The sequence below is a fragment of the Ochrobactrum sp. XJ1 genome (genome assembly GCF_024701725.1).
Classification (GTDB): Bacteria; Pseudomonadota; Alphaproteobacteria; order Rhizobiales; family Rhizobiaceae; genus Brucella; species Brucella anthropi.
Map to the genome: position 1 here is coordinate 1 of NZ_VDGD01000002.1, position 114,766 is coordinate 114,766.

Consider the following 114,766-nt stretch of genomic DNA (forward strand, 5'->3'; position numbering starts at 1 on the left):
ATTAACAGAATTCTCATCCCGCTAACATCGCCGATCTACTCACACCCAACGTCGCCGTCAAACACTTTCAACCAACCCAAGGGACGAACCAACCTGCCGCTAGCAGCGTCGCCGCCCTCGTTGTGGAGGCGTATATAGGGGTGACACCTCATATCTGTCAACAGCGACAATGAAGTTTTTTGATGTTTTTTTGACAACTTTCCACAAGCCGTCGGATTTCCACGTATTTGCCTTATATTATAGTGCACTCATTGCACCAACCGCACTTGGGAGGGCCTTAAACCGGCCTTATTGCCCAAATAATTTCCGCGAAACTTTAGAAACCGACAATGACCCATACTTTGCAAGCGATTGTGGAAATCGTTGTCTGGCAGGCTTGTCGTTGACTTACGTTTCTTCGGCAGGCAAAACTCACATGCCCGTTTGGGAGCCTTCCGACAGAATGGAAGACACCTTAATACCGGATTGGCGGTTTGTCCGCTTTTCCGACAAACGATTTCAAGCACGTTTTGTGCGGTCAGTTATAAAGAAGGACCGGCTACAGCAGTATGAAAGAGATGGGGCCGAACAATCTCGATCCGGGTGACGAGCCCCCGCTCAGTGTAGGCGGACGGCGGCGGCCACCAGATCGTCGTGAAGTTTCTGCCCGCTGGCTCGCTGGAACCTTCCTGACCGGCGTTACGTCCTGCATGCTGATCGGCGTTGCATTGTTTGCCGCTCTGGACGGGCGCGAACAGCTGGCGACCCCGCCTGAAATCCTTGCCCGTAACGACATGCCCGGTGCGACCGACGAAGCCGCTGTTACCAAGGGCGGACGTCTTGTCAGCACCGTCTCTCAGCAAAAGGCGCGCGACCGGCGCCGTTTCGATCTTTCGACGATGCAGAAAGTGGGTGAACGCGAAGTTATTCGCACGCGACCATTCGAATTTGTCCGCATGGCTCTCGCCGTCGATCACCCGACCAGCCGCAAATATCCTGCTTTCAACGCCCTGACCGTGTTTTCGGAAGGACCTGCGGCACCGCAGCCTGCCGATGCCGGTCAGATTTACGGCGCCAAGGTCGAAAGCGAAGTCAGTCTGCGTGTTGTCGATTTTCCGATGAACAGTACGACATTCGATGCATCCAGCGACCTGACAGTGGATGAGGTCGAGAAGGTTGTGCGGGATACCGGTGGTCTTCTGACCGACGGCGACGTGCAGGTTGCATCGCTCCACTATGTCGATCCCGCTCGTTTCGGCGGCACGGACTCGCCTTTCGCGCTTGGTCCCGCGCTTGGCGTGAAGATTACACAGGAGAATGTCAGTGTCGCACAGCGCGGCGATGACGAGACGGTTGGCGAAGGCTTTTCGGAAGAACTGATTCCTTTCCGCCAGACAGCCGATATCAAGCAGGCGCTTGAGGACGCCGGTTATACCGGCGACGATGCCGAGAACATGGCCCACTCGCTTGCCAAGCTGATGAACTCGCCGCGCCTCAAGGAAGGCAGCGTTTTGCGTGTCGGCACCGAGACACAGGATGGCACGGACCGCATCGTGCGCGCCAGCATCTATAATCGCACCACGCATCTGGTGACGGTCGCCCTCAACGACAGGGGACAATATATTCCGTCCGACGAACCGGAACAGACCCCGCTTCTGCAGACGGCTTTCGATGGCAATGCCCTGCCTACGGCCATTCGGGGTAATCTACCCAGTGTCTATGACGGGATCAGCCGGGCCGCGCTCGCCTATGGCATGTCGGAGACGATGCGCGAACAGCTCGTCAAGATGCTCGCAAGCGATGTTGACCTGCAGTCACGGCTTGCACCGAGTGACCAGATCGACGCATTCTTCTCGCTGCCGGACGATCCCGACAAACCGGAAGCCGATTCGCAGCTTCTTTATGTTTCGGCCAATTTCGGCGGCACGACCCGCAAATTCTATCGCTATCAGGCTCCGGACGGTAGCGTCGACTACTTCAACGGCGACGGCAAGAGCGCGAAACAGTTCCTGCTCCGCAATCCGGTTCCCAATGGTGTCTTCCGCTCACCGTTCGGCATGCGCCGCCACCCGATCCTTGGCTATAGCCGCATGCATACCGGCGTGGACTGGGCCGCACCGCGCGGCACGCCGATCATCGCCTCCGGTAATGGCGTGGTGGAAAAGGCAGGCTGGACCAATGGCTATGGCAACCAGACCCTGATTCGTCATGCCAATGGTTATGTGAGCAGTTATAGCCACCAGAACGCCATCGCCCGCGGCGTTACCGCCGGTGCGCGTGTGCGGCAGGGACAAGTGATCGGCTATGTGGGGTCGACGGGTCTTTCGACCGGTCCTCACCTTCACTACGAAATGATCGTGAACGGCACCAAGGTCGATCCGCTGCGCATTCGTCTACCGGATAACAAGGCGCTTTCGGGCAAGGAGCTCGAAGCCTTCAAGCAGGAACGGGATCGCATCGACACTCTGTTGAACAGTGATGACAACGGCACCAAGCTTGCCTCGAACGGATCGACGAAGAGCTGATAAAGAGAAAGGCCGGAGATACGCCCCGGCCTTTCTCTTTGAATTCACTGGAATGCTTACTCGGTAAACTCGACCGTTACGCCAGCTTTCACCAGCTTTGCCAGCTCTTCCGCATCCCAATTGGTCAATCGCACACAGCCATGGCTTGACGTCTTGCCGATTCTCGATGGCTCGGGCGTACCGTGAATGCCGTAGGTCGGCTTGGAAAGCGCGATCCAGACTGTTCCCACCGGCCCGTTTGGCCCAGGCGGAATGGTCAGCACCTTATCATTATTGCCCTGCTTGAAGTTGATCTTCGGATTGTAGGTGTAGTTCGGGTTGATCGCGATACGCTCGACCTGAACAACGCCGGAAGGTGACGGATTGTCCGACGAGCCAATGGTCGAGGGATAGGCAACGACCAGCTTGCCCGATTCATCGTAACCGCGAACCTGCTTGCGTCCTTTGTCGGCGATGATGCGGGCAACCTTGGTCCTGACAGGTTTGCCGAGGTTCGGAATCTTTACGATCGAGCCCGGCTGGTTGAAGTTCACCCCAGGATTGATCTCTTTCAGATAGGCTTCGTCTATATGAAACTTTTCACCGAGCATTTCGGTGACCGAGGTATACGCCATCGCCGGAAGCTGCGCCTTGTGGGCATAATCTTCCGGGATAGAAGCAACGTATTGCCGTCCCACGTCTTCGTTGGTGATGGTGTATTCGGTGAAGGCTGGGCCACCTGTGGCTTCAAGTTCCGCATTGACCGCCGCTTCGTCTGTCGGATTGATCGACTTTCCGGTCAGCTCGCCATAGGCGGCAGCCGCCTTGTCGACATTGCTGCCCGAACGACCGTCGATGACGCCGGGCGATGCACCGGCGCGGTCGAGCAGAATCTGATAGGCTGCGATCTTTTCCTTTGCACCCTGCCCTTTCGGCATTTCGATTGCCGGAGCCATGTCACTCGGATTGGGAACACCCCTTGGTTGTTCATAACCCGGCTGGCCATAATCCTGCTGGCCATCATAACCGGGATTGGCACTGGCTGAATTGGTGTTTGTATTATCAGGATATTGATCGCCTGCCGGAGGCAGTTCCGACCGTTGCACCTGTCCATCACGGTTGCCGCCATATTGCGGTGCCGCCGGAGCGTCCGGGTAATAGTTCGGATCTTCGGGCACGTTGCCGAAACCGTCATAGGGAGCGCCACCGTCGACTGGACCATCGAGTGTCCAGTTGTCGTCTGGCTGCGGTGCGCGGCGAACCCGACGGTCATAAGCGTTCGGGTCATAATTATTGGCGTCCTCGACACTGAGAATACGCCCGCGACGATCCATGGTAACGCGGCGGCCATACTGGTCGATAAAGACCCGTACCCGGCGATCATGATAGATTTCTTCACCCGGATCATAAAGCTGTGCAAGCTGTACCGGGCGTTCGGTAGCCACTGCAGAACTGCCCTCCTCCGCGCGCGCAGTACCGTTGACGGCAGTTACCGCGACGGAAGCAAACAAAGCGAAACGAAGCATGCGTGTGTAATGCGCCATGAAGAATGCCCTGGGTGATCGAGAGACCATGGATGCCGCGAATATGGTTAACAACCGATTAGCTGATAAAGCAGATGCCAGATGAACTGGACATGAAAATGGCCAACATCGAAGGAAAGCTGGAAAACTTGTCAGGCCAAATATGAAAATGGCGCCGCAACCTATCCGGTTGCGGCGCCCAATGATCTCAACTCTTGAACGTTCAGGCGCTCTCGTCGATCTTCTGGCCTTCATCCTCAAGCGCACCGCGAATCGGATGGAAATTGAGCCTGTCCGAACCGGCGGTAATCTTGACGATGGAACCATCCAGAATGTCGCCCAGTAGGATGCGCTCGGCGAGCGGATCCTGAACTTCTTTCTGAATGACGCGCTTCAATGGACGCGCGCCATAAGCCGGGTCATAGCCCTTGTTGGCCAGCCATTCGCGTGCATCGTCTTCCAGCTGCAGCACGATCTTGCGATCGGTCAGAAGCATCTGGAGACGCTGCATCTGAATATCGACAATCGCACCCATGTCTTCACGGCGCAGCCGGTGGAACAGGATGATTTCATCGACACGGTTCAGAAATTCCGGACGGAAGGCAGCCCGCACCACGCCCATTACTTCCTCACGAACCGACTCGACATCGTCCTTCTCGCCAAGATTGACGAGATATTCGGCACCGAGGTTCGAGGTCATGATGATGACCGTATTGCGGAAATCGACCGTGCGACCCTGTCCGTCGGTCAGGCGTCCGTCGTCCAGCACCTGCAACAGCACGTTGAACACATCCGGATGTGCCTTTTCGATCTCGTCGAACAGGATCACCTGATAGGGTCTGCGCCGAACGGCTTCCGTCAGAACGCCGCCTTCTTCATAGCCGACATAGCCGGGAGGCGCGCCGATCAACCGGCTCACGGAATGCTTTTCCATGAATTCCGACATGTCGATACGAACCATGGCCGTGTCGTCCTGGAAGAGGAACGCGGCGAGCGCCTTGGTCAGCTCCGTCTTGCCGACACCAGTTGGGCCGAGGAAGATGAACGAGCCGATAGGCCGGTTAGGGTCCTGAAGCCCGGCGCGCGCACGGCGAACCGCCTTCGAGATGGCCTGGACAGCTTCGCCCTGCCCGATGACCCGCTTCGCAAGTTCGTCTTCCATGCGCAACAGCTTCTCACGCTCGCCTTCCAGCATCCGGTCAACCGGAATACCGGTCCAGCGTGAGATGATCTGTGCCACGTGGTCGGGCGTAACCGTCTCTTCAAGCAGAGAGCCCTTGTTTTCATGGCTTTCGGCTTCGACAAGTTGCTTCTCCAGCTGCGGAATCTTGCCATAGGCCAGTTCGCCCGCTTTCTGGAATTCACCGCTTCGCTGTGCAATGGCGAGAGCATTACGTGCCTCTTCAAGCTGGCGCTTGAGATCAGCAGCAAGTCCGAGCTTCTGCTTTTCAGACTGCCATTTCGACGTCAGTTCCGCCGATTCTTCTTCCAGATCAGTCAGCTCCTTTTCGAGGCGCTGGAAACGATCCTTGGAAGCAGCATCGGTTTCAACCTTCAGCGCTTCGCGCTCGATCTTCAGCTGCATGATGCGACGGTCGATTTCATCCAGCTCTTCTGGCTTGGAATCAACCTGCATGCGCAGGCGCGATGCCGCCTCATCGACGAGATCAATGGCCTTATCGGGCAGGAAACGGTCGGTGATATAACGGTTCGACAAGGTTGCCGCAGCAACCAGAGCCGAATCCGAAACACGCACCTTGTGATGCTGCTCGTATTTTTCCTTCAGGCCACGCAGGATCGAAATCGTGTCCTCGACGGTCGGTTCATCAACGAATACCGGCTGAAAACGACGGGCAAGCGCTGCGTCCTTCTCGACATATTTGCGGTATTCTTCCAGCGTCGTCGCGCCAACGCAGTGCAATTCACCGCGTGCAAGAGCAGGCTTCAAAAGGTTCGATGCATCCATCGCGCCATCAGACTTGCCTGCACCGACAAGCGTGTGCATTTCATCGATGAAGAGAATGATCTGGCCGGCAGCCGTCTGCACTTCCGAAAGTACTGCTTTCAGACGCTCTTCGAACTCACCGCGATATTTGGCACCGGCAATCAGCGCGCCCATATCGAGCGCCATCAACCGCTTGTCCTTCAAGGATTCGGGCACATCGCCATTCACGATGCGAAGCGCCAGACCTTCCGCGATTGCGGTCTTGCCGACGCCCGGCTCGCCGATCAGAACCGGATTGTTCTTGGTGCGGCGCGACAGAACCTGAATCGTGCGGCGGATTTCCTCGTCGCGACCGATCACCGGATCAAGCTTGCCTGCGCGCGCATCCTCGGTCAGATCGCGGGCATATTTCTTCAACGCATCATAATTGCTTTCAGCGGACGCCGAATCGGCGGTGCGGCCTTTGCGCATATCGTTTATGACCTTGTTGAGCGCCGTCGGGGTCACACCGGCAGCGGAAAGAATTTCAGACGTCTTTGCGGATTTTTCCATCGCCAGCGCCATCAGAAGGCGCTCGACGGTGACGAAGCTGTCACCGGCCTTGCTGGCAAGCTCCTCGGCAAGCGAGAAGACCTTGGCAAGCGGCTGCGATAAATAAAGCTGATCGTTGCCACCCGACACTTTGGGCAGCTTTTCGAGCGCATTCTGCAAGCCGATACGCACATCGGCAATGCGCCCGCCCGCGCGTTCGATCAGGGACGAGGCAAGTCCTTCGTCATCATCGACGAGAACCTTCAACACATGTTCGGGTGTGAATTGCTGGTTGCCGGACGACAGCGCGAAAGTCTGTGCAGACTGGATAAAGCCCCGGACGCGTTCCGTATATTTTTCGATATTCATGATGTCTCCTTTGCCTTCCGGCCCATCAAGCGGCACCAGAAGATGTATGGTGACGAAGCCCCCACACTGGGCGGACTTCTTTCCAAGACAGCATATGGGACGATGGCCGGGTTTCGGCAAGGGTTACAGACACTTGAAGAACCAAATAAAAATGGCGCGGAAACCGCGCCATTTTTAACTTGATACACAGGGACGATCAGGCGTCGGAATCCGCAGATTCCGTTACCGGCGTCTCATCACCGCTATCCTTGGCGGCGCGGCGCGGACGACCAGGACGGCGCGTGGCGCGACGCGGCGCGGCCTCATCCGCAGAAGATGCATCGGCAACAGGAGCGGCCTCGGCGGCCACTGGTGCTGCCTGCTCGACCACGGCTGCAGCCGGAGCCTCTTCAGCCACCGGCTGAGCCTGTTTTTCCTGCGGCTGTTCGTCAGAACGCTCGTCAGCGTTGAAGCGCTCACGCTGCGGACGGCGACCACGACCCAGACGACGATCGCGGTTGTCGCGCTCGCGCGGCTGCTGGCGACCTTCACCGGACTTTACCGGCTCGCCACCATCTTCGCCATAAACGACCTCGGCAGGCGTGCCCTCGATAACCGGCTGCGGGCCGGAACCGTTGACGGGCTGTGGCTGTGCTGCGACAGGCGTGAAACCTGCTTCCTCATCATCCGCACCGTCATCGTCGAAAGTTTCCTCGCGCTGGAACGGCACCGGATTCTGCGCCATGGCCGCCATGATGATGCGGTTGTAATGTTCAGCGTGCTGAAGATAATTTTCTGCCATCACGCGATCGCCAGATGCCTGTGCGTCCCGCGCAAGTGCCGAGTATTTTTCTGCAATATGTTGCGCATTGCCGCGGATCTTCACATCCGGGCCATTGCTTTCGTAATTGCGCGACAGAGGATTGGGGCCCTTGCGGTTGTTGTTGTTATTATTGTTATTCCCCCGTCCGCGCATGCGCCTGTTCTGCTGTGCTGGCCTCATATTCATCTCTTTTCAGATTAAAGGGCGTAGAAACTCCACAGCCAAAAGGCTGCCGGTTTCACGCTATCGAGCCATGGAGGAAGTACGCCCTAAAAACTTCCCACAAATCGACTGCTCCTGAGTTAGGTACCTCTATGGGTCACCGAAACTCCGCGGTTGCATTAATGCATAACCATTCCGAAAAGCTCCGCTCTTCGAGATTATGCTTGAAAGTCGTGTACTTCCGCACAAGCCATCCCCAAAGAACCTTCGGGGAGCATGACCAAAAATCGTCATGGAGCATTTCCGCCACCGCCCATCAGCGGGCAAAACCATTCTGGCTGTATACGGTGGCCGGAAACTAAACGGCTTCGCCGCAAATTCCAAGTGTTTTTTAGCGGTTCGCCGCATCAAAATTACGTATTTGATTTGTACGCGAAAAGCATGGCCCTTCTGTGGCCGCCAAGGTCACTCGCATGTCCTGCGAGGGAAAAACCTGCGCTTTCGAACAGCGCTTCAACATCCTGGAATTGTCCGGCGCCGATCTCTACGGCAACCATTCCTTGTTTATATAGGTGATCTGCTGCCTTCTGTGCAAGGGCTCTGTAGAAATTCAGTCCATCAGACCCGCCATCGAGCGCAGCCAAAGGGTCATGTTCGCGCACTTCGCGCGACAGTCCCGCAATGTCTTCATGCGGAATATAGGGCGGGTTTGAGACGATAAGATGAAATCGCCCGCTCACATTTTCAAACCAGTCGCTTTTGAGCGCTGCGAACCGGTCACCCACACCATTGGCGACAGCATTGATTCGCGCCATTGCAAGTGCGCCTTCAGCCATGTCGAGACCAATGCCGTGTGCGCGCTCGAAGCGATGCAGAAGCGAGATGATGATCGCGCCCGTTCCCGTTCCCATATCGAGGAGTTCAAGCGTGTTTTTCTGCACCGCAAGCGCTTCCAGCGCCGGAATGACCAGCTCCACCAGCACTTCCGTATCGGGACGCGGTTCAAGCGTAGCAGCGGAGAGCCGGAAAGGCAGACCGAAGAACTCGCGAACACCCATGATCCGGTGAACCGGCTCGCCCTTTTCACGGCGGTCCAGCGCATCGGAAAGCGTCTCGATTACCGCAGAATCAACCAATTGCTCAGGTGCGGATATCAGATCGAGCCGCGTCTTGCCGGTTGCCCATTCGACCAGAAGCCGTGCATCGAGGTCTGGCGTATCCAGTTCTGCCGCACGAAGCCTCGTCCGTGCATCAGCCATCAGGCGGTCGAGACGCATTTCGCTCACCCTTAGAGCGCATCCCGAAAAGTGTGAAACGGTTTTCGGAGAAGATGCGCGGTTCAAAACAAATAACTAGAGCGCCGATCTGGCCAATCTGCTTGAATCAGATCGAAACGCGCTCTAATGCCCCAGTTCCGTCAGAAGTGCGGTCTGGTGATCGGAAATCAGCGCATCGACCAGTTCGTCCAGATCACCTTCCATAACCCGGTCGAGCTTGTAGAGCGTCAGATTGATGCGATGATCGGTGACGCGTCCCTGCGGGAAATTATAGGTGCGGATACGCTCGGAGCGATCGCCCGAACCGACCTGGCTGCGACGTGATTCAGAACGTTCAGTTTCTGCCTTCTGGCGCTCCATATCGTAAAGGCGTGCACGGAGAATCTGCATCGCGCGTGCGCGGTTCTGGTGCTGGGATTTTTCAGCCTGAACGACCATGATACCGGTCGGGATGTGCGTAATGCGAACCGCGGAGTCGGTCGTGTTCACGTGCTGGCCACCTGCACCGGACGCCCGCATCGTATCGATGCGAATATCTTCGTTGCGGATTTCGATATCGATATCCTCGGCTTCAGGCAAAACCGCAACGGTTGCAGCCGAGGTATGAATACGCCCGCCAGCTTCCGTTTCAGGCACACGCTGCACACGGTGCACGCCCGATTCGAACTTGAGCTTGGAGAACACACCCTTGCCGGAAACGGTGGCGATGATTTCCTTGTAACCACCGGCATCGCCCTCGCTGGCCGAAACCAGCTCGACCCGCCAGCCTTTTTCGGCAGCATAGCGCTCATACATGCGGAACAGGTCACCGGCGAACAGTGCTGCCTCCAGACCGCCCGTACCGGCACGAATTTCGAGAATGGCGTTCTTCTCGTCGGCAGCGTCCTTCGGCAGTAACAGAATCTGGACTTCCTGCTCCAGTCCTTCAATCCGCTTTTCCACGCCCGGCAGCTCTTCCAGCGCCAGTGCACGCATCTCTGCATCCGTGGAGGCATCGTCACGCATGGCCGCCAGATCGACAGCTTCCTTGCGGGCGTCGGTCAGTTCGCGAATCTTGCCAACCACCTCCTGCAGCTCGGAATATTCCGATGCGAGCTTCACATAGGTTTCCGAATCCGGATTGTTGGCCATCTGGCTTTCGATCATTGAGAACCGCTTCAAAAGCTGGTCCATCCGGTCCTGCGGCAATGCGATCATGTCATGTCCTAAAAATTATCAGCGGCGTGCAAGAATGCAAAACGGGACGCCGCGCAATCCTGCACCGCGACCGTTCAGTCAGTTAGAGCATTTCCTATTTTTTTTGAACCGTTGGAAATGCTCCAACTATTTGTTTTGTCGCATTATCCGACGCAAAACCGCTTCGCACCTTTGCTGGAAATGCTCTAGATCTGCTTCGCTATAACGGAATATCGTTGTCTTCCGCAAATCTCATCAGCATTTCGCGCAGCGAATGCGCGCTGTTCGGCTTATCCAGCTCTTCCGCCAGCAAGGCTGTAAGCTTGCTTGCGTCCAGCGCATCAAGCATGGCCTTGACCGGGCCGATTGCCGCCGCCGACATGGAGATCGACCTAAAACCGATGCCGACCAGCGCCATGGCTGGAAGCGGCCTGCTGGCCATTTCACCGCACAGGGTAACCGATTTACCGTGGCGATTGCCGGTTTCCACGATGAAGCGCAACGCCCGCAGAAATGCAGGCGAAAGCTGATCGAAGCGACCCGACATCAGCGAGTTGCCGCGATCCGTCGCCATCAGGAACTGGAACAGATCGTTTGAACCGACGGAGATGAAATCGACAAGCGACATCAGCTCCTCAAGCTGCCACAGCAGCGACGGTACCTCGATCATCGCTCCCAGTTTCAGCCCCATGGGCAACTGATGAGCGAACCGCGACAGATGACGGACTTCACGATCGATGATCTCGCGTGCGGCCTTCACTTCGCTGACTTCCGTGATCATCGGCAGCAGGACTTTCAACTCGCGTCCGCCCGCCGCCTTCAAAAGTGCTCGCAACTGCGTGCGCAACAATCCCGGACGGTCGAGCGTCAGGCGGATCGCGCGCCAGCCGAGCGCCGGATTTTCTTCCTGCACGGTCGAACTGAAGTAAGGGAGAACCTTGTCTCCACCGATATCAAGCGTCCGGAAAGTCACCGGCTTGTCGCCTGCCGCCTCGATGACCGAGCGATAAAGACGTTCCTGCTGTTCGGCACGCGGGAATGTCGAGGCCACCATAAACTGAAGTTCGGTGCGAAACAGACCGATCCCCGCCGCACCCGAAGCCGACAATTGCGGCAGATCGACGAGAAGCCCGGCATTCATCAGAAGCGAGATATCGACGCCGTCCTTCGTGACGGATGGCTTGTCCCGCAATTCCCGATAATGGGCCTGACGCCGCGCCCGGAACCGAACCTTTTCGGCATAAGCCGTTTCCAGATCGGACTGCGGGCGCAGATGCATGATGCCTTCATCGCCGTCGACGATTGCCGCATCGTTGTTTTCGGCCATGGATACAATGCCCTTGGCCTGGCCGACCACCGGGATACCCATTGCACGGGCGACAATCACGACGTGGCTCGTGGCGGCGCCGTCTTCCAGAACAACACCGCGCAAGCGCTCGCGAGGATAATCCAGAAGTTCGGCAGCCCCCATGGAACGCGCGACAATGATGGCATCCTTGACCAGCGATTCGGCGATGGTCTTAATGTCGCGTCCCATGAGCTGGCGCAGCAAACGGTTCGCGAGATCGTCAAAATCCGACAGGCGCTCGCGCATATAGGGGTCGGTCAGATGCACCATGCGCGCACGCGTGTCGCTCTGCACCTTTTCGACTGCCGCCTCGGCAGTCAGACCGTTGTGAATGGCTTCTTCCAGACGCCGCACCCAGCCGCGATCATGCGCAAACATGCGATAGGCTTCGAGCACTTCGCGATGCTCGCCCTCCACCGCCACATCGCGGCGCGAAAGCATGTCGTCGATGGATATGCGCAGGCTGCCAAGCGCTTCATCCAGCCGGTTCAGCTCGGCTTGGCTATCCTCGTTGAAAAGATTGGTGACGACGATGCGCGGCTCATGCAGCACCACATGGCCAAGGCCGATACCGTCGTTGAAAGCCTGTCCTGTCACACTCATCGGGCGACCGAGATCAAGCTCTATGCCCGGACGGGCCAGACGCAGACCGTCGCCGGTCGCGATGATTTCGGCAAGGACCATAGCGGTGGTTTCAAGTGCTTCGACCTCGTCTTCCCGATATGCCCGCTTGGTCTTGTTCTGGACGACAAGAACGCCCAAAGTGCGGCCAGCGCGTAGAACGGGAACGCCGAGGAAGGAATTATAGGCTTCTTCGCCCGTTTCCGGCAGATAGGCGAAAGCCGGATGGCTTTGCGCATCGGTCAGATTGAGGGGACGGGCGCTTGCGGCAATCGTGCCGACCAGACCCTGACCGAGGCGAAGCTGGGCAAGGTGGACTGCCTGCGGATTGAGACCTTCGGTAGCGTAAAGCTCAAGGACGCCGTCAGCGCGCAATATATAGAAGGAGCAGACTTCCGCGACCATATTCTGGGCGATTTCACGAACGATCCGGTCGAGGCGCGCCTGCGGTTCCAGCGGCTCTGCCATCAATTCGCGCAACCGCTTTAGCAGTACGCGGGGACCGGTTGTCAGCTCACGCATGATCGTCGGGGGCTCCTTCAAAATTGCTGACGTGCGTTCCGCCAGCCGATTCCCAATACCCGCCCGCGAAGCGTTACGCCAATCCCTTTGTGAGCATTTTTGACACCCGCGTCCAGAACAAATAGTCGCTGCTCGCAAAATGTTGCAGGGCCGCGCACCCTTTCGGCTGCGCGGCCCTGCATACAATTATGTTTCAAAATGGAATCTGAGCTGGCTGCTTACTTGTCGAGGCCATAGACCGCGTGCAGCGTACGCACGGCCAGTTCCGCATAAGGGCCGTCAATCAGGATCGAAATCTTGATTTCAGACGTTGTGATGGCGCGGATATTGATGCCCTTTTCGGCCAGTGCCTTGAAGGCTGTGGCGGCAACGCCTGCATGGCTGCGCATACCGATGCCGATCACCGAAATCTTGGCAAGGCCGGTTTCAGACTGGATATTGTCGAAGCCGATCTCGCCCTTGACCTTGTCCAGCACCTTCAGCGCCTTATCGACATCACCCGTCGGAATGGTGAAGGTCATGTCGGTCTTGGAGCCGTCTTCCGACACGTTCTGCACGATCATGTCGACATTGATGTGCTCTTCGGCGAGCGGCCCGAAAATGGCTGCCGAAACGCCCGGCCGGTCGGCCACGCGCCGCAGCGAAATCTGAGCTTCATCCTTCGCAAAGGCGATACCTGTGACGACCTGCTGTTCCACGATTTCATCCTCGTCGCAAATAAGGGTTCCGGGCGGGTTGATCGGATCACCCATGCCCGGCGCATCTGGGTCCGTAAAGCTCGAGCGCACGAAAGTGCGCACCTTGTGCACCATGGCAAGTTCGACCGAGCGCACCTGCAGAACCTTGGCACCAAGCGATGCCATTTCCAGCATTTCCTCGAAGGAAATCTTCGAAAGACGCTTCGCCTTCGGCTCTACGCGGGGGTCGGTGGTGTAGACGCCATCGACATCTGTATAAATATCGCAGCGATCGGCCTTCACACCGGCAGCGATGGCGACAGCAGAGGTGTCTGAACCGCCACGCCCAAGCGTTGCCACACGGTTGTCAGGGCCGATGCCCTGGAACCCGGCAACGACGGCAACCTGACCCATTTCCATACGGCGGATGATTTCCGAACCGTCGATGTCCTGAATACGGGCCGCGCCATGGGCGTTGTCGGTCTTGATCGGAATCTGCCAGCCCTGCCACGAACGCGCATCAACGCCTATGGATTGAAGCGCAATCGCCAGAAGGCCGCTCGTCACCTGCTCGCCGGAAGCGACGATGGTGTCATACTCGCGGGCATCATAGAAAGGCGAGCTTGCGCCGCATACTTTCGGCATGTTCTGCACCCAGCCGACCAGCTCGTTGGTCTTGCCGGACATGGCCGAAACGACAACAGCAACCTGATTGCCTGCCTCGACCTCGCGTTTGACGTGGCGCGCCACATTATAGATGCGTTCCAGATCAGCTACCGAAGTGCCGCCGAATTTCATCACGATGCGCGCCATTTAAGGTTACGTCCCGCTGTTTAGAAAAATTACACTCTCACCCGCCCAAACCTTATATTGTTGCGACAGGCAAACCCGGGGTCACATAGCTAAAATGCCGCGCTTCCGCAAGGCCGCGATTCGTATCGGGCCGCTTGAGAGCGAAATTGATTTGTTCCTTGACTTTGGAGTACTACCTTGAGAGCAGAACTGTACGCTTCCGCCGCTGGAGAATGAAATGACCGAGACCGCCCGCACCACTATCGACGCTTCGGAAATCGAGCATTTTTCGCGCATCGCCGCGGAATGGTGGAATCCTCAGGGCAAGTTCCGTCCCTTGCACAAGTTCAATCCGACGCGGCTTGCCTATATCAAGGAAAAGATCTGCGCCAAATTCAACCGTGATCCCAATGCGCCACGCCCCTTCGAGGGCCTGCGCCTGCTCGATATCGGCTGCGGCGGCGGGCTTCTCTGCGAGCCGATGGCGCGCCTCGGCGCGACCGTCATCGGGGCGGATGCTTCCACCACAAATATCGAAGTAGCGAAAATCCATGCTGCGCAAAGCGGCGTCGAGGTCGACTACCGCGCCACGACCGCAGAAGCGCTGGCTGAAGCTGGCGAGAAATTCGACGTGGTTTTGAATATGGAAGTGGTCGAGCATGTTTCAGACGTCGACCTGTTCATGTCCGCCACCAGCGAAATGGTAAAGCCCGACGGGCTGATGTTCGTCGCCACGATCAATCGCACGCTGAAAGCCTATGGTCTGGCGATCATCGGCGCGGAATATGTCCTGCGCTGGCTGCCGCGCGGCACGCATCAGTATGAAAAACTGGTTCGCCCGGAAGAACTGGAAGCTGCACTTGCGAAAGGCGGCCTGCGCCTCATCGACAAGCTTGGTGTGACCTATAATCCGCTGGCCGACAGCTGGAGCCGCTCCCGCGACACCGATGTGAACTATATGGTGCTTGCCGAACGGCCTGCCTGATCAAAGCACATCCTGAAAAGTGTGAAACGGTTTTCGGGATGTGCGTAAAATAGACAGTTAGAACGCCGATCTGATTCAATCCGATCGAAACGGTCAACCTCTTTGCGCGCGTGTTGTCATGACAACGCCTGCGCAGATGACCAGCGCGCCGATCCAGGTCAGCGGTGGATAATGTTCGCCGAGAAATAACGTCCCAGAAATAAGCCCCAGCGCCGCTGCGACATAACCGATCTGGCTGAGATAGACCGGCCCGCCAACCGCCTGTAGCCGGAAGAACAGGGCAAACATGCCCGCCGATGCAATCGACTGGGCCAATGCAGCCCATGGGGCGAATGCAAGTGTCTCGATCGGAAACTGACCGGTGAATATGAGTATCCCCGCAGAAAGCATCAGCGCCGATGCGAGGTGGCTTCCGGCAGCAAGTTCGGTCGGATCGGAGTTCTTCGGCCAGTCGAGCGTGCGATAGACATTGCCGATGGCGAGAAACACCGGAATGAGCAATGCCGCGGCGATCCACAATGGATCAGCAGGTTTTCCCACTTCGCCGCGCGTCATTGCCACCATCACTGCACCGATAAACCCGGCAGCGATACCGCCGATCCCCAGCGCATTGGGACGCCGCAACCCGAACCCCATAGACAGAACGAGCGTGATGACCGGCGACAGCGTGTACATGATGCCGGTAAACCCCGCGCCGAGGCGCGGAATGGCGGAAAGAATGAGGAGATTGGGCACGGCATAGGAGATAAGCGCGGTACAGATATAGTAACGCAGTCTTCCGCCTGAAAAGCCGATCTTCTTTCCCTGCAGAAGAAGAACGGCGAACAGAATGATTCCGGCACTCGCCGAGAACAAAAAGGTCCAGATGGCAGGCGGAATACCAGCCTGCGCAGCGATCTTGCCGAGTGGCAGGATGAGGCCCAGCAAGGTGCCGGTTGCGATCAGCAAAAAAGGCGCAGAATCCGTCAGTTTCATGCGCCTTGTCTCCTGTACGGCAATCAGTTCTTGTCTTCTGGAAATACCGGCAACGGCAGAACGTCGACACCGTCTTCGAGCAGCGAATGCACATCCTCGCGCGACGCTTCGCCGTAGATACCACGTGTTTCGGTCTCGCCGAAATGGATCTTCCGGGCTTCCTCGGCAAATTTGTCGCCGACATAATCCGCATTCTCGCGAACCTTGCGGCTCAATTCCCGCATTTCGTCCAATATCTGCTTTTGCGTATCGCCCAGCGCCATGGCAATCTTTTCCTTGCCACGGCTTGTCGAGACCGCCGGCGCCATCAGCGACTTCTGAACGACTTGCGAATTGCACACGGGGCAAGCGACAAGCTGCATTTCCGACTGACGGTCGAAATCAGCATTGTCGCGAAACCAGCCCTCGAATTCATGGCCCTGATCGCAATGAAGCGAAAAGCGGATCATGGAATTTACGCGTCCTCTTTCTGCTTCGCGGAAAAAGTCCGGACATCGAACTCCCGCGCATTCTTCAGGTTCGGTATCTTGCCGCGTGCAGCAGCACTTTCCGCCACGTCGATATCAGCCAGGATGATGCCCGGCTCGTCGTGATCGGCTTCGGCGAGAATCTTGCCCCATGGTGAGACGATGATCGAATGACCGTAGGTTTCGCGCCCGTCCTCATGCAGACCGCCCTGTGCGGCAGAGATCAGGAATGCACCATTTTCGATAGCACGCGCACGCTGCAAGATGTGCCAGTGGGCCTCTCCGGTCTGTTTCGTGAAGGCGGCCGGACCGGTAATCACATTGGCACCGGCGAGAGCCTGAGCGCGGAACAATTGCGGAAAGCGGATGTCGTAACAGACAGCCATGCCGAACTTTGCGAAAGGCAGGTCGACAACGACAGTTTCCTTGCCCGGAATACAGGCATCCGATTCGCGCCAGCTCTCACCATTGTCGAGATCGACATCGAACATATGGATTTTATCGTAGGTCGAGACCTTCTCGCCCGACGGTGCAAAGATCGCGCCGCGATTATAGGATCTTCCGTCATCGCCCTTGATCAGGGTCGAACCTATATGAAGGAATATACCGTGTTTCGAGGCGAGCTTCGCCGCAGCAGCCATGACAGGATCGTTGGCCTCATCGCGCAATGACTGTGCGAGCAATGGCCGGTCACGCTGCATGATCCCGGTCACTTCCGGCGTCTGCACATATTTCGCACCTTTGACCGCCGCTTCCGCGACCAGTTTTTCCATGGCTTCAATATTGCGGGCCACGTCTGTGCCAGACCGCATCTGGACGGCTGCTGCGCGGAACATGCTCATCGACCTCTCCCTGTCCGATCGAATTCTAAACCAGTGCGCCAGTCTTGAGCAGGCCATCCAGCTTGCCCTGATCTTCCAGCTCGAAAAGATCATCACATCCACCGACATGAACGGAGCCGACGAATATCTGCGGGAAGGTGTTACGGCCCGAACGCTGCTGCATTTCGGCGCGCAGTTCCGGCGATGCGCCTGCATCGATTTCATTATACGCAACGCCCTTGCGGGTCAGAAGATCCTTGGCCCGGGTGCAATAAGGGCAACCGACACGCGTGTAGATCGTTACATCAACCATCATAAACTCCAATCGTTTTGGCCACTATATAAGCGGCAAAGACGTTATCTGGAAGCCCCGACGCTTTTCACGAGCCTGTGTAGCCGGTTATCCGGCTCAATCCGGTAGAACGCGGCTGAACGTCAGTACATCCACGCTTTTCGCGCCACCACGCAGCAATGCCCGCGTTACCGCCTTGACCGTAGCGCCGGTCGTATAGACGTCATCGATGAGCAGAACCCGTCGCCCGCGCACATGAATCTCGTGTTCCTGCGGCACGCGGAACGCACCGTCCACATTGCGCTTTCGCTCCTTGATACCAAGGCCGATCTGCTGTTCGGTCCGACGCACACGCTTCACGCCTTGCGGCGCAAAGGGTTTCGATTCCAGTTTCGCCAGGGCACGGGCAAGTTCCGCCGACTGGTTGAAACGCCGCTGCCAGAACCGCCAGCGATGCAGAGGCACCGGAAGAATGACCTCGCATTCATCCAGTAATTCGCGACCCGCGCGTTGCATCCAGCGCGCCATCCACGGGGCCAGATCGGTCCGGTCGTGAAACTTGAGCGAAACCGCCATGCGCTGCGCTGCGCCCCGATGCAGGACGGCGGACCGGAGACGCCGGAAAGGTGGCGGATCGGCAATCGCCTCAGCACTCGTGAAGTTGTCGCCGAAATCATGGCTGAAAGGAATGCCCAGCACGGGGCAATAAGGCTTTTCTATAAAGCGTAGCTCCGGCCAGCATTTCGGACACAGCGTCCCCGGTTCGGATACATGCGCCCGGCAGCCGATACATGTCGGCGGAAACAACATGTCCGCAGAGGAGCGAAAAGCCCTGCCGGCAAACCGCCGAAGCCCTTCGCCCGCGCTGCGCAAAAAGGTTTGATGCGTTCTATCGTCATCCGCCATTGCATTCGCCCCCATTCGAATGCATCTATCCCCGCAACGATTGTACTGAACCTTGCTCGAAAGAGAAGACGGATTCCATGCCTGCGCCGACCGATGATAGCGCGATTTTCGATCGCGATCTCCTGCTCTCGTTTCGCCGTCGCGCCTTTGCGCGCGCCGAACCCGGCGCAGATTTCCTGTTGCAGCGCATTGCCGACGATCTCGCCGACCGCCTTGACGCTGTGGAGCGGCGTTTTCCCGTCGCCGTCGATCTCGCTGGCCATACCGGCGTAGCTGCAGCAGCCATCGCGCAGTCTGGCAAAGCCGACCTGATTGTCCGCATCGAACGCGACAGTGATTTCCTGCGAGGTCCTTTCCCGGCTATTGCCGGTGACGAGGAAATGCTGCCGCTGAAAGCTGGCAGCACCGATCTGATCGTGTCGCTAATGGCTCTTCACGCGACCAATGATACACCGGGTACGATGGTGCAGATCGCTCGCGCCCTAAAGCCGGACGGACTTTTTCTGGCGGCCCTTAGCGGCAGTGGAACACTCGGTGAATTGCGCGAAAGTCTTCTTCAGGCGGAAATCGAACTGACAGGCGGCGCCTCGCCGCGCATTTTCCCGTTCCCGGACGTGCGCGATGTGGGCGGCCTTCTGCAACGTGCAGGTTTCGCCCTGCCCGTAACCGACGTCGACAACATCACGGTGCGCTACGATTCGCTGTTCAATCTGATGGCCGATCTGCGCGCCATGGGCATGCAGAACATCCTGCGTGACCGTTCCCGCAAGCCGGTTTCGAAACGCCTTTTCCTGCGGGCCGCTGAAATCTATGCCGAGCGGTTCTCCGATCCGGATGGACGCATCCGCGCCACTTTCTCGGTCATCTGGCTATCAGGCTGGGCGCCGCATGAATCGCAGCAAAAACCATTGAAACCGGGCTCTGCAAAAGCATCGCTGGCAGAAGCGCTAAAAAAGGCTGCGAAAGACAGCTAACAGTCGCCGTGGTGGCTGCCGTTTGTCTCGATGATGCAGACGGAATTGGGGCTCGGCTGAAGCACGCTCTTGCGCACTGTATACGTCTGGCCTGTTGCATGCGGCTGGGCGCTGGCATCGCGCTTGATCGAGCCGGTCATGGTGCGGTCTATCCCGACCGGGAGCACTGACTGGGCTGCAACCTTGTTTGCCTGATCGTTGAGAACCGGCACAATGATGAGAGCCAGAGCGACAACGGCAGAGCCGAACAACAGCACAACGCGCAGGATTCCGCGACCAGCCTTCGTTAGCGGCTTGGCCGTATATTCGTTGTGATCAGCGCTAAAATAATTGTTGTCGAAACTCATGCTTCAAGACTCCGGGGCAGCTCCCAAACGAGAATGCCTCAACGGAGTGAATCATAGATTAACCAGCCAGTGGAATCGTAAGAAATTGCCAACCTTTTTCCACGGTTGTGGACAGGGGGCCGGTCTACAGCAGATCAAGCAGAAACGGGATCAGCGGTTCGTCGGCTGGCGGCATCGGATAGTCGCGCATATCCTTCGGACGAACCCATTTCAGCGCCTGCCCTTCGAGCCCCCGCGCGATACCTTCATAACGGCGGCAGACATAGAGCGGCATCAGCAGGTGGAAGTCATCATAGGTATGGCTCGCAAAAGTCAGCGGTGCAAGGCAGGCCGCTTTCGTCGTGATGCCGACTTCTTCCTGCAATTCGCGGATCAGCGTTTCTTCCGGCGTTTCGCCCGGTTCCACTTTGCCACCGGGAAACTCCCACAGCCCGGCCAGCTGCTTGCCTTCCGGGCGCTGCGTCAGCAGAACCCGGCCATCCGAATCCACCAGTGCGCAAGCAGCTACCAGAAGAATGCGGCGTCCCTTTACCTCGGTCATTTCTCGTTGCTCTCCCGATAGGCATAGCGATAGGCTTCCCGAAAGCCGAAGCTCTCGTAAAGAGCAAGTCCAGCAACGTTGTCCGCCTCGATCTGCAGCCATGCCGTCTTTGCACCGAGCTTTACGGCCCATTTGAGTGCAGAACCGACAATCGCATGTCCATGCCCCTTGCGCCTTGCGTCACGCAGGGTTCCGACATCGAATAGACCCGCCATCACGCCATCCTGTACGCAAAGCAGGTTGGATACGGCGCGTCCGCCCTCCTCCAGCACGAACATGCCCTTGTTCGGGCGAACGCTATTAAGAAGTTCGGAAAATCCGGGCCGCATATCTTCCGGTCTTTCATGGATGGAAAGCGAAGCATCCACGAAGCGCCCAATATCCTTCAGGGGTATCTGGTCGATGGCGTCCGACAAATCGAGTTCCTCGAGATTCGCCGTCATCACGATGGTTTCGTCCCGGCGCTTCCAGCCAAGCCCTTCGAGATAATCCTCAAGCTCGCGCGGTGCGAGCGGCGAAAGCCTGAAACAGGGAACACGGCCATAGGCACGAAAACGCTGCGCCGCCAGTTCCACACGTGTTGGAATATCGCGCGTGTCGCCGGGATCGAGCGGATTGATCGAGTTGAGACGCCGGGATGGATGCGCTGCAGTCATGCGTATCGCCCATGTGCCGTCATAGTGAACCGACGTGGCAGGCCAGGCACGGAAGCCGACGGCTTCAAGCTGGCGAACGATGGCAAGACTTGGGGTGCTGGGCTTTTCCATTACTTCGATCAACTTCTGTAATCGCCATTGATGGCGACATATTCCTTTGTGAGGTCGCAGGTCCAGACAGTTGCCTTGCCCTTGCCTAACCCCAGATCGACGCGAATGCGAATATCCTCGCCCTGCATATAGGTGGACGTCGCTGCTTCCGAATAGGCCGGATCGCGCTCGCCTTGATGCGCAACACGAATATCGCCGAACCAGATCGCGAGCAGGTCACGATCGGCAGGTTCACCAGCCTTGCCGACGGCCATGACCACGCGGCCCCAATTGGCATCTTCACCGGCAACAGCCGTCTTGACCAGCGGCGAATTGGCGATGGAAAGCGCGATCTTCTTGGCAGAAGCTGCAGATTTTGCACCCGTCACTTCCACTTCCACCATCTTGCGTGCGCCCTCACCGTCGCGCACGACCTGCAGCGCCAGCGATTTCAGGAGGCGGCCGAGCGCCTTCTTGAATTCGCCAAGGCGCTTGTCGGCAGGATCAGTGATTTCAGGTGCACCGCGCTCTGCCGCCGCACCAGTGGCGAACAGCATTAGCGTGTCCGATGTAGAAGTGTCGCTGTCTACCGTCACAGCATTGAAGGTCGAGCCAACGCCCTTGGAGAGCAGGCTCTGCAACACGTCAGCCTTGATCGGTGCATCAGTGACGACGAAGGAAAGCATTGTCGCCATATCCGGCGCGATCATGCCAGCACCCTTGGCGATACCGTTGATCGTGACCGGTACCTGACCGAGCAGCACCGTTTCGGTCGCAACCTTCGGATAGGTATCCGTGGTCATGATCGCCTTGGCGGCTTCGGTCCAGAAATCCTCGACCGCATCCTTGTTCATGTCGCCAAGCAGATGCGCGAACTTGCTTGCATCGAGCGGTTCGCCGATCACGCCCGTTGACGCCAGAAAGACATCCGTTGTGGCGCACCCGACCGCCTTGGCGGCAGCTTCAGCCGTTGCTTCCGTCGCTTCACGCCCCTTGACGCCGGTAAAGGCATTGGCGTTGCCGGAATTGACGACGACCGCGCGGGCCTTTCCGTACACGAGATTGCGGCGGCAAAAATCGACTGGCGCCGATGGACAGAGCGAACGTGTAAAGACACCTGCGGCTTCAGCCGGTCGGTCGAACACCATCAACATCACATCCGTTCGCCCCTTATACTTGATCCCGGCAGCAGCGGTGGCGATGCGCACGCCATGGACGACCGGCATTGTGGGGTAGTGTTTGGGAGCGAGCGGAGAAACAGACGCGGACATATGTGCCTCGATGGATGCGGTTTCGTAGAAACCCGAAAATCGTGATGCCCAGCAAACGGCGTTACGCGAATTTCGGATTCAAAATATGACGCGCGCATTGGAAAGGTTTGCGGTTTAAAATCAAGCGGGAAACGCAAGATCGGAATAAAAAACGCCCCGGCAAGCCGGGGCGTTGATATTTGAAACCAGTTTTTACTGCTGTGGAGCAGCTTCTTCCGGCGCGTCATCCTTGTCCGCACCTTCCTGCGCTGCGGCTGCATCCTTCATGGCTTTCTCGACAGCCGGATCCTTGTAGTCAATCTTCATGCCGTCACGCAGCTTCTTGACGGTTTCGACATAACGCTCGCGCATGATGATCGAACGGATCTGGTCCTTGACCTGATCGAATGCCGGTGGCTGCTTGGTGCGACGATCTTCGAGCTGGATCACATGGAAGCCAAACTGGGTCTGGACCGGCTCCTTGGTGTATTCACCCGGCTTGAGCGCAAAGGCGGCTTTTTCGAACTCCGGCACCATCTGGCCTTCGGCGAAGTAGCCGAGATCGCCACCATTGGCTGCAGTGCCGTCAGTTGAGCTCTCCTTGGCGAGGTCCTCGAACTTGGCGCCGCCTTCAAGCTTTTTGATGATGGCTTCGGCTTCTTCCTTGGTCTTCACGAGGATGTGACGAGCGCGCACTTCCACCTGCGGCGGCATGGCTGCGATTTCCTTGTCGTAGCGCGCACGTACATCATCATCGCTGATCTTATCGACAACGGCGTCCTTGAAATATTCGTTATGGAGCGCGCGTTCACGCAGGAATTCCATGCGATCCTTGAATTCCTGGGACTGATCGAGCTTTTCCTTTTCCGCTTCACCAGCCATTGCCTTGATGTCGATCAGGGCGGCAAGCGCAGCCAGACGGCGCTGCTCTGCAGGAAGGCGCGAGAACTGCGGATCGAGATCGCCTGCAGCCTGATCGACTTCACCGACTGTGATGTCGTTGCCGTTGACGGTCGCCAGAACCTTGGACGGATCTTCCTTTTCTGCAGGGGCTGCAGCCGGTGCGGCAGCAGGCTTTCCAGCATCCTGTGCGAATGCGGCGCCTGAGTAGCTTGCCAGCGCCACCGAGGCCGCCAGAGACATGCCGACGACAGCGAGAGCCTTGCGATAAGGGGCTTTCAGAATGGCTTTCATATGGAATTCTCTCCTTCGTGGCCGCTTACCGGCCCGATGAATGCGGCGGAATTTGGCCCGGATCTCCCCAATATTGCAACAAAGGAAAGGTTTTCCAGCCCACGATGTGGCGAATCCGAAATTCGCATCACTTTGGAACAGTGTTGCTAACGAATTTCGGATTCAAAGCCACACCAGCAATATATAGAATCGAGTGCGGTTTACAGATTTGAAGTTCATGAACGCAGATGCCATGCAAATGACAGGAACTTCAAATCCACCACACTGGAGCAACGTTGACATCGCCCGAAGCCCCTCTTATCTGTCCTTCGGCTTTACGTCCAGTAAGGGGCGGGGGAATTGCGCCGGAAATGCGCCGTAACGGGCAGCTTTCGCAGCGCAGTTTTCTTGCAATTGTTTCAATACGCGTGAATAAAGCATTCGACATTGCCGGAAGCGCTTCCGGCTGAACGGACAGGAAAGGACCAGTGATGGTCAGCTTTGGCGGTTTCGCCCGCAAGATATTCGGTTCATCCAATGACCGCCGCGTTAAAACCCTGCGCCAGCGGGCAAATCAAATTACTGCTATCGAGAAGAATTACGAAAATCTTACCGATGAGCAATTGCAGGCCAAGACCGCCGAATTTCGTGCGGCGCTGGCTGAAGGCAAGACGCTCGACTCTCTTCTGCCCGACGCTTTCGCTACGGCACGTGAAGCTGCGAAGCGCGTACTCGGTATGCGCCCGTTCGACGTGCAGCTGATCGGCGGCATGGTTCTGCACGAACGCGGCATCGCGGAAATGCGCACCGGTGAAGGCAAGACGCTGATGGCGACCCTACCGGTCTACCTCAATGCGCTTGAGGGCAAGGGCGTACACGTGGTGACGGTCAACGACTACCTCGCCACCCGCGACGCCGAAACCATGGGCAAGCTCTATAACTTCCTCGGCCTGACCGTCGGTGTCATCAAGCACGGTCTCGACGACGATGAGCGCCGTGCGGCCTATGCCTGCGACATCACCTACGGCACCAACAACGAGCTGGGCTTCGACTATCTGCGCGACAACATGAAATATGAGCGCGCCCAGATGGTGCAGCGCCCGCACAATTACGCCATCGTCGATGAAGTGGACTCGATCCTCATCGACGAAGCGCGCACGCCGCTCATCATTTCCGGCCCGCTGGAAGACCGTTCGGACTTCTACAATCTCATCGACACCTTCATTCCAGCCCTTGAGCCGGAAGATTTTGAAATCGACGAGAAACAGAAGACGGCAATCTTCACCGAAGTCGGCACAGAGAAGGTTGAGCAGCTTCTGGAAGCCGCAGGCCATCTCAAGGGTGAAAGCCTCTACGACATCGAGAATGTTGCGGTCGTGCACCACCTGAACAATGCGCTTCGCGCGCACAAGCTCTTTCAGCGCGACAAGGATTATATCGTCCGCAATGACGAAATCGTCATCATCGACGAATTCACCGGCCGCATGATGCCAGGCCGCCGTTATTCGGAAGGCCTGCACCAGGCGCTGGAAGCCAAGGAACATGTGACCATCCAGCCGGAAAATCAGACGCTGGCTTCGATCACCTTCCAGAACTACTTCCGCATGTACAACAAGCTGTCGGGCATGACCGGTACGGCTGCGACGGAAGCGGAAGAATTCGGCAATATTTATGGCCTCGAAGTGCTCGAGATTCCGACCAATCTGCCGGTCCAGCGCATCGACGAAGACGACGAAGTCTATCGTTCCGTCGAGGAAAAATACCGCGCCATCGTGCGCGATATCCGCGCCTCGCACGAGAAGGGCCAGCCGATCCTCGTCGGCACGACCTCGATCGAAAAATCAGAACAGCTGGCCGAACGCCTTCGCAAGGAAGGTATCAAGGAATTCCAGGTTCTGAACGCTCGCTACCACGAGCAGGAAGCCTATATCATCGCACAGGCCGGTGTGCCCGGAACCGTCACCATCGCCACCAACATGGCTGGTCGTGGTACCGACATTCAGCTTGGCGGCAACCTGGAAATGCGCGTTCGTCAGGAACTTTCCGATATACCGGAAGGTCCCGAGCGCGATGCCAAGATCGCGGAAATCAAGGCTGACATTGCACAGCTGAAGGAAAAGGCTCTGGCCGCAGGCGGACTTTACGTTCTCGCCACCGAGCGCCACGAAAGCCGTCGCATCGACAACCAGCTGCGCGGTCGTTCGGGCCGTCAGGGCGATCCGGGCCGTTCGAAGTTCTTCCTGTCGTTGCAGGACGATCTGATGCGCATTTTCGGTTCCGACCGCATGGACAGCATGCTGCAGAAGCTCGGCCTCAAGGAAGACGAAGCCATCGTCCATCCGTGGATCAACAAGGCGCTTGAAAAGGCGCAGAAGAAGGTCGAAGCCCGCAACTTCGAAATCCGCAAGAACCTTCTGAAATACGACGATGTCATGAACGATCAACGCAAGGTGATCTTCGAACAGCGTCTGGAAATGATGGACGAAGAGGACCTGACCGAGACCGTTGGCGAAATGCGCCATGAGGTCATCGAGGACATGGTCGCACTGCGCATCCCCAAGGACGCCTATGCGGAAAAGTGGGATATTGCCGGCCTCAAGGAAGACATCATCTCCAAGCTCAATCTCGACCTGCCGGTCGAGGATTGGGCCAAGGAAGAAGGCATCGCGGAAGAAGAGTTCGAGAACCGCATCAAGGAAGCCGCGGACAAGGCTGCTGCCGAGAAGGCCGAACGCTTCGGCCCGCAGATCATGACTTACGTTGAAAAGTCCGTGATCATGCAGTCGCTGGACAATCTCTGGCGTGAGCATCTGGTCAATCTCGACCATCTGCGTTCGGTCGTCGGTTTCCGCGGTTACGCTCAGCGCGATCCGCTGAACGAATACAAGACCGAAGCGTTCGAACTGTTCCAGTCGATGCTTGCCAACCTGCGCGAAGTCGTTATCTCGCAGCTGATGCGCGTCGAGATCGTTCGCGAAGCACCGCCGGAACCGGAACTGCCGCCGATGACCGGCCGTCATATCGACAGCACCACCGGCGAAAACGATTTCGACGAAGCGAGCTGGTCCGACCATCAGCATGACGAACGCAATGTGCCTGCTGCCGAACGCGATCCGGCCGACCCGCGCACATGGGGTAAGGTCAGCCGCAACGAGGCTTGCCCATGCGGCTCCGGCAAGAAGTACAAGCACTGCCACGGCGCTTTCGAGTGATGTGAGCCGAGCTCATCATCGCATCTATCGAACAAACCCCGGCAAGCCATTTGCCGGGGTTTGTGTTTTCTAGCACACGATGGACGTCGATATGCACCGCGAGCAGTTGTATGACTTGCTTTATTTTAGATACTTCAAATATAGATGCCGTTTAGAAAATACTCACCATTCCTTGAAGTCTTGCGACCTTCGGCAGATTAGACTTTTTCTTTTTCTCTTTATAAAGAACTCCTGTCTAAGGTTTTCATGCGCCTCATGACCAACAAAGCATAGGCGTGAAAGCCGGGTTATCCGGTGCTAAACAAGCAGGTCCCAAGAGGCGTGCAAAGACAGGGTTGGCAAACAGTGCGGTTTTCGGCAGCTGAAACGGCGAGCCGGTTTCTACCCGGCAGGATCGCAGCCACGCTTCGTCCCGTGACGGAGCGGCTGGATGCCGTGCTTACGGATAGCGGACCGCAGGCAAGCGCACAGCGCTCTTCCCTCGTCGCCTTTTCCGTGCGCGTTGCGAGCGCTGCTATTGCTCTCCTGTCTCAGGTTATTCTCGCCCGTTGGATGGGGGAATTCGAGTACGGCATCTTCGTCCTCGTCTGGCTGACCATGATAATTATCGGCGATCTGGCCTGTTTCGGACTGCACACCACGATTATCCGCTTCGTACCGGAATATATGCAGCGTCAGATGTTCGGCCTCGTGCGCGGGATCATCCGGACCGGACGCGTCTTCGCTTTTGCAGCCGCTACATTCATCGCGCTTCTGGGTGCGGGCCTGCTGCTCCTGCTCAAAGACCATGTCACAAGCTATTATCTCGTGCCGTTCATCCTCGGCTTCATCTGCCTGCCAATGATTACGCTCGGCAATATGCTGGATGGCATTGCGCGCTCGCGCACCTGGGTGATGATGGCACTGACGCCAAGCTATATCGTCCGCCCACTTCTGGTTCTCCTGTTCATGATCATCGCACATGAAGCGGGACTACCTTCCAGTGCAACTATCGCGCTGGCAGTATCGATTGCCGCAACGTGGCTGACCACCGTCGGACAATTTCTGACCGTCGACCGCTCACTGGAAAAAGATATTCCCGCCGCAACGCGTGACCAGCGTCTTGGCGAATGGATGAAAGTTGCCCTGCCGATTTTCCTCGTGGAAGGCTTTTTCTTCCTACTCATCAATGTCGATGTTCTGATGGTTGGCCACGCGCTCGACCCCGAGCATGTCGCGATCTATTTTGCGGCAACGAAGATCATGGCGCTCGCGCATTTCGTCTATTTCGCCGTGAAAGCCAGTGTCGCGCAGCGCTACTCGGACCTGCTGCACAGCGGTGATCGCGCCGAATTTGCAAGCTTCGCCGAAGCGTCCGTCCGCTGGACATTCTGGCCGACGCTGTTCCTCGGCGCAGTCATTCTGCTCACCGGCTATCCGCTCCTGCGGCTTTTCGGTCCGGCCTTCACAGCGGGCTATCCGCTTCTGTTCATCCTGATCATCGGGGTGATCGCACGTGCAAGCGTCGGCCCGGCGGAAAGCCTTCTCAACATGTCGGGAAAGCAGAATATCTGCGCGCTCCTTTATGCCGTGACACTTGCTGTCAACGTTATTCTCAATCTGGTCCTGATACCACGCTTCGGCCTGACAGGCGCCGCCATTTCGACAGCTATTGCCATGCTGATGGAAGCGGCACTTCTTTCGGCAGCCGTATCACGCACCTTGCACATAACCATGTTCATTCTCATTCCACGAGACCGTACCAAGACCTCGGAGGGGACTTTGTAATGGCCGCGAAACCTTTGCTTGAAGAATCGGCGGGCGGAAATGCAGCTCACATCGTTTCGGAACTCTCCGAGAGCGGTATGGCGCACGAAGCTGTCAAAAAGCTGGAGGAAAGCCTTCACAGCCGCGATATACCGCGCAAGCTGGCCATCTATGGCGCTGCCGCAGGCTTCGAACTGCGCGACGAACTCGATCACTTGAGCAACCGGACCGTCGAACCGAATGTGTTCTTCAATGCACGGTTTCTGGCGCCAGCCATGCCGCGCCTTGAGGATCGCGAAGTTCGCTTCATGGTCATGCGCGACGAAAACGAAATCCGTAGCCGCCTGCGCTTTGTCATGCCCTATACGATCGAACGTCCCGGCTTGCCGCTATCGACGCCTGTGATCCGTGCATGGTCGACACCATTCGGACCGCAGGGCACGCCACTGATCGATCACGATGACCCTGTCGGCGTGCTGGAAGACCTGTTCGACATTCTGGCGCGCAGGCATCTCAAATTGCCTGATGTGCTTGTGCTGCCGGAAATGCGGGCTAACGGCCCGGCGGCAAAACTGATCCGTTCTGTGGCGGTGGGCCGTCAATTGCCTTTGGTCGCCATAGAGCAGAAGGAGCGCCCCTTTCTCGAGAGCGATCTGGACGGCGACGCCTATATCAAGCAAGCAATCGGTGCACACCATCGCCGGGATTACAATCGCCTGTGGCGCAGGCTGGCCGAAAAGGGCGAGCTTGCCTATCGCGTCGCCCGCACGCCCGACGATGTGCGTCACGCGTTCGAACATTTCCTGACGCTGGAAGCGAGTGGCTGGAAAGGCAAACGCGGCACCGCCATGGCCGTCGACCGGTTTCGCGCGGCTTTCGCCCGCGAGGCAGTCAACAATCTTGCTGAACGCGACTGCGTGCGCGTGCACACGCTTGAGCTCGACGGACGGGTTATCGCCATTTTGATCGTATTTACGGTTTCAGGAGAAGCCTGGACCTGGAAAACAGCTTATGACGAAAGCCTGAACGCCTGGTCGCCCGGCGTACTTCTCATGATCGAAGTCGTGAAGAACCATCTGAACGATCCGAACATCAACCGCACAGATTCCTGCGCCGTCCCCGATCATCCGGTCATGATGCGGCTGTTCGACAAGCGCGAGACAATCGAAACGCTGGTGATTGGCCTCAACCCGTCCACGGATAAGCTCGTCCGTCAGGCTGCCTCGCAGATTCATCTTTATCAGCGAACCCGCAATCTGGCCCGCATTGTGCGCAATCGCATCCGCAGCTTCACTGAGAGGAAATAGGGGCGAGTTTAAGCGACCTTAAAAAAGCCCAGAAATCGCTGTCCTGAATCTCCGATGCTGGATTATCCGGCAAGAATGTTGCGATTGCAGTTTTGCGGAAGCCCTGCGAAGCTCCATCCTCAACAGCCACTTCGGAATTTTGAAGGTTCAGGAATGCGGTTTCCACGCCCGACTATCGCCAGCGGCACGCTTTGCGTCCTGACCGCATTTTATCTCCTCGCTTTCACCAATAGCTCCTTCTGGCAGCGGCTGATCGCCTACTTTTCCGACCATCCGCAAAAGCTGGTTGTTGGGGCAGCGGCCATCCTTCTCATCCATATCGCCGTGCTGATGGCCTTCTCGGCAAAATATGTCATCAAGCCTGTTCTCATTTTCGCAATATGGGTCGCCGCAGGTGGGTCCTATTTTACGGATACTTTCGGCACGATCATCGATCGCAATGTGGTCGAGGCGACGCTCACAACGACAAAGGCAGAGTCGGGTCATCTGATAACGACGGGCTTTCTGCTGCATATCCTGCTTTATGCCGTCGTTCCCACGCTTTTCATCCTCTGGGTCCGTGTGAAACACCGGCCTTTGCTGCAAAAGCTTCTGGTCAATACTGTCTCGATCATCGTCTGCCTGGCTGTCGCAATCGCACTTATCGGCTCCGATTACGGCAGCTTCTCCTCGATGTACCGCGAACACCGCTCCGACATCATGGAACGGCTGATGCCCGGCACACCACTCAAGAGCACCGTGCAATATATCGTGCGTGACCTGAATGACAGGCAGATCGTCATGCAGCCGCTCGGCCTCGATGCAAAACAAGTGCTGCCGCCGATTGCGTCGGGCAAGAAGCTCCTGACCGTCATCGTGGTGGGCGAAACGGCACGCGCCCAGAATTTCAGCCTTTACGGCTACCCGCGTGAGACCAATCCCGAACTGAAGCAGCAGGATATCGTTACCTTTCCAAACACAACAAGCTGCGGCACGGACACCTCCGTTTCCGTGCCATGTATGTTCTCGCCCTTTCCGCGCGAGGAATATTCGAGCTCCAAGTTCCATAGCTCGGAAAATCTGATGGACCTCCTTAATCATGCCGGCGTGCAGGTTGCGTGGTACGAGAATAATACCGGCAGCAAGAGCGTTTCGGACCGCATACCGACGGTCGACCTGCAGAATTCAAACGATGCGCAATATTGCGAAGGCGGCGAATGTCTCGACCAGATTCTGGTCGACCAGCTCCGTGACCACCTGAAGAACGTAAACGGCAACGCCACCATTGTCCTGCATATGACCGGCAGTCACGGACCGTCCTATTATCGGCGTTATCCGCCAGAATTCGCCAAGTTCAAGCCTGAGTGCCGCACGAGCGAATTTTCCGATTGCACGACGGACCAGATCGTCAATGCATACGACAATTCGATCCTCTATACCGATCACATATTGTCGGAGATCATCAACGTCCTGAAGGCAAGCGAAGACCGTTTTGCCCCCGCCATGATCTATATGTCCGACCATGGCGAATCGCTGGGCGAAGATGGTCTTTATCTGCATGCAGCACCCTATTTCATCGCGCCTGACGTCCAGACACACATCCCATTCGTCGCGTGGTTCTCGCCGGACTATGCGAACGCCACCAGGCTCGACACGGCTTGCGTCAAACAGGATGCTGCCGCCCCTTCTTCGCACGACAATCTGTTCCACACGGTCATCGGCATGATGGGCGTGAAAACGTCAGCCTATGATCAGGCGCTCGACCGCTTTGCCAACTGCCGGAAAGCCAATGTCGCAACGTCGAACTAGGACATTTGGCATCGCGCGCAGATAGCTGATTATATTAGCCAAACCAATAATTTGAGCCATCCGACAAAGCGTGGTACACTTTGCCTTGGGAGAGCGCATGGACAGGCGGAAGAGGAGGTCCGCACCGGTGCAATCCGGCACTTTGAACAAGTGTCCGAAGCCCGGATAATTATAAAAGCTTCCGTCTGGCTCAAACGCTATCGCGCCCTCCCGGGGAAGGAGATGCGCTATGGAATATTTTCACTATGTCAGCACGCTGGATTACGTCCTGCTGGGCTTCATCGCCTTGCTGGTTTTCTGGAATCTGGTTGAAGCGAACTTGCGCAGATAGATGACGGCGGCTTATCTCAAAGCCGCGCAACCACATAAAGCCTGCTGCGCCTGACACGATCAGGAACGGGCTTGTTGACTGGAACGCTGCCGTGACGATGAGCGGTTGATTGAATCACACGCCATTACTTCTTACCCTTTCAGCCGTCTGTCTGAAGAGGAGTGAAAGCTGCACTTTTGAGCAATTGACCTCGTTTCGTTTAGCCGGTATATCCCAACCCGCTGTCCCTTTGAACCATATCGAACTGCTTCGGCAGAAATGTGCGGGTGTGGTGGAACTGGTAGACGCGCCGGACTCAAAATCCGGTTCCGAAAGGAGTGTCGGTTCGATTCCGACCACCCGCACCATTTTATTTAAAAAAACGTATATTTTCCAACTATTTAATGAAGTTTTAGATTTCTGAGCCCCTATCATAGCCCCTACTTTTTGGCTCGATTGATCTGTTAGAGATAGCTTGCTTTTAAGCAGCCTCGCAGGCACTGGTCAGAGAAGTCTTGTTTTATGGATACCTGAAAATTCTGGGTACAAGTGCCAACGCTACATTAACGGGGAATCTCATTCTCCGGCGGCGCATTGGCTGGTGTCAGGCAACAATTGTTGACATTTGCGTACATTTACGGCGTTCAATGTAGACCGTAATTTGAATAAGCAGGTCCATTTTCCAGGGAGCCGACATGTTCGATCTTAAAAACATTTCAGCGGGCTTCATTGAAATCGTAGTTCGCGGCCAAGATGAAGTCTTCGAAACCGTTATTGACGATTTCAACGATGATCTGCGTAAAATTCTTGAATTCATTACCTCCCTGATAGCGGGCGATTGCCCGTTCGATTTTCTATCGGACTACGCAAATTGTCTTTGGTCCTATAGCGAAGACGCTAATTCCCGGACGGGTATTTTCAGATTGCATCGCCAGTTTGATCCACTTGCGCGAAATATCCTGCCTGAGATTACGATAGAAATGAGCCGGTCAGATTTAATCGGCGCGTTGAACGGTCTCGCGAAAGACATAGCTTTTCACGATAATTTTGCACGGGGCTATTTGTTCTTCGCCTGTCCCGGAGACACGCGCCAAGATGATTTTTTCGACGTCGTTGATCGCGAGTGGGAAGAAGGGGTAAAAGCTGGCCTCTTTCCCGATGATATTGACCTAAAAGATGCCTATGAGGATCGACGATTTATCGAGGAGTTTCCACTGACGGAACCTGAAGCGGCTATTCTCAAGGAAAATCAGGAAATGCTATTAAGCACAGTTCCCGAAAAGCCCGATATTATTCCGGCATGACCAGCATTACAGCCCTTTGAACCAGTCAGCCGAAACTGTAACTTTTTCGACCGTCTCCGTTTTCACGCCCAACTCATATTGCTTGAGTAAATCGCATAGACGTTCACCATCGATCAAATCTATGGCGATTGCACCGTCACGCGTTGCTTCTTCGGAGGCTTGCGAAGTGAAATTACCCGTGGTGATGAACAGGCCTTTGTCTGCCCGGCCCTGCAATGCGCCGCGAAAATCGCGGATGTCTTTTGCACCGACGCTGCCCTTCCAGCGTTTACACTGGAAATAAACCTGAAAAGACACGAGGTTCACCCGCAACACCCCAACCCCGTCAATGCCGCCATCACCCGTCTTTCCACGCACCTCTACTTTTACAAAGCCAGCCTCGCGGAGCAGCCGCTGAGCCAGCCTTTCAAATGCATCTGGAGCGATGTCCAGTAATGCGATCTGCAATTCTGACCGCCAATCGTCGCCGACTGTCGCACCAATATCCGGCTGCAACTCCATTGCAAGGGGCGCAGCCTGTGGGGTGGCATTTTTGCCCCTTACTGCCAGCCGTTTCAGCCGCGCCCGTTCCCGCTCTTCTGCATTGACTTGCTTCTGAATTTCACGTGTTTGTGCAACCGTGGTGATTTTTTCCCCTTCATCAGTCAACGTCCACACACCGCGCAATGAATTTTCCAGAGCGTTGCCGCGCTTGAGATAAGTCCGCGCCCACGAAAGATAGTAGTTCAGCCGCCTATATTGGCCATTGGGCATCATCAGGGACTGTTCTTCCTCGGAAATTCCTTCCAGCTCAACGACCCGCTCATCGAGCTCCTGAATTGAAGCTGACCCGCCGAGCCCTTTCAATGCCTCGACGACAACCAACATCATGCCTGGCAAATCCGGTAACCCGTCTGCTTCAATGATAAATTTACGCAATTTCTCTTCCCCGCCAATTCAGTATTGCCATCCTTATAAGCCCAGACTCGCGACAAACAATAGCTTGCCTAGTGGTTGATTGCGGAAAGCAGTTCAGCCATAGATTGGGGAACCAGCGGGGCTTATGAATACAATGATGAATCCAACCGAAATTGCTGATGCGCTTGATGAAATTGGTCGCGCGCCATTTGATGCGGCAGAGTTTGGCTTTGCTTTCGCCGAAGCGACAGACAATGCGCGCGCTACAATTTCCAAACTGCGCACCAGCACCAATAAATCAGATTTACCGGGTGGTGTGCTTCTTAATCGCAAGTTCCATTATGTTCCAGCTACACCCGGTAGGGTCAACGAGGCACTGGACGCCTTGCGCGTCAGCAAAAAGACGGCATCCGCAAGACCCGCTATTTTAATCACCACGGATGGGGAAACCATTGCCGCTGAGCATCCCAAAAGCGGCGAAACGCGCCATTTTCTATTTACGGAATTGGGTCTGAATTTCGGATTTCTTCTGCCAGCTGCGGGTAAGGATCGTTACAAACCCGCCGAAGAAAATCCGGTTGATGTCAAAGCCGCCGGAAAACTTGCCAAGCTATACGATACGCTGATGCGGGTTAACCCGGAATGGGCAACCGACGAGCGCCGCCATGACATGAATCTGTTCATGACACGGCTCATTTTCTGCCTGTTTTCGGAAGATGTCGGCGTTTTTAAAGAGAACCAGTTTTCCCACGCCGTATTTACCTATGGTGGCAACAGGGGCGAACACGCGCAATCGACAATCATCAGCGCCTTTACCGCGATGAACCTGCCCTCAGACCAGCGCACAGAATTGCCCAGTTGGGTAACCGATTTTGAATATGTCAACGGCGGTCTATTTGCAGGCAGCATTGATGTCCCACAGTTCGATCAGCTTGCATTTCGGTATTTGCGCGAAGCGAGTGACCTAAAATGGAATTTAATCAATCCGGATATTTTCGGATCAATGATCCAGTCAATTTCTGATCCAACCTCACGATCAGAACTGGGCATGCACTATACGTCTGTTCCTAATATTATGAAGGTATTGGGACCACTCTTTCTTGATGAGCTGGATGAGGCGATTGAAAAGGCATGGAATCGACCTGCCGCCCTGCGCGCGCAACTGTCTCGTCTCAGCAGAATGCGCATTTTCGATCCAGCATGCGGCTCAGGAAATTTTCTTGTAGTCGCCTATCGTGAACTGCGTGACCGTGAAATCCGCCTCTTACAACGAGTGGGTGAATTGGTTGAAGAGCCAAGCATCCAAATGTTTTCAGTAGTCAATCTCAATCAGTTCTACGGCATTGAAATCACGGATTTTGCTGCTGAAACAGCAAAACTGGCGTTATTTATCGCGGAATACCAGGCGAATGCACGGTTTGCAGATGTATTTGGTCGTATGCCGGCCCTATTGCCGTTGCGCGATGGCGGTAATATTGTGCATGGCAATGCATTGCAACTGAATTGGGAAAAAGTCTGCCCTCCACCAAGAGATGGAGAGGAAGTGTTCATTGCAGGTAATCCACCTTTTCTGGGAACCACATATAGAAAGCCAGAACAAAGAGCCGACTTTGCAAATGTTTTCGAGAACAAAATTGAGAGCTATGGAAGACTTGACTTCAGCGCAGCTTGGATGTTTTTGGCTTCAAAGTACATTTCGAATATAGGTGCTCGTTCAGCACTAATCACGACTAGCTCTACGGTTCAGGGTTCGGCAGTAGAGCCACTATGGTCGCCGATCTTCAAGAATGGCGCCAGAATATTCTTCGCTTACAGGCCTTTCAAATGGGCGAATAATGCAGCAAAAAATGCCGCCGTTGAATGCGTAATCGTTGGATTGACGAGTGAAAAATCCAATGTAGCACGCCTATTTGATGACAAGCACATCGTTCACACGTCCTACATAAATGCATACTTAATCGATAGCCCAGCAATATTTATAAGCTCATGCAGAGATGCGATATTTAGTTTACCTCAAATGGGGCCCGGCAATTTTCCATATGATTTCGGCCACCTCATACTTTCAGCTTCGGAAAAAGATGAAATCATAACGTCATACCCAAATGCCAAAAGATTCGTACGCAAGTTCGCAGGATCGAAGGAAGTTATACATTCGATACCTCGTTATTGCTTATGGATTTCCGACGATGATCTGAATGAGGCGTTGGAAATAATACCAATCGCTGATCGTATCGCATCAGTAGCGCAAGATCGCTCAAAAAGCAGTGACGCTGGAACTCGCCGCTTAGCGGCTCGCCCCCACCAATTTCGTGAACACAAAGCCTCAGAACACCATTCTATTCTAGTGCCCCGCACTAGTTCAGAACATCGTGATTATCTGCCAGTAGAGTATGCCGACGCAAAGATTATCTCATCGGATAATAATCATGTCATTTTTGACGGGCCAGACTGGTGCATTGCGTTGATTGCCTCACGACTGCATCTGGTGTGGATCGCCACCGTCTGCGGAAGGCTAGAATCGCGTTTCCGCTATTCCAACACACTGGGCTGGAACACATTTCCAGTGCCTAAATTTTCTGCGGAACAGCTTGAACAACTGACTGCCTCGGCGCGACAGATATTGAGAACCCGCTATCAACACCATCCCAAAACCATTGCCGATCTTTATGATCCAGACAAAATGCCGAACGATCTGCGCGCCGCTCATAAGGCTAACGATGATCTTTTGGAGACAATGTATATCGGGCGACCATTCCGTAATGATACCGAGCGGCTGGAAAAGTTGTTCAAGCTTTATGCGGCTCGGGTAGAGAAAAAGACTAAGGGGGCGTAAATTATGGTTGAAGTCGTTAGCATGGCCTATGGCCGCACGGGGGCATCGAAAACCACCAATGCACTGGGTCAACGCCCGATGCAGGCGCGCGCCTACGCGGCGCGTGGGAGCCAGTTTCTGCTTCTCAAAGCCCCACCCGCTGCTGGCAAAAGCCGTGCCTTGATGTTCATCGCGCTTGACAAGATGAACCACCAGGGGCTCGCTAAAACCATCGTTTGCGTGCCGGAAACCTCTATCGGCAGCTCGTTTCGCTCAACCGACCTTACCTCTTATGGTTTTGATTCCGATTGGGCTGTCGAACCCAGCTGGAACCTTTGCTTAAGCGGAGCAGAAGACGGCACCACCAATCAAAAGGTGAAAGCTTTCCAGGAATTTCTGGCCTCTGATGCAAAAGTGCTTGTCTGCACCCATGCAACATTCCGCTTTGGCTTTGATGCCATAGAAAAAGAACAGGGCATTGAGGCCTTCGACAATGTTTTCATCGCTATCGATGAGTTTCATCATGTTTCTGCCGCTGACAATAATCGCCTTGGCGAGATTCTGCGCCGTTTGATCACGCGTGAGCAGGCACACGTCATGGCCATGACTGGCTCTTACTTTCGCGGTGATGCCATACCGGTTTTACGTCCCGAGGATGAAGATAAATTCACCGCTGTCACTTATTCCTATTATGAACAGCTTGACGGGTATGAGTTCTTGAAATCCCTTGGGATCAATTACAGCTTCTACAAGGGCAATTATGTCAACGGTCTGCCCGAGGTACTCGATACAAACCTCAAAACCATTATCTACATTCCCCATCGTGGCTCTGCTGAGGCCTTTGACGATAAATATGGCGAAGTGGGGCGCATTCTCGATCTGATTGGTACGCATATTGGCCGTGATGAGGAGACAGGTTTTGATCTGGTCGAAACACCCGATAGCCGCATTCTGAAAATCGCCGATCTGGTCGATGACGGGCCAGAGCGCGATAACGTCAAAGCCGCCCTGTCCCGGGAAATCAAAGGGACAGACGGCAAGCGTGACGACACGGCAGACGGCGCAAAGGTTGACATCATCATTGCGCTTGGCATGGCCAAGGAAGGCTTTGATTGGGTGTGGTGCGAACATGCTTTGACCATCGGCTATCGTGCATCGCTGACCGAAATCATCCAGATTATCGGCCGCGCTACCCGCGATGCACCCGGCAAACTGGCAGCGCGCTTTACCAATCTTGTTGCAGAGCCCGGCGTTGAAACCGGTCTTGTGGTTGATGCCGTCAACGACATGCTCAAGGCTATTTCCGGCGCGTTATTGATGGAACAAGTGCTAGCGCCCAACTTCAAGTTTTACCGCCGAGAGGACGGGGATATTCGTGAACCTATCAGCGTTGACGGGCAAGGCACCGTCACCATCGGCATCAAAGGCTTAATGGAACCGCCCACGGATCGCGCACGCGAAATCTGCGAAAAAGATATGCACGAACTGGTTGCCAAAGCTTGCCAGGCAATGGATCGGCATACTGTTGGCCCTGATATTGCACCGGAAGTGGCCAACCAGATGGTGTTGACGGATATTATCGAGCACAGCTATCCGAATTTGAGTGCGGACGAAACTGAGGCTATCCGCCAGGATCTTGCTGCACGCATGAATATTCTAACGCTGGCGCGCCGTGAAGAAAGCAAAGACTTTGCAGAAGAGCAAGATAGTTTTGACAGCTCCAGCGACGATGAAAGCCGTGAGCCGGCGGAAAATACCCTTTTGAAGCTGGTGAAGAAATTCATCAATGTGCAAGAAATCGATATCGATCTCATCGATAGCGTCAATACGTTCAAAGAGCGTTTCGAGATTGCATCGAAGGCGCTCGATGCCCCAGTCTTGCAACACATTCAATCGGCCATGGTTGCCCAGCGCATTCAGATGACAGACGATGAAGCGCGCACGCTCTGGCCACGTATCAAGCGTTTTCGCGCGATCGAAGGTCGCGAGCCAAATGTGCATTCTGCCGATGAGATAGAAAAACGCATGGCGGAAGCTCTCGCGTGGCTGAAGGTGAAAAAGGCTGAGGCCATGCGCGCTCAGATGGCAAACTAACCATGCCACCACGCCCAACTTTAGAAGATATCTTTAATGAGCCTGACGAGTTTGGCCTGCTCAATGTCCGCCTGAATGCGCGCGCTGGTCAATCAAGCGATGATGACAAGAATGTTGATATCGTTAGGCAGGTCAATACGTTTTATGAGAATAACCACCGCCTGCCTGACGGCAATGCCATCGAACACGACGAAATGCGGCTGGGTATTATCTGGGAAAAGGTTTCAGCCAATCCGACTAACGCTATGCGTGCGGCCGACACGCACGGGCTCCTACAGGGTTTTGATCTGAAACCCAGTCCCCGTACTTCCAGTTGGCGCGACGATGGGCCGGAAGATGAAATCCCCGCGTCACTAGACGATATTTTCAGTGACGATGAACTAGACATAACCGTTGATTACCTCACCATTCGCAATGTTACTCCCGCTGCGATGCGCAATGTGCCTGACCATCGAGCAGAAAACCGCCCATGCACAGATTTCGCCGATTTTGCAGAGCGTTTTTCTGCCATGCAGGCCGCACTCGACAGCGGTGAACGCACAGCCACAATCGTAGAAGATCGCGCAATTATCGAGCCTCTCGAAGGTGATTTTTTTATCCGCAACGGTCTGCTCGCGTATATTGCCGAGAAAACCGAAATGAGCTCGCGTGGGGGCTCTCGCGATCATCGCCTTCGGATCATCTTTTCAAACGGCACTGAAAGCGATCCGCTGATGTCGTCATTCAGAAAGTCATTGAATGAAGACAAGACCGCCCGCGTCATCCAGCGTGAAGGCCTTGGGCCCCTCGATAAAAAGTGGCAATCGGACAGCCCTGACATTTCCGGTACCATCTATGTCGCACGCAGTCTTTCAACTGACCCGGCAATCGTTGAGGTCAGCAACATTCTACACAAAATCGGAGTCACGTCGCAGGATATCAAAAGGCGCCTTGCCGACGCCCGTAATGACCCAACTTTCCTGATGGCACCGGTTGAGCTGGTAGCAACTTACGAACTTAAAAACCTCGCGCGCTCTAAAGTCGAAGAGTTGTTACATCGTTTCTTTGAAGGTGCCCGGCCTGCTGATTTATTTGTGACAGACCGTTTCGGTAAGAAAATCCGCCCGCGCGAATGGTTTTATGTTCTGCCAGAACATGTTAGTCAGGCGGCTAAACTTATCCAAAACGGAACACTACATGAGTGTCGCTATGATGTCCGATCTCAGAAGATCGTTAAAAATAACGTATAACAAATTATAATACACAAAAAGTATGTATTTCTTTGGCAATAATTGCTTCTCGTTAATTCCGTTATTCAGTTTTTTTAAAAGCTTTGAAAGTCAAAACTGCAAAAGCGCTACGGTATACCAAGAGATATTTCTTCTGGCTTGAACCAGCCGTTCGCCAACAGCTGTTTCTTGACGTGCTCTGGGTTTTCGGCGTAGGCAACCAATGCTAGAGATTTCTCCGCTCGGCTACAGGTAACGTAAAATAGCCGACGCGTCGAAGCTGTCTGATTGTCCTCTGGCCCGCCGCCGAAGAGCTTGTCGTATTTGAACAGGAAACCGCGCGCTTCACGATCATCCATAGTGACCAGCACACGCGGAAATTCGAGGCCCTTCACCCCCTGATGGGTGTCGAAACGGGCCTTGCCACCCACGTATTTGGCGTAAGCTCGCACCTGTCCGAATGGTGCAGCCAGAAATGCCGCTATCCCTTTGTCGCGAGCGGTCCGCTCTTCCTCATCGTCGTCGGTCGCCTCAATGGCGGCACCAGCCAGTGCTACGTTGAGCACGTCTGGGATCGAAAACAGTCCGGTTTCAGCGACGTTTTGAACAACGTCGCGAAACGTTACCCCCGAATTCCCATCGAGCAGCCCGACAAGCGCGTCGACTCCGGCTTGTGCCTTGGCAAGTTGCTTAAATTGGTCATCAGCGTCCTTTAACGCGCTCGCGCTGGCGAGTGGCGATGCCGCGCGAATGATCCGCGCGACACTAAACTTGTCATCTTTGGCGTCCCAAAGCGGAAGGATCAGGTTTGAGAAGAAGTTGATAAGCGGAAGTGACCCGTCGAGGAGCGCTGTTCGAAACTGCGTAACCGGATAGAGCGCCGCCAGCAGATCATCAAAACCCATTCTAAGCGCTGCCATGCGATGCTCAAGGATGAGGACCTTGACGGCGTCATCATCCAACCATTCCTGATCTGTGGTGAGACCCGCCATATGTACGCAGATTGCTTGCTCCGCTGCGGCCTTATCGATTCCCTCAGAGGGAAACACGAACATCCGGACATGGCCTTCCTGTGCTGAGCTACAAGGAATCTGGGCCTGCTTATCGGTCGCGTCGCGGACCTTGTTGATAAGTTCGATTACCCGCCTCGGACATCGGAAGTTCAGTCGCTTTGTAGGCGTGGCCCAATCCGCCGGCAGATTATCTCCGAGCCCTGGCTGCCCATCACCGTAGATCCGTTGCATCATATCTCCGAACAGCCCAACGACGACGTCACCTTTGTGCTCGGCCTGGAAGGTAAAAAGGGCTTCTACAATATGTCGATTAGTGTCCTGGCTTTCATCGACAAAGATGTATGGATAGCCATCGCGCAGAATCTGCCGCAGCACCGGTTTAGTCCGGACAAAGTCGCCAGCGAGCTTGAGCACCTCAGCGTGATTGAGCGAGTCCCATCCACGGTTATCGCTCTCTGGGCTGTAGACGAATTTCTTCGTGGTATCGAGCCGAGCAAGGCGCCTTTGCTTCGAAGCGATATCGGCGAGGCGTTCTGCAGACGCCTTGGTGCCCGCGCGTCCCTTCGCCTCTTTGGCTTGTAGATCCAGGATGTCGTCCTTCAGCGCTACACGCAGCCACTCTCTGATATCGTGGTTGAACCCTTCGATCAGCGTCCAGGCGAAGCTATGGATCGTCGAGACGACAATTACAGGGTCGAACTGTGTCCGGCGGATAATCTCATCGCGCGCCGCCTTCGTGTAGGTGATGACCGCGACCCTCTGGCCGCGCATCCTCAAACCTCTTCCAATCGTGCCGCGTAGATGATCGAGCGCTGCTACAAGCGAACGCGTCTTACCCGAGCCGGCTCCGGCAAATAGAAAGAAGCTCTGAGGTGCTTGAGGATTGAGGCACTTCTTGATCTCCTCGTCTACATGCAAATCTAGATCATCGTTCGCTATCGCGGCCGCGCGCGTCATGCTGCACCAGCCTTCGGAGCAAGGTCCGCTTCTTTCCGTTCAAGCTGTTTCTTCAACCAAAGCAGTCCGTGTCCGATGTAGTCAGGAACGCGAAGATTCTCAATGTCATCACTGAACAACAACTCTAAGGCGAATTCGGCCTTGTCGCCATCGTCAATCGCCGATTTCACCTTCGCTGCCAGATCTCCGGCATCAGTCGCATCGTCGGCGATCTTCTGGAACTTGCCGGCGAGGCCTGTGGCCTTCCGCCCCCTAAAGAAGTCGAAGTTCCTGTAAAATAGCGCATCCTCGAACGTATTCGAGTGAACGCCCACATCGGTCGCTCCAATCTTCAATTTCGTGCTGGTTTGGTAGGCCGCACGAACGGCGTATCCATTAGGATAAACGAGAGCCTTGTCCTTCTCCTCAAGCTTCATGAGTGCATCAACAGAGGTTTGCTTCGGTACCCAACTCCGTAGGGTTTCATTGCGGGCCTCAAGACCCTTACCCAACATCGGGTCCCCGACCTTGTTGGTATTTGGGTCTTTAGCGTCGAGATCGGTGACGATTAGTGTCGTCAAACCAAGCGTCTCCACGAGGCCTTTGAAACGATGGGCATGACTCCCACCGACTTCCAGCCAAGTGATATAACAACTCCGCAGATATTCGAATGCGTCGACCTGCTCTACGAAATGTGGAACCAAAACCCGCTCTGCGCTGCCCTCAATAAATATGGCTGCGTCAGCGAAAAACAGGTCGCAATGCGTGGCCTTGAGATAGCGCGCGACGAACTTGGCTGTTTGATCGGGTTTTCCGAATACCGACGAAAGATTAACCACGCAGGCGGTTGGAGTTTTGCGCTTCTCGGTGGGCGGAAGACGACGGAAGTAGCGTAGAGCAGCAAAATCGCAGGCATGGGCGATATGGCTCGAGTGCGTGCTCACGACGAGTTGTGTGCAGAAGTTAGCCGACTTTCCAAGCATTGGATCGTTCCGTAGGACATCGTAAGCATGCTTGATGAAGACCTGTTGCACCTGAGCATGAAGATAGGCTTCAGGCTCTTCCACCAACATCAAGTGCAACGGTGGAGGAGGTTTAGTATCGCCACCTGACGCGGCTGCTTTCCCGACGCGCATCCAGGCATCACGATAGCTCATCAGGCCAAAGACCATAGAAACAAGGTTCTGATAACCAAGCCCGTTGGAGTCTTCAGGCAGTCGGTGCACATACCCGCCTGCGGCGGCCGGGATTTCATACTGAACTGCAGAATCGTGGTTTAAACCGTCCTGCAATTTGAGCTTGGTCGCGATTTTGAGCTTGGGATCTGAGATGCCTGGATAGCCGAGCTTCTGAAGCTCTTTTAGCGCCCTGTCGAACGAATCCGATAACCTTTCGTCGAAGGCCTTACGTGCCTTATCGAGCGCTTCCATCGCCTTGATGTCGGACAATTCAGGCGTGTCCTGCCAGTCGAGATGATTGTCGTAGTAGGAGCGCAGTTGCGTCGAAAGGCGGCGTCCAGCCCTAGCTTCAGTGCCGGCTTCATCACGCTGGACTCGCGGGGTCGTAGGAGACCCAAAGCCTCGCTGCGCACTGATCTCGTCAATCTGAATGAGGCCATCGAGTGGGTTTCCGTCAACGGGTTCCAAATCCTCTGGAAGGACCTGCATCTCAGCCAACCCATCCTTGGGATCTGCCAGTTTCGCAGCGTCCAAGAGGTAGGCCTTCACCTTAAAAAGGGACCGTACACGCCGATCAAGAAAATCGACCAAGTTCAGTGGCCAGAGTTCGAGCTCAGGCGGATCGGCTCTCCCTTCCGCAGCCTTGATTGCGGCGGCGGTAGTGTCAGCGGCTTTCGTTCTCGCGGCAATGTATTCTTGCTGAAATTTGGTCGGTTCATCGGGCTCGTATCGCAGCCTGACGCCGAGCGGCCCCGATTTCCAATCCAGCGTCGGAAGAAGCCTTTGCACGTAGTGCATCTCGCCCTTTCCGACTTGGAGCCACACGTCTAGCTGTGGCAAAAAACCTAGGAGCTTTGGAGTTGGAAGCGCTTCGTCGGACTTGATAGCCGCCTCCCAAGCGTCTCCCTCGGCGTTCAGCGCTTGCCAATGGGCAAGGGAAAAATCGTTAATTGTGAAGCCACGCGAATCGACGAGAAACCGACGAAGTGCGTTCATAGCTGAAGTTTTTCCGCTATTGTTCGCTCCAACAAATACTGTTTTCTCGATAGCGAAGTCGATACGTGTGGCTACGTGTTTTCGAAAATTCCCGATTTCAACTCGCAAAATTTGCATGATTCCCCCTGTGCTCATCCTAGCGTCGGTCGCCCCCCGGATCAATCGAGGCACCTCCGAACTGGATCCTGCGCGTGAAAAACACGGAAAACGATATGGATGCTCCTATTTATCCCAGAGGAAAAGACGCATCGTCACGTTGAAGCAGATTAAATTAGAAACCATTGTCCCAGATCAACGTAAACCTTAAATGGCTCGAACGTTGAAGAACATGAGCAAGAAATTCCGAGGTGACTGTCAATGCCAGCACGACACGGTACAACTATTGATGACGTTTGCTTTCATATTTCAAAGTAGGCATTACTCATATGGCGAGCGGAGCCGATTCCCATCCTTTGCGCATTTCATCTTCAAGAGCATAGACCGGAGCGAGGGCCACCTGCATAGCTGGTGACTTTATTGAAGACGACCCGCCGATAATTGCGCCTCAAAGATTCGGCGCGACCGTCCAGCCGTCATGCTGCTTCGGGGCAACGCTAATGCGGATCCCGATAATAGATGCCACACCACAAAGGGCAGCAACCGCCACGAAATCGGGGACGGATTGCTGTCGGTCAGCGACATCGAAAACATAATCCCGCAGCGCTGCCGGTAGGCGTTACCACGGGATTTTTCATCTTAGTCTGCACTGGCAGCCGGTGGTGCAGGAGTAGGCTACCGGTAAATTGTGCCGCGCGATGCATCTTGGAAATTGTTGCGTTCACCCTTTTCCAAAGCATCAAGCCTGGCGCGTGCAGCGTCGGCAGCTGTGTCGTGCTGGACATGGTCGTTCTCCTGAACGACCTTCACCTCAGCAACAGGCTTGCCAGCAGTCGTATCGAAAGCAGATCCAGGCGGCCCGTACAGTTCATAGGTGTGGGTACGGTGCCAATTCTTTGGAAGCCTGTTCCGTCGAACCCACTGGATGAACTCGTCGAAGCTTTCGAACCGCATCAACAGTGCACGTCCTTCCGCCTTCATCCTCGCCCGTTCGTCCTCTACAAGCTCAAGCACGTTCGGACGCTTGGCAGGCATAGGACGGTTATCCTCGATCCTCGTCCGGCCACGTTCTAATTCGATCTGCTTCGCGACGGATGCCATTTCCTCCCGAATGGCTACCGAAAGTTCAGCCGGGCTTGGCGCAAAAACCTTCGACAAACCTTCTATCTCGCCACGAATAATGCGAATTACGACAGCTTCAATCGAGTGCCTGGTCGATTTGCGGCAGGCAATTAGGTAGGATTCCATCAAGTCGTTGACGCTGCCTTTTTTCGGCATCAGAGCGCAGAATAGTTTCTCCAGAGCCGTTGAAATCTCGATGTTGGTTGCTTCCTTCAATCGTGGGTCCGCCATTATATTCGCCCTGTTGCTGGAGCTTTTCTGTCAGTTGTCTGAAGGCGTCGGCAAGGCTGGGCTGCTGTGGCGGCGCATGGCCATGAGACGCGGTTAAGTTCTCGATCCATTGAGGATCAATCGCCTGCCAGCCTCTTTCGATCATGATGTCGGCGGCGGCATTGGCGTCTGGACAGCGATCCAGCTTCCCCGCGAGCAGCTTGGCCGCATGAGTGGTAAGAGGCTTTCGAAGACGGTTGCGATGATCGATCACAGCCTGCGCATGATCGGCATCGAGAACGCGTTCCAATTCGCTTTTGACGGACGTTTTTTTTTGCGGTTGCGCTGATACATCTGAATGAAATGAGGATGTATCTATATATGGTTTCTGACTATGCTTAGGCATTTGCTCAGCAATTGCTTGAGGCGCATTGTTATTTTTCAATAACTTAGCTTGAGCTCCGCGTTTTGCGCTGGCGCTCCGTTTCTGACTTATCGAAACCACTTTTTTGTATTCCTGAACGAGCCTTCTTTGGCTGATCAGAGCGCCATCGACATCGAAAAATTCCATCACTTCGGCAGAGATCAGATGCCATCTGCGAGGCGTAACGCGTGCAATGCGAGCTAGCTTTAGGGGGGCATTTGGCAATGTTCCGCCGTGCCGCCACATGGTCATGAGGAGGAGTAAATACGCACCATGCTGCTCCGTCGTCAGGTGCATGGTGTCGCCCAGATAATCCGAGACATAAAGCTGCATGAAAGGCGTTGAACTCATTCCCCGCCGTCCAATGACCCGAAACGGGCCTTCCTGCGCTTTTCATGACTGCGAAGCATATGCAGCATCCTGAGCACTTCCGCCTCAGATTTGCGCACGTGTTTTACGATAGCTAAGATAGCAGGTGAAAAAAATTTATTCGGGAGCGTCATATCATGACCTTTCGAATTGAACGAAAGGACGGGGCAGGTTATCGTTGATTTGAAGCTTTGAAACCTGACGGCCTCGCCCTTACCTGGCGGGGCCTTTTTTATGCAGCTTGGCGTTTCGACTTGGCGTCCTCGATTGCCGCAATAATTTCCGCCTGCGACCAGCGCGAAAGAGCGCCCATCTTAATTGGTTTGGGAAATGTGCCGTCGGCTACCCGACGGTAAAACGTGGGGACGCTCATTTGTAGAAGTTTCGTGCATTCACGAACAGTCAACAGGGGATCAGTATCGACTCGCATTGGTTAATCTCCATAAAGGTTGATATGGAGCGAACGTGCCAGAGAAACGGGGACGATGAACCAGCAGAAAAATAAATAGTTATTTGCGGGTATATAACCCTCTCCGCGTACGCAAGAGTTCGGTGACAGCTTCGGGGTCCGCCCCAAGTCTGGCAGATACGTCTTTTATTATTTTGGATCGAACATTGCGTACAGGTTCACCCCAACTCCGGCGTGCTTCCATTGTTGCCAAAACATGTGCAGCGGCCAAGCGCTCAGCCGATATTGGCGGCCCAACTATCTCAATAGCAGATTGATCTTTTCTTTGTCTTCCAACCTTGTTGTCATACTTCCCATCCAGATAGTCGGCCAACATGTTGCGGTCATCAGTAGTTAGCTGATACGAACTCCGAAGGATGGATGAAAGGAATTCTCTTCGCTTTTTCCCTCGAAATCCACGAACAGCCAAAAGAATTGCAAGCTCAAATGGTGTCTTCGCTTTAATTTCCCAATGTGGTCCATCTATGCTTGATTCAATAATGAATGTTGTAGAGTCTGTATTTACCTTTTCATCCCAGCATGCCCCAAGAACGTCAGAAATCACCCATTCAGGGGGATTAGAGGGACCAAATTCCAATACACTACCATCATGTAAAAATGCGTAGCTGACCTCGCCCGGCGGTTCAGGCTTGAGCCATTTATAGTTTTTAATATGTGAAACATCGCTGGCCGATATCCCTTTAATATCGTTAACCCTTTTAATCTTCACGGTGCCATACCGCTCTGGTCTGCCACTCCATCCGCAGCCAAGCCTTTTACACGTTCAATAAACCCACCCACGTCAAGAAGTAGCTTTCCAGCGTGTTCAAGGCACATCGATATATCGGTGGCAATGGCACTCTGGTTATCGGCGTTTTCAGATGCAAATTTGCAGACCGATAGCAACGATTGAACCGTGTAGACGGCTTCATCAGCCGTCACCGCATTTTCATGCAGTGTGGATGCGGGTTGCGTTAGAGAATTTACACTGTTCATCATTTATCTCTCTCTTTGAATCAATTGGGATACCGCCAAAAGGGCATTTACTAGTCTGAGTCCGCCGGATTGCCTGGCACGGCTTCACATCACCGCCAGCGTCAAAACCTTGCCACGCTGACCAGTGACATGCTGGCCCCAGCTTTCCATAAGGACGCGCCGTTGCTCTAAGAAATCAGTGCGTCGATAGGAGCGCTCAACCTTACCGCCGACGGTATGCGCTAGAACGGTTTCAGCAATGTCATGTGGCGTTGTCGTGGTTTCAGCGATCCAGTCCCGCAAGCTGGAACGGAAACCATGAGGACGATAGTCCATGTCCGCGCGCTCCATGAAAGCAGCCATCGTCATATCGCTGATGACGCCTTTGCGGATACTCGGGAAAAGAAACCCGCTACGTGCATGGCGACGCGCTTCCTCGACCACCTTCATGGCTTCGGTTGATAAGGGGATACGGAAATCTGATGTTTTCCCCTCCTCACCTTTCATGGCCTCACCGGGAATCGTCCAAATGTCGCCATCAATCTGGTCGTCGTGAATAAACCGCAAGGGCCTTGAGCGAACGCCAGTCAGAATAAGCAGGCGCATGGCAAGGTGTGTGACGCTGCCGTCCGTCAAGGAGGCATAGAAGGCTGGAACCTCTTGCCACGGCATGGCCGGAATATGTTTGACCGTGTGGCGCTGCTTTCCCAAAAGCGCGCGCGCTTTTTCCGTGGCCTGCAAATCCACGTCCAGACCAAGCGCGGCGGCGTGTCTCATGCAGATTGCCAAGCGGCCAAGTGCCTTTTCTGCTGTTGATGCTTTCGAGTGCCAGATAGGAGCGAGAGTATCCCGAATATCGTTCTGATGGATCTCAGAAACAGGGACCTTGCCCAGCTTCGGCAAAACGTGAAGCTCTAATGGGCTGAACCAGCGGCCATTTTCCCCATCCCCCTTCAACTCTGCCTTTCGGCTCTCGAAGGCGGACTTCGCTATGTCTTCCAGCAAATGCAGATTACGGGCGGCTTCACGCTTCTGGCGTTCACGTTCATTGATCGGGTCAATGTTCTGCCGAACCACACCGCGCCATTTTTCGGCATCTTCACGCGCTGACTTCAATGAAACGACCGGATACGCGCCAAGGCCCATTTCCCGTTTCCTGCCGTGAAGGGTAAAAATATAAACCCACTTTCCTGAGCGTTCAGATTTTTTCAGCAAATACAGCCCGGCACCATCGCAATATTTACCAGGCCCCATTTTTGAGACGGCCAGCGCGCTCAATCGGTTTATGGCTCCCATGCGTCACCTCGTCTTACCGGGGAAAGGCTAGAAACCCGCCTTATTAGCCCCTCCAACAGCCCCTATCGTAGCTTGCGGTTAGATGATTACTAGCCATAAGCCGTGATACAGAACGAAACGAGAAAATAACTACATCGCAAAGGGTATGATGACAAGTGATACACGGTGAAATTTAATGCAATTTCAATTAGTTGCAGACCACCCGCACCATTCATCCCACCACAAATTTTCTTGTCACGCCGCTTCGAGCGCTTGCGCCAGATCGGCAATCAGATCGTCGGGATGCTCGATGCCGATGGAAAGTCGGATCGTTGATTCCAGCACACCGATACGCTCTCTTACATCGACGGGAACGCCCGAATGGGTCATCGCGGCGGGATGGCTTGCAAGCGATTCCGTACCGCCGAGACTGACAGCAAGCTTCAATATCTGAAGCGCATTCAGGAAGCGGAATGCCGCCGCCTGCCCGCCTTTGATATCGAAGGAGAAAGTCGACCCCGCACCACTGCACTGGCGTTTGAACAAAGCACCAACGTCCGAATTCTCATCCTCAAATGGGAGATAATGCAGTTTCTCCACTTTCGGATGATCGCGCAGGAATTCCGCAATTGCCTGCGCGTTGTTGTTGGCGCGTTCCATGCGAAGTCCGAGCGTTTCAAGCGAGCGACCCAGCATCCAGCATGAATGCGGGTCAAGCTGCGTACCGATCGCACCACGCAATGCCTTGACCTGCTTTACAACAGCCTTGGCACCCAGCACAGCCCCGGCAATCAGATCCGAGTGCCCGCCAACATATTTGGTCAGCGAATAGACCGAAAGATCAGCACCGTGGTCGAGAGGCTTCTGATAGATCGGCCCAAGCAGGGTATTATCGCAAGCAATGATCGGACGATGCCCCTGCTTTTGTTCAATCTTTTCCGCGACACGCCGGATGGCGGCAATATCGACAATGCTGTTGGTCGGGTTGGCAGGCGTCTCGATCAGAATCACCGAAACACGTCCCTTGCGAACAGCCTCGTCGGCTGCCTGTTCTATCGAGGCTTCGTGCACGCCATCGGCGAAAGCAACGGCTTCAACGCCGAAATTGAGAAACGTCTTTGCAAGGAGCGTTTCCGTGCCGCCATAGAGCGGTTGCGAATGCAAAATGACATCGCCCGGGCGTGCAAAAGCAAACAGCGTCGTGGCAATGGCCGACATGCCGGAAGAAAACAGCGCACAGCTCTCGGTGCCTTCATAGACCGCGAGGCGATCTTCAACGATCTCGCTGTTGGGATGGTTGAAACGGGAATAGACGAGACCAGCACCGACACCGGCAGGCGGTTCCTTGCGACCGGAAACGAAATCGAAGAAATCGCGTCCGTCTTCGGCAGTCTTGAAAACGAAAGTCGACGTCAGGAATACCGGTGGCTTGACCGCTCCTTCGGAAAGCTCCGGATCGTAGCCATAATTGAGCATCTGCGTTTCGGGATGAAGCGGATGATTGCCCAACATGGTCTTTGAAGGCCGTGGCGCAGTCATGAATACCTCCTTGAGAAAATCCTCCCGTCCGTATTCGGACAGGAGGAGCTTAACAGAGGTATTCAGGAATCTTCTTGCGTTGTTATGCCTTTTAGAGAAATCGCTGCGATGCCGGAAGAGGCGCGCATAGCCGTCGATTACTTGATGACCAGCACCGGCACGGTACTGAGCGACAACACCTCAGCTGCCTGACTTCCCAGCAATAATTTGTTCACGCCGCGACGGCCATGTGATGCGATGACGATCAGATCGGCATTCTTGGCATTCGCAGCCTCGACAATGCCCTGCGCCGGAGATTGATTTTCGACATGCACGGCCTCAGCACTGACGCCGATCTCCATTGCCTTGGCTTTGGCCTTCGACAGAATTTCGGTGGCCGCTTTGGTGATAGCCTCGCGATATTCCTGAAATGCCGCCGGGCTCGACGCCCATTCAGCCGCAACCACAATGCCATAGGATGGCAGAAGCTCGGTCACGGACACGAAAATAACCTTTGCGCCTGTTTCCTTGGCCAGCGCAACGCCTTGGTCGACGCCTTTCTCAGCGAGTTCCGATCCATCGGTTGCGATCAATATGTTCTTGTACATTCATGTTCTCCTGGCTGCCTGATACCCGATGATGCGCGCCTCCCCGTCGCAACGCATTGACGCGGATCAATCAAGCTTTACCCCAAGCTAATACGCTCCCTCCCAATTATGATGGAATTTACTTCCAATTTATTCAATTATAAAGAATAAATTTCTAAACTTGATGTGCCGGGCGCACGTACCCAACTATGCTTTTGCGCAGTTTCCTCTTAAACTTTGCGCGACAAATAGGGAGATCACGCCATGAACAAGCCCCTGAACGAACCACAAGCTGGTAAGACCGCAGGCCGTGGCCGCGTTTACGATTCCATCCTCGACACAATCGGCAATACACCGCTTGTGCGCATTGACAAGTTCGCCAAGGAAAAGGGCGTGGAAGCCAATCTTCTGGCCAAGCTGGAGTTCTTCAACCCTCTGGCCAGTGTGAAGGACCGTATCGGTCTGGCGCTGATCGAAGCTCTGGAACGCGACGGTCGCGCCGTGCCGGGCAAGACAGTCTTCGTCGAGCCGACTTCCGGCAATACCGGCATTGCCCTTGCCTTTGCCGCTGCGGCCAAGGGTTATCGCCTCGTTCTCACCATGCCGGAAACCATGTCGGTGGAACGCCGCAAGCTTTTGAAGCTTCTCGGTGCCGAACTGGTTCTGACCGAAGGCGCAAAAGGCATGAAGGGTGCTATTGCGGAAGCGGAAGCCATTGCGGAAGGCAACCCGAACGCAATCATTCCGCAGCAGTTCGAAAATCCGGCCAACCCGGAAATCCATCGCCTCACGACGGCTGAGGAAATCTGGAACGACACCAATGGGGAAGCAGATATCCTGATCTCCGGCATCGGCACCGGCGGCACGATTACCGGTGTCGGTCAGGTCATCAAGGGGCGCAAGCCGTCCTTCAAGGTGATCGCCGTGGAACCGAAGGATTCACCGGTACTTTCCGGTGGCGCACCCGGCCCGCACAAAATTCAGGGCATCGGCGCAGGCTTCGCCCCGAAGACGCTCGATACCAGCATCTATGATGAGGTCGTTCAGGTCTCCAACGAAGACGCTTTTGCCAATGCGCGCCTATTGGCCCGTCTCGAAGGCATTCCCGTCGGCATTTCTTCCGGCGCGGCTCTGACCGCCGCTGTTGAAATCGGCAAGCGCCCGGAAAACGCTGGCAAGAACATCGTCATCATCATTCCGTCCTTTGCCGAACGCTATCTTTCGACGGCTTTGTTTGAAGGTCTGGAATAATCCGCACTCACACGCGGTGGCCAAAAACAAAAGCCAGAGCGGTGAACCGTTCTGGCTTTACTTTTTTAAATGCCGGTCCGTTCGCCAAGCAAACGGAGGCTTTAAGCGCTCATATCAATGGTGCGTGCGTGCGGCGCAAGCCGGGCCTGGCCCGCGCATATAATGGCGCTCGGGCCTGTAGCTCGGTGCAACGAACTCGCGGATGACATTAACGCTGTCACGCAGCTGAACAAGAATGCTCATCGTCTTCACCTTCGTCAAAAAACATGCTGTTCGGAATGGATGCCCGTCCTGTCCCGACTAACCGGGCTCTGAAACGTTGTTCATTTCCGAACATCTTAATGAAAACTTTAACAATCAAAGATGAATAAGCTCTGAACCCTTATGGTTAAGGGTAAGTTAATGGTAAGGATGTTCAAGCTTTTCCACAGGCCGCGAATTGTCGCCACAATTAGAAAAGGCCGGTTTTAACCGGCCTTTCATGTTCAAAAGTTCAAGCGCCTTACCGCGTCGGAACCGGATGCTCACCACGATAATCGTAAAAGCCGCGACCCGTCTTGCGTCCCAGCCAGCCTGCTTCGACATATTTGACCAGAAGCGGGCACGGGCGATACTTGGAATCCGCCAGCCCGTCGTGCAGAACCTGCATGATGGAGAGGCAGGTATCGAGGCCAATGAAATCGGCGAGCTGTAGCGGCCCCATCGGGTGGTTGGCGCCTAGCTTCATGGCTGTATCGATAGCTTCGACGCTGCCGACCCCTTCATAAAGCGTGTAGATGGCCTCGTTGATCATCGGCAACAGAATGCGATTGACAATAAAGGCCGGAAAATCCTCGGCAACGGTTACCGTCTTGCCAAGCGCGGTCACGAAATCGTTCGACTTGCGGAAGGTTTCCTCATCCGTTGCGATGCCGCGCACCAGTTCGACAAGCTTCATCACAGGAACGGGATTCATGAAATGAATGCCGATAAAACGCTCTGGACGGTCGGTCGTGGATGCGAGACGTGTGATCGAGATCGACGACGTGTTGGTTGCGAGAATCGCTTCGGGGTTCAGAACCGTGCAAAGCTGCGCAAAAATCTTGCGCTTGACGGTTTCGTCTTCCGTTGCCGCTTCGATGGCTAGATCGACACCCGCCAGATCCTCCATGGAATTTGCCGGACGGATAAGCTTCATCGCCGCTGCGCGTTGGTCTTCCAGCAGTTTGCCTGAGGCAACCTGACGCGCCATGTTGCCATTGATGGTGGCGATGCCCTTTTCCAGCCGGTCCGCTGCCGCATCGTGAAGAAGCACATCGAACCCGGCCAGCGCGCATACATGAGCAATACCGCTGCCCATCTGTCCTGCGCCGACCACCCCTACCGTCTTGATTGCCACAGTCATAACTCCTTCATTCAGCCGCCCCACAACAGAGCCGAGGCCGAGAGCATATGCTCTAACTTTTGTTCTTACATATTACCCCCAGCAAAACCGCTTCGCACTTTTGCTGGAAATGCTCTGTCTTTGTCTTTTCGCATTGTCCAACGCAAAACCGCTTCGCACTTTTGCTGGAAATGCTTCACTATACCAATTCTGCCCGAGACGGATACAGCCCTCATTCAGAGAAAAGCAAAACAGCGCTTTCGTATCAGAAGGCTTTCCAAATGAAAAAGCGGCGGGACTAGCCCGCCGCTTTCTGATCGATTAAAGCGCTTTTTGCAGTTCCGGCAGGATCGTAAAGAGATCGCCGACGAGGCCGTAATCGGCCACCTGGAAGATCGGCGCTTCCTCGTCCTTGTTGATCGCCACGATCACGCGACTGTCCTTCATACCGGCCAGATGCTGGATCGCACCAGAGATTCCGACGGCGATGTAGAGATCCGGGGCAACCACCTTGCCGGTCTGGCCAACCTGCCAGTCGTTCGGCGCGTAGCCCGCATCGACTGCAGCACGGCTTGCGCCGACCGCTGCACCGAGCTTGTCGGCAACCGGCAGGATCACTTCCTGGAACTTTTCGGCAGAACCGAGCGCACGACCGCCGGAGATGATGATCTTGGCAGAGGTCAGTTCCGGACGGTCCGAATCCGACAATGCATTGCCGACGAAGCTCGACAGCGCCGGATCGGCTGCTGCATTGACGCTTTCAACTGCAGCCGAACCACCCTCAGCAGTCGCCTGGAACGAAGCCGTACGAACGGTGATGACCTTCTTGGCGTCTGTCGACTGCACCGTCTGGATCGCATTGCCCGCATAGATCGGACGCTTGAACGTATCAGCCGACACGACTTCCATGATTTCGGACAACTGCATCACATCGAGAAGCGCTGCAACGCGCGGCAGGATGTTCTTGGCCGAGGTCGTTGCCGGAGCAATGATCGTGTCGTAATTGCCTGCCAGTTCCACGATGAGAGCGGCCGTTGGCTCGGCCAGACGGTTTTCCAGTCCATCACTTTCAGCGAGCAGAACCTTACGCACACCCTTGAGCTTGGCGGCGGCATCGGCTGCAGCCTTCGCGCCCTTGCCTGCAACCAGAACATCCACGTCGCCGCCGATCTGGGCAGCTGCCGTCAGCGCCTTCGCCGTCTGGTCGGAAAGGGTTGCATTGTCATGTTCGGCAATAAGAAGAATAGCCATTTATATCGTCCCTTCCGATTTCTTTAGAGTACGCCGTCGGCCTTGAGCTTCTCGACCAGTTCAGAAACTGAACCGACCTTCACGCCAGCCTTGCGGCCACCCGGCTCTTCAGTCTTCAGGACCTTGAGACGCGGCGCAATGTCGGCGCCGAAATCGGCAGGCGACTTCTCGTCAAGCGGCTTCTTCTTGGCCTTCATGATGTTCGGCAGCGACGCATAGCGCGGCTGGTTCAAACGAAGATCGACCGTAACGATAGCCGGAAGCTTCACGTCGATGGTCTGGAGACCACCATCAACTTCGCGCGTTACCTTGGCCGAACCGTCGCCCAGTTCCACCTTCGAGGCGAACGTCGCCTGGCTCCAGTTGAGAAGGGCCGAAAGCATCTGGCCAGTCTGGTTGGAATCATCGTCGATTGCCTGCTTGCCGAGGAAGACGAGATCCGGCTTTTCCGCATCGACCACGCCCTTGAGAACCTTGGCAACGCCAAGCGGCTCAACCGTTTCGTCCGACTTCACCAGGATCGCACGATCGGCGCCCATGGCAAGTGCGGTACGCAGCGTTTCCTGTGCCTGTGCCGGGCCGACCGAAACCGCGACGATTTCCGTCACCTTGCCCGCTTCCTTCAGACGGATCGCTTCTTCAACCGCGATCTCATCGAAAGGGTTCATCGACATCTTGACGTTCGCAAGCTCAACGCCCGAACCGTCTCCCTTTACACGGATCTTTACGTTGTAATCGACAACCCGTTTCACTGCGACAAGGACTTTCATCCGCGATTACCTCTTCAATGACTCTTGCAGCACGACTATGCCGCCGTGAACTCCCACCCGCATGTCAAAATCCGACATGAAAGCGGCACCAGCGTAACTTGGGTTATGACGCAAATGCGCTGCCTATCCGCCGGGAACCGGCACGAAACCTAAAGACGGTTGACGTGCACGTCAATCAGGCACAGGCCGCTATATCGATTAAAATCAATTTATTCTGACAAGAGGTCATTCCAAAACCGAGCAACCCGACACCTCCCGTTTTCATGTCGTTTACAAGCGATGCGCCATGCTTTAGGTAACGCCTCGCAATCCGGTCGCAGCCTACCCGGTCAAAACAAGGAACCCTGACTTATGAAAACGCTCGTCGTCTGCTCCGGCGGACTCGATTCCGTTTCGCTTGCTTACAGAATAGCAACCGAACACCAACTCACCGCCCTCCTCTCCTTCGACTATGGCCAGCGTCACAAAAAGGAACTGGATTCGGCCAAAGCCTGCGCCGAAAGGCTCGGCGTTCCCCACCAGATCATCGATATCACCAACATCGGTGCCAGCCTGACCGGCTCCGCCCTCACTGACAATATCGATGTGCCGGACGGACACTATGCCGAAGAAACGATGAAGATCACCGTCGTTCCGAACCGCAATGCGATCATGCTGGCAATAGCATTCGGCGTAGCCGCTGCCCAAAAAGCCGAGGCGATAGCCCTTGCCGTCCATGGCGGCGATCACTTCATTTATCCCGACTGCCGCCCCGGTTTTATCGATGCTTTCCAGACGATGCAGAACCATGCATTGGACGGTTATGCAGACATAAAACTGCTCGCGCCTTATGTGCACGCATCCAAAGCCGACATCGTTATCGACGGCGCAAAATACGGTACGCCTTTTGCAGCGACCTGGTCCTGCTACAAGGGCGGTGAACATCACTGCGGACGCTGCGGCACCTGCGTCGAGCGACGCGAAGCCTTCCATCTCGCCGGCATCCAAGACCCGACCCTCTATGAAGATGCGGATTTCTGGCGCTCGGCAATCGAGAAGAGGAACGCCTGATGTTTCGCATTACCAAGGAATTTCATTTCTCCGCATCGCATCAACTGACTGGCCTCCCGGACGATCATCAATGCGCCCGCCTGCACGGCCACAATTATATTGTTGAGGTCGAGCTCTCGGCTGACGATCTTAACCAGCACGGCTTTGTCCGTGATTATCATGAGCTGGCACCGTTCAAGCGCTACATCGATGATTGTTTTGACCACCGCCATCTCAACGATGTTCTGGGCCACGACCAGAGCACGGCTGAAACCCTTGCCCGGCATTTTTTCGAATGGTGTTATGCGCGCTGGCCGGAAATTTCCGCCGTGCGGGTCAGTGAAACGCCCAAGACATGGGCCGAGTACAGACCGTGAAGCAAATACGCATCGCAGAGATTTTCGGCCCTACGATACAGGGCGAAGGTGTGCTGATCGGTGAGCCGACCGTCTTCGTGCGAGCCGGTGGCTGCGATTATCGCTGCGTCTGGTGCGACAGCCTGCACGCCGTCGAAAGCCGCTTTCGCCACGAGTGGAAGGCGATGAGTGTTGAAGCGATTTGGGGTGAAGTGACGACACTTTCCCGAAATAAGCCACTAACAGTGTCACTTTCGGGCGGCAATCCGGCCATTCAACCGCTGGGGCCCTTGATCGAGCACGGCAAGACCGAAGGCTATCGCTTTGCACTGGAAACCCAAGGATCGGTCGCGCAAGACTGGTTTTCCGCGCTCGACGCACTGGTACTGAGCCCAAAACCACCTTCAAGCGGCATGAGCTCCGATTTCGACGCGCTGGCGGCCTGTGTCGAGGCTGCAGGCACAACGCCGCGAACGGTGCTGAAATTCGTCATCTTTAACGATGCCGATTATGCCTTCGCGAAAGATGTAGCCAGTCAATATTCCGGTCTACCGGTCTATCTCCAGCCCGGCAATCACACACCGCCGCCGCCCGAAGCACATGATGCCGCAATCGATATCGACGGCATCATGCGGCGAATGGAATGGCTGGTCGAAAAGGTAATTGCGGATGGCTGGTACGAAGCGCACGTCCTGCCCCAGCTTCACGTGCTGATCTGGGGCAACAGACGTGGCGTCTGATTAGCGGTTGGCGCCGGGCACCCAGAGAACGTCCTGCGCGCCGTTATCGTTGACGGTTCGCGACGCCACGAACAGGAAATCGGAGAGGCGGTTCATATATTGCAAAGCCTCCGCCGAAACGACCTCTCCTTCGACGCGGGCAAGCGCAACCATCAGGCGCTCGGCCCGGCGTGAAACCGTGCGAGCGAGATGCAATGCAGCCGATGCCGCCGAACCGCCCGGAAGAATGAACGAACGCAGCGGCTGCAAATCGGTATTGAGGAGATCAATATCGGCTTCCACACGCGAAACCTGCGATGCGACGATGCGCAGCGGTTCATAGGCGAGCGGCTTGCCGTCATCCGGGGTTGAAAGATCCGCACCAAGGTCGAAAAGATCATTTTGGATACGACCCAGCATGGCATCGATTTGCGCATGAGGATTATCTTCGCCGCCGGTGTGAAGGCGCGCCATGCCAATGCAGGCATTGGTTTCATCCACCGTGCCATAGGCTTCGACGCGCAGGTCCGACTTCAGCCGCCGTGGTCCGCTGGCAAGTCCGGTCGTGCCCTTGTCGCCCGTGCGGGTATAGATCTTGTTGAGCTTGACCATATTTACTGGCCAGTTTTCTGGCGGGCAAAATAGATCGCACCAACGATCAGAACGATGGCAATGAACTGCAGGAAAACACGCAGCTGCATCATCTTGTTCGAGAAATTGCCGTCACCGCCGCGCATCATGTTGCGCAGACCGATGATCAGAACGACGGCCACAGCAAACATGGCCACCATTGCCGCGCCCTTGAACAGAACGTCCATTTTATTTCCTTCCCATGCGCACCGTCCCTGACCTCATGACTGGTCGGACAGCATCCGGTAGAGCCAGCGGGCAGGCATCAGACGTCGTGCCAGTGACCCAAGTTTCGCCGGTCTCGTCACCACATAATGCGGGCGGGGACGCGGCGCCTCCAATGCATGAAGCAGTACAGCATAGACGGCTTCCGGTCCAAGCTTGTTCTTGGATTTTGTACCGCCACCTTCCAGTTTCGCCATCTGGCGCTGGTAAAGCTCGCGATGCACCGAAGCTTCCATGTCGATATTGGCTCTAGCATGGCTGGCGGCGTTGTAAGTGAAGCGCGAAGCAATCGGGCCGGGTTCAATCAGCGACACATCGATACCGGAACCTTCCAGCTCCATGCGCTGCGCAAGCATCAGCCCTTCAAGCGCAAACTTTGACGCCACATAAGCACCGCGCCATTTCATCGGCACGAGACCGAGGATCGACGAGCAATGCACGATGCGCCCATGCCCTTGCCTGCGCATGACCGGAACCAAGCGTCGGGTAAGGTCGTGCCAACCGAAGAAATTGGCTTCGAACTGCTGGCGTAAGGCTTCGACCGGCAAGTCCTCTATCGCGCCGGGTTGAGCATAAGCACCATTATTGAACAGGGCATCGAGCTTGCCGTCCGTCTGGCGCAGCACCTCATCGGCTAAGACCGCGATCGACTGCGGCTCCGTATAGTCGAGATAATGGGCTTCCATTCCCTTTGCCTTGAGTGCCGCAATATCCGCATCCTTGCGGGCGGTCGCAAAGACGCGCCAGCCTTGACTGTGCAGTGCTTCGGCACAATAGGCACCGATACCGGAGGAACAGCCGGTGATAATGATATTACGCTGTCGGTTCTGACCGGTTTGTGCCGGAGCCATATGTTCGTTTCCCGCTGCCGTTTCGCCAAGCTTGCTTGATTCGGCTCCGGTTTAAAACGGGTCCCGCCCTTGCAATCCGCAGACCAATGCTAGATTTAAGGCCTTGAAACACCGGCTGAACACTATCGAATACCGACCAAGGCTTTGAGGGACAAATCTGCGGATGCGAAAAATCAGACGTTTTCTCCGTCAGATCACCTATGATGTCATCGGTCATTTCAGTTCGGACGATGGCTGGGCCTTCGCCAGCCATATTGCCCTTTCCGGCCTGATGGCATTGTTTCCGTTCCTCATCTTTGCCACCACGCTTGCAAGCTTTCTCGGCACCAAGGAATTCGCCGATACGGCGGTGCATGTCATCTTCGATATGTGGCCGTCGAACATCGCTGCCCCAATTGCCAACGAAGTGATGAACGTGCTGACCGTGCAGCGCAGCGGACTGCTAACGCTCAGTGTCATCGCAGCCGCCTATTTTGCCTCCAATGGCGTGGAGGCGCTGCGCATCGCGCTCAACCGAGCCTATCGCGTCAGCGACCAGCGCTCGATCATTTTCTGCCGCTTGCAAAGTCTGGGCTTCGTTCTCGTCGGCACTCTGAGCCTGATGGCAATCAGCTTTCTGCTGGTTCTGGCCCCGCTTGCCGTGCGTCTTGCCGAACAATGGTTTCCCGATATAGCGCCGTTCACAGGCACGATTGCCTTCTGGCGCTATACTGTGGCAGTGGGGGTTCTGGTTCTGGCACTGTTCATGGTGCATATCTGGCTTCCAGCCGGACGGCGCAGCCTCGGCGATATCCTGCCCGGCATATTGATCACGCTCATCGCCTGGCTTGCCGCCGCAATGGCCTTTGCAAAATATCTGGAAACTTTCGCCACCTATGTAACGACCTATGCGGGCCTCGCCTCCATCATGGTGGCGATCGTCTTTCTCTATATGCTGTCAGCAATTTTCATCATCGGTGCGGAAATAAACGCCGCGATCATGATTTTTCGCAAGCGCGAACAACAACCCGAGCTCATCGACGTAAAGTAGTCAGTGCAACGCCAAGCGTCGTCACCACCATACCTGCAATCTGGATTGCCGATAGCGTTTCACCAAAAATCAGATAGGCCATGATCGCGGCGGTGCCGGGCACCAGATAAAACAACGATGCGACTTTCGACATGGCGCCTTCGCGGATCATGACGAGAAGCGCCAGAATGGCACCGATAGAAATGGCGAGCGTCAGCCAGACCAGCGCAAAAATCAGCGATGGCGACCAGATCATGACGCGTGTTTCGAAAGCAAAGGCACAGATAGCAGTCAAAATGGCCGCAGCGATATATTGCACCGCCGTCCCGGCCTTGAGATCACCAGCCGTGCCGAACCGCTTCTGCCAGACTGTGCCAGTGCTGATCGCCACCACAGCCAAAAATGCCGCCGCCAGGCTTTTCGGATCGACACCGCTGCCAGCCGAAAACTTCGGCCATACCACCATGGCGACGCCGCAGAAACCGATCAGAAGCCCTGTCCATTGCCGCCCGCTCGCTCGTTCTCCCAGAAGAATGGCCGCAATCAGCGTGGTCAACATCGGCTGAAGGCCCGCCACCAGACCGGACATTCCCGCAGGCAGGCCGTGGTGAACGGCCCAGAACAAGGCGGAAAGATAAACGCCGTGGATGAGACAACCGGCAATCGCCGCATGAAGAAGCACATCGCCTTTCGGCCAGATACTCCGGCTCGCTAGCGCCCAAAGTGTCATGATGACAGCCGCGATGGAAAAACGCACCGCCATGAAAGTAAATGGTTCGGCATAAGGCATGGAAAGCCCGGCTCCGATAAAACCGGTGGCCCAAAGCAGGACAAACATGACGGGGAACAAACGGGCGGCCATGGCAGAACTCTCACTTTCGCGGCCCGCCTTATACCGCTTTGCGGCAAACGCCTATCGCATAAAACTGATCGCAGCGTTGAATTTGCCAAACAGCCGCCCGCATTTTATGAAGCGGCATGAACATTGAACCTGAAACCATCCGCATTCTCGTCGATGCTGACGCCTGCCCGGTGAAAGCTGAAATCTATCGCGTGGCGGAACGGCACAATCTGCCGGTCATGCTGGTGGCCAACAGTTTCATTGCCATTCCCCGCGATGCGGAGCGTGTCGAACGGGTTATCGTATCGGACAAGCTCGACGCCGCTGACGACTGGATTGCCGAGAATTCGCGACCGGGTGCAATCGTGATTACCGCCGACATTCCTTTGGCCAGCCGCTCGCTCGAAAAAGGCGCTTCGGTGATCGCACCGAACGGACGCGTTCACACCCAAAACACCATCGGCAACACGCTGGCGACGCGCAATCTGATGGATAGTTTGCGTTCCGCAGGCGAAGTTACAGGCGGACCCGCTCCATTTTCGCCCAAGGACCGCTCTGCATTCCTTTCCGCACTTGATCTTGCCATCGTCCGGCTAAAACGTGCGGGTTTCGTCTCAGGTTGATCGCATTGAGGCGGTCGCGACGCCAGCACCGATCAGCAATGTTCCGCCAGCCCGATTGAAAATGCGCAGCGCGCGTTCGCTTGAGAAGAAGCGGCGTGCGCGGGTTGCCAGAAGTGCATAGGCAAAGGCATTGAGAAAAGCGAGCACGAGGAACGTGCTTTCGAAAACCAGCATCTGGGTGAGGAAATCCCGGTGCGGGCTAAGAAACTGCGGAAGAAAAGCAACGAAAAAGGTGATGCTCTTCGGATTGAGCGCTGTCACGAGCCACGCATGAACCAGCATCCGCGCCGGATGCACCTTGTCGTGTCGGGCACTGGCATGAAGTGTTCCACCAGCGCGAAACAGTTTTATGCCGAGCCAGATCAGATAAGCGGCACCTGCCCATTTAACGGTGGTGAACACGGTTGCCGACGCTGCCAGCAGCGCACCCACGCCAAGCATGGAAAGCGTCATCGCGGTAAAGTCGCCAAGGGCGACACCGACAGCCATCGGGAAAGCCGCTTTCCAACCTTGACCCAAGGCATAGGAGACGACGAGCAAGACGGTCGGCCCCGGGATGACCAGAAGCACGATGGACGCGGCGGAAAATGCAAGCCAGACTTCAAGGCTCATGGGCGGCTCCCTCTCTTGAAAAGGGAGCAAGCCACTGATTTCGTCGTTTGTCGAGGCTAAAGATTCTTTGCCGCTTCGATGAGTTTAGCCGCTTCCGGGCTATCCCAAGGTGCTGGACCGTTCATGGATGCAATCTGGCAGCCGTCCTTGTCGACCAGCAGCGTCACCGGAAGGCCGAAGGCCAGATTCTTGCGCTTCAGTTCGTTGAAGCTCGACATGGAAGCGTCCCGGTGTAGCGTCAGATTCTTGATACCAATTTCGTTCAGAAAGCCCTTGGGCTTGTCATCCGAGCCGGTGTCGATGTTGATTGCGACGACCTCGAAATCGGCCCCGCCTTTTTCGGCCTCGAGCTTGTCGAGAGCGGGCATTTCCTCGCGGCATGGCGCGCACCACGTCGCCCAGAGATTGACCAGCAGTGTCTTGCCCTTAAAATCGCCGAGAGTCATCTGCTTGCCGTCCGGGCCTGTGAAAGCAATATGCGAGACGGAAATCGGCTTTTCAGCGGCACGCATCGCCGCCACGCCCCCGGTCGCAGCTGTATCAAGTGCCTTAAGCTTATCCGCTTTCAACACGCATTGCGCCGAAGCTTCATCGCTTTCCGCTGAAACATTCGTCGAAACATTCTGGGCAACCACATTGCCAGAAGGGCGCTCCATCACGTATACCGCCCCGATACCGGCAATGACACCGGCAAGGGCGGCAAGAAGGACGATCTTGCGATTTCCCGATTTCGCCTGCTGTTCGGAATTCGCCTTTTCGTTGTCTTCTGCCATGTCGCGTTACTTCTTTCCAATATTCCGCCAAACCGTCACTCGGGGCATATGAGCATGAGCGAACAAAAATCAAGCAACCAGATGTGGGGCGGCCGTTTTGCCTCAGGGCCCGATGCGATCATGGAAGAGATCAATGCATCGATCGGCTTCGACCGCAAGCTCTATGCGCAGGATATTCAAGGCTCGCTCGCCCATGCAGCCATGCTGGCAAAGACAGGCATTATTGCGGCAGAAGACCATCGACAAATCGAAGATGGTCTGAAAACCATCCTCAAGGAAATCGAGGACGGCAAGTTCACCTTCTCGCGCAAGCTCGAAGACATTCATATGAACATCGAGGCGCGGCTTGCCGATCTGATCGGCCCGTCCGCCGGACGGCTCCACACCGCCCGTTCGCGTAACGATCAGGTGGCCGTCGACTTTCGCCTCTGGGTGAAGCAGGAACTGGAAAAGACCGCCGCCGCCCTCAAGAATCTGATCGAAGCTTTTCTGGAACGCGCCGAAGAACATGCGGCGACGGTCATGCCGGGTTTCACCCATCTCCAGACCGCGCAGCCTGTCACTTTTGGTCATCATTGCATGGCCTATGTCGAAATGTTCGGTCGCGACCTGTCGCGCGTGCGTGACGCAATCGAACGTATGGACGAATCGCCTTTGGGTGCTGCAGCCCTTGCAGGCACCGGCTTCCCGATCGACCGCCACATGACCGCCAAAACGCTTGGCTTCCGCGAACCGACCCGCAATTCTCTCGATAGCGTTTCCGACCGCGACTATGCGCTGGAGTTTCTGTCGCTTGGCGCCATCTGCGCCGGTCATCTTTCGCGCCTTGCGGAAGAAATCGTCATCTGGTCGACGCCGCAATTCAATTTCGTGCGGCTGTCCGATGCCTTTTCCACCGGCTCGTCGATCATGCCGCAGAAGAAAAACCCGGACGCTGCGGAACTGGTCCGCGCCAAGACAGGCCGTATCAACGGTTCGCTGGTCGCGCTTCTGACCATCATGAAGGGCCTGCCGCTCGCCTATTCCAAGGACATGCAGGAAGACAAGGAACAGGTCTTCGATGCAGCTGAAAACCTGGAACTCGCCATCGCCGCCATGGCCGGCATGGTGCGCGACCTGACGATCAATGTAGCGTCAATGAAAAAGGCGGCCGGTTCAGGCTATTCCACTGCGACCGATCTCGCCGACTGGCTGGTGCGTGAACTGGGGCTGCCCTTCCGTGAGGCACATCACGTCACCGGTCGCGCAGTCGCTCTGGCTGAAAGCCGCAAGGTCGATCTGGCGAAGCTTTCACTTGAGGAACTGCAGTCGATTCATCCGGGCATCACGGATGCGATTTTCGGCTATCTGACGGTCGAGAAATCAGTGAAAAGCCGTCAGTCCTTCGGTGGCACGGCCCCGCAGGAGGTGCGTCGCCAGATTCGTTACTGGAAGAAGCGCATCACCAAGGCCTGATAATCGATCAACATGACGTCATGTGGAATCATCTGTCGAACTGATGATTCCACTTTCGGGCATTATGAGTTAGACCTAGAGCATGTCTTCCAAAAGTGGGAACCGGTTTTGGAAGACATGCGTAAAGACAAAACTTAGAGCAAGATCATATATTTCGGGAACCAAAGCTGATGACAGGCCGCTCCGCCATTTCTTCCGTGCTTCTGATCGCCGCGCTTGCGGCAACGCTCGCCGCTTGCGGTCGCAAGGGCCCGCTGGAGCCGCCGCCATCCGCCGTCGTGACGGACGAACAGGGCCACACCAAGCCGAAACCGAAGGAAGACAAGCCGATCATCCTCGACAAGCTGTTGTAAGTTTCTGCTGCAGGGCATTCCCGTGAACCATTTCGAACATCGCAACGGCGTTCTTCACGCCGAAAATGTCAGCCTGCCTGAAATCGCACAGGCCGTTGGCACCCCTTTTTACGTTTATTCCCGCGCGACCATCGAGCGTCATTTCCGCGTGTTCAGCGAAGCCTTCGCCGGCATGGAAACGCTCGTGACCTACGCGCTGAAGGCCAATTCGAACCTGGCCGTGCTGAAAACTCTGGCGAAGCTTGGTGCCGGCGCGGACACCGTTTCGGAAGGCGAAATCCGCCGGGCGCTTGCTGCAGGCATCCCGGCCAACAAGATCGTCTTTTCAGGCGTTGGCAAGACTCCACACGAAATGGACTTCGCGCTTGAAGCGGGCATCTATTGCTTCAATGTTGAATCCGAACCAGAGCTGGAAATTCTTTCCGCTCGCGCCGTCAAGGCAGGCAAGGTCGCATCCGTATCGCTGCGCATCAATCCCGATGTAGATGCGAAGACCCACGCCAAGATTTCAACTGGCAAATCTGAAAACAAGTTCGGCATTCCGCGCGTCAAGGCGCGTGAGGCCTATGCGCGCGCAGCGAGCCTGCCCGGTCTCGACGTGGTCGGCATCGATATGCATATCGGTAGCCAGATCATCGACCTCGAACCCTTCGACAATGCATTCGCCCTGATGGCGCAACTGGTCAAGGAACTGCAGGCCGACGGTCACAACATCCGCCACGTCGATGTTGGCGGGGGACTCGGCATTCCCTACCGCACAGACAATACACCTCCGCCGCTACCCGTCGCCTATGCAGAAATCGTCGCCAAGCACATCAAGCCGCTGGGCCTGAAAACGGTGTTCGAACCGGGCCGCCTGATCGTCGGCAATGCCGGGCTTCTGGTAACGGAAGTGATCTTCGTCAAGGAAGGCGACGCCAAGAACTTCGTCATCGTGGATGCGGCAATGAACGATTTGATTCGTCCGACGCTTTATGATGCGTTCCACGACATCAAGCCTGTCACTTTGCCGAAGGATGATGCGCCGCGTATTCGTGCCGATTTTGTCGGTCCGGTCTGCGAAACAGGCGACTATCTCGGCCTCGACCGGGAAGTGGCAAAGCCTGCTCCAGGCGATCTGATTGCCGTCTGCACGACGGGTGCATATGGCGCGGTGCTTTCCAGCACCTACAACAGCCGTCTGCTCATCCCCGAAGTGCTGGTCGACGGCGACCGTTATCATGTCGTGCGTGCGCGCCGTACCTATGAAGAACTGCTCGCGCTCGATTCCGTACCGGAATGGTTATAGGTCTCGCGACCATAATTATTCATGGCCCACATTTATCATGGCCCATAAATCTCGGGGCAAAGCCTCGCCTTTGCCATGATGCATGTTATCCTGTCAGCCGAACCGAAATCGGCTGACGCGAAAGACGAGACCTATGACTGCCCCTAAGGCGGCCCCGCAGACAGATAGCAGCAACGACAGGAAAAACCCGCCGCGTCATGCGCGGGATGTTTTTCTGCGGCTGTTTTCAGGCGATGGCGCCAGCCTGCGCCGTCTGCGTCTGCGTGCCTTTCTTTCGATCAGCTTCGAGCGGTTCTGGCCGCTGATCCTGCCGCTGATTCTTCTCGTCGGTCTGTTTGCCAGCCTGAGCTGGTTCGGCCTGTTCGGCATGATGCCCCGTTGGCTGCATATCGGCGTGCTGACGCTATTCGGTATTGCCACCCTCATTGCGCTTTATCTGCCGTTCCGGTTTCGCACCCCAGCAGAAAGCGACGTCACAAGTCGTATCGAGGCGATCAACGGTCTCGTTCACGAACCGCTTTCCGTCCAGACAGGCCATATGGCAACAGGCGAACACGATCCATTCGCTGTCGCCCTGTGGCGGGAACACCAGCGCCGCATGGCGGACCGGCTCAAGAACCTGCAATCCGGCCTGCCTTATACGCGTGTTCCCGAACACGATCCCTTCGGCATTCGTGCGGTGGTCGCCCTGCTCTTCATGACCGCCTTCGCCTACAGCCTCAGCCCAAACAGCGGGCGCATTGCCGATGCCTTTCATATCCGTCCAAGCAATGGAACCGCCGTTGCCCGCATCGATGCATGGGTAACGCCGCCGCGCTATACCGGCCGTGCTCCGGTCTTCCTGACCACGACGAACGACAGCGAACAGGCCGCAATCAATGTACCGCAAGGCAGCATTCTGTCGGTCCGCGTGATCGGTGGCGGTTCCGAACGCCTGACTGCGACCGATGCGAAGGGCGAGCGCCGCGACGTACAGCCGGTAAACGCGAAGGAAGACCAGAAGGAGCCTGCAGAACAGGCCGTCGTCGATGGAAGCCGCAACTTCCGCTACGATTTGCAGCAGGATGAAACCATAGCGCTTTCCGGCACCGATGCCCGCTGGAAATTTGTCGTCACGCCGGATAATCCGCCAACGATCCGCTTCACGAAAGAGCCGGGACACGCGCTGAATGGCACATTGCAACTTTCCTATCAGATCGAGGACGACTACGCGCCGGTAAAGGCCGAAGGTGAGATCATCCCGCTCAACAATGATGAGGATGAGGAAGCCGCACCACTCTACGATGCACCGGAACTGCCGCTTGCACTGCCGCGCCGCGGTGTGAAGGACGCCACGACGTCGAAAGACCTGACCGAGCATCCTTGGGCAGGTGAAAAAGTTGCGCTCACGCTGGTCGTAACCGACGCCGCCGGACAAACGGGCCGCAGCGAAACCAAGATCATCACTTTGCCCGAGCGCCCTTTCAGCAATCCACTTGCCCGCGCCGTTGCGGAACAGCGCCGTATCCTCGCGCTCGATGCGACGCAACGCGATCATGTGCTCGACATGCTGTCGGCAATCACGCTTCGCCCGGACGAAACCATCAAGAATGCAGCCCATTATCTGGGTCTGGTCACGATTGGTACACGTCTTCGTCTCGCCAGGAGCGATGACGCCTTGCGCGATGCAGCGGATTATATGTGGCAGGTGGCCCTTGGCATCGAAGATGGAAATCTGTCCGCCGCCGAAAAGCGCCTGCGGCAAGCACAGGAGGCCCTGAAAAACGCTCTCCAGAACGGCGCCTCACAAGAGGAGATCGAAAAGCTTTCGGCAGAGCTACGCAAGGCGATGCAGGATTTCCTGCGGGAATTCGCCCAGCGCCAGCAACAGAATCCCAATGCGCGCCAAGCCGCTCCCGATCCCAATGCGCGAATGCTGACGGAAAAAGACCTCCAGCGCATGATGGACCAGATCGAAAATCTCGCGCGTCAGGGCTCACGCGATCAGGCGGAAGAACTGCTGTCGCAATTGCAGAACCTGATGAACAATCTGCAGATGGGACAGATGCAACAGGGCCAGCAAGGTCAGGGGCAAGGTCAGCAGGGCCAACAAGGCCAGATGCAGCAGCAGATGAACAAGCTCGGCGAACTGATGCAACGCCAGCAAAAGACGATGAACGAAACCTTCGATCTCGATCAGAAGATGCAACGCCAATTCGGTGGCAGCGATGGTGAGGGCGAATTCGGCGACAACATGTTCCCGGGTGATGACGGTTCCATGGGCGGCGGACAGCCGGGCGGTGAAACCGAAAACGGCCAGAGCGAGAACGGTCAGGGCGGGAAAGGCGATGTGCCACCCGATATGGCGGAAACCATGCGCAAGCTGCAGCAGCAGCAAAAGGACCTTCAATCCGATCTGCAAAAACTGATGGACGATTTGAAAGGCATGGGTATTGAACCCGGCAAGGATTTTTCGGATGCCGGAAAATCAATGGGCAACGCCACTGATGCGTTGGGCCGCAGCGAAGGTGCCGAAGCAAGCGACCAGCAGGGCAGCGCACTCGATGCACTGCGTCGCGGCGGGCGCGACATGATGCAGAAAATGCAGCAAGCCATGGGCCAGCAAGGTCAGGGGCAAAGTGGCGCCAATGGCAGTCGGGGAAGGGACCCGCTTGGGCGCCAGCAAGGTACCGGCGACAGCGGCCTCAACGATGACGTCAAGATTCCAGGTGAAATCGATATTCAGCGCGCGCGTGAAATTCTCGATGAAATCCGCCGCAAACTTGGTAATGCGCTGACGCCGCAGATGGAAAAGGAATATCTGCAGCGCCTGCTGAAGTTCGATTGAGAAGCAGGCCGGAGCCTTAATCCATCACACGACCGACAAAGGGCAACTGGCGGAAGGCGTGCCCAACGTCCATGCCATAACCGACGACAAAATAGTCGGGGCATTCGAAAGCCACGAAATCGGCATCAAGATCGACTTTGCGGCGCACGCTCTTGTCGAGAAGAACAGCAATGCTGACGCTCCGCGCTCCGCGTTCCAGCATAAGTTCGCGAACGAATTTCAGTGTCTTTCCAGACTCCAGAATATCATCGATCAGCAGTACATCGCGGTCGCGAACATCGCTGTCGATATCGCGCAGAAGACGAACTTCGGCGCTTGTCGTGCCCTTGCCGTAGCTTGAAACCGTGATGAATTCGACATCGGGCTCCACGCCCGCATCATGCATTGCGCGGATGAGGTCGGCTGCAAAGATGAAGGAGCCCTTCAGGATCGAAATCGTCAGCAGGTTGTGGAACTTGCGTTCAGCAATGGCCTTGGCGAGCTCGAGATTGCGACCGGCAATCTCGTCCGGGCTAAAGAGAACTTCGATTGTCTTGCCACCGACTTCGGGCATCTGCTGCTTCTCCTGATCGTTCGCTTTCGCGCAGACTTTGGCGCGATCAAAGGCGCCGGAAAGGCACGCTCTATAGCATGGTTTGAGGAAATTGCACCCCACCAGATGAAGATGCTCCGGCTTCTCCATTTCCCAGCGTTAAGATTTCATATAGCGTGACATTCATGCATCCAGACATCATCGAACTGCGATCATTTTACGACACCACGCTGGGCCATCTCGCGGAACGCGCCATTCGCATGGCGCTTGCCGGCCTATGGGGTCACGTGCCGGGAGAGCGGCTTGTCGGCATGGGCTACAGCCTGCCCTATCTCGACCGCTTCAGCGCCGATACGGAGCGGACATTCGCCTTCATGCCTGCCGGTCAGGGAGCCGTCGCCTGGCCCTCAGTAGAGAAAACGGCAACAGCGCTTGTTTTCGATGAGGAACTGCCGCTACCCGATTCCTCGATCGATCGGGTGCTTATGGTGCATGCGCTGGAGTATGCGGAAAATCCGACAGAAACGCTGAAAGAGATGTGGCGCGTCCTCGCCCCCAATGGGCGGCTCGTCATCGTGGTGCCGAACCGGCGCGGTGTCTGGGCCCGCTTCGAGCATACACCCTTCGGCAGCGGGCGACCTTATAGCCGCACACAGCTGACGACCCTGCTGCGTGAAGCGAATTTCACCGTCAGTACGGTCAGCGACGCCTTGCATTTCCCACCCGCTACGCGCCGATGGATGATGCGGCCCTGTCTGGCGCTGGAAGGCATGGGGCGGAGGCTGTGGCCGGTCTTTTCAGGCGTTCTGGTGGTGGAAGCGCAGAAGCGTCTTTATCAGGGACTGCCTGTCGCACAGCGCTCCTCGCGCCGTGTCTTCGTTCCGGTTCTCGCACCTCAGGGAACGCCTGTCGGCGGATTGCGGAAAACACCGGCACGGACCAGCAAGACAGATCGAAAGAGTTAGGGCATTTGCGCATCATCGCCCGGGAAAACGTACAGTTGCTGCGGTCTGCAAGTATTACCGAACAAGGTTTTTCTCGACTTAGACGCAATGGCGGGATATGCCGCCATCGTAACTTTAACCCATCGTAACTTTAACATTGACCTTTTGGCGGAGCCAAAATCATGACCGATACGCAGAACCTTACCCGTCCCCAGCCCAAGGCAGGCCTGCTCGATATCGCAGCCTACGTACCCGGTAAGGAACATGTGGAAGGCGTTGCCAAGGTCTATAAGCTCTCCTCCAACGAAACGCCGATCGGGCCAAGCCCGCATGCGGTCGAAGCCTATCGACACGCAGGCGAGAAGCTGGAGCGTTATCCCGATGGGCAGGCCCTGGCGCTGCGTGAGGCAATTGCCGAAACGCAGGGGCTCAACATGGCCAACATCCTGTGCGGCAATGGTTCCGACGAACTGCTTGGCCTGATCTGCCAGACCTATCTTGCTCCGGGCGACGAAGCCATCATCACGGAGCACGGTTTTGCCGTCTACAAGATCCAGACGCTGGGTGCCGGCGCGACGCCGATCACGGTGAAGGAGAAGAACGAGCGTATCGACGTGGATGCCATTCTGGCTGGCCTGTCGCCGCGCACGAAGATCGTCTTCATCGCCAATCCGGCCAATCCAACCGGAACCTATCTGCCTTTCGAGGAAGTCCGCCGCCTTCATGCCGGATTGCCGAAGTATGTGCTTCTGGTTCTCGATGCGGCCTATGCAGAATATGTTCGTCGCAATGACTATGAATCGGGCCTCGAACTCGTTTCATCCAACGAGAATGTTGTCATGACGCGCACTTTTTCGAAAATCCACGGGCTTCCGGGTCTGCGTATTGGCTGGATGTATGCGCCTCTGCATGTGGTCGATGCCGTCAATCGCATCCGCGGGCCATTCAATATGAATTCAGCCGCCATTGCCGCCGGTGCTGCGGCCATCCGCGACCGCGCCCACGTCGAAAAATCGATCACCTACAACGACAAATGGCTTGGCTGGCTGACCGAAGAGTTCACCAGACTTGGTCTTCGGGTTACGCCGTCAGTCACGAACTTCCTGCTGATCCATTTTTCGGACAATGGCGCGCATTCCGCCGACAAGGCCGACGAGTGGCTCTCCAAGCGTGGCTATATACTGCGTCGCGTCGGCGGTTACGGGTTCCCCAATGCCTTGCGCATGACGGTCGGACCGGAGGAAGCCAATCGTGGCGTCGTCGCCGCCCTGACCGAATTTTTGAAGTAGAACAATGTCCACGATCCATTTCAACAAGATCGCCCTGATCGGCATCGGCCTTATCGGCTCATCGCTGGCGCGTGTCATTCGACGCGAAAAGCTCGCCGATCATATCGCCATCGCCACACGCAGCAGTGAAACACTGAAGCGGGCCGAGGAACTGGGTCTCGGTGACAGCTACACCACCGACAGTGCGGAGGCCGTCAAGGATGCCGATCTGATCATTGTATCTGTGCCGGTTGGCTCGTCAGGAACGGTTGCACGCCAGATCGCGGCAAACCTCAAGCCCGGTGCCATCGTCACCGATGTTGGCTCCACCAAGGCTTCCGTGATTGCGCAGATGCAACCGGAACTGCCGGACAATGTGCATTTCATTCCCGGTCATCCGCTGGCGGGTACAGAGTATTCCGGCCCCGATGCAGGCTTTGCAGAGCTTTTCACCAATCGCTGGTGCATTCTGACGCCCCTGCCCGACACGAGTGAAGCAGCTCTCGAAAAGCTGAGCGAGTTCTGGGTCGCCTGCGGCTCACGGCTTGATCGCATGGACCCGCAGCACCACGATCTGGTGCTGGCCATTGTCTCGCATCTGCCGCACATCATCGCCTACAATATCGTTGGCACAGCCAGTGATCTGGAACAGGTGACCAAGTCGGAAGTCATCAAATACTCGGCTTCCGGTTTCCGCGATTTCACACGACTGGCCGCATCCGATCCGACGATGTGGCGCGATGTATGCCTGCACAACAAGGATGCCATCCTCGAAATGCTCGGGCGTTTTTCGGAAGATCTCGCCTCGCTTCAGCGCTCGATCCGCTGGGGGGATGGTGAAGCGCTGTTCGACCTTTTCACGCGCACGCGCGCTGTCCGGCGCGGCATCATCGATGCAGGTCAGGAAGTGGATGCGCCTGATTTCGGCCGTCAGGCTGCAACGCGTACCAGCGAGCAAAAATAGGGCGCATATTGCGCTACAGCGCAGGCAACCGCCCGAGCGGAATAAATCCAGCGCTGACCTTACCCTTGCGAACGGCAATCTCCATCACGGGATTGCCGTTTTCATCTTTCGGCATGGCCGAGAGAGCAAACAAAACGGTAGCGATATTGCCACCCTGCTCGGGAAACACTGTCTGACCAGCCTGCGCCAGCGATTGCGGGTTGACCAGTGTCAGCTTCACATCGGCATTAATCAGCCCGTCAGCATCGACCGAAAACGGCCCGGCTACCGAAACCATCGCTCCATTGGGCATGGACAGGAAAGCCTGATTGACGGTACCGGAATGCCCGCGCAACCGTTCATGAAAAGGAGCATCGCCCTTTGCGAGCAACGTCGCGGCATCGGACACATCGATATCCGCCACACCGTCGATTTCAGGGCTGGTGGCTGTACCAATCGCTGCCTTGGCAAGTTTCAGACCGGCAAAGCGACCATTGACCTTCAATGTGTCACCCGAGGCGCTCATGCGGAAATCCATCTGCTCAAGCGTGCTGAGCGGCACTGTCGTGGTGGCTTCGGTGCGAAGACCGACAGCCACTTCACGCGCGGCGAGCTCAATCTCTGTCGGGAACGGACGTGCCAGCCGGGTGTTGGAGGTAAACTTGCTCCAGTTGACTTCCAGCGGTTCCAGCCCCGGAAATTCGATGAAGGCGGGTCCTGTCAGATCGTTCGAGAGGGAACGTGGCGCATAGACCGGGGAACCCGAGGTGAAGCGCCCTGCGCGGAACGCCATGCCTTCAGAAGGACGCTGCCAGGAAATGCTGTCGCAGACGACATTGACGCGCAACGGATAGCCGCCCATGCGCAAGTCTTCGCATTTCACGCCGACGCCCTGAGAGGCAAGCTTGGCCATGTCGGCCTTGGCTCGTGCCTCTAGCCTGTTTGCGATATAGAACCAGCCCGCTGTATAGCCAGCGATCAAGACAAGCAGAATGACAATGAGCGCGATGGGACGCTTTCTGGACTTCGATGCGTTCATTCCAGTATGCGCCATTTCAAAAAGCCTTACATTAATCAGACGGTTGTTTCGAAGAGCCTCGCTCCGGGGTCAGACTGAACATTCCAAACCCCGATATGTTTTGCTCCTCCCGACTGTTGGCCATATTATGGCAGGAATGTGCCTTGTGAAGCGATTGAGAAGAAAAATCGAGGGATATCCGTTGATTACCGGTGGAAATCGGCGTCCACTGATCCATTATGGACACCCTTCATGACCACAGCTCTCAATGACAGGCGAATGAACGATTTCTGGGTTTTCGGCTATGGCTCGCTGATGTGGCGACCGGGCTTTGCACATGTGGAGACCGTCCGGGCGCGTCTTTACGGCTACAGGCGCAGCCTGTGCATCTATTCGCATGTCCATCGCGGAACGCCGGACCAACCGGGTCTGGTCCTGGGCCTGGACACCGGTGGCTCATGTCTCGGCATCGCTTTTCGCGTGCCTGGTGACATGACTGGCGAAGTGATGACCTATCTGCGCGAACGTGAAATGTCGAACCAAGTCTATCACGAAAAGCATCTGCGCCTGCGCCTCGCTGACGGTCGCAATGTCGATGCGGTCACCTATGTCGCAGACCGGCACCACATTCAATATGCCGGATCGCTTTCACCTGAGAGTGCCGCAGCGATCGTCGCATCTGCTCACGGCGATTCCGGGGCCAATGTGGATTATGTCGCCAATACGCTCCAGCATCTGCGCAACATGCGGGTACGCGATCATTGGCTGGAACATGTCAACGATCTCATTCACCACACTATCCAACATCAAACGGGCGGTTCCAGCGCCTAGAAACACACACCGCGCGCCTCAAAAATACCGGCGTTCAATCGCTCGGCCCTTGTTCTTGCCCGATGCAACCGCTACATCTCGGCCAATTGCCAAGGAGGCCTCCATGATCGCATTGTTCCGCACCATTGATTTGGCGCTCGATATCTACACCTATATCATTATAGCGAGTGCCATCTTCTCGTGGCTCTATGCGTTCAATGTCGTCAATTCCGGCAACCGTTTCGTGGCTTCGATCGGTGAGTTTCTCTACAAGGTGACGGAACCCGTTCTGCGGCCGATCCGCAATATCTTACCCAATCTCGGCGGCATCGATATTTCACCGATCGTCCTGCTGCTGATCATCTTCTTCATCCGCCAGTTCATGTGGACGACGCTGCTGCCGCTTTTCCTGTAAGCGCATCACTCGCAAGCCTAAAAACAAAAGCGCCCGGACATTGCCGGGCGCTGTTGTTCTAGAGCATAATCCGACCGGAGTGAAACGAGGATCGATAAGATTAAGCTTAAGATAGAAAAAGTTAGAGCGCCGATCTGATCCAATCAGATCGGCGCTCTAAACGGATCGGGAAGCTGTTGCTTACTTGCCCTTGGCGCGTTCGATAGCTTCGACGATGAACTTGCGTGCGTAATCTTCGTCACCCCAGTCACCGATCTTGACCCACTTGCCGGGTTCCAGATCCTTGTAGTGTTCGAAGAAGTGCGCGATCTGCTTCAGAGTGATCTCCGGCATATCGGTATAGTCGTGAATCTTCTCATAGCGGCGCGTCAGGTGCGGCGACGGTACTGCAATGATCTTCTCGTCCTTGCCGGAATTGTCTTCCATGACCAGAACGCCGATCGGGCGAACATTGATCACGCAGCCGGGAACCAGCGGACGGGTGTTGCAGACGAGAACGTCAATCGGGTCACCGTCTTCCGAAAGCGTATGTGGCACGAAGCCGTAATTGCCCGGATAGGTCATTGGCGTATAGAGGAAGCGGTCGACGATGAGGGCGCCGGCCTTCTTGTCCATCTCGTACTTGATCGGCTGGCCGCCGACAGGCACTTCAATGATGACGTTGACGTCTTCAGGAGGATTGGAGCCGATGGAGATGGCATCAATATTCATGATGTGTCCTTTCGTGTCGGGCTCTGATAACGGGTTTCAAGGTTGCGCGCAAGAAAAACGAAAGTTCTAGAAAACGCGGCGAATTGTCGTTCCCGCAACGCAATTGAACGTGATCAGGCCGTTAACATGCTGTGAGGGTTAGGCGCCGAGTTCGTTCAGTCTTTGAACGGCAGTCGGTGGCATGGGTGGTGGATTGGGATCGCGGCTGGCGGCGACCAGAAATTCGTCGCAGGCCGTCTCGGTCGTTTCAATCAATCTTTTGAGAAATTCATCCTTCGGAAGACCTGCCGGAATTGGCGGCAGAATACGGGCGCGAATGGTTCCCGGATAACGCAGAAACTTGCGGCGTGGCCAGTAGAGGCCTGCATTGTGCGCAATAGGCAAAACCGGCAGATTGAGCGCTTCGTAAAGATGGACGATGCCATATTTATAGTGCGGTGGAGCACCTGGCGCCCGACGCGTACCTTCTGGATAGATAAGAATCTGGCGGCCTTCCGCAATCGCCTTTTCCGCGCCCTTGGTGATGGAATGCAGTGCCTTGACGCGAGAACCGCGATCGACCGGGATCATCTGCATTTTCGCGATATACCAGCCAAAAAGCGGAATGCGCATCAATTCCCGCTTCAGGATCAGCACGGGATCGTCAAGATAGGGCAGGAAAGCATAGGTATCCCAGGCAGACTGGTGCTTTGGCGCACAGATATAAGCGCCCTCAGGAATGTTCTCCAATCCTTCAACCACATAGTCGGTGCCGACAATATGCTTCTGGAGCCAGAGATTGACCCGTGCCCACAGCTTCGGCACAATCCAGGCCTTCTTGCGGGGCAGAAGAAAATAGAAAGGCGTATAGACGATCATCTGAACCAGTGTGCAGATATAAAACGCCGCATTGAACAAGATTGAGCGCAGATAGAGAAGCATCAGTCGGTGGAGACCCTGGCTAAAGCATTTTCGTTCCCGACTTCCGGTAAACGATCACGCACGAATTCTGGACTTTCTGCAGAAAGTGACGGCATCGATATATCAGGAAGAACGGCCATTTCCATCAGGAAATCGTAATCCGGCAGCAAGATCAATTCTCGGTCGTTACACCCTGATTGGTCTGCGTTCCGAACAGTTCGGTCGTACCCACACGGACAGCGGCGCCAAGATATTTCACATATTCGATAAAGAGCACGCGCAATGTGTCGCCTTCGGAAACCCAGCTATGTTCGCGGCGGTCCCCGTTCACGACCGGATAGGGAATGAATTCCACATCCTTCATGCGATAGGACATTTCCAGCGTGCTGCGCGGAATATGGTAGTTGTTGGTGACCAGGATCACGCGACGATAGTTGTTGGTACGAATCCAGCGTTCGCTTTCGGTCGCGTTGCCAATGGTGTTGAGTGCCGACCGGTCGAGATCGACACAGCAATCGAAGAGACTCTGGTCGGCATGGGTCGCACGCTGCAGTGCCTTTTCATTGGTCGCCGGATGAACACCACTGATCAGAAGCCGCTTTCCTCGCTTGTCCTTCAGAAGATCAACCGCAGCCTGAATTCTGGACTGGCCACCGGTGAGAACGATGATGGCATCGGCAGGCTCATCGATAGCCGGCGGCTGCATGCTGGTGACCTTTTCACCGAACGCGACGAAGCCGACGAGAAACGCCAGAAGAATAACAAACAAAACGATGGAAACGGGCTGGAGACGTCTGAACATGCGCATCATGACAGACCATAGGAAATTGCCGGAGGCAAGTGCAAGAGATTGCAGGTGAGCGCCATTCCGGCTGCGGCGCCAGACCACATCTCCTGAAGAAAACCCGTTTGCTGTCTGCCTCTGTGCCACTGCATCGTCACTCGACCGGTGCCCGCCCGATAGCGCTTGCGGGATTCGCGTACCATCTCTTCTTCCATCATAGCCAGCATTGCGGCGAGAAGTCGGAGAAGCAGACGAAAATCTTGTCTTGAAAGCGTCTGTATCGGAAAAGGTCTTCATTCGGAGCGCACTCCCGGACCGTCCATGGTTGCAAGCTGGCGGATCACCGTCAGGCGGCTGGTCAGCATGGTCAGGAAACTGACCAGAATAATGATGACGGCAGCGCCGATATAGCCATCGCGCCCGATGGCGAAATTACCGAACATGGCGGCAGCCTGATCGCCTTCAGGTGTCGCCATATGGCTCGACGCCCACCAGGAAAACATCAGGAAGACCAGCATTGCCGCCGCGCCACCGCACAGCGCGCCTTTCAGTGCTGTGCGGAAGAAGTGCCATTCAAACTCGCGCGCCACGAATTTCGATTCCGCGCCGATGAAATGCAGAACCTCGATAATATGGCCATTGCCGGACATCGCACCGCGCGTGGCAAAGATAACAGTTAGAACGGTCGCAGCGATCACAAGCGAGAGAACGCCTGTGCCGACGAACACCGTCGTATGCGCCATGGAGACGAGACGGTCGACCCAGGTGCGGTGATCATCGAAAGTCGCAGCCGGAATGGCGCGGGTGATTTCAGTCCGCATGGTTTCGAAATCAGGTGGCGCATTTTCATCGATCGTAACGACGACAAGACGCGGCACAGGCAATTCATCGATGTTAAGGCCACTGCCGAGCCATGGTTCGAGCAACCGGGCGGTCGCATCCTTGTCGATGATGCTGGTGCCTTTCACACCGGCAAAACCACGCGCGATTTCGCTGGCCTGAGCCAACGCCTTTTCCATATCCTGCCCGTCGACAGGCCGGATCTGGATCGTGGCTTCGCGAGCTATCTGGCTCTGCCAGGCAGCGGCCGAGGCGCGAACGAGCGTCACGCCGCCCATCGTCAGGCATGCCAGAAAGGTCATGATCGCGATCACGATGACAAGTGCGGTTCCCGTTACGCTGCCATCAGGAACGATGGGACTCGGTCCCTGACGCTTCCGGCGTTTGCCGATACGAACGAGCAGCATGTCCTTGAGGTCTTCGAAACGGGCCCGGATGTCATCCAGTATACGTCGCCAGGCGTTCTTTGCATCAATCATAGATGTCGAGCCGCCCATGTTCGAGGATCATGCGTCGCGCATCCACCTGCTCCATCAGGGAAAGGTCGTGGGTCGCGATAATCACAGCCGTGCCCGAACGGTTCAGCTCGGTGAAAAGGCGCAGCAGACGCTTCGCAAGCGGCGGGTCGACATTGCCGGTCGGTTCGTCGGCCAGAAGAAGTTCCGGCTGATCAATGAGCGCGCGCGCAATCGCTGCGCGCTGCTTCTCACCGCCTGAAAGAACCGGCGGCAGCACATTCATGCGGTCGCCGAGCCCGACCCAATGGAGAAGTTCCTCCACCTCATGACGATAGGTTGCCTCTTCCTTTCCGCGCACGCGCAGTGGAAGTGCCACATTCTCATAGGTGGTCATATGGTCGAGCAGGCGGAAATCCTGGAACACGATGCCGATACGACGGCGCAGAAGCGGAATTTCCGCATGATTGAGCCGCGCAACATCCTTGCCGAAAATATTGATAAGACCGCGCGTCGGCTTCAGGGCCATGAAAAGAAGGCGCATGAGCGACGTCTTTCCTGCCCCGGAAGGGCCGGTCAAAAACTGGAATGAACGCGGCGGAATATGGAAACTGACATCGCGCAGGATCTCAGGACCCATTCCATATCGCAGGCCGACATTCTCGAAACGTATCACCGGGCTGTTTCTCTTCAATTGTCCGCACGCTGAACGACGCACGGATGACATCGATATCAAATCGACCTTTATCCTCTATGGTTAATGTTGCGTTAATTCCGCTCGAACGAGCCTTAAAAAATGCGTGACCGAGGCTGCGGCCATGAAGCATTAACCATTATGAGCCAGTGTGTGGCACCGGTCGAAGGGGCGAAAAACGCAAAGGAAGATGACGGCATGATGGCGAAACAACCATCGACAGCGCAGATGTCGCGCGCGCCTTCGTGCGAAAACCATCGCACGACACGGTTTGCTTCCGATGCCGGACTGATTGAAGACGCCGAATTCGAAACCATCGTTCCGGGGTCATCACCCCGGAAATTCCTCTCGTACGGCATTCCGCAGAAGCCGCTCGCCCCACGCAAGCTGATGTCCGAAACAAGTCTTCCCAGCGGATGGCCGGGATTCGGATATTGGGTTTTCGTCGCTCTTTGCGCGACAACCGCTTTCTGGATGGCGGGCGGATATACACTGCTTGCCGGCAAACCTCTTTCCGGCGGGCAGCCAACCTTGCCGCTCATTTCGGCACTTCAGCTTACTGATCTCAAAACCAGCGTCGGAATGCATGACAAGGGCAAGATTCTGAGTGTCGGCGGCCGCATCCGGAACACCACATCCGAAGAACGCGCCACGCCGCCGCTGATCGTCATGATCACCTATAGCGACGGCAGCAAACGCGAACGCCGTCTGGCTCCTGGTGAAGCAATGCTGAAACCGGGTGCATATATCGACTTCGAAACGATGCTTCCGGCGCTGCGCGGCACCATCGAGAAAGTCGATGTGCGATTGGCCACCCCGGCCTAGCAAGGCCGATCCAAAAAACGAGCCTGGCGCCTCCGGCTACTGCCAGCAACCGAGATTACGCCCTTTGAGATTATGCGCATCGATATCGACCACAAGGCGCGGGTCTTCGCGTAAAAGAACCAGCGTCGTGCGCTGTTTGAGATCGATCTTCTGCCAGCCCGCGCATTCGGTTGGCATTGGCGTGCTGTCGATCTTCACCTTTTCCGTCCACGCAGTTGCCGTGCAGCCGGATAGCGCCGCAACAATCGGAACGACCCTAACGGCATTTAGAACAAGCCTTTGTGTTTTCGTCCCACGATGAGTGTTCAAGGCTGACAACTCCAATCTGCCCCGCGAAATCCCTGCCAATCGATCTTGCATTGGCCGGCGTCGCCCGTTCGACATCTGCGCTTATAACGTGCCGCCGCCCTTCTCCGCAATATAGCTGAGCGGGATCGACAGCTTTTAAAAAAGCCCAGCCGACCAACTCTTACTATCCATCAAAACCCAATTTAGAAGAGATATAAAAGCAAACACGAATATACGAAGAATAGCTTTTTCGTTTACTGAAATGACGGGAAAAATCCACAGAGAACAAAAGCCTCCAATCAAGTTAAACATGATTGTCCGAAGAAAAAGACGATTATATGCTTCTTGCTAAATGATTCGCATATGGCATTTTTCACTACACCAACCCTGGGGATTTCCATGCTGAACAAATTGTCGGCTGAATTTTTCGGAACATTCTGGCTTGTTTTCGGGGGCTGCGGCAGCGCAATCCTCGCCGCAGCCTTCCCTGAACTGGGCATCGGCTTTCTCGGCGTTGCTCTCGCCTTCGGTTTGACTGTCCTGACCATGGCTTATGCTGTGGGCGGCATTTCCGGCGGCCATTTCAACCCGGCTGTCTCCTTGGGCCTCATGGTGGCTGGTCGTCTTCCAGCCAAGGACCTGATCCCTTACTGGGTTGCACAGGTTCTGGGCGCCATTGCCGCCGCCGCAGTTCTCTTCCTTATCGCCTCGGGCAAAGAAGGCTTCTCCGCCGGTGGCCTCGCTTCCAACGGCTATGGTGAACTTTCACCGGGCGGCTACAGCATGATGGCGGGCCTGCTCATCGAGGTTATCCTGACGGCCTTCTTCCTTATCATCATTCTGGGCTCCACCTCGTCGCTGGCTCCAGCTGGTTTTGCCCCGATTGCCATCGGTCTCGGTCTCACCCTGATCCATTTGATTTCGATCCCGGTCACCAATACGTCGGTAAATCCGGCCCGCTCGACCGGTGTTGCTCTCTTCGCCGATACGGCAGCACTCAGCCAGCTCTGGCTGTTCTGGGTTGCGCCACTCGTCGGCGCGGCTATCGGCGCGATCATCTGGAAAGGCCTGCTCGGCAAGGATTGATCCAGAACGACAACAATGAAAGGCCGGTTCATTCCGGCCTTTCTTGCTTTCAGGGCTCTTTTGCAATCGTCTCGAACAGAGCCGCACAAAAAATGGTTCCGATCATGGGAAGGATGCTGTAAGTAACATCTATCTTCTTGTTGTAACGCATTATCCGACGCAAAGCTGCTACGCACTTTTGCTGGAAATGCTCCAGATGTTATGAGCAATGTCCCCCTCTACCGATGCTTCTTCTGCGGATCGTTACGCAGCTTTCCGGCACTCTGCCTTCAAAAAATACTGGGGCGCCCGTTTCCTGAGCGCATTTGCGGTGCAAATCGTGAGTGTGTCAGTGGGCTGGCAGATTTATGACCTCACCCGCGACGCCTTCAATCTGGGCATGGTCGGACTGGTGCAATTTCTACCGGCCCTGTTGCTGGTTCTGGTAACCGGTGCTGCTGCCGACCGCTTCGGCAGACGCTTCATCATGGGCTTGTCACTTATCCTGGAAAGCGTGGTGACCGCACTGCTGCTCGGTCTGACGCTCGCCGGTCTGTTCGAGCCCCTGACGGTCTTTGCCTCACTCACACTTTTCGGCGTTGCGCGCGCATTTCTCGGACCCTCCTCAGCATCGCTGGTCGTCAATCTCGTGCCGACCGAGGATTTCGCCAACGCCGTTTCGTGGAATTCATCTGCATGGCAGGTGGCAACAATCGTGGGACCTGTCGCAGGTGGTCTGCTCTATGGCATTTCGCCGGTTGCAGCCTATTCCGTCGCCACGCTGTTCCTGCTGATCGGCTCCGTGCTGATCTTTTCCATTCCAAAGCCCAAACAGCACACGCTTGCCGAGCAGCGCTCGCTGACAAGCATGCTCGCTGGCTTCCGCTACATCTGGAAGGAAAAGATCGTCCTTGGCGCCATCTCGCTCGACCTCTTTGCCGTTCTCCTTGGTGGAACGGTGGCGCTGCTGCCGATTTACGCACGCGACATCCTCGATCTCGGTCCGTGGGGTCTCGGCCTGCTGCGATCCGCTCCCGGTATCGGCGCCGTTCTTACCGCCGTCTGGCTGGCCGGACACCCGATCCGCGACCATGCAGGTCGCGTGATGTTCGTCTTCGTCGGCCTGTTCGGTCTGTTCAATATTATCTTCGGGGTCTCGACCCTGACATGGCTGTCGGTCATTGCTCTGGCACTTGCAGGTGCGGCTGACATGATCAGCGTCTATATCCGTGAAACGCTTATGCAGCTTTGGACACCCGATCACGTGCGCGGTCGTGTCAATGCCGTCAACATGGTCTTTGTCGGTGCATCGAATGAACTGGGCGAGTTTCGCGCCGGCCTGATGGCTGCGGCCATCGGCGCTGTTCCCGCTGTCGTCATCGGTGGATTGGGATCAATCGCCGTTGCTGTTGCCTGGGCGGCAATGTTCCCGCAATTGCGCAAGGCCCGTCACCTGCAGGGACGGACTTGATCTCTCAAATCAGAGATGATCAGGAGGCGGACGTGCTACGATTCGCCTTGTCCATGCGATCCTGAATGGCATTCCTGTCGTCCTGCCGGATGCCGACGAGTTCGGCCACGCGCCACATTACGTCGGCCTCGACTTCGCTCACCTTGCCGTCGGCGTAGACCATTTCCCACATCAGTCCGATCAGGTCTAGGCGAGCCTGATAATCGAGCTGCCGCTTCAGAACCGAAGTGAAATCCGAAAGGTCAATCGCTTCCTGATCGGCTTTTTCCGCTGCCTGGATGAGTTGTTTCAGACTGTCGCCTTTAAGGCCATATTTCTGTGACAGCATCGAAGAAAGCTTCTTACGCTCGCTTTCCCGCGTTTCGCCGTCGGCATCCATGATGTGATAAAGCAAAGCGGCGGCGGCCAGTCGTGGATCATCATTGGAAAATTTTTCGCTCCGGTCACGAAAACCGCCGGCCGGGAGTTCTTTTAAAAAATCCAGAAGACGATCGAACATTCACCCTCGCTGCCATGTTTGCGACTTGCCAGCCGTTACGGCGATTCCGGCATCTTTGTTAGCAACATCGAAGGTAACGAGCTGAATGCGCCACGCAAGACGGTAAACAGTCTTGCGCAACCGTTTACCGTCCAAGAGATGGGCTGCGTTGTTTTTCGGCAACGATTTCTCGGAAGCCTGATCAGAAAAGCCTCAATCCACTCTGGGCTTTTTGTGAAGATTTGTTTTCGTCAACACCCGGATCGTCCACCACCAGATGCGCGCGACGCGGCTCGTCTTCCCTATCGTCATCAGTCGCGACCACATTTGGGACAGGCGACTTCACCTCCTCGACCTTCTTTACCGAAGGGGCTGGCGATACCTTGACCGGCTCGGCGGCGGGCACGATGACTTCAGCTTCCTCAACATCGCGAACAGGCGACTTTCTCTCCACGACGGCTGATGCATCCACTACGCCAGCCTTGTCTTTCGGCTCTGCAAGAACCAGCGGATTGCCCGACTTTGCTTCCACCGGGCCTTTGATTTCAGGTTTTTCCGCTTCAATGGCTGGAGCAAGTTCCACGACGGGAACCTTCCACTCGAAGCTGTTGAGGCGTCCCGTAACCGGCGATACAGGCGACCATTGTTCTGAAACATAACCGTCGGCGGTCCAAGCGGGATCACGCGGCGCTTTGACGGCTCGCGCCAGCCATTCACGAACCTTACCCTGATCGCCCGTTTCAGCTTCTTCAATATCGGCCAGCAACAGATAGGCGCTTTCGCGCGGCGAAGCACGCAGAACCTGCTCGGCACTGTCACGGGCAAGGCGATAATCACCCGCCTCATAGGCAGCGCGCGCCAGCGCAAGACTGCCCTCGGCATTGTTGGATCGCAGCGATACGAGATGCTTTGCACGCTTCAATCGATCCTGTGCCGTATCGCCGGATCGTGCATAGACATAGGTTGAGGCAATGTCAGGATGCGGAAACCGCTTCCAGGCCGCTTCCAGAATTTTCGAACCTTTTCGCATATCGCCATCGGAAAAAAGCGCACGCGCGGCAACCACGGCAGCAGGCACCAGATCGGGTGTCAGCTTGTTTGCCTCCAGCGCCAGCGCCTTTGCCTGCGCATGATCAACATCGGCGACTGCCATCGCCTTGGCGGTCAAAAGTGCGGCGCGTTCTTTCTTCACCACATCCTTGCTATGGGCGAGTGCCTGTTTGCGTGCATCGACAAGCTTCAGCGCCGCATCCCAGTCGCCCTCGGCACAAAGCTGGCCCATCATGGCTGACGAGGCCCATTCAAGCTGCGGCGCTTGGCTCGCGGCTTCGGCGGCATAATGGCGTGCGGCATCGAGAGCGCCAACGCGCTGGGCTTCGATGTAAAGCCCGCGCAAACCGAGCAACCGTGTCTCGGGATCATCCACCATCGCTTCGAAGCCTTTGCGGGCATCTTCCGTGCGCCCTTCCAGCATAGCGGTCTGCGCTTCGAGAAGCTTTATCAGCGGCTCCTGATCGGAACTCAGCAATTTGCCGGCCTGCTTGGTCATGCGGCGCGCTGCTTCCGCATCGCCGGCCCCGGCTGCAATCAATCCGGTTGAAAGCGACTGATAACCACGATCACGCTTGCGCGCACGAAAATGCCTGCGCAGCGTGTAAGGTGACTGGATGATGCTCTTGACCAGCCACCACAGGATCAGGATGGCCGCGACGATGGCAACGATCCCCGCAACAGCGGTTATCAGCGGTACATTGTAATGATTGCCCGCAAAAGTGACATCAAGTTCACCCGGACGGTCCGCAAGCCAGGCAAAGCCGAAACCAAGCGCGGCAACGACGACGAAATAGAACAGGACACGCAGCATCGGCCCGCCTCCTACTGACCGGAAGAGGCCGGAGCCTCGCCGGTTTCACCCATAGACGACTTGGGTTTCAAGCTGTCGGCAACGAGGCGCTGCACCAGTGCATCAGCGTCACGCCGCGCCCGAATCTGATCAGCGAATTCCTGCGAGGTAGCCTTGGCATCAGCAGGCAACTGTTCCCATTCGCTGAGAGCACGCTCCAGATCACCCGCCTGCAAGGCGGCCTCCATTCGGGCCGTGATCGGTCCGGCACCAGTGCCGGTGACATTGCCCGCAACCGGGCGCACGCTTACCAGTCCTCTGGCGCTGGCGACAAGCTGATCCCAAATTCCGGCATCGGCAGGCAGCTTGTTTTCCGTCGCGACGATCCGGTTCGCAACAGCACCGAACCACGCATTCAGGTCGGCAACGGTCGGAACGCCCTTGTCAGCGTGGGCGCGCAGCTGTTCGATGGATGCCTCGTCCGGTGCAACCGAAGCGTAAGTGTCCAGTTCCGCCTTGAAAGAACCACCACGATCAATCGCCGTTTTCAGCGCATTGGCCGCTATAAGCGCCGTCGCATCGGGCTGGCGTGAAGCCTGGGTGACCTTCTCCTGCAAGGAGGTCAGTTTCGATTCGAGCGATGAAATCGTGCCGCTGTTTCCCGAAACTCCGGCTGTCGCCTCATCCGCCCGGCTCTGTGTCGCTGAAAGCTTGCTTTCCAGCGCGTCCAACCGCTCGGTCAGAGCAGTGGTATCGACTGCCGCGTCCTGCTCAGCCTCTTTCGGCAAGGCGGCAAATTGCTGCTGAAGATCGGCGAAGGAACCTGCCACCGCCTCTGCCTTGATCTCGGCTGCCTGAACATTCTTTTCCAGAGCCGCAAGCTGCGCGCGGCTTGTATCGTCAAGCGGCGCCGGCGTCGGATTGGTCCGCAAGTCGGCGATCTGCTGTTCCATATGCGCAAGCTGTTCCGCTGTCACTCTCGCGCCCGGAGAGGGGATAACATTGCCCCATTGCAGCGCCAGCAAACCGCCAAGCCCGATTACACCACCAGCAATACCGGCCAGAAGATGCGACGCGCCCGCACCGCTCTTTTGAGCAGTCTGCTGGGTTTCCGGTTTCACGCCCGAGGTAAAAGGTGGTTTGGTATAAGTCGAACTTTCCGGCGTTTCCGTCTTCACGGTCTTTTCGGCAGTCGTCGCTTCGGGTTTGGGTGATACAGGCTTCGGGGTTTCAGATTTTGAGAAATTTCCCACCGGCTCCGCATCTGGCGTCGCCTTCGCCGGTTCGTCAACCCGCTTCACATCCGATGGATCAAGATTGATTGTCACAGGATTACGGGCCGATTTGGAGTGTCGCGGAGTGCCGGGTTTCGCCATGGATCCTCTCGTAAATGCCGATTGGTTGCCTCAAACTCTAACAGATAAAATCGCCAGATGAAGGAAGGTTGCGCCGAAATGAGTCAAAGTTTGGCAAACAGCCGGAAAAGTCCGCCTTCATCCGGATGGTCTGCGACAAGCGCATTTGCCCGCCAGAGCGACGGCAACCGGTCGGCCACACGGGCAGAAATGCATAAAAACCGCGTTTTCTCGTCAAAAGGCGGCGCGATTTCATGCATCGCTTCGACGAAGCTCGTCGCGGCAACGCCGGAATAGAGCATGACCGCGACAAAAGGCGCGCCGTCAAGCACATTCCGAAGTGCTGACGCAGAATAAGGAATTGTCTCCGTGTCATAGACATCGGCAACATGCATATCGAGTTTGGCGGCCTGTATCTCGTCCTCGAACACCGGTTGGCGCACCCGTCCGGCGAGATAAAGAACACGGGATTGTTCGGGAAGATCGCGCCGCATCGTCGCTGCAAGACGAACCGCATCACCGCCCCCGTCGATCACATGACCGAACCCGGCCTTCTGCGCTGCCTGCGCTGTTCCCTGTCCCACAGCAAAGAGCGGCAGGCCAAGAAACGGCTTCAGCCGTTCCGTGTCGATATGGTGAAAGGCATTGGCGCTCGTCACTGTCAAAGCCGCAAACGGGCCATCGGGCAGAGCAAAGGAAAGCGCAACGGTTCGGCTCAGTGGAAGGAGAACCGGCTCATAGCCTCTCGACGCCAGTTTGGCGGCAGTCTCGGAGCCAGCCGGCTGTGGCCGCATCACCAGAACGCGACCAAGAGATGCGATTTGTGCTGGCCCCGCCAAATCTACTCCCAGCCCTCGAAGAATTGGGGACCAGCCTTCGCGCGCAGATGCTCCGCGGCTTCTTTGCCAAGAACGGCGGCATTTGATGCCGGACCTTCCGTCCTTATCTCGTGCGCTTCAGACCCGTCCGGCTTCAAAATCATGCCGTGAAAGGAAACCGTATCGCCGTTCACGGTTGCAAGACCGGCAATCGGCGTGCGGCAGGAACCGTCAAGGGCAGCCAGAAATGCCCGTTCGCAGGCAAGTGCAATACCAGTCTCGCGATGCGCAAGGGGCGCCAGCAGCGTGTCGATACGCGTATCGCCGATACGGGTCTCGATGCCGATGGCACCTTGTCCCGGCGCAGGCGGGAAGCTTTCCGGATCGGCCAGGTCTGTAATGACATCGCCTAGCCCCAGACGCCGCAACCCCGCACAGGCGAGAAACGTCCCGTCGACTTCTCCGGCTTCCAGTTTGCGAAGGCGAGTATCGACATTGCCGCGGAAAATCACCACTTGAATGTCGGGACGAAGACGGCGGATCAAAGCCTGACGACGCAATGATGACGATCCAACAGTTGCACCCTGCGGCAGATCGATAAGGCGGGAGGCCGTACGACCGATAAAGGCATCGCGCGGATCTTCGCGCTCAAGGAAAACAGAAAGATGCAGACCATCGGGCAGAACCGTCGGCATATCCTTGGTCGAATGGACCGCAAGATCGATTCGACCATCCGTCAGCGCCTGCTCGATCTCTTCGGTAAAAAGCCCCTTGCCGCCGATCTCGGAAAGCGCGCGATCCTGAATACGGTCGCCCGCCGTCGACATGGGAATGATTTCAATGGCTTCTTCCGGCAGACCATGTGCCTCCATAAGGCGGCGACGCGTCTCGTAAGCCTGGGCGAGAGCAAGCTTGCTGCCCCGCGTGCCTATCTTCAACGTGCCATTCTTTAAGGATGCTGTTTGCATATTGCGTCGTCCATGGTACCGGATTTTTTCAATGAATTATGAGACAGGCAGGGTCTAACCGCAAATGCGCATTCTTGGAATAGAAACAAGTTGCGACGAAACAGCCGCCGCAATCGTCGAACGTGACGATCAAGGTGAAGGACGGATTCTGTCCAATGTGGTTTTGAGCCAGATCGCCGAGCACGAACCCTATGGCGGTGTGGTGCCGGAGATTGCCGCACGCGCCCATGTCGAAGCGCTGGACCGGCTGGTTGCGCGCGCGCTCGAAGATGCCGACATGAAGCTTGCCGATGTCGATGCGGTGGCCGCCACGGCAGGACCGGGGCTGATCGGCGGACTGATCGTCGGGCTGATGACCGCCAAGGCACTGGCCATGGCGGCACAGAAGCCGTTTTATGCCGTCAACCATCTGGAAGGCCATGCATTGACGGCGCGTCTGACCGACAGCCTGCCGTTTCCTTATCTGTTGCTGCTCGTTTCCGGCGGTCATACGCAGATGGTGCTGATACGCGGTATTGGCGACTACGAACGCCTCGGCACCACTATTGACGACGCGCTGGGCGAAGCCTTCGACAAAACGGCAAAGCTTTTGGGTCTGCCTTATCCGGGCGGTCCGGCAGTCGAACGTATGGCGCTTCAGGGCAATCCGAAGCGATTCGCCCTGCCGCGACCGCTGAAGGGCGAAGCACGGCTCGATTTTTCCTTTTCCGGTCTCAAGACGGCAGTGCGCCAGACGGCAACAGAACTGGTTCCATTGTCGGTGCAGGACGTGGCCGATATTTGCGCCTCTTTCCAGACTGCAGTCGCCGACACGCTGTCCGACCGGGTGGGCCGGTCACTTGAACGTTTCAGAAACGAATTTCCCGATTGCGAAACACCGGCGCTTGTCGTTGCGGGCGGGGTCGCGGCCAACAAGACCTTGCGCGCCGCGCTCGAAACTCTTTGCGCCCGGCACGGTTTCAGCTTCATCGCTCCGCCGCTCGATCTATGCACCGACAATGCTGCAATGATTGCCTGGGCCGGTGCCGAACGGGCCGCAACGGAAGCTCCTGATTCGCTCGATCTTGCACCGCGCTCGCGCTGGCCGCTTGACGAGAAGTCGGCTCCGCTGATCGGAACCGGACGACGTGGAGCCAAGGCATGAGCGAAAAGACTAGCAAGATTGCTATTCTGGGTGGTGGTGCCTGGGGCACGGCCCTTGCGGCTATGGCATGCAGCCGCGGCCATGATACATGGCTTTATGCCCGCGACGAGGCGATGGTCGAAGCCATCAACCGGACACACCGCAATCCGCGCTATCTGGGCGAGATCGACCTTCCCGGCGCTATAAATGCAAGCACGGACGTGGCTGCTGCCGCCGAACATGCGGATGCCGTTCTGGCCGTCATTCCCGCGCAGGCCATGCGCGCCGGGCTTTCGCAGTTGAGCAGTCTTATTCCGCAAACCGCACCCGTCGTGCTCTGCGCGAAAGGGATCGAACGCAGCACCGGACGGCTGATGTCGGAAATCGTAGCCGAAGTTCTGCCGAACCATCGGATCGCAGCGCTATCCGGTCCGAGTTTTGCAACAGACGTCGCCAGAGGGCTTCCGACCGCTGTGACGGTTGCCTGCGAGGAAGCAGCAATTGCCGATCGGCTCGCAGCACTTCTGTCCGGTCCAGCCTTCCGATGCTATTCGACAACCGATCTAAAAGGGGTCGAAATCGGCGGTGCCCTGAAGAATGTCCTCGCTATTGCCGCCGGTGCTGCCGTCGGGCGCGGGTTCGGCGCAAGCGCACAGGCTGCTCTCGTCACGCGCGGGTTTGCGGAACTCCGCCGCATCGGTCAGGCCATGGGTGCCAGACCCGAAACCATCATGGGGCTTTCCGGTCTCGGCGATCTGATGCTGACCTGCTCTTCGTCACAGTCACGCAATTACTCCTACGGGCTGGCACTCGGACGCGGCGAGGATCTGACCAATCGCCCGCTTGCCGAAGGCGTAGCGACCGCACCGATTGCCGCCGAACTATGCCGCAAACATGCTATCTCCGCACCCATCATCGATGCGACGGGAGCACTGCTTGACGGCACCATCACCATTGACGAAGCCGTGACGGCTCTGCTCAACCGACCACTCAAAACCGAGGACTAGAGCGTGATCCCGAAGGTGGGAACCGGTTTTCGGACAAGATCATGCTCGAACGGAAAGGATAATTGACAATGCTTTTTGCTCTTCTGTGCAACGACAAGCCGGACCATCTGCAAGTGCGCCTCGATACGCGCCCTGCACATCTCGACTATCTCAAGGGTCTTGGTGACGGGCTGAAGTTCGCAGGCCCCTTCCTCGGTGAAGACGGCAAGCCAAACGGCAGTCTGGTCGTTGTCGAAGCTGCCGACAAGGCCGCAGCAGAAAAGATCGCTGCCAACGATCCTTACGCACTGGCAGGCCTGTTTCAGAACGTAACCGTGCGTCCGTGGAATTGGGCGATCAACAATCCCGCCAACGCTTGAGGCTCATGACTGATGGCTTATTGGCTGTTCAAATCCGAACCGTTCAAATGGTCATGGGAAATGCAGAAAGCCCGTGGCGAAAAAGGCGAGCAATGGGATGGTGTGCGCAATTATCTGGCGCGCAACAACATGCGCGCCATGAAACTGGGCGACAAGGGCTTCTTCTATCATTCCAACGAAGGGCTGGAAGTCGTCGGCATCGTCGAGGTCTGTGCGCTGGCGCATCATGACAGTACGACGGACGATCCGCGCTGGGAATGCGTGGATATCAGAGCTGTGCGCGACATGCCGAAGCCGGTAACGCTGAAAGATGTGAAAGCCAATCCGAAGCTAGAGAAGATGGCGCTCGTCACCTCGATGCGTCTTTCGGTGCAGCCAGTGACGGAAGATGAATGGATCGAAGTCTGCCGCATGGGCGGACTGGACGCAAAGAGCGCTTTGGCATGAGCATGTCTGCATCCCCAAACCGGTTCCCGCTTTAGGGAGACATGCTCTGATGCTCGATCCGGCACATAAAAGCGCGCGTGATTTCATTCTGGCCAATACCAGCCTGCAAGCGCCGCCGCACGTGCCGGAAATTCGTCTGCATCTGGCCGATGAAGCGCACGACCTCTGGCACAAGACCGAGGAAGAGCTTGCTACAATCGGCCTGCCACCGCCCTTCTGGGCTTTCGCCTGGGCTGGTGGTCAGGGTGTGGCACGCTATATCCTTGATCATCCAGAAACGGTGAAAGACAAGACGGTACTCGATTTTGCATCCGGTTCCGGCCTTGTCGCCATTGCCGCCATGCAGGCAGGGGCATCAAGCGTGCTGGCGTCGGACATCGATCCCTTCGCGCTTCCCGCCATCGAGATCAATGCATCGGCCAATGGCGTGTCGGTTGCTCCCTCTCTGGATGACCTCATCGGCAATGACGGTGGTTGGGATGTGATCCTGGCAGGCGATGTCTTTTATGAAAAGCCACTCGCCGAGCGGCTTATTCCCTGGTTTTCAAAACTTGCCGAACGTGGCGCCCGTATCGTCGTCGGCGATCCGGGACGCGCCTATCTACCGAAAGACCGGCTGCAGCAACTTGCCGTCTATACCGTGCCTGTTACCCGCGCCCTTGAAGACGCTGAAGTGAAGCGAACGACCGTCTGGGCGTTTATTTAAGCAAATTTCTTCGCACCCGCCACACACACGACGACCACCGCTGCCGTCGCGACCATACCCATGCTGACGGGTTCCCCCGCAATACCGGCAGCCAGCATAAGGCCAAAGAAAGGCTGGAGAAGCTGTAACTGGCCGACAGTGGCGGCACCACCCTGCGCAAGGCCGCGATACCAGAAGAAGAAGCCGATCAGCATCGAAAACAGCGAGACATAGCCGAGGCTTATCCAGGCTGGCGTGCCGATGCCTGCCCATGTCTCCGGACGCGTCAAAACACTCAGCGGCAGCATGACCGGCAGCGAGAACACCAGCGCCCAGCAGATAACCTGCCAGCCGCCGAGCCTGCGCGAAAGCTGCGTGCCTTCGGCATAGCCCAGACCGCAGACGATAACAGCAGCGAGCATCAACACGTCACCCAGAAGCGTGGACTGGCTTCCCTGCCCATAGGCATAGGAAGCGACAATGAGGCTTCCAACCACTGAAAACAGCCAGAACATCGGGCGCGGATGCTCACCACCGCGCAGGACAGCGAAGATTGCCGTGGCGAGCGGCAGAAGTCCGATAAAGACAATCGCATGGGCGGATGTCATATGCTGGAGGGCAAGCCCCGTCAGAAGCGGGAAACCGACGACCACGCCAAGCGCCACAACAATCAACGAGATGGCATCGTTACGGCGGGGAAAAGGTTCCCGAAACGCCAGCAGAAGCGCCATGCCAAGCAGTCCCGCGATAGACGCTCGCGCCATTGTCAGAAACGTCGGATCGATATCGATCACCGCCAGCCGCGTTGCCGGCAGCGAGCCGGAAAAAATCAATACGCCCAAAAACCCGTTGACCCATCCGGCGGTCTTATTCCCAACATTCTCACGCATAGTGTCTTTTCGACTTTCTCTAAAATCGTATAAGGATTCGTGAGACAATGCCGCGGAACTGCCCGAATAATCAGAGACAGTTTCGGGACAATTCTGGCAAACTGTACTGGTACAAGGGATAGTACAGATGATTTCGACGGGCCTTCTGCGCAGCCTCGAAGCTGTAGAAGCCGCTTACGCAAGCGGAGAAATCGAGCGTGGCGATGAAAACGCTACCGCCGACAGGACCCCGCTCGTTGAAAAGGTGATGGGCATTATTCGCGGACGCATTACGGCGATGAGCCTTGCGCCGGGTGCACGACTACCTTCCATCCGTCGCCTCGCCGAAGCGATGAATGTCTCGAAATCCACTGTCGTCGAAGCCTATGACAGGCTGGTGGCGGAAGGCATAATTCAGTCGCGCCGCGGTGCCGGTTTCTATGTTTCGGAGCGCGCTCGCCAGCCATTTTCGCTGGCCACCAACACACCGCACAAGGAACGCCAGATCGATCCTTTCTGGGTCATGCGACAGTCACTTGAGGCAGACGACACCGCACTTAAACCGGGGTGCGGATGGCTACCCGACACGTGGCTTCCACAGGAAGCGATCCGCCGGGCGATGCGCGCGGTTGCTCGCGACGAGGGAAGCAATATTGCCACCTATGGCGAACCGCTCGGTTTCCGCCCCCTGCGCCAGCACCTTGCTCACCGACTCGGTGAACAAGGCATCGACGTTTCGAGCGGAGAAATATTGTTGGCCGATTCCGGCACGCAAGCCATCGACCTGATCTGCCGTTATCTGTTGCAACCGGGCGATACGGTTCTGGTCGATGATCCCTGCTACTTCAACTTTCAGGCCGTGCTCCTGACGCACCGTGTAAAACTGATCGGTGTGCCCTATACCCATACCGGCCCGGACCTCGAAGCCTTTGCGAAAGCAGCCAGCGAACACGCGCCGAAACTCTATATATCCAATGCTGGGTTGCATAACCCGACCGGCGGTTCGATGACGCCAGCCACGGCCCACCGGCTGCTGAAGCTCGCCGAAGCGCATGGCGTCACGCTGGTCGAAGACAATATCTTCGGCGACTTCCACCCCTCGCCAACCCCGCTTCTTGCCGAACTGGACGGGTTCGACCGCGTCCTGCACGTTGGCAGCTTCTCCAAGACGCTGTCCGCCGCAGCCCGCGTCGGCTATATCGCCGGACGTCGCGACTGGATCGACGGGCTGACCGACCTGAAGCTCGCCACCAGCTTCGGGGGCAATGTGTTGTCGCAACAGATTGTGCATGCGCTTTTGACCGATGGTGCCTATCGCCGCCACGTGGACAGCCTCCGCGCCAAACTGGCCGATGCGATGACGCTCATCGCCAGCCGCCTGAAGGCAGAGGGCCTCACGCTGTGGACCGAGCCGCAAGGCGGCATGTTTCTATGGGCCGAATTGCCCGCTGGGCTGGACTCCGGCCAGATTGCGCGGCATGCTCTGGACAAAGGCGTCGTGCTTGCGCCCGGCAACGTCTTCAGTCCGTCACATACGGCCAGCCGTTTCCTGCGCTTCAACGTTGCGCAATCGCTGGAGCCATACGTTTTCGCTGTGCTGCGCGATGCGATGAGAGACGCGCGCACCAAAACCGACAGCTGAAAAACTCCCTCAACATTAGCACTCCCGTATCGAAAACAATTTCAAGCAAAAGAGACACAGTCATCCGGACGGCTGCGGTTATACTCCTGCGACATGTCTTTGGAGGAGACATCGCGCATTTCTTCGTCAGTTCGGTGTCGAAAGACATGCCGTCATGACGATCCAGCGCAGGGAGAACGGAGAGAGCAGGCTGGCGATATATTCGCGCCTGCTGGGAGGGAGTAGCATTGAATACGCACCAGTCCGGGGCGGATACGCTTTCGCGTCCCGAAGATGAAAAACTATCTGTCGCCGCCAATCTGGCATATGGCTTTCAGCATGTGCTGACCATGTATGGGGGCATCGTGGCAGTTCCGCTGATCATCGGTCAGGCGGCTGGTCTCAGCCCAACCGAAATCGGCCTCTTGATCACCGCATCGCTTTTTGCCGGTGGCGTTGCCACCGTCCTGCAAACCGTCGGCATACCTTTTTTCGGCTGCCAGCTGCCTCTGGTCCAGGGCGTCTCTTTTTCGGGCGTCGCCACCATGGTAGCCATCGTCACATCGAGCCAGACCGGTGAAGCCGGCTTGCAGGTCGTGCTGGGGGCCGTCATTGCGGCAGCCGTCATCGGCCTTATCATCACGCCAATATTCTCACGCATCACGCGTTTCTTTCCGCCGCTCGTCACCGGTATCGTCATCACCACCATCGGCCTGACGCTGATGCCTGTTGCGGCGCGCTGGGCAATGGGCGGAGACAGCAACAGCCCCGAATTCGGCAGCATGGCCAATATCGGGCTTGCAGGCCTCACACTGGTCATCGTGCTCATTCTCAGCAAGATGGGCAATGCCACGATTTCGCGACTTTCGATCCTGCTCGCGATGGTCATCGGAACCTTTATCGCCTGGGCGCTCGGCATGACCGATTTTTCGCGGGTGAGCGAAGGTTCAATGGTGGCGCTGCCGGAAATCTTCCACTTCGGCATGCCGGTATTCAGCCTCGCCGCAACGCTCTCTATGTTCATTGTGATCATGGTCACGCTCGTCGAGACTTCTGCCGATATTCTGGCGGTCGGTGAAATCCTCGGTACGAAAGTGGATTCGCGACGTCTCGCCAACGGCCTGCGCGCGGATATGCTTTCAAGCATCCTGTCGCCGGTTGTCGGTTCCTTTACGCAAAGCGCCTTCGCACAGAATGTCGGCCTTGTCGCTGTGACAGGCGTGAAGAGCCGTTATGTCGTGGCAACTGGCGGGCTGATCCTTATCACCCTCGGCCTCCTGCCGGTGATGGGTCGGGTGATCGCCTGCGTTCCTCCGGCAGTTCTGGGTGGAGCGGGTATCGTCCTGTTCGGCACGGTGGCTGCAAGCGGCATCCGCACACTCGCCAAAGTGGACTACGAGAACAATATCAATCTCATCATCGTGGCAACCTCGATCGGCTTCGGTATGATCCCGATCGCCGCACCCCAGTTCTATCATAACTTTCCAACCTGGTTCGAAACCATCTTCCACTCCGGCATCAGCTCGGCAGCGTTGATGGCCATTGCGCTCAACCTGATGTTCAATGAAATCAAATTGGGCAACAGCAACCAGATGTCAGTTTTCGCGGAAGGTACGGAACGCATCATCCGCCATCACAACATCTCGGAGCTGCATGACGGAGATTATTTCCTGAACGGCAAGCTCTACGATGCCAAAGGCAATGAAGTCAGGGTCGTCGCTGCTGCCGCCGCACACTGAGACGATTATCTCAGGACACGGATCATGGTTCGGTCCGTCAGATGAGGCAGGAGGCGCGCCATGTCGGCGCGCCTCAATGCTATGCAGCCTTCTGTGGGCGTATAGCCGGGTCGGGCAAGGTGAAAGAAGATTGCACTGCCGCATCCGCGACGGCGTGGCGCAATATTCCAGTCCATGACAATGCAGACATCATAAAGATCATCACGCCGCCACATATCCTCGTGGCTTGCCGCATAAGGCAGCCTTACCGGGCGGTTGTAATTGGCGTCAGACGATGCATCGCACCAGCCATCCAGACGGCGGATGCGCCCGAGCGGCAACCGCGATGACGGCAGCACACCCTTGTCGCCGCGGCGGTATCCATAGAGCAGCCGCATGGTCGCCAGAGGCGTTGCTCCGTCACCTTCGCGCTTGAAAGCGCTGATTCCCCCCTTGCCAAGAGCGCATTCCAGCACCAGATTGCCGGCAACAAGCAAACCGCGAGTCTTGTGGCCCGGTTTGGCCCGCACATCGATAATGCCAATTCCTCGGCTAATTTCGTATCTGGCCAAGCCCCCGCCTCCGTGTCATGCATGTTTCAAACCGTTGTGGGCGAGAGCAAAAATCTCTTTCGCGTTTCGCCGCTTCAACTTGTCTCCATTAAATGTCATAAAACACCAAGAGCCATTTAAATCAAAGAGTAACGAGGACAGGCATGACAGGCCGTACGATACTGATTGTGGACGATGACGAAGATCTCCGTTCTATCCTCGTCGAACAGCTGGAGCTGTGCGAAGAATTCCAGATTTTGCAGGAAGACAATGCCACCAAGGGCATCCAGACTGCACGAAACGGCATTGTAGACCTCCTGATCATGGATGTCGGGCTGCCGGATATGGATGGACGTGAAGCCGTAAAATTGCTGCGCAAGGGCGGTTTCAAGGCGCCGATCATCATGCTCACCGGCCACGATACGGAATCGGATACGATTCTCGGCCTCGAATCGGGCGCCAATGATTACGTCACCAAGCCGTTCAAATTCGCGGTGCTTCTGGCGCGCGTGCGCGCGCAGCTGCGTCAGCACGAGCAGAGCGAGGACGCGACCTTCATCGTCGGCCCTTATACGTTCAAGCCCGGCCAGAAACTCCTCATCGACGAGAAGGGCAGCAAGATTCGCCTCACCGAAAAGGAAGCGGCGATCATCAAGTATCTCTATCGCGCCGGCGACAAGGTTATCGGCCGCGATGTGCTTCTTGAAGAAGTATGGGGTTATAATTCGGGTGTGACCACGCATACGCTGGAAACCCACGTCTATCGTCTGCGCCAGAAAATCGAAAAAGATCCGTCCAATGCGGCGCTTCTGGTCACAGAAAGCGGGGGATACAAGCTTGTCCCATGATGGACAGCGCCCGATGCAGGTGTATTGACGACCCATGGCGCTTGATGACGATATTCGCATTCTCGGCACGGTAGGCCTGTTCGAGTCTTTTACGCCCGAACAGTTGCGGTTGCTTGCCTTCGGTGCGGAACGTCTCGTTCTCAGGGCCGGGCGTGAGCTTTTCCGTGAAGGGCAAAGTGCCGACTGCGCCTATATCGTCGTATCGGGCAATATCACCCTGTTTCATGAACAAGACGAAGGGCGGATTGCGATCCGCCCTGTCGGCCCTGGCGCCATGATTGGCGAGATGGCGTTGATCGCGCAGACCTCGCGTCTTACCGGTGCCGTCGCCGAAGCGGAAACCGAGGTTATCCGCATCAGCCGCGCAATCTTCCGCCGCATTCTGGAAGAATATCCCGAAGTGGCGGCGGCACTCCATGCGCATGTCAGTCGCAATCTGCTGGAACTGATCGGCGAAATCGAAAAAGTCGCACCGCGCCTGAATGGCGACTGACCCTTTTCAGAGTTCAATCACCCTTTCCATTCCGATGGCATTGAGAAAAGCCTGATCGTGGCTCACGATGATCAATGCTCCCTCATAGGCATTGAGAGCGGTTTCCAGTGCCTCGATGGAATCCAGGTCGAGATGATTGGTCGGTTCATCAAGGATCAAAAGTTCGGGAAGCTCTGTTCCACCCAGAACGCAGGCAAGTGCCGCCCGCAACAATTCGCCTCCACTGAGACTGCTGGCAAGCCGTGAAGCCCCCTCGCCGCGAAACGAAAAACGCGCCAGTGCTGCACGGGCATCATTGTCGTTCGACCCCGGATTGAGATGCCGATAATTTTCATAAAGGGTCTGGCGGCGATCCATCAGGCTCATCTGCTGGTCAAACATCACCATGCGCTCCGGGCGCATGACGGTTCCGGCCAAAGGTTGAAGCTCCCCCGTAATCAGCCGCAACAGGCTGGTCTTGCCAGCCCCGTTCGGCCCCGTGACAACCACCCGCTCGGCCCCCACGATCTTCAATGACAGGTCGCGGATCACCGGGTAGTCGGCTTGCGGCCCACCCGAGACATTTCGCATATCGAGCATGACGCGACCGGAAGGCGGAACCGCACCAGCCACATTGAAATGCATCGGCCTTACTCGCTCGACTTTTGCTTCCGCCTCCTGCAACTGCTCGTTGGCCCGGCTAGACTGGCGTTCCGCCAGTGCATCGCCCCGGCCTTTCGATTGCTGCGCACGGTCCTCCCGGGCATCGAGCAGCATTTTGCTCATCCCTGCATCGGCGCGTGATTTGCGACCGCGTGCATCGCTGCGCGCCTGTCTTTCGGCTGCAGCCTGTGCCTTGCGCTCCACCTGCTTGACTTCACGCCGTGCCGTTACGAGATCGCGCACCGCCGTCGCGCGCTCTTCGGTCTTTTTTGCGTGATAGAAGTCCCAGTTGCCGCCATAGAGCCGAAGCCCGTCCGGAGATAATTCTGCTATCGCATCCATGGACTGCAACAGTTCGCGGTCATGGCTGACTACCACGGCTGCGCCGCGCCAGGCGGTCAGCAAATCGACAACTGCCAAACGACCGGCACGATCAAGATTATTTGTCGGCTCGTCCAAGAGAATGAGATCAGGCTGGCGAAATATGAGGGCTGCAAGCGCCGCGCGCGTCTGCTGACCTCCACTCAAGGTCGACAGGAGTATCTCGGAAGCCATATCAGGCAATCCAAGCCGCTGCAGCGCGTCGGTAAAGCGCTGCGGCAGAAGCCAGTCGGCCTCACTAAGATCGCTGTCACTGGCCAAGCCCTGTTCGACACGGGCCAAAATGTCGAAGTCTGTGCGCGCATCGAAAAGATCAGCCAGCGTCTCGGAACCATCGCCGCCGACGTTCTGCCGCAAAACACCGATGGTCCCGTTCACCGTCACATTTCCGCTTGTCGGAAGCAGCGCGCCATTCATCACATGCAACAGCGTCGATTTACCCACACCATTGCGCCCGACCAGACCGATGCGGCCCTCGGCTATGCTGAAATTAATGGATTCGAAGAGAGTACGGCCATCAGCCGTAACGCAGGAAACATCCTGAAGTGTAAGAAGAGCAGACATCGCGAACCATGGAAACGTTGAAAACACTGGTCATTTGAAACAGTGCAATCCGATCCATCGTTCTTCTCTCCTCTTCTAAACCGGCTCTTATATAGGCCTTACGATCCGATCAATCCAGATCGAATGTCGCAATGACTGGCACATGGTCCGATGGGCGGTCCCAACCGCGCGCATCGCGAAGGATTTGCAGACCCTGCATATGCCCTTCAAGATCGGCAGAACCCCAGACGTGATCCAGCCTGCGGCCACGATCCGATTCGGCCCAATCCTTGGCGCGATAGCTCCACCAGGTGAAGATTTTCTGGTCCGCCGGAATAAGCTGTCGCATCAGGTCGCTCCAGCCACCCTTCACACGCAAATCTTCCAGCGTTTCGGTTTCTATCGGCGTATGGCTGACGATCTTGAGCAACTGCTTGTGCGACCAGACGTCGTTTTCGAGCGGAGCAATGTTGAGATCACCAACGAGAACGGAAGAATGTCCGTCTTTCCGGTCGGCGACGATAGCGCGCATTTCTTCCAGAAAAGCCAGCTTATGCGCGAATTTCGGATTGATTACCGGGTCCGGCTCATCACCGCCCGCAGGAACGTAAAAGTTATGAATACGGAGCTTCTTACCGCCCGCCTCGACGACAGCGCTCAAATGGCGGCAATCGCCCATGTCGCAGAAACCGATCTTTTCCACGCCCGTCAGAGGACGCCGCGATATCGTAGCAACGCCGTGGTAGCCCTTCTGACCGCTGATCGCGATGTGCTCATAGCCAAGAGCCCGGAACCCTTTCGACGGAAACAGATTATCGGGGCACTTCGTTTCCTGAAGGCACAGAACATCCGGCTGATAATCGCGCAGAAACTGTTCGACCAGCGGCATACGCAGACGAACGGAATTGATGTTCCAAGTAGCAACGGAAAAGGCCATGAAGATAGGACTCGCAGCAACGAAAAAGATGCTGCGAACCTAATCATTTATCCGGCAAATGCAAACGGCTTGCCTATCACAAACTGACGATTACTGACCTTTGCGCTTCATTGCGATGCGCTGATAGTCGATCTTGAACATATCGTCGGTGAAACGCACGCCGCTGCGCACGTTGAAGATCATGACAGTGGTATCAAGCTTCTGGGCATCGGTGATGGTCCACTGCTTCAGCTCGTAGGATTTAGGGTCGAACATCATGGTGATTTTCGAATCGCCAAAGATCGACTTGTCGCCCAGGACCAGCGTGGTCATGTCCGGCTCCTGCTTCACATTCTGAAGACGGCCACCACCCAGATCAATCCGATCTGCCAGCAGAAGCTTCAAGGGCGTCTTCGAAAGCGGATAGAGATCCCAGGTATCGAGCTTGCGATTATTGATGACAACCGATTCGCCATCCGAAATCACCCGGATTGGAGAATTATTGTAGTTGAAGCGAATCTTGCCCGGACGCTCGATATAGAAAGTGCCGCCCGTCTGTTCGCCCTTCGGGCCGAACTGTACGAACTCGCCGGTCATTGTACGTACCGATGAAAAATGATCGGCGATCTGCTGTGCCGCCGCACCGCCGCCTGCCCCCTGCGCCATCGCGGCGACGGGAGCGAGAACCAGCGACGTCATGCCAAGCCCAAGCGCTCCCATTCCCAGCACGGCGGCAAGGCGACCAGCTTTCGCGAAGGCGGAGAAACGGGAGAACATCATCGACAAACTTTCTCTTTTCATCATTCTGTTTAACTACACCGCCAGTTGGGCGCGAGTATGGCCATCAGAAATCATCGTCGCCAGTGGGAACCAAAATTTCACGCTTGCCCGCATGGTTGGCCGGACCGACAATGCCCTCCTCTTCCATGCGTTCGATGATTGAGGCAGCCCGATTATAACCAATACCGAGACGGCGCTGGATGTAGGAAGTCGAAGCCTTCTTGTCACGCAGCACCACGGCCACGGCCTGATCGTAAGGATCGTCGGAATCCTCCAGATTGCCGGTTCCAGCCGGACCGCTGCCACCTTCGTCGTCTTCGTCATCCTCGGTGATGGCATCGAGATATTCCGGCACGCCCTGAAGCTTCAGATGCTGCACGATGCGCTCCACCTCGTCGTCACCGACGAAAGGCCCGTGCACGCGCTGGATGCGGCCACCGCCAGCCATGAAGAGCATATCACCCTGACCGAGAAGCTGCTCGGCGCCCTGCTCGCCCAGAATGGTTCGGCTATCGATCTTCGACGTCACCTGGAATGAAATGCGGGTCGGGAAGTTGGCCTTGATCGTTCCGGTGATGACATCCACTGACGGGCGCTGGGTGGCCATGATGACATGAATACCCGCCGCACGCGCCATCTGCGCCAGACGCTGCACTGCACCTTCGATATCCTTGCCGGCAACCATCATCAGGTCGGCCATTTCGTCGATAATCACGACGATATATGGCATCGGCTCCAGATCGAGCTCCTCCGTCTCGTAAATCGCCTCGCCGGTATTGCGGTCAAAGCCGGTCTGGACCGTACGTGCAATCGGCTCACCCTTTTTCTGCGCAAGGCCGACGCGCTGATTAAAGCCGTCAATATTGCGCACGCCGACCTTCGACATCTTGCGATAACGGTCTTCCATTTCGCGCACGGTCCATTTGAGCGCGACCACGGCTTTCTTGGGATCGGTTACGACAGGCGTCAGCAGATGCGGAATGCCGTCATAGACCGAGAGTTCCAGCATCTTCGGATCGATCATGATCAGGCGGCATTCCTGCGGTGTCATGCGATAAAGCAAGGACAGGATCATGGTGTTGATCGCCACCGACTTACCCGAACCGGTCGTACCGGCGACGAGAACGTGCGGCATCTTCGCGATATCGGCGATCACCGGCTCGCCATTGATGGTCTTGCCGAGCGCAAGCGCGAGTTTCGCCTTCGACTGTTCGAAGTCGCGACTTGCCAGCATCTCGCGCAGATAAACCATCTCGCGCTTCGGGTTCGGCAGTTCGATGCCAATGGCGTTACGGCCGGGAATGACGGCCACGCGTGCTGCAATCGCGCTCATCGAGCGGGCGATATCGTCGGCAAGACCGATGACGCGCGAGGACTTGATTCCCGGTGCGGGCTCCAGTTCGTAAAGTGTCACCACCGGACCAGGCTTCACATTGATGATTTCACCACGCACGCCGAAATCTTCCAGCACACCTTCCAACAGACGGGCGTTCTGTTCCAGCGCATCCTTGGAAAGCGCGGGATCGCGCTGGACGAGCTTCGGTTCGGCAAGGAAATGCAGCGATGGCATTTCAAACACGCCGTTGTCCTTGAGGAAGGACGGCTGCGCCTCGCGCTGGGCGCGGGCACCGGGTTTCGGCGACGGAGCGGCCTGTTCCACGCGAGCCTTTCGGCTACGCGGCGGCGGCGCATCGTGCCATTCCTGACCGGCGAGCGGCGCATCATCATCCATATCGTCCATATCGAAAGGCGGTTCGTCATCGGCAGCCGCTGGCGCCCCGAATCCGGGTTCGCGGCGCGGCGCATTGCGTGTTTCGGCGTTGCGGCGCACAACGCGCATATCGTCGAAATCTTCCGCGCGCGGGCGACGACGGCCAAGCCCCGTCAGGCGCTTGAAGTTCGCGGTCGTGGTCAGTACCAGATGGGTGAGCGCGCCCATAAGCTGGAAACCACCACCGGCTGATGTTTCATCGTCCTCGTCATCTGCTGCGAAATCATCCTCCTCCGCGCCACGGCGGCCCGAGGGCTGTGCAGGATTGACGATCCCCACACCGCGCCCAATGATACCGCTGGCGAAAAGGCAGAGCCAGAAGGCCGGTACGGCGAGGATAAGCGCAATGCCTGAAGCGATCGCGCCTTGCGGGAAACTGCCAAGGAAAAGACCCGGGAACTTCAGGATCATGTCGCCGAAGACGCCACCGAGACCAATCGGCATCGGCCAGCTTTCCGGCACGGCGAAGCAGCTGGCGATGGCTGCAAACAGGAGTGCAGCGCCGAGCCACGCGAAACTGCGCTTGGCTACGCGGCCAATGCCGCCGCGTGTCATCATCAGCAGCGACCAGACGGCGAGCGGAAGCAGAGCGGGAACACTCGCCAGACCGAAAAACTGCATGGCAATATCGGAGAACACTGCGCCCGGATAACCCAGCGCATTCGTTACCGGATTGTCGGTCGCATGGCTGAAGCTCGGATCGGCAACATTCCATGTCGCCAATGCGCCGACCGCCATGCCGGTGAGCGCCAGAAGCCCCAATCCGAACAGGATATAGAACTGCCTGCGGAAGAGATTGGCCAGTTTCAGCCTGTCTTCCGTAATCCGCTCGTCACGCAGCGGGTATGAGGGCGAATATCCTTGCCGCATATAGCCTGTCCCGAACCGAAAATATTTGCTGGCCCCTGAGCGGAAATGCTCCGGGCACATTGAATCGGTCCGATCCTAGTCGCGAGATGGTTAATTCCTCATTAACCATGCATCAGGCCGCAGATAAATCCTGTCGACAAAATGAAAAAGGCGCAGTTTTCCGCGCCTTTTTCCTCTTGAGACAATCCCGCTCTATTGAACGGATTCGCCGTGCAAAGCGATGTCGAGGCCTTCGATCTCGGCCTGTTTGCTGGGGCGCAGACCCATGACAGCCTTGACCACGTAAAGAATGATCGCGGTGGCGATCGCCGTATAGACAATCGTGATGGCAGCACCGAAGAACTGCTTGCCGATGGTTGCACCTTCGCTGGCCGGGTTGATCGCCGCATCGGCGAAGAGACCGGTCAGCACCGCACCGACGAAGCCGCCGACACCATGGACGCCGAACGCATCGAGCGAATCGTCATAACCGAGAGCATGCTTGATCTTTACGGCCGCCACATAGCAGACCGCACCAGCCACGATGCCGATGATGAGCGCACCCATGGGGTTGACGAAACCGGCGGCAGGCGTAACGGCAACAAGGCCGGCAACGGCGCCTGAAATGATACCGAGCACGCTCGGCTTGCCTGCAATCGCCCATTCCACAAACATCCAGGCCAGAGCTGCACCAGCAGTCGCAACCTGCGTATTGAGCATGGCGACGCCAGCAAGTGCATTGGCACCGACAGCGGACCCGGCATTGAAGCCGAACCAGCCAACCCACAGAAGGGCAGCACCAATGACCGACAGCACGAGATTGTGCGGCGCCATATTGGTGTGGCCGTAACCATCGCGCTTGCCGATGATGAGAGCCGCAACCAGACCGGCCACACCGGCATTGATATGGACGACCGTGCCGCCAGCAAAATCAAGCACGCCATCCGACGCCATGAAGCCGCCGCCCCAGACCCAATGCGCGACCGGGATATAGACGATGAACAGCCAGAGGGTCAGGAAGACAAGCATGGAGGAAAACTTCATGCGTTCGGCAAACGAACCGGCGATAAGTGCGGGCGTGATCACCGCAAAAGTCATCTGGAAGGTGATGAACACATATTCGGGGATCGTTCCCGTCAGCGATTCCATCGTGACGCCGGAGAAAAAGGCCTTGGAAAGACCGCCAATATAAGAGTTGAGCGATCCACCATCGGTAAAGGCCAGCGAATAGCCTGCAACCATCCACAGAATGGACATGAGACAAGTAATGGCGAAGCTCTGCATCACCGTGGAGAGCACGTTCTTCTTGCGCACCATGCCGCCATAGAACAGAGCGAGACCCGGTATAGTCATCATCAACACAAGCGCGGTTGAAGTCAGCATCCACGCCGTATCGCCCGTATCGAGGGTTGGTGTCGGTGCGGCGTCCTGTGCCAATGCCGTCCCGGCCATGGCGACGAGCGCAGGCAGGGTAGCCAGAAGGGCCGTTTGCTTGTTTCTTCCTGTTATGAGCATCGAATTTCTCCGTCGAAGGGCGGCTTCAAACGCGGCTGCGCTGGAAAGACCGGTTCAAACAGAGAGAAACAAAAATCGTGCCAGTTGGCCCTGGCTGGCAAATTAACTGCAAATTTTCTGATATTCGGTGCGCCGGATGCGGAAATTCCGGGCCATGGAAGAGGTGGTGCCGCTACGATTTCGAATCGAATGACGCCGTAAGTGATTCATTCGATTCGGTTTTTGCACCACGAGCATTCTACTAATCAGCAGCGAAATGCCTTATTTTTAATCGACTGATTGATGTGCGATTAAAAAATAATCAATTCTTTTTGTCATGGACGCGGATCAACCCTTCCTGCGCGACCGATGCGATCAGCACGCCATCGCGTGTATAAAGCGCACCCCGGTTGAAACCGCGCGCGCCGGAGGCGCTGGGGGTGTCCTGCGTATAGAGCAACCAGTCATCCAGCCTGCATGGACGATGAAACCACATGGCATGATCGAGGCTTGCAACCTGCAGATCACGGTCGAAAATGGTGCGGCCATGCGGATGCAGGGACGTATCGAGCAGCGTCATATCGGAGAGATAGGCGAGAATGGCGGCCTGCAATGCCCGGTCATCCGGCACGATACCGCGCGCTCTGACCCAGACATGCTGGACAGGCTCAAGCTTCTCGCGCGAGAAATAATGGGTCAGCGAGACAGGCTTGATTTCGATAGGTCGCTCCCGCTCCCAGTATTTGCGCACATTGGGCGGCGCCATATGGAGATATTGCTCCTTGATGTCGCGATCGCCGACAAGCTGCTCAGGCATCGGTAGTCCTTCCGGCATGGGAAGCTGGTGATCGAGCCCACCCTCATCCACCTGAAACGAAGCCGAAAGGGAAAAAATGGCCTTGCCATGCTGCTTTGCCAGAACGCGCCGTGTGCTGAAGCTCGATCCGTCGCGGATGCGGTCCACCTCATAGACAATCGGGATCGCTGGATCGCCGGGCCGCACGAAATAGGCATGCAGGGAGTGGACATGTCGCTCGGGCTCAACCGTGCGCTGCGCTGCGATCAGCGCCTGCCCGATCACCTGCCCGCCGAAAACCCGCTGCCAGCCGACCTGTGGACTGTTGCCGCGGAACAGATCCACCTCAAGAGTTTCCAGATCGAGGATGGAAAGAAGCTCACGCATTGCGTCAGTTTGAGCCTCAGCGGACTTTTCTTGATCGGTCATGGACAGCCTGTCTCCTGCAACCATATATATGCTTTGGGTTCTTGTTTGAGCCGGAGCATTGGAACCTGTCAAGAACCGTGCGGGAGAAGCTGTATCGGCAGAGGCCCGGATACCTCGCTTCGGCAGTTCGCGTTCCGACATGCACCGCGGCAAAATATCGGGTTTCTTGGACAACGATATATGCCAAAACACCGCTAGAGCGGTTCCAGTCAAACCAGAATCGTGGAACCGCACTATCTCTTTGTTTCTAAGCATTTGCCTGGCGCAAAACCGCTTCGCACTTTTGCTGGAAATGCTATCGTGAGATAGATTCTCGAAAGGAAATGACTATGGCCGCCCGGAAGAAGCAGGAAGCAGCACGCAGTAACGATGTGGTGATTGCAGGCGGCGGCTATGTCGGGCTCGTCACGGCAGTTGCGATCAAATCGGCGGCACCGCATCTTTCTGTCACCGTGATCGACGGTGCACCGGCTGGTGCCTGGAAGAACGACCCGCGCGCTTCCTCGATTGCCGCGGCTGCATCACGTATGCTTGACCAGCTCGGCTGCTGGCAGGAAATCCTTCCCGAAGCCCAGCCCATCACGGAAATGGTCATCACCGATTCGCGCACTTCCGATCCGGTGCGCCCGGTTTTTCTCACTTTCGAAGGTGAAGTCGAACCCGGCGAACCTTTTGCCCATATGGTGGAAAACCGTGTCCTTAACACCGCCCTCCATAATAAGGCCGAAGCGCTCGGAATTGTCTTCCTTGAAGCCACCAGTGTTGAGAATTTCAACACTCTCCCTGAAGGAGTAACCGTCACCCTCTCCAATGGGGATACGCTTGAAACGCGCCTGCTGATCGCCGCAGATGGTGCGCGCTCCCGCCTGCGTGATCTTGCTGGCATCAAGACCGTCAACTGGGATTACGGCCAGTCCGGCATCGTGTGCAATGTCGCCCATGAACTGCCGCATGGCGGCCGGGCTGATGAGCATTTTCTTCCAGCCGGTCCATTTGCGATCCTTCCGTTGAAGGGTAATCGCAGCTCACTGGTCTGGACCGAGCGCACATCGGATGCCGAACGCCTCATTCGCGAAGACGACTTCGTATTCGAGGCTGAACTGGAACAGCGCTTCGGGCATCGTCTCGGCGTCCTGCATGTCGAAGGCCCGCGCCGCGCCTTCCCGCTCGGCCTGACGCTGGCACGTGAATTCGTGAAGCCACGTTTGGTGCTGGTGGGCGATGCGGCGCACCGTATCCATCCCATTGCCGGTCAGGGCCTCAATCTTGGCTTCCGGGATGCCGCCGCAATTGCCGAAGTCGTGGTCGAAACGGATCGCCTCGGCCTCGACATCGGTTCATTTGCCGCTCTGGAGCGTTATCAGTCCTGGCGTCGCTTCGATACCGTGCAGATGGGTGTGACGACGGACATCCTGACCAAGCTTTTCTCCAACGACAACCCGGCCATCCGCTCTATCCGCGATATTGGTCTGGGGCTCGTAGACCGGGTACCGGCGTTGAAATCCTTCTTCATCAAGCAGGCCGCCGGTCTTTCAGGCGATACGCCGCGCTTGCTGAAGGGACAGGCTATCTGAATTCTCGCCAAGTTCTGGTTGATTGCTGGAAGCCGTGGTCAAGCGCCCTATATCGGTAGCGGAAATCCCAACCGAGAGGAGAGCTTCCCATGGACAGAAAAGCAACCGCCGTCTGGCAAGGCACGCTGAAGGAAGGCAAAGGCACCCTCAACACGCAAAGCGGTGCACTGAAAGACCTGCCTTACGATTTCAAAGCTCGTTTTCAGGACGAAAGCGGTCGCTCCGGCACCAATCCGGAAGAACTTCTGGGTGCTGCTCACGCAGGCTGCTTTGCCATGCAGCTTTCCGCACTCCTGACGGAACACGGAACACCACCGGAAAAGCTGGAAGCAACTGCGGCAGTCACTGTCGGCCCCGCAGCTGGCGGTGGCTTTGAGATCAGCCGCAGCGCGCTCACGCTCAATGCCTCTATTCCCGGCATTTCGGTCGAGGATTTCGAAGCGCTCGCCAACAAGGCCAAGCAGTCCTGCCCTCTCTCGAAAGCACTGGGCGCCATTGAAGTTACGCTGGACGCAAAGCTGGTCTGAAAAATTCCAAGACGCGGAAATGATGAGCGGGCGCAAGCCCGCTTTTCTATTCGGGCAGGTGGCAAACAGCCTCGATATTATGCCCATCCGGGTCCGTCACGAAAGCAGCGTAGTAATCAGGATGGTAATCGGCACGCAAGCCGGGTTTGCCGTTGTCGGCCCCCCCGGCAGCAATTGCCGCTTCATAAAAGCGGTCAACCTCGGAGCGGGTTCCAGCCGAAAAAGCCACATGAAGCACGCCATCGAGCTTCGCGCCCTTCTGCTTGCCGATCCAGAATTCCGGCTTGCCATTGCGGCCATACCCTACCCAGTCGCCGAACTCCATGGCGCGGCTTATGCCAAGGGGGGCGAGTGCCGCATCATAGAATGCTCGCGACTTGGACATGCTGGAAATGTTGAAACCAATATGATCGAGCATGATTGCCCTGTCTCCGATGGATCTATTCTCCAATGAGATATCGGCGCAGCTACAAAGATCAAGCCTTCTGCGATGGCAACCAGAGCTCTGATCAAGAAAAAGGGGAAGGTTTGCACCTTCCCCCTTCTCAAATTCCAGATCAGTCACGCTACTAGACGCGGCGTTCGACCATCATCTTCTTGATATCGGCACAAGAGACGTGGAGGCCACAGGCCGACAGGGACTGCGGATAAAAGCGATTGCCGCGATTACACGCGGCGCTCGACCATCATCTTCTTGATTTCGGCAATCGCCTTGGCAGGGTTCAAGCCCTTCGGGCAGGTCTGCGCACAATTCATGATCGTGTGGCAGCGATAGAGCCGGAACGGGTCTTCGAGATTGTCGAGGCGTTCGCCCTTGGCTTCGTCGCGGCTATCGATCAGCCAGCGATAAGCTTGCAGCAGCACGGCAGGACCGAGATATCGGTCGCCGTTCCACCAGTAGCTCGGGCACGAGGTCGAGCAGCAGGCGCACAGAATGCACTCGTAGAGACCGTCGAGCTTCTGACGGTCCTCATGGCTCTGCAGCCATTCCTTCTGCGGCTCCGGCGAAACCGTCTTGAGCCATGGCTCGATGGAACGATGCTGGGCGTAGAAATTGGTGAGGTCCGGCACAAGATCCTTCACCACCGGCATATGCGGCAGCGGGTAAACCTTGATGGCACCCTTGATGTCGTCCATGCCCTTGGTGCAGGCAAGCGTGTTTGCGCCGTCGATATTCATGGCGCAGGAACCGCAAATGCCTTCACGGCACGAACGGCGCAGCGTCAGGGTCGGGTCGATCTTGTTCTTGATATAGAGCAGACCGTCCAGAACCATCGGACCGCAATCGTCGCGATCGACATAATAGGTGTCGATGCTCGGATTGGCGTCGTCGTCCGGCGACCAGCGATAGATACGGAATTCGGTAACCCGCTTCGCACCGTCGGGGCGCGGCCAGGTCTTGCCCTCTTGCGGGCGCGAATTCTTGGGAAGTGCGAGTTCAACCATTGCTCTTTCCCTTGATTAGTAAACGCGCTTCTTCGGCGCAATCTTGGCGAGGCTGATGCCGCCTTCCTCTTCCGTCGTCAACGGATCGAGGTGGACAGGACGGTAGTCAAGCTTGACCTTGCCATCCGGCGACAGCCAGGACAGGGTGTGCTTGCGCCACACGGCATCGTTGCGATCCGGGAAATCCTCATGCGCATGGGCACCGCGGCTTTCCTGGCGCGCTTCGGCGGAAACAACCGTCGTCAGCGCATTCGCCATCAGGTTTTCCAGCTCAAGCGTTTCGACGAGATCGGAGTTCCAGATCATCGAACGGTCGGTAACCTTGATGTCCGGCAGTTCATGCCAGAGCTTTTCCATGCGCTCGACGCCTTGCTTGAGCGATTCCGACGTACGGAATACGGCGGCATCTTCCTGCATGGTACGCTGCATCTTCTCGCGCAGTTCTGCGGTCGGCTGGGAGCCGTTGGCAAAACGCAGACGATCGAAGCGCTCCATGATCTTGTCGCAGGCGGTAACGTCGAGGTCCGGAATCTTCGACTTGCGATCGATGACCTGCCCGGCGCGGATTGCAGCCGCACGGCCAAACACGACCAGATCGATCAGCGAGTTGGAGCCGAGACGGTTTGCGCCGTGCACCGAAGCGCAGCCCGCTTCGCCGACAGCCATCAGGCCCGGCTGTACGCGGTCTGGATCAGCCTCGGTCGGGTTCAACACTTCGCCCCAGTAATTGGTCGGAATGCCACCCATATTGTAGTGAACCGTCGGGAGAACCGGGATCGGTTCCTTGGTCACATCGACGCCTGCGAAAATCTTGGCCGATTCCGAAATACCCGGCAGGCGTTCATGCAGAACAGCCGGATCGAGATGGTCAAGATGCAGGAAGATGTGATCCTTGGCCTTGCCGACGCCACGGCCAGCACGGATTTCCATGGTCATGCAGCGCGAGACAACATCACGCGAGGCAAGATCCTTGGCCGATGGCGCATAACGCTCCATGAAGCGCTCGCCTTCGGAATTGACCAGATAACCGCCTTCACCGCGCGCGCCTTCAGTAATCAGGCAGCCAGCGCCATAGATGCCAGTTGGATGGAACTGTACGAATTCCATGTCCTGCAGTGGCAGGCCGGCACGTGCAACCATGCCGCCACCATCGCCGGTGCAGGTATGAGCAGAGGTTGCCGAGAAATAGGCACGGCCATAACCGCCCGTCGCCAGAACCACCATCTTGGCCGAGAAGCGATGGATCGTGCCGTCATCAAGGTTCCACGCCACGACGCCGGTGCAGACACCGTCGGTCATGATGAGATCGAGCGCGAAATATTCGATGAAGAACTGCGCGTTGTTCTTGAGCGACTGGCCGTAGAGCGTATGCAGGATCGCGTGGCCGGTACGGTCGGCAGCAGCACAGGTGCGCTGGACCGGAGGGCCGTCGCCGAAATTCTGCATGTGACCGCCGAACGGGCGCTGATAGATCTTGCCTTCTTCCGTACGCGAGAAAGGCACACCGTAGTGTTCCAGTTCGTAGACGGCGGCAGGCGCTTCACGCGCCAGATATTCCATCGCATCGGTGTCGCCGAGCCAGTCCGATCCCTTGACGGTATCGTACATGTGCCACTGCCAGCTGTCCGGGCCCATATTCTTGAGCGAAGCGGCGATGCCACCCTGCGCTGCGACCGTATGCGAACGGGTCGGGAAAACCTTGGTGATGCAAGCCGTCTTCAGGCCTTGCTCGGCCATGCCGAGCGTTGCGCGTAAGCCCGCGCCGCCAGCTCCGACCACCACCACGTCGAACTTGTGATCGACATAGGTATATTTGCTTGCCACGGCAGCATCGGCCGCGTTGTTTACTGCACTAGCCATCGGGCTATCAACCTCCGAAGCTCAGCTTGAGAATCGCAAAAATGCAGGCAAAGCCGACCACCGCTGTAAAGAAGGTGTTCAACATCACCAGCACGACCTTCATGCCTTCGCCATGCACATAATCTTCGATAATGACCTGCATACCCAGGCGCATGTGATAAACGCCAGTCAGAACGAACAGCGCCATCACGATTGCCGTGAAGGGATGCGACAGGGCAGCCCGGACTTCCGCATAGCTTGCGCCATTGAGCGAAATGACCAGACCGATGAAAAACATGACCAGCGGCACAAGAGCGGCGGCGCTCAAGCGCTGATACCAGAAATGACCGGTGCCTTCCTTGGCTGATCCCAGACCCCGAACCTTGCCGAGCGGGGTGCGCATATCATTGTTCATACCGTTCATGAAACCAGCTCTCCCTAGCGCACCGAATAGGCAACGACCCAGACGAGGATCGTGGCGATGACGGAGAAAACGACGGTCGCCCAGGCGATCTTCGAAGCTGTGTGCTTTTCAAGACCAGCGCCCGTATCCCAGATCAGGTGACGAACGCCACCGGCCAGATGGTGCAGAAGCGCCCAGGTATAGCCGAACAGGATCAGGCGACCGATCCAGGACGAGAACAATGCGTTGACGAAATTGAAGCACTCTTCGCTGACCGCAGCCGAAATCAGCCAGGCTGCCAGCAACAGGGTGCCGAAGTAAAGTGCGCCGCCCGTGATGCGATGGACGATGGACATCGTCATCGTAATGACCGGCTTGTAGATGGACAGGTGCGGCGACAAAGGACGCTGGCGCGTTACAGTCGGTTGTGTCATGGCTCTGTAGGCTTCCCTGACGTTTCTCTCCGGCCACACCCCGCTGACGAAGATCAGCGAAGCAGCCAGGTTGCGGGTTCTCCCGAACCCCAGTTCGACGTCGTCCAAAGCACAGGGAACCGGACTTTACGATCCCGCGCCGGTACGACCCAATAAAATATGGCTGGACCGTGGCGTACGGCCCTATGTGGCGCTTTCTACTGCGCTTTTACCATCACGTCAAAGAAGCTTTTTCACGAAAAGACTAACAATTGGTCGCACCTGGGCGACACATTCGCGTGATTGCGGCATTCAAACGATTGAAGACCGCAATCGGCAAAAACATGTGTAATTTCATCAACTTTTGGGAAATCGATCAACTGCCGAATCGAATCACATAGCTCGACCAGTCCGCAGCCGTAGCAATCTGTTCATAGAGCTTGCGCCCGTCTTCCGGCACGCGCGGCGCATTAAGCACCAGCTTGGACCAGCTGCGCTCTTCCGCCTTGTCGGCAAGCACGTCGATCAGCGCCTTGGCTATGCCCTTTCCGCGATGATCGTGATGCACATAAATATGGTCCACCTGCCCTGCACGCAGACCCGTCACGGGTTCGGGCAAATCGTAGAAGATCACGAAGCCGACCAGATTTCCGTCGACCCTGGCCCCCAGAGTTTCAGCGGCGCGATCCTGAAGCAGGTGTTCGGCATAAAAATCATCGGGGCGGCGTGGCGCGCCGCGCTTCAGCGCCTGCGCATAGCTTGCCAGCAGCGGCGCGAATTCATGGGCATCACGCAGATGGAGGAGCGCAATATCGACGGCATGATCTTTGGTCATTGGACGTTCCTTGGCGTTTCCAGCTCTTCCGCCTGCGACCTGCGAAGCAGTAGCGCACGAGAAGACCGGTTCGATTTTAGCCAGCACGGATGACAAAGGTAAAGAAAGAGTTAAGATAGTCCTCATTCTCTTTGGGATCATGCACGATGAGGCTCGATCAACGATGGCAAACTGCAAACGGCTGATACTTGGTCTGGTTGTCGTCGGCGCCCTTGCGCTGACCGGT

At 56.4% G+C, this 114,766-nt stretch carries 106 protein-coding genes, 1 tRNA gene and 1 pseudogene (1 of these 108 cut by a window edge); 42 read left to right on the plus strand and 66 right to left on the minus strand.

The window, feature by feature from the left end:
- Positions 1-548 precede the first annotated feature (548 nt).
- On the plus strand, positions 549-2,504 hold the full coding sequence (locus FG152_RS02835; RefSeq protein ID WP_010657487.1) for a M23 family metallopeptidase: 1,956 nt from the start codon (positions 549-551) through the stop codon (positions 2,502-2,504).
- Between the two features lie 56 nt (positions 2,505-2,560).
- On the opposite strand, the gene FG152_RS02840 is transcribed toward FG152_RS02835, so the two are convergent.
- From FG152_RS02840 to FG152_RS02870, 7 genes are all read right to left on the minus strand, one after another.
- Positions 2,561-4,027, minus strand: a complete 1,467-nt coding sequence (locus FG152_RS02840) for a L,D-transpeptidase (RefSeq protein WP_029375795.1) — start codon at positions 4,025-4,027, stop codon at positions 2,561-2,563.
- A 202-nt stretch (positions 4,028-4,229) separates the two neighbouring features.
- Positions 4,230-6,851, minus strand: a complete 2,622-nt coding sequence (gene clpB, locus FG152_RS02845) for an ATP-dependent chaperone ClpB (protein WP_010657489.1) — start codon at positions 6,849-6,851, stop codon at positions 4,230-4,232.
- Between the two features lie 196 nt (positions 6,852-7,047).
- Positions 7,048-7,833, minus strand: a complete 786-nt coding sequence (locus tag FG152_RS02850) for a DUF4167 domain-containing protein (protein ID WP_029375796.1) — start codon at positions 7,831-7,833, stop codon at positions 7,048-7,050.
- A 395-nt stretch (positions 7,834-8,228) separates the two neighbouring features.
- Positions 8,229-9,092, minus strand: coding sequence for a peptide chain release factor N(5)-glutamine methyltransferase (prmC, locus tag FG152_RS02855; RefSeq protein WP_036563219.1), 864 nt, complete (start codon positions 9,090-9,092; stop codon positions 8,229-8,231).
- A gap of 123 nt (positions 9,093-9,215) precedes the next feature.
- A complete protein-coding gene (gene prfA / locus FG152_RS02860; RefSeq protein WP_010657492.1) occupies positions 9,216-10,289 on the minus strand; it encodes a peptide chain release factor 1 in 1,074 nt (357 codons plus the stop codon).
- A 199-nt stretch (positions 10,290-10,488) separates the two neighbouring features.
- Positions 10,489-12,759 (minus strand): phosphoenolpyruvate--protein phosphotransferase, encoded by a 2,271-nt coding sequence (ptsP, locus tag FG152_RS02865; protein WP_010657493.1) that lies wholly within the window; start codon positions 12,757-12,759, stop codon positions 10,489-10,491.
- 218 nt (positions 12,760-12,977) lie between these two features.
- Positions 12,978-14,249, minus strand: a complete 1,272-nt coding sequence (locus FG152_RS02870; protein ID WP_010657494.1) for an aspartate kinase — start codon at positions 14,247-14,249, stop codon at positions 12,978-12,980.
- Positions 14,250-14,466: 217 nt separating this feature from the next.
- On the opposite strand from FG152_RS02870, the gene ubiG reads away from it, so the two are divergent.
- Entirely contained in the window at positions 14,467-15,213 is a 747-nt protein-coding gene (gene ubiG, locus FG152_RS02875) for a bifunctional 2-polyprenyl-6-hydroxyphenol methylase/3-demethylubiquinol 3-O-methyltransferase UbiG (protein ID WP_010657495.1), read from the plus strand.
- A 93-nt stretch (positions 15,214-15,306) separates the two neighbouring features.
- Here the strand turns inward: ubiG and FG152_RS02880 are convergent, their stop codons facing one another.
- The 5 genes from FG152_RS02880 to FG152_RS02900 all read right to left on the minus strand — a co-directional run bounded on the left by FG152_RS02880 (position 15,307) and on the right by FG152_RS02900 (position 18,674).
- Positions 15,307-16,188: a DMT family transporter gene (locus FG152_RS02880; protein ID WP_010657496.1), complete on the minus strand. Its 882-nt coding sequence runs from the start codon at positions 16,186-16,188 to the stop codon at positions 15,307-15,309.
- 23 nt (positions 16,189-16,211) lie between these two features.
- Positions 16,212-16,637: a DUF1178 family protein gene (locus tag FG152_RS02885; RefSeq protein WP_010657497.1), complete on the minus strand. Its 426-nt coding sequence runs from the start codon at positions 16,635-16,637 to the stop codon at positions 16,212-16,214.
- 5 nt (positions 16,638-16,642) lie between these two features.
- A complete protein-coding gene (locus FG152_RS02890; RefSeq protein WP_010657498.1) occupies positions 16,643-17,497 on the minus strand; it encodes a carbon-nitrogen hydrolase family protein in 855 nt (284 codons plus the stop codon).
- 25 nt (positions 17,498-17,522) lie between these two features.
- Positions 17,523-17,789, minus strand: a complete 267-nt coding sequence (grxC, locus tag FG152_RS02895) for a glutaredoxin 3 (RefSeq protein ID WP_010657499.1) — start codon at positions 17,787-17,789, stop codon at positions 17,523-17,525.
- A gap of 96 nt (positions 17,790-17,885) precedes the next feature.
- Complete coding sequence (locus tag FG152_RS02900) at positions 17,886-18,674, minus strand: ComF family protein (RefSeq protein ID WP_010657500.1); 789 nt, start codon at positions 18,672-18,674, stop codon at positions 17,886-17,888.
- Between the two features lie 77 nt (positions 18,675-18,751).
- On the opposite strand from FG152_RS02900, the gene FG152_RS02905 reads away from it, so the two are divergent.
- Positions 18,752-19,648: a methyltransferase domain-containing protein gene (locus tag FG152_RS02905; protein ID WP_010657501.1), complete on the plus strand. Its 897-nt coding sequence runs from the start codon at positions 18,752-18,754 to the stop codon at positions 19,646-19,648.
- On the opposite strand, the gene FG152_RS02910 is transcribed toward FG152_RS02905, so the two are convergent.
- The 5 genes from FG152_RS02910 to FG152_RS02930 all read right to left on the minus strand — a co-directional run bounded on the left by FG152_RS02910 (position 19,645) and on the right by FG152_RS02930 (position 23,726).
- Positions 19,645-19,995 (minus strand): hypothetical protein, encoded by a 351-nt coding sequence (locus FG152_RS02910; RefSeq protein ID WP_010657502.1) that lies wholly within the window; start codon positions 19,993-19,995, stop codon positions 19,645-19,647. The genes FG152_RS02905 and FG152_RS02910 overlap by 4 nt on opposite strands.
- A 124-nt stretch (positions 19,996-20,119) precedes the next feature.
- Positions 20,120-20,536 (minus strand): 8-oxo-dGTP diphosphatase MutT, encoded by a 417-nt coding sequence (mutT, locus tag FG152_RS02915; RefSeq protein WP_010657503.1) that lies wholly within the window; start codon positions 20,534-20,536, stop codon positions 20,120-20,122.
- On the minus strand, positions 20,533-21,303 hold the full coding sequence (locus FG152_RS02920; RefSeq protein WP_010657504.1) for a GNAT family N-acetyltransferase: 771 nt from the start codon (positions 21,301-21,303) through the stop codon (positions 20,533-20,535). The genes mutT and FG152_RS02920 overlap by 4 nt, the downstream gene beginning before the upstream one ends.
- A gap of 8 nt (positions 21,304-21,311) precedes the next feature.
- Positions 21,312-22,553, minus strand: a complete 1,242-nt coding sequence (gene argJ / locus FG152_RS02925) for a bifunctional glutamate N-acetyltransferase/amino-acid acetyltransferase ArgJ (RefSeq protein ID WP_010657505.1) — start codon at positions 22,551-22,553, stop codon at positions 21,312-21,314.
- A gap of 192 nt (positions 22,554-22,745) precedes the next feature.
- On the minus strand, positions 22,746-23,726 hold the full coding sequence (locus tag FG152_RS02930; protein WP_010657506.1) for a peptidylprolyl isomerase: 981 nt from the start codon (positions 23,724-23,726) through the stop codon (positions 22,746-22,748).
- A 470-nt stretch (positions 23,727-24,196) separates the two neighbouring features.
- Between FG152_RS02930 and secA the strand changes: the two genes are divergently transcribed.
- The 6 genes from secA (at position 24,197) to FG152_RS02960 (ending at position 33,372) form a co-directional block, all read left to right on the plus strand.
- Entirely contained in the window at positions 24,197-26,917 is a 2,721-nt protein-coding gene (gene secA, locus FG152_RS02935) for a preprotein translocase subunit SecA (protein WP_010657508.1), read from the plus strand.
- A gap of 345 nt (positions 26,918-27,262) precedes the next feature.
- Positions 27,263-28,684 (plus strand): lipopolysaccharide biosynthesis protein, encoded by a 1,422-nt coding sequence (locus tag FG152_RS02940; protein ID WP_036563224.1) that lies wholly within the window; start codon positions 27,263-27,265, stop codon positions 28,682-28,684.
- Entirely contained in the window at positions 28,684-29,970 is a 1,287-nt protein-coding gene (gene bspF, locus FG152_RS02945) for a type IV secretion system effector crotonyl transferase BspF (RefSeq protein WP_010657510.1), read from the plus strand. The genes FG152_RS02940 and bspF overlap by 1 nt, the downstream gene beginning before the upstream one ends.
- Before the next feature lie 153 nt (positions 29,971-30,123).
- Positions 30,124-31,758: a phosphoethanolamine transferase gene (locus FG152_RS02950; RefSeq protein WP_010657511.1), complete on the plus strand. Its 1,635-nt coding sequence runs from the start codon at positions 30,124-30,126 to the stop codon at positions 31,756-31,758.
- Between the two features lie 593 nt (positions 31,759-32,351).
- Positions 32,352-32,436: transfer RNA gene (locus FG152_RS02955), tRNA-Leu, on the plus strand.
- Between the two features lie 327 nt (positions 32,437-32,763).
- A complete protein-coding gene (locus tag FG152_RS02960) occupies positions 32,764-33,372 on the plus strand; it encodes a hypothetical protein (RefSeq protein WP_498985242.1) in 609 nt (202 codons plus the stop codon).
- A gap of 6 nt (positions 33,373-33,378) precedes the next feature.
- Here the strand turns inward: FG152_RS02960 and FG152_RS02965 are convergent, their stop codons facing one another.
- Entirely contained in the window at positions 33,379-34,290 is a 912-nt protein-coding gene (locus tag FG152_RS02965) for a restriction endonuclease (RefSeq protein ID WP_123218544.1), read from the minus strand.
- A gap of 133 nt (positions 34,291-34,423) precedes the next feature.
- Here FG152_RS02965 and FG152_RS02970 point away from each other — a divergent pair, with 133 nt between their 5' ends.
- The 3 genes from FG152_RS02970 to FG152_RS02980 are packed head-to-tail and all read left to right on the plus strand — an operon-like array spanning position 34,424 to position 40,404.
- The gene (locus FG152_RS02970) at positions 34,424-37,102 is read left to right on the plus strand and encodes a DNA methyltransferase (RefSeq protein ID WP_183508450.1); all 2,679 of its coding nucleotides are present in this window, start codon (positions 34,424-34,426) and stop codon (positions 37,100-37,102) included.
- 3 nt (positions 37,103-37,105) lie between these two features.
- Positions 37,106-39,175: a DEAD/DEAH box helicase gene (locus FG152_RS02975; RefSeq protein WP_498985244.1), complete on the plus strand. Its 2,070-nt coding sequence runs from the start codon at positions 37,106-37,108 to the stop codon at positions 39,173-39,175.
- A gap of 2 nt (positions 39,176-39,177) precedes the next feature.
- The gene (locus tag FG152_RS02980; protein WP_123218541.1) at positions 39,178-40,404 is read left to right on the plus strand and encodes a GIY-YIG nuclease family protein; all 1,227 of its coding nucleotides are present in this window, start codon (positions 39,178-39,180) and stop codon (positions 40,402-40,404) included.
- Between the two features lie 107 nt (positions 40,405-40,511).
- Here FG152_RS02980 and FG152_RS02985 read toward each other — a convergent pair whose 3' ends face one another.
- The 11 genes and pseudogenes from FG152_RS02985 to FG152_RS03035 form a co-directional block, all read right to left on the minus strand.
- Positions 40,512-42,353, minus strand: coding sequence for a UvrD-helicase domain-containing protein (locus tag FG152_RS02985; RefSeq protein ID WP_123218540.1), 1,842 nt, complete (start codon positions 42,351-42,353; stop codon positions 40,512-40,514).
- Positions 42,350-44,623 (minus strand): AAA family ATPase, encoded by a 2,274-nt coding sequence (locus tag FG152_RS02990; RefSeq protein ID WP_498985246.1) that lies wholly within the window; start codon positions 44,621-44,623, stop codon positions 42,350-42,352. The genes FG152_RS02985 and FG152_RS02990 overlap by 4 nt, the downstream gene beginning before the upstream one ends.
- A gap of 322 nt (positions 44,624-44,945) precedes the next feature.
- Positions 44,946-45,218: pseudogene (locus FG152_RS02995) on the minus strand (DUF3987 domain-containing protein); the annotation flags it as partial.
- 59 nt (positions 45,219-45,277) lie between these two features.
- Entirely contained in the window at positions 45,278-45,850 is a 573-nt protein-coding gene (locus FG152_RS03000; protein WP_498985432.1) for a hypothetical protein, read from the minus strand.
- Positions 45,801-46,709: a YdaU family protein gene (locus tag FG152_RS03005; protein WP_498985247.1), complete on the minus strand. Its 909-nt coding sequence runs from the start codon at positions 46,707-46,709 to the stop codon at positions 45,801-45,803. The genes FG152_RS03000 and FG152_RS03005 overlap by 50 nt, the downstream gene beginning before the upstream one ends.
- A gap of 250 nt (positions 46,710-46,959) precedes the next feature.
- On the minus strand, positions 46,960-47,157 hold the full coding sequence (locus FG152_RS03010; protein WP_008934947.1) for a helix-turn-helix transcriptional regulator: 198 nt from the start codon (positions 47,155-47,157) through the stop codon (positions 46,960-46,962).
- A gap of 79 nt (positions 47,158-47,236) precedes the next feature.
- A complete protein-coding gene (locus tag FG152_RS03015; protein ID WP_123218537.1) occupies positions 47,237-47,905 on the minus strand; it encodes a hypothetical protein in 669 nt (222 codons plus the stop codon).
- The gene (locus FG152_RS03020; RefSeq protein ID WP_025199920.1) at positions 47,902-48,174 is read right to left on the minus strand and encodes a hypothetical protein; all 273 of its coding nucleotides are present in this window, start codon (positions 48,172-48,174) and stop codon (positions 47,902-47,904) included. Before FG152_RS03020 ends, FG152_RS03015 begins: the two co-directional genes overlap by 4 nt.
- 81 nt (positions 48,175-48,255) lie before the next feature.
- The gene (locus FG152_RS03025; RefSeq protein ID WP_123218535.1) at positions 48,256-49,446 is read right to left on the minus strand and encodes a tyrosine-type recombinase/integrase; all 1,191 of its coding nucleotides are present in this window, start codon (positions 49,444-49,446) and stop codon (positions 48,256-48,258) included.
- A gap of 234 nt (positions 49,447-49,680) precedes the next feature.
- Positions 49,681-50,964, minus strand: coding sequence for a cystathionine gamma-synthase family protein (locus FG152_RS03030; RefSeq protein ID WP_010657512.1), 1,284 nt, complete (start codon positions 50,962-50,964; stop codon positions 49,681-49,683).
- A gap of 137 nt (positions 50,965-51,101) precedes the next feature.
- Positions 51,102-51,551 carry a universal stress protein gene (locus tag FG152_RS03035; RefSeq protein ID WP_010657513.1) on the minus strand — a complete coding sequence of 150 codons (450 nt, stop codon included), beginning with the start codon at positions 51,549-51,551 and terminating at the stop codon, positions 51,102-51,104.
- A 243-nt stretch (positions 51,552-51,794) separates the two neighbouring features.
- Between FG152_RS03035 and cysK the strand changes: the two genes are divergently transcribed.
- Entirely contained in the window at positions 51,795-52,781 is a 987-nt protein-coding gene (gene cysK, locus FG152_RS03040; protein WP_010657514.1) for a cysteine synthase A, read from the plus strand.
- A 114-nt stretch (positions 52,782-52,895) separates the two neighbouring features.
- Here the strand turns inward: cysK and FG152_RS03045 are convergent, their stop codons facing one another.
- From FG152_RS03045 to FG152_RS03060, 4 genes are all read right to left on the minus strand, one after another.
- Complete coding sequence (locus tag FG152_RS03045; protein ID WP_255362115.1) at positions 52,896-53,024, minus strand: hypothetical protein; 129 nt, start codon at positions 53,022-53,024, stop codon at positions 52,896-52,898.
- Between the two features lie 259 nt (positions 53,025-53,283).
- Positions 53,284-54,159: a 3-hydroxybutyryl-CoA dehydrogenase gene (locus FG152_RS03050; protein WP_029375798.1), complete on the minus strand. Its 876-nt coding sequence runs from the start codon at positions 54,157-54,159 to the stop codon at positions 53,284-53,286.
- 306 nt (positions 54,160-54,465) lie between these two features.
- Positions 54,466-55,395 (minus strand): electron transfer flavoprotein subunit alpha/FixB family protein, encoded by a 930-nt coding sequence (locus FG152_RS03055; RefSeq protein WP_010657516.1) that lies wholly within the window; start codon positions 55,393-55,395, stop codon positions 54,466-54,468.
- A gap of 23 nt (positions 55,396-55,418) precedes the next feature.
- Positions 55,419-56,165, minus strand: coding sequence for an electron transfer flavoprotein subunit beta/FixA family protein (locus tag FG152_RS03060; protein ID WP_010657517.1), 747 nt, complete (start codon positions 56,163-56,165; stop codon positions 55,419-55,421).
- A gap of 351 nt (positions 56,166-56,516) precedes the next feature.
- Between FG152_RS03060 and queC the strand changes: the two genes are divergently transcribed.
- Genes queC through queE form a run of 3 tightly spaced genes read left to right on the plus strand, consistent with a single transcriptional unit; the run spans position 56,517 to position 58,290 of the window.
- The gene (gene queC, locus FG152_RS03065; RefSeq protein ID WP_010657518.1) at positions 56,517-57,215 is read left to right on the plus strand and encodes a 7-cyano-7-deazaguanine synthase QueC; all 699 of its coding nucleotides are present in this window, start codon (positions 56,517-56,519) and stop codon (positions 57,213-57,215) included.
- The gene (queD, locus tag FG152_RS03070) at positions 57,215-57,571 is read left to right on the plus strand and encodes a 6-carboxytetrahydropterin synthase QueD (protein WP_010657519.1); all 357 of its coding nucleotides are present in this window, start codon (positions 57,215-57,217) and stop codon (positions 57,569-57,571) included. Before queC ends, queD begins: the two co-directional genes overlap by 1 nt.
- Positions 57,550-58,290 (plus strand): 7-carboxy-7-deazaguanine synthase QueE, encoded by a 741-nt coding sequence (gene queE / locus FG152_RS03075; RefSeq protein ID WP_029375799.1) that lies wholly within the window; start codon positions 57,550-57,552, stop codon positions 58,288-58,290. Before queD ends, queE begins: the two co-directional genes overlap by 22 nt.
- On the opposite strand, the gene FG152_RS03080 is transcribed toward queE, so the two are convergent.
- Genes FG152_RS03080 through FG152_RS03090 form a run of 3 tightly spaced genes read right to left on the minus strand, consistent with a single transcriptional unit; the run spans position 58,291 to position 59,975 of the window.
- Positions 58,291-58,881: a cob(I)yrinic acid a,c-diamide adenosyltransferase gene (locus FG152_RS03080; protein ID WP_010657521.1), complete on the minus strand. Its 591-nt coding sequence runs from the start codon at positions 58,879-58,881 to the stop codon at positions 58,291-58,293.
- A 2-nt stretch (positions 58,882-58,883) separates the two neighbouring features.
- On the minus strand, positions 58,884-59,087 hold the full coding sequence (locus tag FG152_RS03085) for a twin transmembrane helix small protein (protein ID WP_010657522.1): 204 nt from the start codon (positions 59,085-59,087) through the stop codon (positions 58,884-58,886).
- A gap of 33 nt (positions 59,088-59,120) precedes the next feature.
- On the minus strand, positions 59,121-59,975 hold the full coding sequence (locus FG152_RS03090) for an SDR family oxidoreductase (protein ID WP_010657523.1): 855 nt from the start codon (positions 59,973-59,975) through the stop codon (positions 59,121-59,123).
- Positions 59,976-60,138: 163 nt separating this feature from the next.
- On the opposite strand from FG152_RS03090, the gene FG152_RS03095 reads away from it, so the two are divergent.
- Positions 60,139-61,005: a YihY/virulence factor BrkB family protein gene (locus FG152_RS03095; RefSeq protein ID WP_010657524.1), complete on the plus strand. Its 867-nt coding sequence runs from the start codon at positions 60,139-60,141 to the stop codon at positions 61,003-61,005.
- Here FG152_RS03095 and FG152_RS03100 read toward each other — a convergent pair.
- Entirely contained in the window at positions 60,989-61,846 is an 858-nt protein-coding gene (locus FG152_RS03100; protein ID WP_010657525.1) for a DMT family transporter, read from the minus strand. The two genes, FG152_RS03095 and FG152_RS03100, sit on opposite strands and share 17 nt — an antisense overlap.
- A gap of 116 nt (positions 61,847-61,962) precedes the next feature.
- On the opposite strand from FG152_RS03100, the gene FG152_RS03105 reads away from it, so the two are divergent.
- Positions 61,963-62,448 (plus strand): YaiI/YqxD family protein, encoded by a 486-nt coding sequence (locus tag FG152_RS03105; RefSeq protein ID WP_010657526.1) that lies wholly within the window; start codon positions 61,963-61,965, stop codon positions 62,446-62,448.
- Here FG152_RS03105 and FG152_RS03110 read toward each other — a convergent pair.
- Together FG152_RS03110 and tlpA are read right to left on the minus strand one after the other, a co-directional pair.
- Positions 62,440-63,060 carry a LysE family translocator gene (locus FG152_RS03110; RefSeq protein WP_010657527.1) on the minus strand — a complete coding sequence of 207 codons (621 nt, stop codon included), beginning with the start codon at positions 63,058-63,060 and terminating at the stop codon, positions 62,440-62,442. The genes FG152_RS03105 and FG152_RS03110 overlap by 9 nt on opposite strands.
- A 56-nt stretch (positions 63,061-63,116) precedes the next feature.
- Positions 63,117-63,833: a thiol:disulfide interchange protein TlpA gene (gene tlpA, locus FG152_RS03115; protein WP_029929736.1), complete on the minus strand. Its 717-nt coding sequence runs from the start codon at positions 63,831-63,833 to the stop codon at positions 63,117-63,119.
- Positions 63,834-63,887: 54 nt separating this feature from the next.
- Here tlpA and argH point away from each other — a divergent pair, with 54 nt between their 5' ends.
- The 4 genes from argH to FG152_RS03135 all read left to right on the plus strand — a co-directional run bounded on the left by argH (position 63,888) and on the right by FG152_RS03135 (position 69,756).
- Positions 63,888-65,288, plus strand: coding sequence for an argininosuccinate lyase (gene argH, locus FG152_RS03120; protein ID WP_010657529.1), 1,401 nt, complete (start codon positions 63,888-63,890; stop codon positions 65,286-65,288).
- A gap of 170 nt (positions 65,289-65,458) precedes the next feature.
- A complete protein-coding gene (gene lptM / locus FG152_RS03125; RefSeq protein ID WP_006467922.1) occupies positions 65,459-65,641 on the plus strand; it encodes an LPS translocon maturation chaperone LptM in 183 nt (60 codons plus the stop codon).
- 22 nt (positions 65,642-65,663) lie between these two features.
- Positions 65,664-66,929 (plus strand): diaminopimelate decarboxylase, encoded by a 1,266-nt coding sequence (gene lysA / locus FG152_RS03130; protein WP_036584694.1) that lies wholly within the window; start codon positions 65,664-65,666, stop codon positions 66,927-66,929.
- A gap of 133 nt (positions 66,930-67,062) precedes the next feature.
- Complete coding sequence (locus FG152_RS03135; RefSeq protein ID WP_010657531.1) at positions 67,063-69,756, plus strand: TIGR02302 family protein; 2,694 nt, start codon at positions 67,063-67,065, stop codon at positions 69,754-69,756.
- A gap of 16 nt (positions 69,757-69,772) precedes the next feature.
- Here FG152_RS03135 and hpt read toward each other — a convergent pair whose 3' ends face one another.
- Positions 69,773-70,309 (minus strand): hypoxanthine phosphoribosyltransferase, encoded by a 537-nt coding sequence (hpt, locus tag FG152_RS03140; RefSeq protein WP_010657532.1) that lies wholly within the window; start codon positions 70,307-70,309, stop codon positions 69,773-69,775.
- Between the two features lie 164 nt (positions 70,310-70,473).
- Here hpt and FG152_RS03145 point away from each other — a divergent pair, with 164 nt between their 5' ends.
- The 3 genes from FG152_RS03145 to FG152_RS03155 all read left to right on the plus strand — a co-directional run bounded on the left by FG152_RS03145 (position 70,474) and on the right by FG152_RS03155 (position 73,464).
- Positions 70,474-71,253 carry a class I SAM-dependent methyltransferase gene (locus FG152_RS03145; protein WP_010657533.1) on the plus strand — a complete coding sequence of 260 codons (780 nt, stop codon included), beginning with the start codon at positions 70,474-70,476 and terminating at the stop codon, positions 71,251-71,253.
- 161 nt (positions 71,254-71,414) lie between these two features.
- Entirely contained in the window at positions 71,415-72,521 is a 1,107-nt protein-coding gene (gene hisC, locus FG152_RS03150; protein WP_498985258.1) for a histidinol-phosphate transaminase, read from the plus strand.
- A 4-nt stretch (positions 72,522-72,525) separates the two neighbouring features.
- The gene (locus FG152_RS03155) at positions 72,526-73,464 is read left to right on the plus strand and encodes a prephenate/arogenate dehydrogenase family protein (RefSeq protein WP_010657535.1); all 939 of its coding nucleotides are present in this window, start codon (positions 72,526-72,528) and stop codon (positions 73,462-73,464) included.
- Between the two features lie 13 nt (positions 73,465-73,477).
- Here FG152_RS03155 and FG152_RS03160 read toward each other — a convergent pair whose 3' ends face one another.
- Positions 73,478-74,497: a DUF2125 domain-containing protein gene (locus tag FG152_RS03160; protein WP_029375802.1), complete on the minus strand. Its 1,020-nt coding sequence runs from the start codon at positions 74,495-74,497 to the stop codon at positions 73,478-73,480.
- A 216-nt stretch (positions 74,498-74,713) separates the two neighbouring features.
- On the opposite strand from FG152_RS03160, the gene FG152_RS03165 reads away from it, so the two are divergent.
- Positions 74,714-75,292 (plus strand): gamma-glutamylcyclotransferase, encoded by a 579-nt coding sequence (locus FG152_RS03165; protein WP_029375803.1) that lies wholly within the window; start codon positions 74,714-74,716, stop codon positions 75,290-75,292.
- A 103-nt stretch (positions 75,293-75,395) separates the two neighbouring features.
- A complete protein-coding gene (locus tag FG152_RS03170; RefSeq protein WP_010657538.1) occupies positions 75,396-75,686 on the plus strand; it encodes a YggT family protein in 291 nt (96 codons plus the stop codon).
- A 180-nt stretch (positions 75,687-75,866) separates the two neighbouring features.
- Here FG152_RS03170 and ppa read toward each other — a convergent pair whose 3' ends face one another.
- From ppa to ftsE, 5 genes are all read right to left on the minus strand, one after another.
- Positions 75,867-76,397, minus strand: coding sequence for an inorganic diphosphatase (gene ppa / locus FG152_RS03175; protein WP_010657539.1), 531 nt, complete (start codon positions 76,395-76,397; stop codon positions 75,867-75,869).
- 138 nt (positions 76,398-76,535) lie between these two features.
- A complete protein-coding gene (locus FG152_RS03180) occupies positions 76,536-77,318 on the minus strand; it encodes a lysophospholipid acyltransferase family protein (protein ID WP_010657540.1) in 783 nt (260 codons plus the stop codon).
- Positions 77,319-77,469: 151 nt separating this feature from the next.
- A complete protein-coding gene (locus tag FG152_RS03185) occupies positions 77,470-78,378 on the minus strand; it encodes a YdcF family protein (protein WP_010657541.1) in 909 nt (302 codons plus the stop codon).
- Positions 78,375-79,418, minus strand: coding sequence for a cell division protein FtsX (locus FG152_RS03190; protein WP_010657542.1), 1,044 nt, complete (start codon positions 79,416-79,418; stop codon positions 78,375-78,377). The genes FG152_RS03185 and FG152_RS03190 overlap by 4 nt, the downstream gene beginning before the upstream one ends.
- Complete coding sequence (gene ftsE, locus FG152_RS03195; protein WP_029375806.1) at positions 79,393-80,016, minus strand: cell division ATP-binding protein FtsE; 624 nt, start codon at positions 80,014-80,016, stop codon at positions 79,393-79,395. Before ftsE ends, FG152_RS03190 begins: the two co-directional genes overlap by 26 nt.
- A 252-nt stretch (positions 80,017-80,268) precedes the next feature.
- Between ftsE and FG152_RS03200 the strand changes: the two genes are divergently transcribed.
- On the plus strand, positions 80,269-80,895 hold the full coding sequence (locus tag FG152_RS03200; protein ID WP_050897419.1) for a hypothetical protein: 627 nt from the start codon (positions 80,269-80,271) through the stop codon (positions 80,893-80,895).
- Between the two features lie 36 nt (positions 80,896-80,931).
- Here FG152_RS03200 and FG152_RS03205 read toward each other — a convergent pair whose 3' ends face one another.
- Complete coding sequence (locus tag FG152_RS03205) at positions 80,932-81,204, minus strand: hypothetical protein (protein WP_010657545.1); 273 nt, start codon at positions 81,202-81,204, stop codon at positions 80,932-80,934.
- 378 nt (positions 81,205-81,582) lie between these two features.
- Here FG152_RS03205 and aqpZ point away from each other — a divergent pair, with 378 nt between their 5' ends.
- Positions 81,583-82,269 (plus strand): aquaporin Z, encoded by a 687-nt coding sequence (gene aqpZ / locus FG152_RS03210; protein ID WP_010657546.1) that lies wholly within the window; start codon positions 81,583-81,585, stop codon positions 82,267-82,269.
- A 208-nt stretch (positions 82,270-82,477) separates the two neighbouring features.
- A complete protein-coding gene (locus FG152_RS03215) occupies positions 82,478-83,719 on the plus strand; it encodes an MFS transporter (RefSeq protein WP_010657547.1) in 1,242 nt (413 codons plus the stop codon).
- Positions 83,720-83,738: 19 nt separating this feature from the next.
- Here the strand turns inward: FG152_RS03215 and FG152_RS03220 are convergent, their stop codons facing one another.
- From FG152_RS03220 to hemC, 5 genes are all read right to left on the minus strand, one after another.
- Entirely contained in the window at positions 83,739-84,218 is a 480-nt protein-coding gene (locus FG152_RS03220) for a tellurite resistance TerB family protein (protein ID WP_010657548.1), read from the minus strand.
- A 181-nt stretch (positions 84,219-84,399) separates the two neighbouring features.
- Entirely contained in the window at positions 84,400-86,061 is a 1,662-nt protein-coding gene (locus FG152_RS03225) for a heme biosynthesis protein HemY (protein ID WP_010657549.1), read from the minus strand.
- A gap of 11 nt (positions 86,062-86,072) precedes the next feature.
- Positions 86,073-87,416, minus strand: a complete 1,344-nt coding sequence (locus FG152_RS03230) for a COG4223 family protein (protein WP_010657550.1) — start codon at positions 87,414-87,416, stop codon at positions 86,073-86,075.
- An 83-nt stretch (positions 87,417-87,499) separates the two neighbouring features.
- Positions 87,500-88,189 (minus strand): uroporphyrinogen-III synthase, encoded by a 690-nt coding sequence (locus FG152_RS03235; RefSeq protein ID WP_043061810.1) that lies wholly within the window; start codon positions 88,187-88,189, stop codon positions 87,500-87,502.
- Between the two features lie 47 nt (positions 88,190-88,236).
- Positions 88,237-89,181 carry a hydroxymethylbilane synthase gene (gene hemC, locus FG152_RS03240; protein ID WP_010657552.1) on the minus strand — a complete coding sequence of 315 codons (945 nt, stop codon included), beginning with the start codon at positions 89,179-89,181 and terminating at the stop codon, positions 88,237-88,239.
- Between the two features lie 64 nt (positions 89,182-89,245).
- Here hemC and tsaD point away from each other — a divergent pair, with 64 nt between their 5' ends.
- The 5 genes from tsaD (at position 89,246) to FG152_RS03265 (ending at position 92,823) form a co-directional block, all read left to right on the plus strand.
- Positions 89,246-90,325 (plus strand): tRNA (adenosine(37)-N6)-threonylcarbamoyltransferase complex transferase subunit TsaD, encoded by a 1,080-nt coding sequence (gene tsaD / locus FG152_RS03245; protein WP_010657553.1) that lies wholly within the window; start codon positions 89,246-89,248, stop codon positions 90,323-90,325.
- Positions 90,322-91,311, plus strand: coding sequence for an NAD(P)H-dependent glycerol-3-phosphate dehydrogenase (locus FG152_RS03250; RefSeq protein ID WP_010657554.1), 990 nt, complete (start codon positions 90,322-90,324; stop codon positions 91,309-91,311). Before tsaD ends, FG152_RS03250 begins: the two co-directional genes overlap by 4 nt.
- Positions 91,312-91,379: 68 nt before the next feature.
- Positions 91,380-91,670 (plus strand): YciI-like protein, encoded by a 291-nt coding sequence (locus tag FG152_RS03255; protein WP_010657555.1) that lies wholly within the window; start codon positions 91,380-91,382, stop codon positions 91,668-91,670.
- Between the two features lie 12 nt (positions 91,671-91,682).
- A complete protein-coding gene (locus tag FG152_RS03260) occupies positions 91,683-92,117 on the plus strand; it encodes an EVE domain-containing protein (RefSeq protein ID WP_010657556.1) in 435 nt (144 codons plus the stop codon).
- A gap of 49 nt (positions 92,118-92,166) precedes the next feature.
- The gene (locus tag FG152_RS03265; protein WP_029929700.1) at positions 92,167-92,823 is read left to right on the plus strand and encodes a class I SAM-dependent methyltransferase; all 657 of its coding nucleotides are present in this window, start codon (positions 92,167-92,169) and stop codon (positions 92,821-92,823) included.
- Here the strand turns inward: FG152_RS03265 and FG152_RS03270 are convergent.
- Complete coding sequence (locus FG152_RS03270; RefSeq protein ID WP_498985265.1) at positions 92,820-93,692, minus strand: DMT family transporter; 873 nt, start codon at positions 93,690-93,692, stop codon at positions 92,820-92,822. The two genes, FG152_RS03265 and FG152_RS03270, sit on opposite strands and share 4 nt — an antisense overlap.
- 127 nt (positions 93,693-93,819) lie before the next feature.
- Between FG152_RS03270 and FG152_RS03275 the strand changes: the two genes are divergently transcribed.
- Positions 93,820-95,313, plus strand: a complete 1,494-nt coding sequence (locus FG152_RS03275; RefSeq protein ID WP_498985266.1) for an aminotransferase-like domain-containing protein — start codon at positions 93,820-93,822, stop codon at positions 95,311-95,313.
- Positions 95,314-95,540: 227 nt separating this feature from the next.
- Positions 95,541-97,031, plus strand: a complete 1,491-nt coding sequence (locus tag FG152_RS03280) for a nucleobase:cation symporter-2 family protein (RefSeq protein ID WP_010657560.1) — start codon at positions 95,541-95,543, stop codon at positions 97,029-97,031.
- Positions 97,032-97,036: 5 nt separating this feature from the next.
- On the opposite strand, the gene FG152_RS03285 is transcribed toward FG152_RS03280, so the two are convergent.
- On the minus strand, positions 97,037-97,582 hold the full coding sequence (locus FG152_RS03285) for a L,D-transpeptidase family protein (RefSeq protein WP_029375808.1): 546 nt from the start codon (positions 97,580-97,582) through the stop codon (positions 97,037-97,039).
- 143 nt (positions 97,583-97,725) lie between these two features.
- Between FG152_RS03285 and optR the strand changes: the two genes are divergently transcribed.
- The gene (gene optR / locus FG152_RS03290; RefSeq protein WP_006467959.1) at positions 97,726-98,409 is read left to right on the plus strand and encodes a response regulator OptR; all 684 of its coding nucleotides are present in this window, start codon (positions 97,726-97,728) and stop codon (positions 98,407-98,409) included.
- 34 nt (positions 98,410-98,443) lie between these two features.
- On the plus strand, positions 98,444-98,902 hold the full coding sequence (locus FG152_RS03295; protein ID WP_010657562.1) for a cyclic nucleotide-binding domain-containing protein: 459 nt from the start codon (positions 98,444-98,446) through the stop codon (positions 98,900-98,902).
- Between the two features lie 6 nt (positions 98,903-98,908).
- Here FG152_RS03295 and FG152_RS03300 read toward each other — a convergent pair whose 3' ends face one another.
- The 6 genes from FG152_RS03300 to tesB form a co-directional block, all read right to left on the minus strand.
- Entirely contained in the window at positions 98,909-100,489 is a 1,581-nt protein-coding gene (locus FG152_RS03300) for an ABC-F family ATP-binding cassette domain-containing protein (RefSeq protein ID WP_498985270.1), read from the minus strand.
- 109 nt (positions 100,490-100,598) lie between these two features.
- Complete coding sequence (locus FG152_RS03305; RefSeq protein WP_010657564.1) at positions 100,599-101,405, minus strand: exodeoxyribonuclease III; 807 nt, start codon at positions 101,403-101,405, stop codon at positions 100,599-100,601.
- 90 nt (positions 101,406-101,495) lie between these two features.
- Entirely contained in the window at positions 101,496-102,164 is a 669-nt protein-coding gene (locus tag FG152_RS03310; protein WP_029375810.1) for an outer membrane lipoprotein carrier protein LolA, read from the minus strand.
- Positions 102,165-102,228: 64 nt separating this feature from the next.
- The gene (locus FG152_RS03315) at positions 102,229-104,805 is read right to left on the minus strand and encodes a DNA translocase FtsK (protein ID WP_010657566.1); all 2,577 of its coding nucleotides are present in this window, start codon (positions 104,803-104,805) and stop codon (positions 102,229-102,231) included.
- Between the two features lie 192 nt (positions 104,806-104,997).
- The gene (locus FG152_RS03320; protein ID WP_010657567.1) at positions 104,998-106,299 is read right to left on the minus strand and encodes an ammonium transporter; all 1,302 of its coding nucleotides are present in this window, start codon (positions 106,297-106,299) and stop codon (positions 104,998-105,000) included.
- A 301-nt stretch (positions 106,300-106,600) separates the two neighbouring features.
- On the minus strand, positions 106,601-107,503 hold the full coding sequence (gene tesB, locus FG152_RS03325; protein ID WP_010657568.1) for an acyl-CoA thioesterase II: 903 nt from the start codon (positions 107,501-107,503) through the stop codon (positions 106,601-106,603).
- Positions 107,504-107,832: 329 nt separating this feature from the next.
- Here tesB and FG152_RS03330 point away from each other — a divergent pair, with 329 nt between their 5' ends.
- Together FG152_RS03330 and FG152_RS03335 are read left to right on the plus strand one after the other, a co-directional pair.
- Entirely contained in the window at positions 107,833-109,077 is a 1,245-nt protein-coding gene (locus FG152_RS03330) for a ubiquinone biosynthesis hydroxylase (RefSeq protein WP_010657569.1), read from the plus strand.
- 89 nt (positions 109,078-109,166) lie between these two features.
- The gene (locus tag FG152_RS03335; protein ID WP_010657570.1) at positions 109,167-109,604 is read left to right on the plus strand and encodes an OsmC family protein; all 438 of its coding nucleotides are present in this window, start codon (positions 109,167-109,169) and stop codon (positions 109,602-109,604) included.
- A gap of 46 nt (positions 109,605-109,650) precedes the next feature.
- On the opposite strand, the gene FG152_RS03340 is transcribed toward FG152_RS03335, so the two are convergent.
- The 6 genes from FG152_RS03340 to FG152_RS03365 form a co-directional block, all read right to left on the minus strand.
- Positions 109,651-110,022, minus strand: coding sequence for a VOC family protein (locus FG152_RS03340; protein WP_010657571.1), 372 nt, complete (start codon positions 110,020-110,022; stop codon positions 109,651-109,653).
- 248 nt (positions 110,023-110,270) lie between these two features.
- The gene (locus FG152_RS03345) at positions 110,271-111,050 is read right to left on the minus strand and encodes a succinate dehydrogenase iron-sulfur subunit (protein ID WP_010657572.1); all 780 of its coding nucleotides are present in this window, start codon (positions 111,048-111,050) and stop codon (positions 110,271-110,273) included.
- Positions 111,051-111,065: 15 nt separating this feature from the next.
- A complete protein-coding gene (gene sdhA, locus FG152_RS03350) occupies positions 111,066-112,910 on the minus strand; it encodes a succinate dehydrogenase flavoprotein subunit (RefSeq protein ID WP_012091143.1) in 1,845 nt (614 codons plus the stop codon).
- 7 nt (positions 112,911-112,917) lie between these two features.
- On the minus strand, positions 112,918-113,313 hold the full coding sequence (gene sdhD / locus FG152_RS03355; RefSeq protein ID WP_010657574.1) for a succinate dehydrogenase, hydrophobic membrane anchor protein: 396 nt from the start codon (positions 113,311-113,313) through the stop codon (positions 112,918-112,920).
- A 14-nt stretch (positions 113,314-113,327) separates the two neighbouring features.
- Entirely contained in the window at positions 113,328-113,726 is a 399-nt protein-coding gene (gene sdhC, locus FG152_RS03360) for a succinate dehydrogenase, cytochrome b556 subunit (RefSeq protein ID WP_010657575.1), read from the minus strand.
- A gap of 355 nt (positions 113,727-114,081) precedes the next feature.
- A complete protein-coding gene (locus tag FG152_RS03365; protein ID WP_010657576.1) occupies positions 114,082-114,540 on the minus strand; it encodes a GNAT family N-acetyltransferase in 459 nt (152 codons plus the stop codon).
- A 163-nt stretch (positions 114,541-114,703) separates the two neighbouring features.
- Between FG152_RS03365 and FG152_RS03370 the strand changes: the two genes are divergently transcribed.
- Positions 114,704-114,766 carry the start of a hypothetical protein gene (locus FG152_RS03370; RefSeq protein ID WP_010657577.1) on the plus strand. Its footprint extends 297 nt past the window's final position, so the window shows 63 of its 360 coding nt (coding positions 1-63); the start codon lies at positions 114,704-114,706; its stop codon lies off the right edge, out of view.

What these genes read in the sequence shown, in the direction of transcription:
- FG152_RS02835 (WP_010657487.1), top strand. Translation starts at nt 549, where the DNA reads ATGAAAGAGATGGGGCCGAACAATCTCGATCCGGGTGACGAGCCCCCG.
- FG152_RS02840 (WP_029375795.1), bottom strand. Translation starts at nt 4,027, where the DNA reads ATGGCGCATTACACACGCATGCTTCGTTTCGCTTTGTTTGCTTCCGTC.
- clpB (WP_010657489.1), bottom strand. Translation starts at nt 6,851, where the DNA reads ATGAATATCGAAAAATATACGGAACGCGTCCGGGGCTTTATCCAGTCT.
- FG152_RS02850 (WP_029375796.1), bottom strand. Translation starts at nt 7,833, where the DNA reads ATGAGGCCAGCACAGCAGAACAGGCGCATGCGCGGACGGGGGAATAAC.
- prmC (WP_036563219.1), bottom strand. Translation starts at nt 9,092, where the DNA reads ATGCGTCTCGACCGCCTGATGGCTGATGCACGGACGAGGCTTCGTGCG.
- prfA (WP_010657492.1), bottom strand. Translation starts at nt 10,289, where the DNA reads ATGATCGCATTGCCGCAGGACCGGATGGACCAGCTTTTGAAGCGGTTC.
- ptsP (WP_010657493.1), bottom strand. Translation starts at nt 12,759, where the DNA reads ATGCGTGAGCTGACAACCGGTCCCCGCGTACTGCTAAAGCGGTTGCGC.
- FG152_RS02870 (WP_010657494.1), bottom strand. Translation starts at nt 14,249, where the DNA reads ATGGCGCGCATCGTGATGAAATTCGGCGGCACTTCGGTAGCTGATCTG.
- ubiG (WP_010657495.1), top strand. Translation starts at nt 14,467, where the DNA reads ATGACCGAGACCGCCCGCACCACTATCGACGCTTCGGAAATCGAGCAT.
- FG152_RS02880 (WP_010657496.1), bottom strand. Translation starts at nt 16,188, where the DNA reads ATGAAACTGACGGATTCTGCGCCTTTTTTGCTGATCGCAACCGGCACC.
- FG152_RS02885 (WP_010657497.1), bottom strand. Translation starts at nt 16,637, where the DNA reads ATGATCCGCTTTTCGCTTCATTGCGATCAGGGCCATGAATTCGAGGGC.
- FG152_RS02890 (WP_010657498.1), bottom strand. Translation starts at nt 17,497, where the DNA reads ATGAGCATGTTCCGCGCAGCAGCCGTCCAGATGCGGTCTGGCACAGAC.
- grxC (WP_010657499.1), bottom strand. Translation starts at nt 17,789, where the DNA reads ATGGTTGATGTAACGATCTACACGCGTGTCGGTTGCCCTTATTGCACC.
- FG152_RS02900 (WP_010657500.1), bottom strand. Translation starts at nt 18,674, where the DNA reads ATGGCGGATGACGATAGAACGCATCAAACCTTTTTGCGCAGCGCGGGC.
- FG152_RS02905 (WP_010657501.1), top strand. Translation starts at nt 18,752, where the DNA reads ATGCCTGCGCCGACCGATGATAGCGCGATTTTCGATCGCGATCTCCTG.
- FG152_RS02910 (WP_010657502.1), bottom strand. Translation starts at nt 19,995, where the DNA reads ATGAGTTTCGACAACAATTATTTTAGCGCTGATCACAACGAATATACG.
- mutT (WP_010657503.1), bottom strand. Translation starts at nt 20,536, where the DNA reads ATGACCGAGGTAAAGGGACGCCGCATTCTTCTGGTAGCTGCTTGCGCA.
- FG152_RS02920 (WP_010657504.1), bottom strand. Translation starts at nt 21,303, where the DNA reads ATGGAAAAGCCCAGCACCCCAAGTCTTGCCATCGTTCGCCAGCTTGAA.
- argJ (WP_010657505.1), bottom strand. Translation starts at nt 22,553, where the DNA reads ATGTCCGCGTCTGTTTCTCCGCTCGCTCCCAAACACTACCCCACAATG.
- FG152_RS02930 (WP_010657506.1), bottom strand. Translation starts at nt 23,726, where the DNA reads ATGAAAGCCATTCTGAAAGCCCCTTATCGCAAGGCTCTCGCTGTCGTC.
- secA (WP_010657508.1), top strand. Translation starts at nt 24,197, where the DNA reads ATGGTCAGCTTTGGCGGTTTCGCCCGCAAGATATTCGGTTCATCCAAT.
- bspF (WP_010657510.1), top strand. Translation starts at nt 28,684, where the DNA reads ATGGCCGCGAAACCTTTGCTTGAAGAATCGGCGGGCGGAAATGCAGCT.
- FG152_RS02950 (WP_010657511.1), top strand. Translation starts at nt 30,124, where the DNA reads ATGCGGTTTCCACGCCCGACTATCGCCAGCGGCACGCTTTGCGTCCTG.
- FG152_RS02960 (WP_498985242.1), top strand. Translation starts at nt 32,764, where the DNA reads ATGTTCGATCTTAAAAACATTTCAGCGGGCTTCATTGAAATCGTAGTT.
- FG152_RS02970 (WP_183508450.1), top strand. Translation starts at nt 34,424, where the DNA reads ATGATGAATCCAACCGAAATTGCTGATGCGCTTGATGAAATTGGTCGC.
- FG152_RS02975 (WP_498985244.1), top strand. Translation starts at nt 37,106, where the DNA reads ATGGTTGAAGTCGTTAGCATGGCCTATGGCCGCACGGGGGCATCGAAA.
- FG152_RS02980 (WP_123218541.1), top strand. Translation starts at nt 39,178, where the DNA reads ATGCCACCACGCCCAACTTTAGAAGATATCTTTAATGAGCCTGACGAG.
- FG152_RS02985 (WP_123218540.1), bottom strand. Translation starts at nt 42,353, where the DNA reads ATGACGCGCGCGGCCGCGATAGCGAACGATGATCTAGATTTGCATGTA.
- FG152_RS02990 (WP_498985246.1), bottom strand. Translation starts at nt 44,623, where the DNA reads ATGCAAATTTTGCGAGTTGAAATCGGGAATTTTCGAAAACACGTAGCC.
- FG152_RS03000 (WP_498985432.1), bottom strand. Translation starts at nt 45,850, where the DNA reads ATGGAATCCTACCTAATTGCCTGCCGCAAATCGACCAGGCACTCGATT.
- FG152_RS03005 (WP_498985247.1), bottom strand. Translation starts at nt 46,709, where the DNA reads ATGAGTTCAACGCCTTTCATGCAGCTTTATGTCTCGGATTATCTGGGC.
- FG152_RS03010 (WP_008934947.1), bottom strand. Translation starts at nt 47,157, where the DNA reads ATGCGAGTCGATACTGATCCCCTGTTGACTGTTCGTGAATGCACGAAA.
- FG152_RS03020 (WP_025199920.1), bottom strand. Translation starts at nt 48,174, where the DNA reads ATGATGAACAGTGTAAATTCTCTAACGCAACCCGCATCCACACTGCAT.
- FG152_RS03025 (WP_123218535.1), bottom strand. Translation starts at nt 49,446, where the DNA reads ATGGGAGCCATAAACCGATTGAGCGCGCTGGCCGTCTCAAAAATGGGG.
- FG152_RS03030 (WP_010657512.1), bottom strand. Translation starts at nt 50,964, where the DNA reads ATGACTGCGCCACGGCCTTCAAAGACCATGTTGGGCAATCATCCGCTT.
- FG152_RS03035 (WP_010657513.1), bottom strand. Translation starts at nt 51,551, where the DNA reads ATGTACAAGAACATATTGATCGCAACCGATGGATCGGAACTCGCTGAG.
- cysK (WP_010657514.1), top strand. Translation starts at nt 51,795, where the DNA reads ATGAACAAGCCCCTGAACGAACCACAAGCTGGTAAGACCGCAGGCCGT.
- FG152_RS03045 (WP_255362115.1), bottom strand. Translation starts at nt 53,024, where the DNA reads ATGAGCATTCTTGTTCAGCTGCGTGACAGCGTTAATGTCATCCGCGAG.
- FG152_RS03055 (WP_010657516.1), bottom strand. Translation starts at nt 55,395, where the DNA reads ATGGCTATTCTTCTTATTGCCGAACATGACAATGCAACCCTTTCCGAC.
- FG152_RS03060 (WP_010657517.1), bottom strand. Translation starts at nt 56,165, where the DNA reads ATGAAAGTCCTTGTCGCAGTGAAACGGGTTGTCGATTACAACGTAAAG.
- queC (WP_010657518.1), top strand. Translation starts at nt 56,517, where the DNA reads ATGAAAACGCTCGTCGTCTGCTCCGGCGGACTCGATTCCGTTTCGCTT.
- queD (WP_010657519.1), top strand. Translation starts at nt 57,215, where the DNA reads ATGTTTCGCATTACCAAGGAATTTCATTTCTCCGCATCGCATCAACTG.
- queE (WP_029375799.1), top strand. Translation starts at nt 57,550, where the DNA reads ATGGGCCGAGTACAGACCGTGAAGCAAATACGCATCGCAGAGATTTTC.
- FG152_RS03080 (WP_010657521.1), bottom strand. Translation starts at nt 58,881, where the DNA reads ATGGTCAAGCTCAACAAGATCTATACCCGCACGGGCGACAAGGGCACG.
- FG152_RS03085 (WP_010657522.1), bottom strand. Translation starts at nt 59,087, where the DNA reads ATGGACGTTCTGTTCAAGGGCGCGGCAATGGTGGCCATGTTTGCTGTG.
- FG152_RS03090 (WP_010657523.1), bottom strand. Translation starts at nt 59,975, where the DNA reads ATGGCTCCGGCACAAACCGGTCAGAACCGACAGCGTAATATCATTATC.
- FG152_RS03095 (WP_010657524.1), top strand. Translation starts at nt 60,139, where the DNA reads ATGCGAAAAATCAGACGTTTTCTCCGTCAGATCACCTATGATGTCATC.
- FG152_RS03100 (WP_010657525.1), bottom strand. Translation starts at nt 61,846, where the DNA reads ATGGCCGCCCGTTTGTTCCCCGTCATGTTTGTCCTGCTTTGGGCCACC.
- FG152_RS03105 (WP_010657526.1), top strand. Translation starts at nt 61,963, where the DNA reads ATGAACATTGAACCTGAAACCATCCGCATTCTCGTCGATGCTGACGCC.
- FG152_RS03110 (WP_010657527.1), bottom strand. Translation starts at nt 63,060, where the DNA reads ATGAGCCTTGAAGTCTGGCTTGCATTTTCCGCCGCGTCCATCGTGCTT.
- tlpA (WP_029929736.1), bottom strand. Translation starts at nt 63,833, where the DNA reads ATGGCAGAAGACAACGAAAAGGCGAATTCCGAACAGCAGGCGAAATCG.
- argH (WP_010657529.1), top strand. Translation starts at nt 63,888, where the DNA reads ATGAGCGAACAAAAATCAAGCAACCAGATGTGGGGCGGCCGTTTTGCC.
- lptM (WP_006467922.1), top strand. Translation starts at nt 65,459, where the DNA reads ATGACAGGCCGCTCCGCCATTTCTTCCGTGCTTCTGATCGCCGCGCTT.
- FG152_RS03135 (WP_010657531.1), top strand. Translation starts at nt 67,063, where the DNA reads ATGACTGCCCCTAAGGCGGCCCCGCAGACAGATAGCAGCAACGACAGG.
- hpt (WP_010657532.1), bottom strand. Translation starts at nt 70,309, where the DNA reads ATGCCCGAAGTCGGTGGCAAGACAATCGAAGTTCTCTTTAGCCCGGAC.
- FG152_RS03145 (WP_010657533.1), top strand. Translation starts at nt 70,474, where the DNA reads ATGCATCCAGACATCATCGAACTGCGATCATTTTACGACACCACGCTG.
- hisC (WP_498985258.1), top strand. Translation starts at nt 71,415, where the DNA reads ATGACCGATACGCAGAACCTTACCCGTCCCCAGCCCAAGGCAGGCCTG.
- FG152_RS03155 (WP_010657535.1), top strand. Translation starts at nt 72,526, where the DNA reads ATGTCCACGATCCATTTCAACAAGATCGCCCTGATCGGCATCGGCCTT.
- FG152_RS03160 (WP_029375802.1), bottom strand. Translation starts at nt 74,497, where the DNA reads ATGGCGCATACTGGAATGAACGCATCGAAGTCCAGAAAGCGTCCCATC.
- FG152_RS03165 (WP_029375803.1), top strand. Translation starts at nt 74,714, where the DNA reads ATGACCACAGCTCTCAATGACAGGCGAATGAACGATTTCTGGGTTTTC.
- FG152_RS03170 (WP_010657538.1), top strand. Translation starts at nt 75,396, where the DNA reads ATGATCGCATTGTTCCGCACCATTGATTTGGCGCTCGATATCTACACC.
- ppa (WP_010657539.1), bottom strand. Translation starts at nt 76,397, where the DNA reads ATGAATATTGATGCCATCTCCATCGGCTCCAATCCTCCTGAAGACGTC.
- FG152_RS03180 (WP_010657540.1), bottom strand. Translation starts at nt 77,318, where the DNA reads ATGCTTCTCTATCTGCGCTCAATCTTGTTCAATGCGGCGTTTTATATC.
- FG152_RS03185 (WP_010657541.1), bottom strand. Translation starts at nt 78,378, where the DNA reads ATGAAGACCTTTTCCGATACAGACGCTTTCAAGACAAGATTTTCGTCT.
- FG152_RS03190 (WP_010657542.1), bottom strand. Translation starts at nt 79,418, where the DNA reads ATGGGCGGCTCGACATCTATGATTGATGCAAAGAACGCCTGGCGACGT.
- ftsE (WP_029375806.1), bottom strand. Translation starts at nt 80,016, where the DNA reads ATGGGTCCTGAGATCCTGCGCGATGTCAGTTTCCATATTCCGCCGCGT.
- FG152_RS03200 (WP_050897419.1), top strand. Translation starts at nt 80,269, where the DNA reads ATGATGGCGAAACAACCATCGACAGCGCAGATGTCGCGCGCGCCTTCG.
- aqpZ (WP_010657546.1), top strand. Translation starts at nt 81,583, where the DNA reads ATGCTGAACAAATTGTCGGCTGAATTTTTCGGAACATTCTGGCTTGTT.
- FG152_RS03215 (WP_010657547.1), top strand. Translation starts at nt 82,478, where the DNA reads ATGTCCCCCTCTACCGATGCTTCTTCTGCGGATCGTTACGCAGCTTTC.
- FG152_RS03220 (WP_010657548.1), bottom strand. Translation starts at nt 84,218, where the DNA reads ATGTTCGATCGTCTTCTGGATTTTTTAAAAGAACTCCCGGCCGGCGGT.
- FG152_RS03225 (WP_010657549.1), bottom strand. Translation starts at nt 86,061, where the DNA reads ATGCTGCGTGTCCTGTTCTATTTCGTCGTCGTTGCCGCGCTTGGTTTC.
- FG152_RS03230 (WP_010657550.1), bottom strand. Translation starts at nt 87,416, where the DNA reads ATGGCGAAACCCGGCACTCCGCGACACTCCAAATCGGCCCGTAATCCT.
- FG152_RS03235 (WP_043061810.1), bottom strand. Translation starts at nt 88,189, where the DNA reads ATGCGGCCACAGCCGGCTGGCTCCGAGACTGCCGCCAAACTGGCGTCG.
- hemC (WP_010657552.1), bottom strand. Translation starts at nt 89,181, where the DNA reads ATGCAAACAGCATCCTTAAAGAATGGCACGTTGAAGATAGGCACGCGG.
- tsaD (WP_010657553.1), top strand. Translation starts at nt 89,246, where the DNA reads ATGCGCATTCTTGGAATAGAAACAAGTTGCGACGAAACAGCCGCCGCA.
- FG152_RS03250 (WP_010657554.1), top strand. Translation starts at nt 90,322, where the DNA reads ATGAGCGAAAAGACTAGCAAGATTGCTATTCTGGGTGGTGGTGCCTGG.
- FG152_RS03255 (WP_010657555.1), top strand. Translation starts at nt 91,380, where the DNA reads ATGCTTTTTGCTCTTCTGTGCAACGACAAGCCGGACCATCTGCAAGTG.
- FG152_RS03260 (WP_010657556.1), top strand. Translation starts at nt 91,683, where the DNA reads ATGGCTTATTGGCTGTTCAAATCCGAACCGTTCAAATGGTCATGGGAA.
- FG152_RS03265 (WP_029929700.1), top strand. Translation starts at nt 92,167, where the DNA reads ATGCTCGATCCGGCACATAAAAGCGCGCGTGATTTCATTCTGGCCAAT.
- FG152_RS03270 (WP_498985265.1), bottom strand. Translation starts at nt 93,692, where the DNA reads ATGCGTGAGAATGTTGGGAATAAGACCGCCGGATGGGTCAACGGGTTT.
- FG152_RS03275 (WP_498985266.1), top strand. Translation starts at nt 93,820, where the DNA reads ATGATTTCGACGGGCCTTCTGCGCAGCCTCGAAGCTGTAGAAGCCGCT.
- optR (WP_006467959.1), top strand. Translation starts at nt 97,726, where the DNA reads ATGACAGGCCGTACGATACTGATTGTGGACGATGACGAAGATCTCCGT.
- FG152_RS03295 (WP_010657562.1), top strand. Translation starts at nt 98,444, where the DNA reads ATGGCGCTTGATGACGATATTCGCATTCTCGGCACGGTAGGCCTGTTC.
- FG152_RS03300 (WP_498985270.1), bottom strand. Translation starts at nt 100,489, where the DNA reads ATGTCTGCTCTTCTTACACTTCAGGATGTTTCCTGCGTTACGGCTGAT.
- FG152_RS03305 (WP_010657564.1), bottom strand. Translation starts at nt 101,405, where the DNA reads ATGGCCTTTTCCGTTGCTACTTGGAACATCAATTCCGTTCGTCTGCGT.
- FG152_RS03310 (WP_029375810.1), bottom strand. Translation starts at nt 102,164, where the DNA reads ATGATGTTCTCCCGTTTCTCCGCCTTCGCGAAAGCTGGTCGCCTTGCC.
- FG152_RS03315 (WP_010657566.1), bottom strand. Translation starts at nt 104,805, where the DNA reads ATGCGGCAAGGATATTCGCCCTCATACCCGCTGCGTGACGAGCGGATT.
- FG152_RS03320 (WP_010657567.1), bottom strand. Translation starts at nt 106,299, where the DNA reads ATGCTCATAACAGGAAGAAACAAGCAAACGGCCCTTCTGGCTACCCTG.
- tesB (WP_010657568.1), bottom strand. Translation starts at nt 107,503, where the DNA reads ATGACCGATCAAGAAAAGTCCGCTGAGGCTCAAACTGACGCAATGCGT.
- FG152_RS03330 (WP_010657569.1), top strand. Translation starts at nt 107,833, where the DNA reads ATGGCCGCCCGGAAGAAGCAGGAAGCAGCACGCAGTAACGATGTGGTG.
- FG152_RS03335 (WP_010657570.1), top strand. Translation starts at nt 109,167, where the DNA reads ATGGACAGAAAAGCAACCGCCGTCTGGCAAGGCACGCTGAAGGAAGGC.
- FG152_RS03340 (WP_010657571.1), bottom strand. Translation starts at nt 110,022, where the DNA reads ATGCTCGATCATATTGGTTTCAACATTTCCAGCATGTCCAAGTCGCGA.
- FG152_RS03345 (WP_010657572.1), bottom strand. Translation starts at nt 111,050, where the DNA reads ATGGTTGAACTCGCACTTCCCAAGAATTCGCGCCCGCAAGAGGGCAAG.
- sdhA (WP_012091143.1), bottom strand. Translation starts at nt 112,910, where the DNA reads ATGGCTAGTGCAGTAAACAACGCGGCCGATGCTGCCGTGGCAAGCAAA.
- sdhD (WP_010657574.1), bottom strand. Translation starts at nt 113,313, where the DNA reads ATGAACGGTATGAACAATGATATGCGCACCCCGCTCGGCAAGGTTCGG.
- sdhC (WP_010657575.1), bottom strand. Translation starts at nt 113,726, where the DNA reads ATGACACAACCGACTGTAACGCGCCAGCGTCCTTTGTCGCCGCACCTG.
- FG152_RS03365 (WP_010657576.1), bottom strand. Translation starts at nt 114,540, where the DNA reads ATGACCAAAGATCATGCCGTCGATATTGCGCTCCTCCATCTGCGTGAT.